Source organism: Nonomuraea sp. SYSU D8015, from assembly GCF_008065375.1.
In the GTDB taxonomy this organism is placed as follows: domain Bacteria; phylum Actinomycetota; class Actinomycetes; order Streptosporangiales; family Streptosporangiaceae; genus Nonomuraea.
The window spans coordinates 570,975-679,682 of record NZ_VJYI01000001.1 but is presented as its reverse complement, the minus strand read 5'-3'; the positions used below and the strand labels follow the sequence as shown (position 1 = coordinate 679,682).

Below are 108,708 nucleotides of genomic sequence, written 5' to 3'. Positions count from 1 at the left end.
AACCAAGAGTTCCCAGAAGTGGGGCTTCACCACATTCAAGGAAAGGCGGGAGAAGCGATACCGCGAGGAAGTCCGCCGCACCAGGCAGCAGGACTTCTACGACAGGCGCGATTACAGCGTTGGCAAGGACATCGAGAAGGAGCAGCACATCCAGCGAATCCGCTGGGATGCCGCACGGGCGCACGACGCGGCCAAGGCGCAGGCGCGCTCACGCGAGCGCTGGGCAGCATTCCGCGACTCCGAAGCACAGGCGGATATTTCGACGGTTACCGGTGGTCGCCGTGCGGAATTCCAGCACGCTCAGAAGCTCCGCCACACCGGGGATTTCCAGTCGCAGCGCGTGTCCCACGAGGACGCGATGAACCGCACCGCCCAGAGCCACGCAGCGACCATGGGCGACATCAACGCCGAGGCTGTCCGGAAGGTGGGCGAAGCCAAGGCGGAGACGGCTTTCAACGTCTCCTACTCCACCACCTACGGCAAGGGAAAGGGCGTCGCCGACGGCGCGCAGATGCAGGGCCAGGTCAGGGCCGACAACATCCGCATGCACGCAGCGGCAGATGCCGACGCGAGCCGCACCAGGGCCACGGGCATTGCCGACGCGGACAAGATCAAGGCACGGGGCAAGGCCGCCTCCGCGAAGATCGGACTCACCACCGCCGACCACGAGGCCGAGGCAACCCGCCTGCGTGCCCGAGGCACCGCCGACGCCGAGCGGATCAAGTCCCGCGCCCGCATCGGAGCCGCCCGCGACGACGTCACCGCCGCTGGCCACCAGGCCGAGGCCACCCTAATTCGTGCACAGGGCACCGCCGACGCCGCCCGCAAGGTCGGCCAGGGCCGCGCCGACGCTACCCGCAAGATCGCGCGTGGCAAGCTCGACGCTGCCTCCGCTGCCCCCGGCATCGCTGACCACGAGGCGGCAGCAGCGCGAATCCGGGCAGAGGGAGACGCTCGTGCCGCACAGATCCGCGCCCAGGGCAACGTCAACGCTCGTCAGATCCGGGCAACCGAGCCCACCATCACGCCGGGCAGGAGGCTGGGCGGTGCGCTGCCTGCTGAGCCCAAGCCAAAGGCCACCAAGGTAGCGGCCGAGCCCAAGCCGGTGACCGGCGGCTCTACCCGCAGCTACGGCCCCCTCAGCTCGCCCAAGTCTGCCGCCGTACAGCCCTCCCCCGTCAATCAGCAGCAGATCCCGGCACCGACCCGCGAGCCAGAGCCCGCCGCGCCCAAGGCTCCCAGGCCGAAGTCCAGCAGGACCAGAAAGCCCGCCGTCGGCGCGGGTCAGCAGGCCCTTGACGTCCGCCCGTCCACTACCCCCACCAAGAATCCGGCTCCAAGAGGAGGCACCCCCGTGTCCCAGCTCCACCAGCGCCCCGTTCAGACCCGTCAGATCGGGGGAACACAGCGGATCGACGCGTCCGGCCGCAGCGGCGTCAAGGCGTCCTGGTCCCATCAGGACACACCGGACGCCAAGGAATACGGGACCCACGTCGATGCCCTCGTTCCCGGCATCCCCAGGGAAACCCGCATGGCTGCCGCCAAGACACCGGGCTACCGCTCCCCCAGCGTTGAAGAGGTCGAGACCCGGAGCAAGCGCCTGGGCCGGAGCGCCGACTAACCACGATGACCCGCCTCTACTACGCGGGAGCTGAGATTCCATCGTGGCGTACCTTCCTGCACTCGCAGGGAGTGCGCCACGTCTCGCTCTCCTTCATCGGACTCTCCAGACGCGTCAAATTCGTCCGCCCGTGGCTCCTATCCACGAAATTCCGGGATGATACGGAAATCCTGCTCGACTCAGGCGGGTACAGCCTACGGGCCAATCCGGAGAAGTATCGCGAACACCAGCTAATGGACTTCGCGAAGAAGTACAAGGCATTCGTCGCCGCCAACGTAGAGCGCGCCTCGCTCATCGGCGGCTGGGACGTCCCTTGCTACCCGCTCACAGACCTCGAAGTCGCCGAGATGGCCGGAGACAAGTACCTGCCCATCTGGCACGCAGAGGACGGCCTGCCGCGCCTGCGGGAACTGGCCGACACGTACGGGCGCGTAGGCGTCCCCCAGACGAGCGTGGGCGGCCGGGACATCATGCCGGTACTCCGTACCCTGGCTCGCTCTGGAATCAAGCTACACGGCGTTGCCATGACGAAGCCGGACATCCTTGAGGCTCTTCCGTGGGACTCGGCCGCGAGTACCTCGTGGCTATCCCCCAGCCAGTACAACGACACGATCGTCTGGACCGGAAATGAGCTGAAGAGGTATCCCAAGAAATACGCGGAGCAGGCGCGCAAGCGTCACCGGCAGCTCTTTGTCAAGAACGGGTTCGATGCTGAGCTGATCGAGTCCGGCGACTCCAACGAGCTGTTGCGCCTTTCCCTGTGGAGCTGGCAGCGGTACATCGACCATCTGAATGAGAAAAGGCTAGTTACTGTGGACACTGAAAACCGTAGATGGAGTTTTGCGGAAGAAGGCGACGAAACAGTTGCCAACGACCCCTCCGAGAAGCGGAAAAGGCTAGCAACTCCCAGGCGTCGTGAAGCCGCGAAAATCGCCCCTGGATTCGGGGTCGAAGAGGTGGAAGAGCGCGTTGTCGGCGAAGACGGGAACTTCACCACACGCAAGCTCAATCTGATCAATGTCAGCGGAGAGAGCCAGCGGCTCTGCGATACGTGCTTCCTGAACCCCTCATGCCAGGAGTTCGAGCCCGGCGCAACGTGCGTCTACAAGCTGCCGGTGGAGGCTCGTACAGTCGAGCAGAAGCGCCGCATTCAGGATATGTATATCGAGATCCAGAGCCAGCGCGTAGCCGCCATGTATGCCGCTGAGCAGCAGGAAGGCGGCTACGCTGACCCCAACCTCACGCGCGAGGTGGAGGTCCTGCACAAGATGCTGAGCACTGTCATGTCCCAGGACGCCGAGGGCTTCAGCATGACCATCAAGGCCAGCGGACGCGCGGCGGCCGGGACTGGTCTCGTTGGCCAGCTCTTCGGAGACAAGGCCGCCGAGAAGGCGCAGGCGCTCCCCGAGGCCGTGCCCGCAGACGACGTGCTGAAGCAGATGGGCGTGATCCCTGGCGAAATTATCAGGGAAAGTTAGTAACTGGGATCATAGGGAAATGCGGTGGAACCGCGTTTGAGCAACAAAAAAGCCCCCGGCGTCAGCCGAGGGCTTTTGAGTTAAGGGATGTAGACCGTGTGCTCGTCGATGATCACATAGTCGATCAGCCGTAACCCCCTGCTCGCACACTCCTCCTGGGCACGTTGCCGAAGTTCGGGAGAGATCTTGATGTGGCTGTCCAGTTTGCCTCGCGACTTCACCCAGTCGAGCGAGTACGGACGCCTGTACTCGTCCCAGGTAGGTACGACGTCCCGGCCCTCGTCGGCTGGCCGGTCGCCCGTCGTGGTGGAATGTACGACCCTGCGAGTAGGCATGCGGTAGATCCTCGTTCGTCCGACTCTCGCAAGGATCTTACCCGCCGTCCATCACTTGCTCAGATGCCGCCTTCAGGGCTGTTAACGTAGCTCTCCATGCGTTCGAGATAGTGAGCCATCACATCCGCCTGGCCCGACTTGCTGTAGAGCAGCATGTGGTCTCTTGGCCGCTCCAAGGGGCCGTACCTGACCTGGTAGACGTTCTCGCCCGCCTCGTAGCAGAACGCCAGGGCGTAGAGGTGCTCGGCCGTCTCCCCTTCCGGAATTTTCGGGAGGAGGGTCAAGGCGTCTACCGTGACGTCCCACTCCGCTCCCAGATAATCCCGGATGTGCCGGGCGTCCCTGACGGCGTCGGTGCTCTCGTACCCGCGCGGATTCATTCGCTCTCCTTCACAACTACGATCGGCCTAGGGTCCGGGATCGCCTGACCGAGCGGCCCCCGCGTCATGACGGCCATGCCCCACGCGTACCAGTGCTGAACCACCATGCCGTCGGCGGTCTTCATGGTGATCTTCGCCCCCGTGTCGCCGCCCTCGTGGAGTGCGTTCTCCGCCTCGAAAGTAACCGGGATGAGGTCCAGATCGCCGATGCCCTTGTACCAGTACTGGGCGTTCCCCATGGGCTTGCCGTCCCGAACGTAGATGTCGCCGTCGGTCAGCTCGTCCAGGTACGCGGCCACCGTCATGGTCGTCACGCCGCCCAGCGACGCACGCACCAGCAGCCCGTGAGGCTCGAAGTCCCCATGCTCCACGTAGGCGTACACGATCTTCTGCTTGAGGTTCTCGCTCATGCGCTCTTCCTCATCCTCTCCTCGTCGGCATCGCAGCCAGGGCACGAGTCGCTCAGCCTGTATCCGTGATCGCACTGCGTGGCTCTGGTCACGTGGTAGGCCGGACCGAAGAACCATTTCGACCACGCCCGCAGGATCTCGCGCGTCAGGGGACCGTCCAGGACCGCGACCGGAGGCACCTCGCACTCGAATTCGGGGTTGTAGGAGAAGCTCAGAACCTCGCCGTTATATGCGTAGTTGTTCCCGTTCTCGTCCTCGAACCAGGCGTAATCGTTGTTCCACGGCTCAGACGGTGTCTTCAGAATCGCCTTCCAGCGAAGCTTCAGCGCCGGAGAGAGTACCGGGGAACCGACCTCGCGAACGTAGTAGACGGCCTTACCCCAGAACTCCCGCTCGTACTCCGTTGCGTCGCCCCGGAAAACTCGGCTCTGATTTGCGATGTAATTCCGCTTCCACCAGTCCCAGTCATAAATCTGTGTACCGTCATCGAACAGCTCGATGATTTTGCGCTCACGCATAGCGCAGAGCCTCCTCAGGCACGTTGATCGTCTCGAAGGCAGCCCGAGATATCCGCAGCCGCACTCCTTCCGGGATGCCGAGCATTTGGTCCGTGCGATACTTGTACGGCGTGCTGGGCAGGCCCCACTCCACCAGGCCGCGCTGTGTGAGGTCCCTGAACACCATGGACAGGAACAGCTCCGTCAGGCCCGTCAGCTCCACCAGCTCCGGCACCTCTATCCAGTTGTAGCCGTCACCGTCGAAGGTCGCCCGCACGGCGTGTGCCGTCATGGTGAGCAGCACGAGCCGCTCATTCGGGCGCATTCCCTTGCCCGCCCGGATCTGAGCGAAGGCCCAGTCCATAGCGTCACCGCGCTGGCCGTAGTTACCGTGTATCGCCACGTTCTTTCTCCCGTCTCTGTGTGTCCTGAGCAGACCCCAATGCCGCCCGCCCCGAATTCGGGCGACAAAGGCGAGTGCTCAGTAACCCGGCTTCCGCCTGTAGGTTGCGCCTTCGATGACGTCCTCACCGACTCCACCATCCGGCCAGAACACGTAGGTGACCTTGCCCGGCCCGACCCACTCCTTCTTCGTACTGCCGGTGATCACCGCCGTGTCGCCTTCCGCCAGCTCCACCGTCACCCTGACGTGCTGCCCCTTGAGGTCATCCGTCGTCACGCCCTTGTCGGCCGCCGCCTTCTCCAGGATTTCGGGGAATCCGTAGTACGTCACTTCGCCGCGTCCTCCGCCTTGATCTCGTTAGTCATCACCTTCACGTCAGCCACGCGGCCCGTGTAGATCGTGAGCGAACGACCAGCCGGACCAATGGTGCCGACGACTACGCCGTCCCATGGATCACCAGGCGGGTACTGCCCGCTGAGGATCCGCCGCGCTCGCGTCGCGAATTCGTTGCGGATGAATTCGGCGGGCTGGTTGGTGTCGCTGTTCGGCCTGATGTCGCTTCTCCGGACCTTGAGAACGACCTGGAGCGTCACCGTCTCCTCGATTCCGTAGTACCCAACGCCACTACCGGCGCACGAGGTGCAAGTGCCGTGCGGCCCGCCCATCGGCGTTGCCTCGCCCGTGCCCAGGCACGTCTCGCAGACGCCGTTTTCGCGGGCGTGCATGATGGCCTGGTCGTTGTCACCGAGGAAGCCGCCGCAGGTGCAGACGAACAGCTCTGTGCCCTTTCGCCAGGCTATGTTGCACGCCGGGCATCCCAAGATCTCGGGATCAGGGCCGGACCGAATGTCCTTGGTGTCGCACTTCGGGCAGTTGGTGACCGTCTCGGCTGCCCAGATTTGGTGCTCTCCATGTCCGCTCATTCAGTCCTCCAGCTCCCAGCCGGGGAAGAAGTAGACCTGGCTTCGGGCCGTGTAGCCGGTGGCCATAGCCTCCGCCAGCTCGTAAGCGCGGTCCTCGTCCTCCCCGTTGTAGAGGTACATTCCGAGGCCGACGAAGAACTTGGCGGCGTCTCCGTGCGACTTAAATTCGATCCCGAATCCGCTCCGCTCGGTAGGCGTCTCGTAGGTGTCGAGAATTTCGGCGGTCGTATCGACGCCCGCATTATCCAGAGCCGACGTGATGACACTTCGGTGAATCTTGTTCACTCTTCGCCCCTCATGTATTCGATCTGGTTTCTCAGCACATCGCATGCATCCGCGAGCCGCTCGCGCTCGCCGGGCAGCATCTCCCGCAGTATCCGGCGCACCTCTTCACGGTCGTTTTCCTGCGCTGCGAGAATCGCGTTGGCCTCAAGGTAGGGGGTGTAATTCGGTCCTGCGCTGCTGTAGCTCATTCGCCACTCTCCCGCTGCTGCCGCTGCGCCTCCTGGATCGCGCGGCCCAGCTCCTCGTGCAACTTCATCGCCACTTCCAGGCTGACGAGCTGGCCGTGAGCGTTGCCGATCATGTCGCGGACCATGAAGCGAATTGCGGGAGAACCGGAGTACGCATCCTTGTCGATCTCCGCCGACGCCAGCGGCACAGAGGTTTTCGGGGGCGGAGTCGGCTGGTAATCCTTGCCGCCCTTGTACTCCTCGCCGTTGATGAAGACCGACACCTTGTGGCCGACACCCTGACGTGAGCCGCCGCCCGCCTGCCGGACGGCTTGCTGAATCGCGGTGCCGCGCTCGTTCCGCTGGAAGCGGTAGGTGTCCTGCGCGTGAACGCCGGGGTATCCGGTGTCCTCATCGTCGTTCGTGGCCCAGTGCATCTCGGCTGCGTCATCGGTGCCGTGGATGTGGTAAGTGCTCCAGGCGATCGGCTCGCGCGGCTCGTCGTAGCCCTCGTCGGGGGTGCTCATATCTGCTCCTGATCTGCTGCATTTCGGGGAAGAAGAGAGGCGACGCCCCATCGTAGGACGCCGCCCCGACACGAATCCGGCTAAGCAGTGATGCTCGTGCGCTCGTTACCGAGACGCTGGTCTCCCAGGTCGGCCGCTCGCCCGAGCTTGCGCCCTTCCTCCACGGCGTCAGCACGAGTCTTGATCTCGCGCATCTGCTTGAGGTCCGGCCAGAGTTCCTCGTACGCCTTCTCAACGGCGGTCCTGCGGTCCAGCAAGACCAGGTCCTTGCCGGTGCCTGCCGCCTCCTCCTGGATGACCTGCATGCGCTCGTATACCTTCTGCGCTACGCCCTTGCCGTAGCCGACGATGACGGACCGGTACCAGATCTTGACCTTGTACGCCAGCTCGCCTGGATAGTCGCGGTAGAACCACTCCATCCCCTTCCGCTCGCGCTCCCGGTACGCCTTCGCCGACTGGCTGGCCGCTGCGTCCATCTGGAGCAGAAGAGCCGGGATCAGGACCTTGAGCCGCTCCATAACGTCATCCGGCCCGAGCACCTCGAAGCGGATCGGCGCACCGTAGGTGTTGCGCTTGCAGCCCCACACGGAGGCGGCGCAGCCCATGGCCCAGATGAATTCGTACAGAGCCTCAACGCGCTCGCGCCCGTGCTGGCCTTGGTTGGACACCTGGAAGGAGTACGTGACGATGTTGATTGCCTTGCGGCCCGCCTCCGTCTCCGGCTTCAGCGCTGCCGCGTCAAGGTCGTACTTGTGGAACATCTCAGAGAGGGCAGCGAAATATGTCTGCGCCTCCTCATGGTTGCCGAGCTTGGCTGCGGATTCGGCCTTGGCAAGGATGGCCTGTGCCCGCTTCTCGATGCTTTCCCGGTCCTTCATATGCTCCGCTACTCTTTCTGTGTGTGTTAGGTAATGGTGACGGTTAGCTGCACGTCTACCAGGCACCGCGAGTAGGCGTACATCAGCGCCGTAACGAATCGCGGGCGGTCCTTTTCAGGAATTATTGCAGCGCCTTCGCCCTCCGTCCAGACATCGTCTGAAAGGTAGACGTTCTGGGTTTTCTTGGTCTCGCCCCGCTCGAATTTCGGGGGAATGAGAAACTCGGCGGGAAGTTCGCCCCTCCGTGCTCTCGTTACGAGAGCCGCCGCAACAGCGGATAGGGTAAGGCCGCTCTTCTCCGCTTTCTCGTTCATTGCTTTGATGACTGTGACGGGCAGGTACATGCTCGTTGAATACGCCATGGTGTACTCCGATCGGGGTTGACTCCAGCTCTACTCGATTCTAGGAGTCAACCCCGGTCAGACCTTCAGCGATTGCGCCCGGTACAGCACGCAGCCTCTACGCGCTCGCGCATCAGAGCCGTGATGTGCTCCAGCCGCTCAAGCTGCCGCTTGGCGTCCCGCTCCGTCTCGTTGTACCAACCGCCGTTCATGCAGTGTGCGGCGATCTCGCCCAGCACTCCGGCCGCGCCAGAAGCAGCCTGCGCCAGCTCCGCCACCTGCCCCCAGCGCCCGCCCTCGCGGTCGTGCGGGTCGGCCACATCGCTATGAGGAAGGATCTCTTGGGCGAACATCGGCTGAGTGTCGTGCCACTCGTAGATGGAGTGATTCTGCGGCTGAGCCCGCAAGACCCACTGGCCGCGCGCACCGTCAGACTTGCGAATGACCTTGTTGGCCATGGCCTCAGACCTTCCTGAACAGCGCGAAGCCGCCCGCGTTCAGGTCAACCGATGTGTAGTCGGAAGCCAGCCATTCGCCGTACCCCTCGAAGTCGAAGAACGTATCCAGCGCCGGGAAGCGCAAGATCTCATCCGCCAGCGAGTCACGCCCGTACGCCTCGAAGTTCTCGAAAGCTCCGACGAACTCCTTGCCGAAATCCTCAACCGCCTCCTCCAGGTTTAGGCTGCGGATGCTGTAGGGCCGGACGTGCGCCACCCAGGCCAAGAACGCCTCCGAATAGTCCAGCTTGTGAGCCGTCCGGGCGAGCTGCCACAGGTCGTGCGCCGACGCCGCCTCTGCGACGGCAACGCCTTCCCAGTCGTCGTCGTCCGTCTCGATCGTGTAGCACGGCCCAATGGCCTTCCGGATCTCGTCTTGCAGCTCCGCCAGCTCGACGTCAAGCAGGTCGAACTCCAGCTCTTCGTGCCGGTGCTCACCCTCACCAACGAAGGTGACGAGAAGGGAGGGGTTGTCGAAGGGCATTACTTCCCTCTTTCTGTGTGATTGGGTAGGGGCTAGCGCTGGTTCTGGTTGAACGCGGTCAGGTCGTCACGAAGCTTGACCAGGTGGGCAATCTGCTCGTTCAGCCCAGTGATCACCTGCTCAGCGGCTTTCGGGTAGTGCCGCGCCTGCTTGAGCACCTGAAAGGCGATGTCGTCGAGCTGCTTGCCGAAGTTGTGTAGCTGCCATGCACCGGTCGCGACCTCGTTCCACGCGCCCAGCTCCGGCACGTTCATATGCCAGGCTTTGAGATCCGTCATTTCTTTCCCCTTTCTGTGTTAAGCGGCTAGGCCGCGCTGGATGAGCCTGTTCCGCCATTGCTTGGCGTACTTCGGGCAAGAGACGCACCGCTTGTGTGGACACCCGTCGAGACGGATCTTTTGTTTCCGGGCGTGCTCACTCCAGGCCATCGAATCGGCGGAGGTAAGAAGGTGCCCGACCTTTGCGAGCCCCTCAGTCTTCAGCCCGAATCCGTGCAGCTTCCGCAGCCCGGCATTGTGCAAGGACTCGATGATCTCTACGGCCAGGTCTGTGTGCTGAATACGACAGATCGAACCGACACCGACGATCTTCTGCGCGTGGGGATCCACTCCCGCATCCGCGTACATGTCGAGAATGCGGAGATACTCAGACGGTTTCGTGCCCTGCACCGCCATGGCCCATGGAAGATCGGGGGCAAGTTCGGTGAGGCGAACGAAGTTCTGTACGGTGCGCTGCTGGTGTTCGAGCACCGTAAGGCCGGTGTTGGCTAGCTGCTCTTCCTCGCACATCCAGTCTTGCGGGGCAATCCACTGAAGGTGCTGCGCACCCTTCCAGATGTGCCGCTTGAGCCTGCGAATCGCGGCGATGTAGGGCTCTTCGCAGCCATCAGGCCAACCGCCCTTGGAAAGCTGTGTGAAGCCGCCTGAGTCGATAGCGAAATCCGTGGTGATGATGATCGGCCGAAACTTTAACCGGGAAATGCGGTTGAAGCTGATGAACAACGGCCCTATGTCGCCGTGCTCTTCTGCCCAGCTCAGCTCAGGGGCACCGCAGAAAAATCGGGCGAGCACTCAGACCTCCCGGATAGCCGGGAAACCATCGCTGGCGTACTTCCGGATAGCGCGGAGATCCGCCTTGATCTGCTGGAGCTGCGCCTTGAGCTTGGTCCGCTCGTCGCCGTCGAAGGTCTGGCCGATGAGGATGCTCGTGCCCTTCTCCAGGCGTTCCAGCTTGAATGACGCCCGCATCATGAGGGCGCGACGGGCCACCCAGCCCAGGCCGCGCACGTCGGGAACTCGGCTCTGGGGACGCTGGTAAGGGAAGATCAGGACTTTGGGCATGACGGATCTACCGCCTTTCTCTGTGTGTTGGTGATCGCCCGAGCGGACGCCCCGACCGGCCGCGCGCCTGTCCCGGTTAGGTAGACGCGCGGTGATCAGAGGACCCGCTAGGGCTGCGTGAGGTATGCGCGAGCGGCCCACGCCGTGGGGTTCTGGCTTCGCCCGACAGCGGCTATGACGTCGTCCTCTGTCAGGTGCCAGCTCACCAGCCGTGACTCCTCGGCGACCTTCTCAACCACCGCCCAGCGGTGCCAGGCCAGGCCGCTTGGCCGCCATCGCAGGCTGCCGTCGGGCATCTCCACAGCCGTGGTCTTGTCAGGCACGCAGCCGCACAGCGCGCCGCCCTTCACCAGGAGTCGCATGATGGGCGCGGTTTCCTTGCGGACCGCACCGGCCCGCCACGTCACCGGGCAGCCAGGCACGTGCCACATGCCGGGGTTTCCGTAGACGTCGCCCTCTGTGTGCCACCACTCGTGTTCGCCGTAGATCTCGCGGAAGTGGGGCTGGTTGAGGTCGAGAGCGAAATCGGGCAGAGGCAGGTCCTCAGTGAGGTCAGGCAGCAGCGCGCGAATACCCTCTTCCAACTCCGCGCAGTGCAGCCGCAGCCCTACCGCCTCGCGCGTGTTCAGGTAGTAGCTGTGCCAATCGGCTCTCATGGCCTTGTGCATGGCCGCGATCTTGCTGCGCACGCGCCAGTCAGGTACGAGCTTCTCGTACTCCTGTGCTGCGATGACGGCGACGTTGGCCAGCCGCTCGCCGGTAGGAGAGTACCGGCCCAGCTCGTTACCGCCCGCCGTTCGAATGTGCTCGTTGTCTGCCGTGTGCCATCCGTGCTCCTCCTGCCACTCCTGGCGGGAGTACAACCACGTTTTCTTCGTCCCGTGCATGACCCGCATGAGGAAGGTGTACTCGTGCGCCTTGATCTTGACCGTGGTCTCTACGGCGTCGGTGCCTGTGTGGGTTGACGTCGCCACGCGCAACGTGGGCAGCTCCCCGCGCTCACCCCGAGCCTCTTCGATGGACACGAACACATTGCCTTCGGGGAGGAGGATCTCCCGCTGTTCGATCTCTGCCATTACTACCGCCTTTCTGTGTGTGGTGTTTAGGCCGATGCCTCGGAGCGGATGCGCCGCACCTCGCGCCGGATGGCTCGTACGTGCGCCCGGTCACCCGAGCGCCGCGCCGCGCGCTCCCGCCGACTCAGGTCCGTCACGACCGCCTGTGCCTCTCGCTGCCGGGCGTAGAACGCGGCCCGAGCAGCAATCTCAAGGGCGGTCACTTCGACCGCCCAACAATGCGCCAGAGCGCAAGGCACGCCGTTCCCGGATCCATCTCCAGTAGCTTGGCCTTGGTGTTGTCGTTGCCCTTCTCGTATGCCTGCACCCAGAGGTTCGCGCTCTGCATGTCGATCAGGGTGTTTCCGATGCGGCCCGCCACACCGGCCTGGATCCTGCGCATCTTGGCCAGTAGCTCCGGCTCGGACCCGTCGTAGTCCTCCGGCAGCTCGGCATCGTGGGAGGCGTCGAAGTTCTCCCATGCCGTACGGCAGTCGTCGCAAGTGGCGAGCTGCCGGTCATCCGTGATCTTGTTCTCATCCTCTGGTGCCGTCCCGCACCAGCCGACGCTGTCCCGGAATTCCAGGTGAACGTCTCGCATTGTTCTACCGCCTTTCTGTGTTATTCGGTTTCGATGCGTTCCCAGACCGACGCCCCCAGTTCGACCACGTTTTCCGGATCGCTGAAGGAGCGCAGCGCCGCCGCCGTTGCCCGATCAGGAGCGAAGCCAGTAGCGATGTTGGACAGGACCAAAGAGCCGAAACGGAGGAGAGTTTCGGCCTCGGGTGCCGTCGTTCCGAACCTCGCCAGCATCGCGCCGTGCTCGTTGGCCACGTTGCTGGTCGGATTCGGCATGCTGGTCTTGCGGTGCTTTCCCATCTCCCGCCTTTCTGTGTGATCGCCCTAGCGGACGCCCCAGCCGCCCATGCCCACCGCAGAATTCGGGGCAGGCATGGTGACCAGAGGACCCGTTAGGCCGTGTCGTCTTTCGCGGGAATGTAGAGCTTCAGTCCGTCAAGGTTGTACTCGGCGAAGGTGCCGCGTACCTTCCCGGCGAGGAGATCGGCACCTTCGGGGTAGTTCTCCCGGTACTCCGCCTCATCGGCGTCGGTGTAGCTCTCGAAGAGCAGGCCGCCCAGGCGCTCAATCTCCCGCTGCTGGACACGATCGAGAACAGACCTGGTCTCTACCATGTGCCGGAACCCCTCCTTGCGGTCCCATCCATAAGCGCTGTGCTGCACGAGAGTCCACATCGGCTTTACCTTGCGTGCCATTACTTCCGCCTTTCCCTTAGCTCTCGTACTTGTCGGCCAAAGTGAGAATCGCCACGTACATGGACAGCACAGCCACCGCGTCATTGAGCGTGGTGTCTGGCGACTGACCGGGTGCATAACCGATGTGGTCTGTCACGTACGCGAGCGCTTCCCGTGCGCTGTCTAGCGGGGGCACATCGGTACGGCTGAGCTTCGCGTACGTCTCTCCGAGGATCGTGCGGGCATTCTCATATCGGGAGAGGCTCCGCGACATAGACCAGATGATTTGGGCAACGTTCATTACATCCGCCTTTCTCTTAGAGACCGAATCGCTTAAGGGTGTTCTCGGCCCACTCGCGTACGCGCCTCCGCCTGGTGAAGTGCCACAGGCTTCCGTTGTCCGCCAGATAGTTCTCTATGCAGTTCATAGCCGCATGGGCTACCTGCTCGTCCATATCGTTGATGGTCTCGAACGTGGGGAGCCGGTCTGCATTGTTCGGGACGCGCTCCAGCAGCAGCCGGTAAATCTCCCGCTCGATGGGCACGCAGAGTCGCGACCGCTCATTCATTACGCCGCCACCTTTCCAGGCCAGATGCCGCTAGCGACATCGCGTAGATAGTCAGATCCGCCGATGTCGTCCGGGGTGCTGTATCGCCCCGTAGGAAGGCCGTAGTCCGCGATACAGGTGGTGTCGGCGATCAAATTGGCATGCGGGCACTCGCTACCGTGGCCATCGGGGCACACCTGATAGACCGCGATGTGATAGGCCGCCTCATCCCCGTTGTCTAGGAGCTTGATCTGCTCCAGGTCCATCGGGCAGTCGGGGTTAAGGCATGTGGCATAAAGCTCGTCGTGCGCGATCTCGACGATGTAGCGCGGCGTGCGCTTGAACAGACTGAGCAGCTTCATCATTACCGCCTTTCTGTGTGTGGCTGACACGTTCGCCGTGCCACTGACACCGCCCGGAAATCCGGGCGATGCCAGAAGCGCTCGCGACCGTTGTTACTTGATTGTCGCCATGAATTCGGCGAGCTTCAGCGCGACGTCGGCCCGCGCATGGATCTTGATTTCAACATTTCCGCTTCCCAACACGCGGAATTCGGGGCGACCAACGTCCTGGTAGTCGCCGCTGTATCCGGTACGCACGTAGATGCCGGAGGGGTGAACAACCGCCGCACACTCCACGCCGAGAGCGCCAGCTATCGCCTTAGCGTTGGCCACCTGTCGGCGCTCCGCCTCTACGAATTCGGCGATTTCCTTTTTCACGCGCTCCAACTCCGCCAGGTAGTTAGGCAGAAGCCGCCGCTTGATCTCGCGGGCGATCACCGCCGCCCCGCGCTTGAAGGACACGCCGATGTTGTACTGCCTCACGCCGTATACCTCGCCCGACCGTTCCGGGTAGCTGGTGCTGATGTTGACCCGGCCTGTGTCGTCAAGGTCGTCGAACGTCAGGCACAGCTTTTGGTCGCCGTCGTAGATGTAGAACTGATTCGGCCAGGGACCGCCCCGCACATCCCAGCCGCCCATTTCACGGGCCACGTCGCGAGCCATGGTCAGAAACTCTGTGGACATAACTTCCGCCTTTCTGTGTTAGTTGCTGCTTTCGATCTGGACAACCCAGCAGACGGCTTGAACCGTCAGGGGAAGGACATCAAGCCGCCGCGCGGCATCTCTGTACGCGTCCGCGATGGCCTGGTAGCGCGCCTTAGAGCTAAGGCCGCGATTCTCGCTGCCGTACCTCACGCCAACGGCTACGTCGTGCGCGTGCCGGTCCACACAGACCGCCTGAGGATCGGCCGGATTGGCGATGCACAGAAAGAACTGGCCCGTTTTGCTGGACATGGGGAGAACATCAGTAGGCCGCTCGCCCGCCATGATCCGAGCCGCTTTCGTCAGGGCATCACCGACGTGCCCCGACGGTTCGCCACGCAGGAACGCGCGAGCAGCCAGCTTCGTGTTATCGCTCCACCGCTTGTTACTCGACAGGGCAGCGATGACGCCTGCACCGGTCACTACGTCGCCACCCGAGATCATCGCGGCGAGCTGGTTAGCCTGGTGATACCAGGTCTTACCGCGCTCCCACTGGTCCTGTGTCGCGTGGCCGTACGTGTAGATGATGTTGGCCACGAAACGCTCGTGCGTCTCGTCAGAAACCGGGAGGGGAATAGGTGTCACGGCTCATCCTTTGGGCGTTGCGCCGCACGCCTCCCGGTTTGAGAGACGCACGGTTTTCTAGCAGTGGGGAATAGTCCGGAGTCACATCGGACTGAGGGACGCGCGGCGCGTGTCCGCGCATCCCCCTAGACCGCCTAGAAACCGAAGGTCGCTACCGTGATATCCGGCGCGGAAAGCAGCTCGTCTCGCTCGGCTTCCCATGCGTCCGGCGTCACTTCCAGCACTACCGTTCCCGAGAGGTATTCACCCCAGAGAACGGCAATCGACTGGAAACAATCGGCGTAATCGGGGAGACGGTAGACACAGACCTGATTGGACCAGGCCACAATGCCCACCATGGGCCTGTCAGCCTCGCGTACGTCTTCCATGTCAGGCCGCCACCGCCTCGCGAAAGACGCCTTCCACCCAAGTACGCATCTCGGCTGTGTTCATCCACATGTAGCTACGCGTGCCGTTCTGCCAGGTGGCGAAGCGGTTGCAGCCGATAGCTATAGCGAAGTGCGCGACGTACTCCCCATAGGAATCGGGGTAGCCGTGAGTGCTCTTCAGCTTGTCCATCTCTCGATGGATCTTGCGGAGTGCCTTAACCATCGCCTCCGCCTGGTAGAGCTGGACACTGAACGGCTGTGAATAGTGGATGTCGTAGCCGTACAAGCCTCCGTCCGCGTGCCCAATGGTGTATTGCGCTGACGTTCGGAGATCACGCAGCCAGTTGTAATTACGCTCCCAGCCCCACCGGCTACCAAGTCCGGGGGCTAGGAGATCACCCTTACCGGTCGGCTCGAACCCGTTGTTCTCTACGAACGGCTTGGCGTAGATGTGACCGAACCCCTGAAATCGCGTGTGGTCCAGAACGATCACCAGGTTCTTGTCAATGCGAGGTGCCATTTCTCCCGCCTTTCTGTGTGGTCTGGCTCATCAGGCATCGGGTAACGACTCCCGACACGACACGCGCCGTAGCGCGCGTTTCGCCTACTTGACTTCGATGCCGTAGAGCTTTGCCCGTCGCGCCATTTCCACGTATGCGGTGACGTGATCGGAGGTGTAGAAACCTTCAAACCACTCCCCGAACTTCGCGGAATGCTCGCTGACGTAGCACACGATGTAAGGCGTGGTGTCGTGCTCCCGTCGCAGAACAACCAGCGCCATTTCCACGCGGCCCGCGTTGTCGCTCGGAATGGTGACCTGATGCAGCAACTCCATTCGGCCGACCAGGAACCGCAGATAAACAGGCTGCTCGGGCGTGCTCTCGTGGATCTCAGACACACTCACTCCTATGAAGGTGCGTAGCGCGGGCAGCCGTCATCTATGTACGCCTGCCAAGCGCTGATGTTGTTTCTAAGGGCTTTGCGACGCGTCTGGAGATTCCGGCGTCGGGTTGCGGTGTTCGCGACTGCTAGGCGTGCTTGAAGGCCCGCTAGCTCTACCTCGCGTTCTTCGATGATGCAGCGCGCCGCATCCTCTCGGATTTCGGGCGAGTCATCAGAGAGCGCCTCTATGAATCCGAGCGGATATGCAGGCATGGCTAACGCTGGTCGGCGTCGTTACGCTTGCTAATCAGGTCGTGGTAATACCCGCTGTCGAAACTCTCAACGAACAGCTTGACCGCATCTGAGTGCCTGATCACGAGCAGACCAGAACGGAGGTTGATGTGCGAGAAACGCAATCCGACAGAGATGTTCTTTGCCTGCGGATAGCACCGCCGCATGTACTGCGCGACCGGGCATGTCCTACTGTCCATCTGCACACCCAGACAACCGGCCTGCCGGAGGAACTTAGCGACCGCATCGGACGTGCGGAGCTTGTTGAGCAGCACGGATCTACCGCCTTTCTGTGTGGGGAGTCCGACGTCACATCGAACTGAGGGAGGCACGGACACGCGGCCCGTGCGTCCCCCTAGCTCGCCTAGAAATCGGGGAAGGGGTGGGAGCATCTCCCGGTTAGAGAGACGCTCCCATGAGCGGCCTACACCGTCGCGAGAACCTTGTTCAGCGTGTCCAGCGTGTCGGTACGCAGGGTTTCAAAGTGGTTCTTGACCATCTTGGACATGTTGCGCTCGGCCCGCGTGGCACCCTTCACGATGCCCTTGTGGTGGTCGTAGGTGTTGACCGCCTGGAGAACGCCCCATGCGGTGTTCTTCCACGGGCTGACACGCTCATCCCAGTTCCAGAGCTGGGCGTACTCGGCGCGCTTGTTCTCCGCCATGGTGATGCCCTGCTTCTTCTTCGGGTCGGTCGGAACGGGCACCAGCTCATTCATGAACGCGGCCCACTGCTTGTCAGTGACCGTTGTCTCGCACAGCCGCTTAACCTCCTGCTGGAACGCGTCGGCCGTGTCGTAGACGATGTTCAGCGCGGCCCGCGCGTCCTGAATCTTGTTCAGACTCTTGGAACTGTGCCGAACCTTGAACGCCTGCCCCTTCTCTCGCATGGCAACCGCATGCGTGTTGTCACAGACAACCACCGTGACCACGTTCTTGTATGTGGTGGCGAGCGAGCCGTCAAAGCTCGTGGTGGCCAGCAGATTCGGGCGGAAGTCCACACCTTCCGGCGTCTTGATGTTCTCGGGAACTTCGACGGACACCCAAGCCTGGGCTCCGCCCTTGAGCAGACCGGCCGAGCCGATGGAGAGGTTGCCGTCAAGGATGCGCTCAACGTTCATGAGCAGCCATTGCGCGTACGGGTGCGGCTGGTAGCTGTCCATGAACACACCCAGCGCGTTGCCGTCCAAGCCAGCAAGGACGCCCTTGTCCGCCAGGTCTTCCAGCTCCACATGCGGGTTAGCCGCAAGCGCGCTGATGTGGGCGACGTCGATACCGACCGTCTCCATCTCGTCAGAGCGAAGGATGGACTTACGGTCCTTGAAGCGCACGATGCGGGCAGGCTGGACGCCGTCCGCCGTGATCTGTGCGGGGATGATGGTGAAAATGGGCATCTCCAGCGGCTCCCAGTGGAACAGCCGCCGCTTGACGTCCTCCAGCGGGATAGCGCCGTCGTAGTGGTTCGACTCCGCGCCCTGCTCCTCCGACCGGTAGTGCCACGCCTTCCCACGCTTCGCGGCGAAGCCGATGAGAGTCTGAGTGTTCAGCCAGGTCATGGACTCGCGAGACATAGGTGTCCCTCTTTCTGTGTGATGGTTGGGGTTCTGCCGTGCGCGGTCTGGCTCGTCAGACGCCGGGTAACCAATCCCGGCATGACGCGCGTCCCGGTTAGGTAGACGCACGTTTCGCCTAGCGAATGTGGGGATACTGCTGGAGCGACGGCAGGTCCCATGAGTCGGGATCCGGGTTACCAGCGCATGCACGGAGGTACCGGCCGTAGTGGTGCAACGCGCCCAGCTCATCGCCCGCCAGCGTGGCACGCCGCATGTCAGCGTTGGTGTAGCCGATCGCGTTCTCACATGAGCTGTGTGCCGTCGGCGTGCTCCGGAACATGCTCGGGTTGGTTGGGTTGTATACCCAGCTATCCTTTCCGCAGATTCGGCACGTGTAGGGAGTCTGGGTACGGTCGCGGTCGTACGCGCCATCCGGAAGGAACGAGACCATGATTTGCCGCCTTTCTGGGGTGTGGGCACAGAGATGCCCTGGTGAGGGCGTGTGAGCTGTGTGCTAGCGCCTCCCGGTTTGGTAGACGCTAGCACATAGGGAAACACGGAAGTAAGGTCAGCGCTTGCCAGTGATCTTGCTCATGAGCCCGTAGCGCTCGGCGAAGTGCAGGACATCGAACGCGTCGCGCATGTTCTCCACGAACGGCAGTGTGACCGTCTCGTCACCTCTGGTGAAGATGTAGGTAGCCTCTTCCGTCTGCTCCACATGCCAGCCGTCCGAAAACGCGGCTCCGATCACGAGCGCCATGTACCCGTCGGCCCGCACGTTCGCCATGTGTCCCTGTGCCATGGGTCTACCGCCTTTCTGTGTGTTGGTGCTGTGAGCTGGGTTTGGCTCATCAGGTGCGCAGTGACCAACTACGCACGACGCACGTTCCCGGTTAGGGAGACGAGCGTTTCGCCATCACTAGCCGACCACGTGCCATGCGTACGCCTGGATATGGCGCACCTCTTCGGCCCAATCCGCCCATGAGATGAGCCCGCGCCGCAAGTAGTGGTTGTTCTTCCGCGCCCGATTGATAAGCGCTTGCCGAGCGATGTTGTCTGCCATGCCTCTACCTACTTCCCCTCAGTGATGAAGTCGATTGCGTCACACATGCTCTGTGTTGTGTTCGCGAAACTTGAGCCGATCTTACGCGCCCGGTAAGTCTCGTGGTTCTCCTCTATCAAACCGATGTATTCGCCATCCCGCTTGACGTCGAATTGCTTCGCGAACGGGTTGTATTCGAGAGTGATCATTCTCTTACCTCTCTACGATTCGCCTTTGTGCATATTCCCGGTACGCGCGTCTGCCCGTACAGAGAACACACAAGAGATTGGTTCGCTAGGCCAATCTCTAGCGTGTGGCGCGGTGAATAAGGTTCGTGCGTTGCTGTCCGCGCCGGGGCACCGGTCCAAGACCTACTTACGGCTTGCGACGTGCGCTTACGCGCTCCCTTCGTGGTGGCTAACCACATGTGCCTACGCTCCCACAACTTGACCCAGCGGCTCCCGGTCAACCAGCCCAAATTTTCGGGGCGAGACAACGGTCCGCGTATCTCGGCGAGAGATCATCGCGCAAGTCTCACAGTGCGCTTGCCACACTGCGAGATAGGCACATCAGGGCATTGGTACAAGTCCAGTGCTCCCAAATCCACTATTGAATACTCAAGAATCTGACCGACTCCCGCGCATGACTAAATAAGACCTAGCTAGACCCTTGCCGTCCGTGCGTGTCACCGACCGCTCAAGCGCGCCGCGCAATGCGCAGGCTGAAACGCGAGCATCCTGGAAAAGTCGGGGCACGGAAGGGCAAGCCCTCTCCACGCTCATAGTCATATGCAATTGTCGGCCCTCATACCCGCTTCCGTGCCCGTATCCCTTGCGGGGATCGTGGCTCGTGGGGCGACCGGTCCGGCCGTTCCCGCTGGCCGAACAATCCATAGACTACTCGATCCGAGTAGAGAGTCAATAGGTTTCCGAGAACGAATTTACGGGCCTACAAGGCACCATAGAGGCGAGAAAATCGGGCTCGGGGAATGACTACCAAACAAGGCCCATAGAGCCTCCTAGATGTACTACAGAGACGCATAGAGGCATCTATGGATTTCCCGGCGTGCCCCCGTTCCGTGCGCGCCACGCGCGCCGTCGGAACTATGCGAATTGACTTATATAAGCGCATTCCGTGATTGCTGGAGCAAGCGGCTTGCAAGCGCTTTTGTGCTTATGTCCTTACATAGCTGTCAGTTAACCAACCAGAGTAGTGGGGATTCGTTCCCGTTTCCCGTTGGTCGGGCAGCACTGTCAGACTCCGAAGATCATTTCCTGACAGTGGCCGGTAGGGCTTCCCCGAGATTGGTCTAGATACACAGCGTGAGCTTGACACGTATGGTATAGAAATCACTGTGTGACATCGTGCCTGGTCACGTCCTATGTGTGAGTAGTGCCATTCTCACAAGTCTCTCTAGCGTTCTGCAACAGGTCTAGAACGCGCTGTGACAGCCGCTCGCGCTTGACAGGCACCCCCCACCCTTAAATGATCTTGCGGGTCCCTCCTAGCGGCCCGACCAGCCACGCGGCGGGAGTACAGAGAGTGAAGACAGTGGCCTGTACGTGCGGCACCTGCTAGCTAACGTAACGTCACAAGCGGCGAATCGGGGGAATTGCGGGGATTCGGTGACCGTCGAGCTGGTCGAGCTGGCAGGATGGAGCATCGGCTGGCTCCTTGCTGTGCGCCTAACACCGCGAGGAGCCAGTCCCTTAATTGCACGTGCAATAGATTTAATTCGCTTCGAGCTAATTAGCAATTAATTAGGGCTAATTCGGCGAAAGGTCGAACCCGTGTCCAGAGGGAACCCGCAGACGATGATCACGGTGCTGCGTGATCACGGAGACGGAACAGCCACGGTCTCGACGTGGCACAGAGAGCCAATCTCGGACGAGGAGTACCGGGGCCTGCTGGCGGAGGAGTTCGGCCTGTGCCTGGGTCAGCCGGACTCGGAGCAGATCGTCAAGCTGACGTACGACGCCACGGGCAGAGCCTCGTCCACCTTCTGGGTCGAATCAGAGTGAGGGCGTCAAGTTCTGGTGATTGCCTTGCCGGAGCATGGGCGCAGGCGTATCTTCGTTGCGTGCGCGGGCTCCATTGAGGCCCGAGAGAGCCTTACGGTGGTTATGGCCACATGAACACCTCCCGCGCACGTGGCGGGCCTCCCGGCCCTTCATCGAGGATTGCCGTCGCGCTTTCCCCGTAAGAACAGCAAGACGTCGCCGGGAGGTCCGCCTTCGCGTTTGCGACTACTCGGGGCAGGCACAGGGGCGGCTGGTGTGACCGCAGCGCCAGCACTCAACACCGCGCCGGTAGTCGATCCACGTGCCGGTCGCCTGCTCGGCCTCCAGCTCCATGCGCCGCCACTCGGCCGCTCCGTACTCTCGGCGCTTCGCTGCGATGATCTCTTGCAGGTTCATAACCGGAGCCTAACCGGCTCCTCGGACAGGACCTCAGTGTTATGCAACCGTGACATTGTGGCTCTACGCGGCTGCGGGCGAGGTTTACGTCCAGAATCCCGCGTAGTGCGGGCCGGAGAGGTCCTCGCGGGCTGGGGAAACGCTTAATTACGCGTGCGCGAGCCTTAAAAACGGCCTCTGAAACGCATCTTGACCTGCGCAGACGTCAGTTGCGGCGGGCGGCCGGGGGCTGCAAGAGTGGAGCCATCCCAAACACACACCTGGCGACAGGAGCCCTTGGCATGCCTATGCCCAAACTGACCCCGCTGGAGAAGATGCTCCAGGGCAAGCCGTACAACCGCGACCACGCGGCCGAGGTCGTAGCGGAGTTCGAGACCCTGTCCGGCTATGCCGAGATCCGCCGTACTCAGGTCCAGTCGCTCACGGAGACGGAGCTGCCGAGCCTCGTGGAGCACGCCGAGGCGCTGGAGGAGCTGGGCGGCATCTTCCCGCAGATCGCCGAGCACCTCACTGCCCTGGCCAACCTGACGGCCGACCTCGAAACGATCGAGGAGAAGCTGGGCGAGTACATCGAGACGACGGAGAACTTCGTCGGGTACGCCACGACCTGGATTGACAAGGAGGGCGACCGCGAGACCCTCGCCGAGGCCAAGGACGAGATGGAGGGCCTGGCGAGCACTCTGCACGACCTCCAGGCTGAGCTGAAGGAGCTGGGCCTGGACGTCACGGTGGAGGCGTAGTTTTCGGGCGCTCCGCGCCCGCTTGCGTTTACCAAACCGGGAGAGGAAGATGGGTCTCCTGAAATCCCCCACCCCTCAGGAGACCCATGCTCACGCATGCTGATTTGTACGCCGGGATGCCCGTCATCATCGAAGGCAAGCAGGCCGACATCATCCACTACCGGGATGAGGGACTCGTCGCCGAGTCGCTCTTGCCGATCTCGCCTAACGACTCCCGGCACGTCCAGTGGACGCTCAGCCGGGACATGGTCTCGGAGGCCATCTCCTACGATGCTGAGAGGGACTTCGCCATGTCCGGCAGTGTCCTGTGCGACGACTGCGGTCTTCGCCTGCGACCGAGGTCTCTCGAATCGCTTCCGGAGCACGCCTGCTCCTTCCTCCAGCTCGCCCGCCAGGAGGCGTCGTGATCGAGGTCAAGGAGGGAGACGAGGTCCGCGTCTTCCAGCGCTATGACAAGAGCCAGCCTCCTGGTGGACGGCCGGGCAGGGTGACGTCTGTGCGCCGGGCTCTGTTTGACGTCGAGTGGGGTTCCCACAACCAGCACGTGGCGACGTTCCGCCTGGACACCGGCAACAAGAACGAAAAGGAGTCCTGGACGCACGTCAAGACGGTCGCCCAGGCGGAGCGGGACGTGCGCTACGCCGACGCCATGACGCGCATCCGCGAGCGTCACATCGACATCCGCTTCGGGGCCAAGCTCAACCTGGAGCAGCTCGAAGAGCTGGCCGAGCTGCTCGACAAGTGGGCGGCCGAAAGGGAGGCGAAGTGACCCGCGACGCAATCGGCCAAGAGCTGGAGCTGGGAGACAAGGTCGTCTTCGTGGGCCAGCACTACGGCAAGCCGACGATCAATTTCGGTGAGGTTCTGGAGCTGGCGGAGGACAAGGTTTGCGTGTTCCGGACGCTCCGGCGAATGTACGCAGAGCACGGCGGCTGGCCCGACGAGGACAGGAGCAAGGTCTGGGTCGAGACATGGAAGGTCGCGCGGCTGGCCGACCAGACCGTCTTTACGTGGGAGGAGGATGCGGCGTGAGCAAGCCGACGCTGGAGAAGGACATCTTCCGGCACCTGCGCCCGCTCGTGGCCGGTAGCGCCGTGGCGCTGGCCTACATGGAGACGGTCCAGCAGGAACTCGCCGAGCGGTACGAGCGGCTCTGGTTCTGGGGTGGGCACAACTACACCTTCAACGACAAGGACATGCGCAAGTACCGCGAAGCCGAGATGGAGGCGCTGCACGACGTGGCCGCCGCGCTGTTGTGCATGCCGCCGACGGTGACGCCCGAGCCTGCGAAGCGGCCAGAGCTGGAGAAGGCGTGGGTGGTGACGCTCGACCGCAGGCGGAACGGACTGGAGCCGTTCGCCCCCACTCAGGTCGCTGTGTGCACGACAGAGGAGGAGATGCGCAAGGCCGTGGTCAAGGTCCTGTGCGGCCGGGAGGAGCGCGAGCAGCTCACGGTGCGGCGACTGTCCAACGCCGTGACCGTCTACGCGAACGAGAAGATCCTGGACGGAACGGTCTGGATAACGCAGAACGGGACAATGGCCTGGACCACGGACTGGATGGCCAGCGCCGAGGAGTTCCCGCTGAATGAAGTGGTGGATGACGAGTGAGCGACGAGCAGATGGCGCGGCTGCGCGCGGTCCAGGCGGCCTGGAACGTACTCAAGGAGAATCAGAAGAAGGTGTACCTGTTCGTCGGCAAGGCCCAGGGAGCAAACCAGGCCGAGCAGACGGCGGCGCTGCATGAGTACCAGCGCATCATGTCGGGGCTGGCCGACGAAGCCAAGATGCTGATGGACCAGATGATTGCGGAAGCTCTGAAGGACGACCCGCTCAAGAACGGGGGCTCGCTGTGAAGCCCTATCTGGTGATGGATGTGGACGGCGTCTTCAACCCGATTTCTGATGATGCGCCAGACGGCTACGAGCGCAGGATGTACTCCGGGCCGGAACGGTCTGGGTTCGCCTGGGTGAATCCGGCGCACGCCGATTGGCTGGCCGAGGTGCTGCCGCGCGTGGAGGCCGTCTGGGCGACGAGCTGGAGGACGGAGCCGTCCGCACTGGCATGGATGGCCAGGCAACTCGGGTTGCCGGAGGACCTCCCGCAGATCGAGGTCGGCCGGTACGGCGGCACAGGATTCGGCTATACGGCGAAGTTCGGGCCGGTGACCAAGTTCATTGGCGACCGGCCGACCATATGGATCGATGACGTCTTCGGCGGCAAGGACTACATCTGGGCCGAGGATCGGACCGCGTCCGGCATCCCGACGTTGCTGGAGGATCCGCGCCCGTACAAGGGCCTGGACGACATTGGGATGGGCCGGGTGCTGGCCTGGCTGGCGGAGCAGGAGTTCGACGGCGACACCTACGAGCCTGATAGGGAGAACGGGTGAAGTTCGAGGTCTACAAGGAGAAGTTCCGCGTCACCGAGTGGCGGAACGACCAGGTCTACTCGGTGGAGTCCATGGGCGCGGGATGGTTCCCCGAGGACGAGGTCAAGGCCAACGTGCCGAGCGAGTCCGGATTCCTCTACACGGACAAGATTCACCCCGAGGGAAAAGCGGCGATTAGGAAGATCGGCTAGAAGACAAGCCCCTGGAGAGATCCGGGGGCTTTCGTCATTCATGACTACATCTGCACGATTACCCAGAGCAGTGCGGAGACGACGTCCCTGGAGCTGGCCAGGCTCGGATCTGGCACGAAGGGCTCCCCGCGAACTGCGGCGGCGATGGCTTCGCGTGCAGCCTCGAAGTCGCCGGGCACTTCGGTCTCCTTGATGAGCTTGTCCAGGATCCCCTGCACGATGGCCTCGCCCTCGACTCCCTTCCAGTTCTCGGAGAAGGTCCTGACGAGGGTGGCGGTGCTGGCGATGGCGGCGCTCTCGCCGTGGCGCGCGAGTATGGCGTCAATCGCCTCGGTGGGCCAGTCGGTCCGAAAGTCGGACTCGACGCAGACCATGACGGCGGCGCAGACGTCGGACAGTTCGTCGTAGATCGATTTGGGCATGACCAGCACGCTAGGCGGCCGGAGGGGCGGCAAGCCAGCGGCAAGCGAGTAGTGCAAGAAACTGCAACGCCATCTTGGGGCCGTTTCTCTAACCGGTAGACAGGTGATCGACCGTGCACTAGAGTCCTCGACATGGGTAACCAAGCTAGCCAGGGTAGCCGACCTTCACAGACGTACACGGAGATCGCGGACAGCATGCGCCGCCTTATCCTCCGAGGCGTCCTGGAGCCGGGGCAGCAGCTCCACTCAATCAAGGAAATGGCGGAGAAGAACGGCGTCTCTGTCAGCACTATGAAGAATGCGCTCGCTCTCCTGCGGAACGCGAACCTCATCCACGGCCACCAGGGCAAGGGCCTCTACGTCAGCGAAGTCCGCCGGAACGCCTGGGACCCCGAGGACGCCGCCATCATCGTGGAGGCGCTCAAGGACTACAGTCCGGTGCTCGTGATGGACACGCCGAACGAGTCCATCACCTTCACCGTCGGCGACGATGAGCTTGAGATCTCCCGTCCTGACGCGCCGGAGGACTGGTACTACAACATCACCTACCACCTCCCGGAGGGGCCGTTCGGCGTCAACGTAGACCTGGCGATGTTCAATGAGGAGCAGGACGTCATCCGATACGTGCGCCGGATCCTGGAGAACGGCGGACTCGACGTCACGCCTGAAGAGCGGGCGCAGATCGTGAGGAACCACCACGAGGCCGACCGGGAAGTATTCGGCGGAATAGGGTACGAGTGATGGACGAGAAAGCGGCTGTGGAGGAGGCGGTGAAGAGCCGCCTCTCCCTCATCCGATATTTCGGCGACGATAAGGCCGGGCTGCGAATGATGCTGTCGGTAATGCTGCTGACCGACATGACTGGTAGACCACTCGGGCCGATTAGTCCTGCCCAGCTCCGTACCGCAAACGGATTGCGCCTGCTGAATCGTGACGAGCTGGTGAGTGGGCCGACCTTCGTGGCCCCCAAGGATGTGTGTCAGCTCATTGAGCAGACGTGGGAGAGTTACCCGTCGAAGACGGCCTACGCCACGGACATCCTTGCTCCCACGGGCTTCCTGTACTTTGAGGAACCGCTGCCTGACCCCATGCCGCCGACTGACCCGGACGAGCTGCCCATGCCGGTGGCCGCGATGTCGTGGATCGTGATCCCCGCAGACGACGAGCGGATTCCGTTCTACGATGACGCCCACCTACCGGGCGCGCACATGCTGATGCTCTTGATCTATACACGCATCAGCGACCTGAACGGCCCCCCGGACGCCAATCCCCGCGTCTTTCCGATTGCTTCGTGTGTGTGGACGATCGGCGACAAGGGTTCCATGGAGCTGTGGAAGGAGGGCCTGGACCCCGACTTCGCCAAGAAGCGCGAGTGGTCTCCGTATGTACAGATCTTCCTGGTCTGGTGGCGGATCATCGCCCAGGAGCTTCTTGAAGTTGTGGAGCCAAAAGAGCGGGACAAGAAGACGCGGACGCGGCTCCAGTCGGCCCGGCGCATCCACCCGAACCTGAATGGCAAGACTCAGGTGACGCGCTTCCGGATGCAGACCGGCAGCGGGGATCAGACCAAGGAGACGAGGTCGCCGTCCGGCCGGGAGTACACGGTCCGCTTCTACCGCAGGCCGTATTGGCGCTGGCAGTACTTCCCAAGCACGGGCGAGAACAAGCCCAAGCTCATCATCACCAAGAAGTTGATCGGCCCGGAGGGTGCGCCGATCGTCGGCGGAGAGCGCGTGTTCCTGCCGCCCAAACCACTTGGTCAGAAGCCCGAGAGGAAGCAGTGAGCCACTACTACATCAAGCCAGACCGGGACCAGGACTTCTACGTGGTCATGGAGACCGAGATCGAGAACTGGGTGTTCGCCGGGACGGCTGAGGAGCTGGCCGAGTACGAGGTGGAGTTCGCGGCCGAGCGTAGGCGCGAGTACAAGGAGCTTGGTCTACGCCCCACGGCCGACTACGAGCCCGAGCGTTACGCCGAGCTGGTGGCACGGTCGCTGGCCACGGCTGACGAGCACGGCTCATCCAGCATGCGCGGGCGGAGCCGGTGGGACCGTCCATGGGTGAACATCGAGAACGGGTACCGCCTGCGCCGTGAGGATCTTGTGAGGTACGCGGAGCTGACCCAGGAGGGTGCCTCCGAGGGATCGAAGGAAGAGGCAGCAGCCCTCCTGATATCGCCGGACGATGACTGATGACGCTTGTTCGTCGAGTCTTCCGCACACGCGAGATCCGGCCGGTGCCAGACCTCCTCCTGGAGACCAATCACATCTGGGCCGTGGCTGGGGAGCTGGGCGCGGTCACCTTCGAGACGGCGATGATGTTCGAGGCCGAGATCGACGGTCGGAAGGTCAAGCAGTGGGGCGACGCCTTCCTGCGGACGCATATGCCACGTGAGCAGATGCTTGAGGGTTGGGATCTGCTCGGGGGCCAGCCGGACAAGCGGTGCCCGATCCTGGAGGTGGACTGCTGGGTTGCCCACGCTGACGAGTCGGCTGTGGAGCTGAAGTACCGCTGGCAGGCGGCGGACTTCGACGACGAGATCATCTACGCCGAGTTGGAGCAGATCTACAGGAAACGGGTGTGAGAGTGAAGGCCCCAGAGTCCATAGCTCTGGGGCCTTTCGCTGTTGATCAGATGCGGCTGGCCGCTTCCACCAGACGTGGGGTAGGCAGGTCGCTCAGCTCGCGCCAGGCGTAGTCGCTTACCTCCTCCAACTGAAGCCGGATGTCGGAGTCCTTGGCCCAGAACGCGAATCTGAAGTCCGCGTGGAAGTGCTCCGGCTCGCCCTTAGCCGCATTGGCAGGGATCACGTGGACGTCGATGTCCAGTGGAATGACATCGTGCGTGGGAGGCGAGACGGCGTGCTGCCAGGGGATGCCGGTCTCCTCCTCCAGCTCGCGCAGCGCCGCGCCGTAGAGGCTGATGTCCGTGGGCTCGACGTGGCCGCCGGGCAGCAGCCAGCGATCCAGGCCGCGATGATGGATCATGAGTACCTTGCCCCTGTCGTTGATCGCGGCGGCGCTCGCGGTGACGTGGAGCGGGAAGGTCTTGCGCGAGGTGAGATCGCCTCCCGCAGCGAGGGCGGCCATCAGCTCCACGACGTCAGGGGCGCGCTCCGGATTGGCGGCGAGGTACGGGGTGAGTACCTCGCGGATTTGGTCGGTCATGCCACCCCATCGAAGTAGCGCAGCCACTCGGCCGCAATCCACTTGCGGATGTCTCCCGGAACTTCCCACATGCCGGGCTCGAATTCTCGGGATCCGAGCAGCGCCAGCGCCGCGAGAATCTCGGCCTGGACGAGGAGGATGAAGTTGCCGACGCTCGCCCCGTGGAGGAAGTTCACCGCGTTGCCGTCGGCGAGCATGTAGAAGTAGTGGCCGGTCGTGGAGTAGCGGGTCACGTGATCGGAAACCTGTGCTCGGGTGTAGAGGTCGTGCAGGGCCGACAGCTCCAGCTCGTCGTCAGAGCTGGTCACGGAGGCGATGTACGCGCCGTTGGGTATGCAGGCGAAGTCGTCCTCCTTCAGCGCGAGATTGCCTGTGGCGCAGACAACGATCCCGGCACCGGCCAGGCCGTCGGCGAGCGTTTGCGCGGTGCGGAACCCCTGGGACAACGCCTGCAAGCGCCGGATGGGGTTGGTGTCGTAGACCGTGACGCCGATGTGCTTGGCGTGGAGCATGGCGGCGATGCTGCGGCCGAGTTTGCCGTAGCCGATCACGCAGGCCGGTCGTCCGTGCAGGATGTCGTCGCGAGTACGTACCAGGGCCTCGGTGGAGAAGACGACGCTCTGGCCGACCAAGTAATCCTCCGGATCCTTGAGGGGCGAGCGCGCGACGCTGAAGATCGGACATGGAGGCTTGTCCAGCTCCGCGTACCGCTGGTGGCCGTTCTCGGTGTCCTCGACCACGCCGACGATCTCGCCCGAGAACTGGGCGGCCAGATGGTCGAGTGCGGGAGCGAAGTAGCCGCCGATGTCGAGCATGGCGACGCGCTGCCTCGGAACGCGGGATTCGAGGTAGGCAAGGACCTGACCGGGGTCTCCGAATCTGGCCCGGTTGAGGTCGTCTACCTGCATCGTTGCCTTGATCTCTCGCAAGGCGTCTTGATCGATGGATCGTGGCTTGGGCAGTACAGCCGCGACGTTGGAGAGACGCGCCACAGCGTGCAGGAAGGGTGGCCTCCCTTGCAGCAGGTGGGTAATTACCAGGGTCGAGGGTCTGTCGGCGACAGGGATCCTGTCGGCTACTCGGCGGAAAAAGGCTGTGATCCGCCCGCGCTCGAAGTCCTCTTGCACCTGGTACGCCTCCTCTCTACAAATAGGTAACTACCTATTCCGGAGTGTGGGCTTGCGTCACCTGTCCGTCAATAGATAGTGATGTAATCTCAGGGAGAGGCAAAGGAGGACCTAATGGCACGCTGGCACGCCATCGCCGCCGAGCTTCGCGAGGCCATCAGGAGTGGGGCGTATCCCCCTGGAACCAAGATCCCAAAAGAAGAGGAGCTGGAAAGACAGTTCGGCTGTAGCAGGACGACCGTACGCCGCGCCGTCGCCCAGCTCACTGCTGAAGGGCTCCTCCAGCCCGTCCGAAAGGGCGGCACTACCGTCCGAGAACACCCCCCTCGCCAGCGACTCACCCGCGCTCGACAGGTCTACCGAGATGAGCGCGGCTACTACTTCGACCCCACCGCACAACCCTGGGCTGCTGTCGAGACGCCGACGGTCTCATTGGGGCCTGTGCCATACGACATCGCCCGGATTCTGGGCGTCGAGCCCGGCGAAGAGGTCGTGATTCGATCCCGAGTCATGGGCCATCCGGATACCAAGACGCCAACGCAGCTCGCCACCAGTTACCTCCCCGCCAGCGTGGCAAGAGGGACGGTGCTGGCTGAGCCGGACACTGGGCCTGGCGGCATCTATGACCGCCTGGAGGAGATGGGGCGCGGCCCTCTCGCGTGGTCCGAATCTGTCGTGGCAGCAATCCCCACGGAGCCCGAGCAGGAGGCTCTCCACCTTCCGCCGGGCGTCGCGCTGCTCCGCATCGTCCGCGTGACTCGCGCCTCCGATGGCCAGGTGGTCGAAGTCAATGACACCAGAATGTCCGGCGAGCTGTGGGAGATCGGCTATCAACTGGAGCGACACCAGAGCGCCCATCCCAGCTCATGATCGACATAGGAAAGCCCCCGGCGCTATGCCAGGGGCTTCCTTCTGGGTGGGGCCTAAAAGTCGAAGGTCCCCGACTTGGCTCCCTCTATGAACTTGTTCCAAACGGCACCGCGCACGATGGTCTTGGGCTGCCCATCCGCCTCGCTGTCGAAGAAGGCGACCATGCCGTTGGACAGCGGCTTGGCATAGATGCAGTCGCCGCCCGTGCCTCCTGATGCGGTGACGTAACCGTTGAGGTCGTCAACCTCAGCCAGCAGTTCCTTGCTCAATTCCACTTGTCCACTCTCTCCTTGATGAGCTTCACCGACAGATGTTGGGGAAGTGCCGATCGCCGTATGGTGTCGAGTCGGTCTATCAGCCGAGCTATCTCGTCAGCGTCGGTGATGACCCGCCCCTGAAGGGCGTTTTCGAGAAGTCCCGCGATTGGCACTCCGTCTTCCAGCGCCAAGACGATGGGGCCTGTTGTCGCAGCCGTGCACCTGGCATCGTAGGGCAAGATCTGTACGGCTATCAGACGTTGCTCAACCATCTTGATCACATGGTCCAGTTGACGGCGAACCACGTCACCGTCCCCGATTGGACGATACAGGAGTCCTTCGTCTAGCACAGCCAGGTATCCAGGGGGCTTGGCGCGCTTGAAGATCGTCTGCCGCTCCAGGCGTGCCGTAAGCGCATCCTCTACCTGCTTGGGCGTGGTGTTCGGCTCTCCTGCGAACAGGGCACGCGCGTAATCCTCAGTCTGCACGAGGCCGGGGAAGGCCATCGCCGCGTAGGTCAGGATGGAGTGCGCTCGGCGTTCGATAGGAGGCCAGGGACGGAACCAGTCAGGGCCAGCGCCGCCGCTGATGGCGGGCCAGTGCTGGAGCAGCTCCCCATCAAGTCCAAGTACCTCCTCAAGCTTCACGATCATCTCACGGGTGGGTGCTTCGTCCCCGCGCTCGACATTTCCGATTCGCGACTTACTGTACCCCGCGTCCTTGCCTAGCCGCGTTTGACTTAAACCAGCCTCAAGGCGGTATTTGCGAAGATCTGCGCCGAAGCGCGCCGCTGGACTGGCATCCGGGTCAAGCTCCTTGGCGGCAGGCATCGCATCCCTCCAAAGCGTCGGTGCCAGAGAGGTGCCAGAAATACCTGGCAGGTGCCAGGAAAAGTCTGGGATAGCCCTGACATCGGTTCTGGAGACAACGTAGCTCGTGAGCGGCATGGTTGACAGTGACAGTCGGGGAATTCGCAGAGGAGATGTTCCGGAGTTGCAGGAGCCTGCGCTATCGATCCTGGCACATCGGAACCGATGAGAAGAGGACGTGGCGAGGTGACAGTGACAGCGCAGGAAATGCGGCTTATCGGCGAGGTCAAGCTTCCAGGAGAGGCCGAGATGGTGGCCACTGCCCGAATGTTTCCGGGTTTCTGGCTATTGGCCCTTCGCCGGGATCTCGACAGAGCCTCGGACCTGCATGAAGACCTGCGCCTGCTGACTTCCGAAGTCGTGACCAACGCCGTCCGGCACTCATCGTCCGGCCTTGGTGGACATGTCCACATACGGGGACTGCTCGCCGACGACCTCTACCGCGTGGAGGTGGTCGATGAGGGGCCGATCTGGAAGATTCCGGAACAGCGCGCGGCCCCCATGGCTGAGAACGGGCGTGGGCTACTCCTGATTCGGCACATAGCCAAGGCATGGGGCACGCGTGAGGAAGACAGCGGCGTGGCCGTCTGGTTCGAGCTGGCCATAGACCCTAATCCGCGCCGGACCGGACGTGCCTAGAACCTTGCGAAGAGCGGTTGCTGCTCGGAGGCCCGGAATCGTGGTCCCCGCTGTGAGTCCGGGTCTCCAGAAGGGGTGCAGCAGGCCCGAGGGTGTGGAGGCCGAGCCGCTCTTCGCTCCATCAAAACGCGCTGATAGGAGGTGGTGCCATATGCCGGGCCTTGCGGGAGACCTCCAGAACATGCGCTATCCATCGTTCATTCCCGCAAGGCCACCAGCGCGATCAGTTGCCTTACCAGAGGATTTCTCATGACCACGCACAACCTGCCTGAGACCCGCTATCAGGGTGCTCCAGCGGCTCCGGCCCGGCCATCCGGCCTGCCCGAGATTCGCCGTCGCCAGGCTGTTCCGGCGGCCGGGAGATCCGGCCTTGCGTTCCGTCGCGGCGGTCGAACGTCGGACGTGGAAATCTGCGAGATGAGTAACCCTACGCACATCATCCGCGTGACTCATAACGCCTTCGAGTCGTTCCGCAAGTCCGTCCAGGCCGGTACGTACGAGCCGTTGAGGTACGGCAACATTGTCGTGTTCCAGATAGGTGAGCCGCTGGAGCCGGACAAGCCCCTCAAGCCGATGATCACGTCATCGGTGAATTGGGAGGTTTTCCAATACATCGCACCTCTCGACATCGTCACCTTTCTGCCGCCCGTGGAGTTCGGGCTGGCCTATGGCGATTGGGTGATGGTTGAGCAGGGATCTTTGATCACCGTCAAGTCATGAAAGCTCCTGGAGGCAACGGGTGTCCGTCGGATACGGCTTCCGGCGTCTGTGTTGCTGGTCCAGGCGTGCCTCCAGGTACACGTTCCCCGGCTGGTCACCGTTGGACGGGCGCACGACCAGCCGGGGGACCCTGTCCCTGCCCGATGTAGCCGCCCTCGGGCAGGGGCACCTCATTAGAAGGCTCGGCCTTCCAGGATGTGCTCAAAGAGGCTCAGGGCTTGCGTCTGTCTCATCCAAGGTCCGCAGTAAGCATCGGGTGCTTGGCCGTCGCGGTGGACGCGGCGGATGTAGTGCGTTCCGTAGATCTGGACCACCTCATACCAGATGCGCTGGCAGGCGCACGAGTGGCAGACCTCGAACTGCTTCCCAAGAGGTACGTCCTCACGCCAATCCAGTACGGTGTGACCCTCCTGGGGCGGCTTGGGGTGCGGGGACTGCCCAGGACATCCCCAGTACGGCTCATCCACGGGGCTGCGCAGGGGACTCATGTCGCACGCCCCGGCACCCAGGACCACTCTGCCTTCCAACCGCGCTTCGCGTGCTTGACAGTGCAGACTCGCCTATAGGCGGCGGACGTGCTCACGCGCCAAATCTTGATGCGGTTGCGCACGGCATCAGCCATGAGTTCTGTCGGCGTCTTGGCTCGGACGGTTCTTCGGCACCCCATGTCGATCATCCATCTGCGCACCGGGGGGTTGCCCCGGTAGCGAGCAACCAGCTCGTCTCCATCGACTTCAACGGTGTAGCTCTGAATCTCGGGCAGAGGTACGGAAGCAGCGCTCATGTTGCTCAGCATAGTCACCGGCCTACACCGTACTAGTGCAACCTATGCCAGCTCATGGGCTGGCATAGGCGCTCTCGCGCGCCGGAGCGCTGGCGGAGGCTCCTATCGTCGGGCTCGTGATCGAATTTCGGCCGGATCAGACGCGCTATGAGCAGGTGGCTGTCATCCTGGAGGAGCGCATCAAGAAGGGCACCTACCAGCCGGGGCAGCCGATCCCCAGCGTCACCCAGATGCAGCAGGAATTCGGGATCGCCAAGAACACCGTCTACAAGACGATCGCCTTGTTGCAGCGGCGGGATCTCATCTACACCGTGCCGAATTTGGGATCTTTCGTGATGACTGAGGAGGAGCTGGCCAAGAGGCGGGCCGAGAAGGACGCCGCCAAGTAGGCATTACAAACGCCAGCCGGATCATGTATAGGGTCGAGCTATTCGTCCCCTTTTGAACGGATTCGGCATGATTAAGGCGTATGTACGGGATCACGACTTTGGTCGCGAGACGCGGTTCTACATCGTCCAGCAGGACGACAACGGCCCGACCAAGATTCTCCGAATGGTCGAACCGCCGGACGTGTACCGCTGGGAAGACATCGATGAGGCGGCGGAGTCGTACCCGTCGTTCGCTCTTCCGGTCCAGGCCGCGCACTCTCTTCTGGACGCCCTGTACGAGGTCTACGGCGGCACGAGCGACGCCCGCCAGCTCCGCAAGGACTACGAGGCCGAGCGCGGCCGGGTGGACCGGCTGATCGGCATGCTGGCCGACCGCAAGCCCATCCTGATCGACGGCAAGGCGATCTCGGCATGAAGGAAAATCGGCGCTGACTGATCGTCGCCAGTGACGGTAGACTGGCCCGCATGGGAACGATCAGGGTCAAGAACCAGGCGGCTCGATACGAGCGCGCCGAGGTCATGTGCCCTGAGCCCAAGTGCGGGGCCGTCAAGGACCAGCCGTGCAAGCAGCGTACGCGCTACCGCGTGGTGATCCGGGAGAAGATCCACCCCTCGCGCCGCCAGAAGCAGGCCGAGCTGGACGCGCAGCGCGCGGGCGAGAGCGGCTGACGATCGCGAAATCTTTTCATCCCAGTTTGGTAGACGTCTACCGAACCGGGATGGATGGGTCTAGGATCTTGCCTGTCGAACAACCCCCAAGGTTCAGCGGGCACCAGAAGCCCCCGCTCCGCGCTGCCCAAGGGCAGGCGGCCCGCCATGGAGGCACGAGGCGGAAAGAGTACCTCCCACCGGCTCACCCACCGGTTGTAGTGAGAGGCCGAGCAGGCCAGAGGGGATTGAAGCTACAGGCGACCAGTCATTGGTCCCCAACGCGTCACGCGACGAAGGCCACCGTTCCGGCACGGACCCAGCGTGTGGCGTACTCCGTGAGGTGGGGATCGGAACACGGCAGGCTCAGGCTGGGGCGCGCAGAGCGCCACTTCTCGGACGACGACCGACCCTACGGGGATTCGGGCCGGAAGCTAGACCTCGTAGCACATCCCGCCCTGGGGACGGAGTAACGCCCGTCCTGGCTAGCCATACCTGACCGACGCGACCGACCGACGGCGTACGGAGACGGAAAGCCCCCTCTGCTCGTGAGACGGTCCACCTCCCACCTGGTGGATCATTGTGTCTCCCGAGCAGGGGCGGGGCCTCCCCTCCCTCCGGCTCCCTCCCTCGGCACCGGAGCCGATCCAGACACCGTAAGCGTTTACGGACAAATGCGAAAGAACTTAGCGAAGTGGGACATCGTTCACCCACCCGTGCATGTGTGCCAGGTAGCCGAGCTGCATGCGCGTCGTGACACCGGCCATGGACATCAGATCGGATATGTCGCGCTGGACGGTCCGCACGCTGACGCCCAGGGTGGTGGCGATGGTCTGATCAGACGCGCCGCGCAGGAGTGCCCCGAGGATGACCCGATCCCGTTGGGACAGCCGATATCTGCTGCTGGAGCGGATGACGACTTCATCTTCGCCCACATAGAGGGGTATCGCGCGTTCCCAGTAGTACTCGAACATGCATACCACTGCTTCGAGGAGGTTACTCCCGCGCAGGAGAAGCACAGCGCCGACGTCAGGGTGTCCCGGCTGGTGAAGCGGGATCATGCCGATAGATCGGTCAGCGACCAGGAGCTTCATGGGAAGTGAGTCCACCGCACGCACTTCGTCTCCGGTCGTGAGGGCATGCCGCAGGCCGTATTGCCCGCTGTCTTCGGCGAGCACCGCCGCTTCGGCAATGATGCGGGTCCGGACGCCACGGTTGGCCGCCCGGCGCTGGCTGGGGTTGTCCCGTTGGGACGTGACGATGTACGGGCTGGTGGAGAAGTTGACCACCTCTACCTGCGCCGTGTCGTAGACGGCCTCGAAGTATGTGCCCACCTGCTCAGCGGTGGACAGCAGCTCGAAGGGTTGCGTGGCCTGGTGCTGGAAGGAGTGGAGCTGGAAGAGCCGCTCCAGGTCAGCCAGCATTTCCTGGCTTTGCACGATGACGGAGGTTTCCTCCAGAAGCTTGCGCCCGAACACGAGCGATGGCTGTACGGGAGTCGGGGGATCGCCGTAAACGGCGCGTTGGTCGCGTAGGGACTCGATGATCCTGTGGACGTCTTCACCGAACTGTGTCTCCAGCTCCTCCCGGTCGTAGCCGTGAGCGATGAGGTACGTAAGGACTTGCCGCTCCGCTGGAGACAAGCCGAGAACCTGCTGCATTCTGCACCCGTTTCGTTACTCCTTGTCATGTCACGCGGGTAAGCAGCATAACTCCAGATCTCCTTGATGGGTAGATCAGGTCAAAAATGGTTGTGCAGTGGACGAAGGGTCTAAGAACGATCCAAAGAACGTCTCAAGTACGTAACGGCGCGATGTGGCGGAGTTAGGACAATGTCCACCTCCGACACCCAAACCCCTAGACGTCACAACCAGCCCACCGGTTACATATTCCATGCACCACCCGCAGGTGGTCTTTCACCCTGTTTGCCACACGGTAAACACGAAACCCCAGGATAACTCACATGTTCAAGCGTGCCGCTGGCACCGCTGCCGCAGCGATCCTGTTCCTCCTCACTCCGGCCGCCGCTCTGGCCGAGGACGAGCCGCTTACCCAGGAGCAGACCCTAGTTGCGGACACCGACACTTCCGCGTCGCCGTCTCGCGAGCCCGTCTCCGCACAGCAGATGGGCGCAATCGGCTGGTGACGCCGTTGCCATAAAGGCGCGGCAGCCAAGGGGATGCTGCCGTGCGCCACGCGGACCGCCGTGGGGAGCGGGCCGCTAATCCCACATAGCAATCAGAGGGTGGAGATAAGTGATCAACGACCTATCGCGCGTCGTGGAGTCGCTGGAAGATGCGACTCGATCCCTGCGCCAGGCAGCCATGCTCCTGGACGCGATGGAGAGCAGCCAGGCACGAGCGCGTGAATGGTTTTCCGTGATTACCGGCATGCAAGCCTGCAAGGGCGAGATCTTCCAGGTACTCGACCGCCTCCGTGAGAGCTTGGCCCACTGGGCAGCGAGCAATCCGGCGGTCGTCCTGGCACCGGGAACGGATTCGGGGGACGTTTCGACGGCAGAGGTACTCGAAGTGGTTAAGAACACCATCGACGAGGCGAGATTCGCACCGACGATGCATCTGTCCATCGTGCGCGTCGCTCTCGGCAGCCTACGCGATCTCCCCGCGCCGGAAGTAGCAGTCCACCCTGACCTGACGCCGGTTCCTCCGCAAGCCGCGCCCGCCGACGACGCATTTTCGCAGTGCTGGGCAGCTCAATGGATGGACCGTCCCGCTGGCGAAAATCCGACCGCTGCTTGAAACGCATAAAGCCCCCGCTCCTTTGTAGAGTCGGGGGCTTTGGCGTGCTACTTAGTGAGCGGCCTCGTACTTCTCCACGATGGTGGATGCGATCCGGCCGCGCTCGCTGACGGGGATGCCCTGGGCCTTGGCCCACTCCCGGATATCCCTGGACTTCTCCCTGCTCAGGGCAGAGCTGGAGCGACGGCGGCGCACATGAGCACCGGAGACGCGGCGGGCGTTCTCCACGAAAGGCGCGAGCGCATCGCGCAGCTTCTTCGCGTTGGTGTCGGACAGGTCCATCTCATAGGACGCGCCGTCAATAGCGAAGCCGACGCTCTCCGAAGCCTCACCTCCGTCGAGGTCGTCGATCAGGGTCTCTACAATCCTCTTTGCCACTGGTACTCCGCTGAACTCTGTGTGTGTTTCGGACTTTCTAAGTCCAAACCTAGTCACTAGCATTCGATAATGCAAATGGAATGGCACACTGAGTAGCAGAAAATCGGGGAATCTCTCACGCATTTGGCTGTGCGGTACCCTGCCGGGCATGCGAGCGTTACGACTGGCCGCCCTCCTGGTCCCTCTCTGGACCGTTCTAGGCTGCGGCATCTTCTCCTCATCGCCGTCCCCGCAGGCAGCTCCTTCAGATCCCGCCAGCGCGACCGCTGCCACCTCGACCGCCGCCCGCGACCTGGCCCGCAAGCTCGAAGCAGCCGGTATCGGATGCGAGGCCGCCGAGCCGGAAGGAGCTGGGGTGCTCGATGCGGCCCATTGCGAGCTTCTCGGCAATCCGCTGTACGTCACTGCCTACGCCGACGAGGCGGCGGCCCGAGCGGCGGCCGAGCGACTGTATGAGGAGTTGCGCCAGGAGACGAAGTGGCCCTACGTCCTGACCAAGGACACGTGGGTGCTCGATGCGTCGGCCGACCGGACGACCGGCGTGGGGATCCTGCGCATGTTCCCTGACGCCAAAGAGATCGGGGCCTGACATGGCAGAAGCCCCGGCCCGTGCAAGACCGAGGCTTCATATGCCAAACACACAGAAAGATGCAGCGGGCACCTTCCGGAGCCACTATCGCACGCCGAACCCGCGATCTACAAACTGACGCATCCGGCGCTCCCAGCTAGAGTAGGACCAACGAAAATCGGGCCGGAGGCGCAGGATGAGTGAGGTAGAGGAGACGGCCGAAGATCCCATAGCGGCCAAGGGACGCGAGGCTGCCAAGATCTACAAGGAGAAGAAGTCTCTCGACGCCGTCGCCGAGGCGATGGGCGTCCACGAGTCCACCGTCCGCTACTACCTCGTCAACACCGGATTCAAGGACCTACGCCCGCAAGGCGCTCCGAGAAACGAAGACGTCCGGGACGAGGTCATCCTAGAACTGCGCGACGATCACAACCTGTCCTTCGCGGATATCGCGAGGGAAGTGGGAATGTCCAAGGCTGGGGTGTATGCCCGCTACCGGGAGATCACGACAGGCGAGCGGCCGATGGATCGTACCCGTCCCCCGAAGAAACCGCGCAAGCCCTCACAGCAGGACGCCTGATCAGGCGAGCTTCGCCAGCGCGTCCCGTGCGCGAGCGCCCTTGCGCCGGTCGTAGCCGAGCATGACGCGGTAGCTCGCGTGCCCGGTGATGTCCATGATCGTCGCCGGGTCCACATTGGCGTCCAGGAGATCACCCACCAACGTCCGCCGGAAATCGTGCGGCGTAGCGTCGATCTTCTTGACGATGTCGGCGATGGCCTGCCCGCACAGGTAGCGCTCGCGCGAGGTGGACTCCCTCACGAACTTCCCGCCAAGGGGAATGAACAGTGGTCCTGACGCATCGCCACGTACCGCCAGCCATGCCTCCAGCAGGCGCACGGCTCGCCCATCGAGCGGGATCCTGCGCTCACGGTTGCCCTTGCCGATGACCCTGATCTCGCCTGCTTCGCGGTCGTAGTCCTCAACGCGAGCCCAGCCCAGCTCCGCGCGCCGCATGCCGGTGTATCGGAACAGGGCAAGGATTGCGGCGTTCCTAGTGGCCAGGTGCGTGCCATCGCTCTCCAGCTCCCCCACAGCAGTGCTGACGACGTCGGCCGGAATGTGCTTACCACGCGGCACGCGCGTGCCCTTGACCGCCGGGACGTTGATCGCGGCCTGGTAGTCCTCCGCGCTCATGAGCCGCAGCAGCCAGGCTTCCTTGAGTACCCGGCGCAGCGCTGCCAAGTGCTTGTTGATGTATGAGGCCGACCAGCCCTTCTTGCACATCCTCTCCCGGACTTCCGAGGTGTGCTCATACCGCATCAGGTGCCAGGACACCTCGTCGGCCGACGTCTTCGCATTTTTCATGAGGGAGGCGATGTGATCCAGGCACTCACGCTGCGTGCGGCGGCTGCCGGGGGCCAGCGTGCGCATGTAGCTCTCGACCGGATCGGCCGGTCCCGCCGCTCCGACGCGGGCGGGCAGGTTGTGCATCAGATCTTCTCCTTCGGTGCTTCGGGGGCCTTGCGGGCGTTGACTGTGGTGATCTCGAAAGTTCCGGGCTGGAGGTGCTCTTCCAGGACGCGGACGAAGGTGTCGTATGCAGCGTCGGCGGCCTGCTTGATGTCCTGGAAGTCGCCCCTGAACAGGGTGGCGATGAGGCCCAGGGGGCGATTCATGTAGACGATGCCCAAATCCGGGGAGCTGATGGCCGTGCCGTCGGCAGGCATCGCTGAGTAATGGGCGGCGGCTTCGAGGTCTACGAGGTAGCGGGTCAAGGGGTGCTCCGGATGGTTCTGACTTGTGAGAAACCAATGTTGCACAACTGGGGAACTCTATGCAACGTTGGCGGCCACACAAGGACACAAGGGTGTAGGAGTAGAGACGTGACGAAGAAGAAGGCCAAGCAGAGACGCGGCATGAGCGGCAACCCCGCCAAGCGGGCTGAGGCGGCGAAACTAGCAGAGGAAGGCACGCTCATCTGCGCCGTCTGCCGAGCGCCTCTCGACTGGACGGACGTCGCCGGAGCCACCGTCTTCAGTCATGCCGTCGGCACCAAGGACATCGACGATCACGAACCGAAGCCGACTATTGGCAAGCCCAGCCGTGCCGCCACGGTCTGCGACTTCTGCGGGACCACGGGGATCTCCTGGAACTTCGTCACCGAAGGCGTGGTCTTCGTCCCTTACGAGGGGCAGGACGAAGACAGCCCCCAGGTTGAAGGCAAGGCGTATGACGAGCGATGGGGAGCCTGCGACCGATGCGCGCCGCTCGTCAAGAAAGGGAACCTCGCTGCGATCTTGGACCGCTTCACGTTCATCGTGGGCAACAGGCGCGACCTGAGCGAGGCGCACCGTGTCATCATGCGACGTCAGGCCAAGCAGCTTATTGAAGCGTTCTTCAGAGCCAAGCCGACAGGACCGTTCCCCCTTGACCAGTCCGAATCGGACTCGAACGAATGATCGAATAGCACCATAAACCCCTGGCCAGGCCCCGTACAGATCTACCAGTGCGGGGCCTTTGTCTTATAGAAAGTTTACTAATCTCATATTTGACACCTGATTGGTGGCTCAGCAGTTTGACAGTCGGTATCCAAATACTGCACGATGTGCCCATACAGTCAGACACCGTTAGCTACGGAGAGTGACGTGGACCGCCGCCGCTTCTGCCGGTTCCTGGACGAGAAGGAAGGCCGTATCTGTGGCCGACTCCTACCTAAGACCCGTGACCCTCTACGTTTAACGTCGGCTCGTCTCAGCCTGGTCGCCACGATGGACTTCTGTAACGAGCATGAGCAGGCGTTTCTCAAGATCATAGAGCCGCACATCGGAGAGATGATCACCGGAAGCTCAGCCCGCGACCTCGCCGCGAAGGTCGAATTGACCATCCACACCGCCACCACGACCGAGGACAAGTGGGACGACGCCACCATCCGCCAGAGCCTTCGCGTCCTGGGCAAGCTAGGCAAACTGCCGTCCGGCTTCAAGGTCAGCACGCGCGGCAAAGTGGGCGATGAGGCGGTAGCTCTCTTCCTTGAGAATCGGGGTGTATTGGAAGAACTTTCCCCAGAGGAGTTGGCTAGGCTGGTGGAGTCATCCCCTTCAGCCGAGGAAAAGTAGTTTGCAAACCCCCGAAATTCTGAAGCTTATCGCCGAGTTCTTCGACACCTACTCCATCCAGCGGGTCACCCCTCAGACCCGCAACGACCTGCTCGCCCGCTGCCGGAACCTCATCGCCGAGGAAGTCGAAGAGGTCCGTCAGGCCGCCGACGAATACAGGCCGGACGTCCTCTCTACACATGCCGCCCTCCTGGGCGAGCTGGCCGACGTCCGCTACGTCACCGCCTACGCACGCCACGCGCTGGAGCTGGAGCCCGCGCAGCTCGTACTCAGCTACGACGCAGATATGGCCGAGGCTAACGATCTCGTCCTGGACATCTTCGCCTACCTCGAAGGTACGGCGGCCGGAGGCGAAGACGAAGCGCGTATGCGCCGGAAGCTGGCAGCCGCGCTCGATCTGCTCGACCGCGCGGTCAACCGTGCCGCCTTCGTCCACAGCTTCCCGCTGGACGCGGCCATCCGCACCGTCCACGCGGCCAACCTCGCTAAGGTGTGGCCCGACGGCAAGATCCACAAGCGCGAGGACGGTAAGATCCTCAAGCCGCCGACGTGGACGCCGCCAGACCTGCTGTCACTTCTCGCCGCATAGACTTCAGACCAACGCGAAGGCCCCCAACTCCCGATCTGGAGCTGGGGGCCTTCGCTATGCCGTCAGGCGCTCACGCGCGTCTTGAGAAGCTGCCGCCACTTGTCCGGATCCTTCTCCCACAACTGGAGCGCCTCCTTCTTGGCGTTGGTCCAGCCGCGCCTGCCGATCCGGCCGTAGGTCCTCTCCAGGAAGCCGCCAGACAGCTCCGCCAGATCGTCTTCCGGGTTGGCTGACTTCCGCTCGGTGATCTCCTGGAGGCAGATGAGAACCGTCTTCCGAGGAAGTTCCTCCTCCTTCCCGAACGCGGGAAGCGGGACGAGGACAGGAGGCTTGGGAAGTACCGGCTTCTCAGGAGGCGGGGCAGGAAGTTCCTCCGGCTTCTCCTCCGGCTTCTTGTCCTCCGGCGGCTTGGGAACCGGCTGCTTCTCATCCTCTGGCCCGGAATTCGGCGGGACGGGAAGCGGCTTCTTCTTCCTGGGCGGCGTGAGGTAGGTACCGACCTTCAGAGAAGCGAGAAGCATCGCGTTGGGAACCATGGCGATGTACCACACGAGCCACTCGGCCGGAGAGTCGTACCCGTTGTGGATCCTGGACCAGATGATGTTGAGGCTCGCGGAGACGAAGGTCGCCAGGATGGACCAGCGGAAGATCAACGTCTTGCGTCGGTGGTCACGAACGACGTTGTAGATGATCAGGCACACGGCTTCCAGGGCGATCACCGAGCCGGGAAGAAGGTATGGCTGCAAGCCGCCCCAGCCGGTCCAGCCCATGACCTTCACCGCGAGCTGGCTCTGGTCTCCGAGGGAGAGTCCGGCGGCGCAGATGGTGGAGACCATGATGCCGATCCGGATCAAGTAATAGGTGCGGCTGGTGGTCTCGTCCTCGGTATCGTCAACGTGGGACACGGGAGCTAAGCCCTCCTGGTGTCGGAGAAGCCCCGGACCTGCCCATCAGGCCGGGGCTTCACTGTTTGGTAGACGGGTCCCACCCTACCCCGACCTGGGACAATTTTCATGGGCCGGGACCATGCGGGACCATGAGTATCCGTGGGTCCGGGACCATGCCGGACCATGACCGGGCCATGAGAAGGCGATACAAGGGGTGATCCCAGCGGCCATCAACGACTAAGATCAAAAACCCTCAAAATCGGGGCTGAGCTGGGGATTCTGCGGGTCGTCCGAGGTCAGCGCAATGTGGGTCAAAACGGACACTCAACATGCAGACGTTCTTCGGGCTGATGCAGATGGCGATCATGCCGATGATGTTCCTGTCCGGGGCGATGTTCCCGCTGGCCAACCTGCCGTCGTGGCTGCACGTGCTCACGGTGGTCAATCCGATGACGTACGCGGTGGATCCGATGCGGCAGGCGGTGTTCTCCCATCTGGACGTGCCGCCGCAGGTCGACGCCATGCTGAACCCCGGGGTTCAGTGGTTCGGCTTCCAGGTGCCGGTGCTGCTGGAGCTGGGGGTCGTGGCGGCGCTGGGCGCCGTGCTGCTGGGCGTGGGGATCGCGGAGTTCCGGCGGGCGGAGTGAGGACGTACGGACTTACGCCGTCGAGCAGATCGACCGGATAGGGTTTCTCCTCGATGGACAAGCTCTGGGCCCACCTGATCAAGGTTCAGCCTGACCCCGACCCCTGGGTCGTGGCGGTCTCGGCTCTCGCCGCGCTCGTGATCGTCGGCTTCCGCATGCCCTGGCAGCTGTCCAGAGGCCTGATCACGATCGCCCATGAGGGCGGCCACGCGCTGATGGCGCTGGTCACCCGGCGCAAGCTCGAAGGCATCCGCCTGCACTCCGACACCTCGGGCGTGACGCTGACCAGGGGCCGGCCCACCGGGCCCGGCATGGTGCTGACCGCCATGGCCGGCTACCTGGCGCCGCCGCTGCTCGGGCTGGCCGCCGCGTGGCTCACCGAGCAGGGGCGCATCACGCTGCTGATCTGGACCGTGCTGCTGTTCCTGGTCTGCATGCTGCTGCTGATCCGCAACCTGTACGGCGCGCTGATCCTGCTGGCGACGGGCGGTGCCGTCTTCGCGCTGATCATGTACGCGCCCGCCGAGGTCCAGCAGGTCGTCGCCCTGGTGGCGGTCTGGTTCCTGCTGTTCGGCGGGATCCGGCCGATCATCGAGTTACAGCAGAAGCGGCGCCGGCGGCAGGCCAGAGACTCCGACGCCGACCAGCTGGCGCGGCTGACGTTCCTGCCCGGCGGCTTCTACGTGTTCTTCTTCTTCCTGGTGTCCGTCACGTCCGCGGTGTTCGGCGGGTACCTCATGAACCCGCTCTAGTCACGCTTTTTCGCACTAAACTCGCCTGCAAGCTCCGCAACACGGGCAGGGGGGAGTGTTGTGCTGCCAGTCGAGGACGCACCCGGCTACCGGGTACTCGATCAGGCGGGCCAGGGCGGGTTCGCCGTCGTGTACCGCGCCTACCAGGAGCGCCTCGACCGGGTCGTGGCGCTGAAGGTGCTGTCCGTCGACCGGGTCGACCAGCGCACCATGCGCAGGTTCCAGCGCGAGCTGCAGCTCACGGGCCGCCTCACCGGCCACCCGAACGTGGTCACCGTCTTCGACACCGGCGTGACGCGCTCCGGCAAGCCGTACATCGCGATGGACTTCTTCGAGAACGGCTCCCTGCGCGACAAGATCCGCAAGGAGGGGCCGCTGCCGGTGCCCGACGTGCTCAGGGCCGGGGTGAAGCTGGCGGGGGCGCTGGCCGCCGTACACGAGGCCGGGGTCCTGCACGGCGACATCAAGCCGCAGAACATCCTCATCTCCCGGTACGGCGAGCTCGCGATCGCCGACTTCGGCGTGGCCAGGGTCGTCGACTCGTCGGAGATCTCGGCCACCTCGCAGGCGTTCACCCCGCTGCACGCCGCGCCCGAGGTGCTCACCGGCGCCCCGCACAGCGCCTCCACCGACATCTACTCGCTCGGCTCGACCCTCTACCACCTGCTGGCCGGGCAGCCCGCCTTCCACAACCCGACGGATCCGTCGATCGCGCCGCTGATGTACCGGGTGCTCAGTGTCGAGCCGCCGCCCATCAACCGCTCCGACGTGCCGCCGGTGGTCTTCGAGACGGTCCTGCGGGCCATGGCCAAGCAGCCGGAGCAGCGGTACGGGTCCGCGCGGGAGTTCGCCCGGCATCTGCAGGCGGTGCAGGCGGAGCTGGGCCTGCCGGTGACAGACCTGGTGGGTCAGGATCCCGGTCCCGGGCCGACGACGTCCACGGTCCCCCGGCCCCGCCCCGACGCCCCGGACTCGTCGCTCCCGCCCGCCGACGCCCCGTTCCCGCCCGCAGGCGGCCCTTTGCCGTCCACCGGCCACCACCTGCCCCCTACGAGCGGCCCTTTCCCATCGACCGGCAGCCCTCTCCCCGCCACGGGCAGCGCTATCCCCGCCACCGGCCACCACCTGCCCGCCACGGGCGGCTCCCTCCCTTCCACCGGTCACCACTTCCCCGCCACGGACGGCGCGGATGATCATCCGGCCCGCACGGGCGGGTACCTTCCCTCCGGCGGCGACCACCTGTCGCCCGGGGACGGCCGGCCGTCGTCCACTGGCCGGCATCCGTCCGCGGCCCCTCAGATCTCCCCCTTCGCACCGGAAGCGCAGCCGGGCGCCGCCACGGGCGTGGGCCAGGGGGCCGGCAGCGGGTCTTCGAGGGACCCGAACGCGCCCTCCATGCCCGGGGCGCACAGGACAGGGCTGACGTCCGGCGGCACACCCTCCCCGCAGCTCGGAGTCCCGGTGGCCATTCCTGGCGGGCAGCACGGCGGGTATCCCGCGGGCTCGCACGGTGGCCACCAGGCGGGGGCGCCCGCGTCGCTGTGGCAGACTCCGCCCGTTCCTTCGGTGCAATCGGCCGCGACGGTCCCGCCCGTCGACGGCGCGGCGTCGACCGGCAAGGGACGGCTGGCGCGGGGGCTCCTGATCGGGGGTGCCGTGGCCGTGGTGGCCACCGGTGGCACGGCGGCGGCCGTGTACCTGTCGCTCCAGCAGACCGAGGCGCCCCAGAGCAGCGACCCGGCCCGCCAGACCAGCCAGACGCAGCAACCGCAGGAAACCGCCGCGATCGACCGGCAGGACATAGCAGCCCTCGCCCCCAGGAACGTCAAGGTGATCGCCGACCAGGGCGCCCTGGTGGAGCTGCGCTGGGCGCTCCCCGCCGCCGCCCGCCGCTATCCGGTGGTCCTGCAGCGCTCCCCGGTGGACAAAGGCGAGCAGCCCATCACCGCCCTGGGTCAGGGCACCACCTCGACCCGCGTCGCCGGCCTGGACCCGGACACCGGCTACTGCTTCGTGGTGGGCGTGCCACTGCGCATCTCGGAGCGCTCCACGGTCGCCTGGTCCAAGCCGACCTGCATCAGGGGCGCCGTGGCCCGCCAATAGCCGTCGCCCGCCGACGAGCCGTCATCCGCCGACAAAGTCATGGCCCGTTGGCACGCGCCGCCGGCTCAGCCCAGCAGCTTGCGTGCCGCCTGCTCGATCTCCTCCTCCGTCAGCAGCACGTGATCGGCCGCCGCACCCAGCGGGACGAAGCTGTCGGCCGAGGTCACCCGGGCCACGGTGCCGGTGTATCCGGCGTCGGCCAGCTCGGCGATGATTCCCTCGGACACGCTCCCGGTGTGCCGGGTCTCGTCGGCGATCAGCACCTTGCCGGTCAGCTCGGCCGCCCGCAGCAGGTCGTCCACCGGCAGCGGCGCCAGCCAGCGCAGGTCGAGGACGCGGCAGCCGTACCCCTCCTGGGTCAGCCGCACCGCGGCCCGCAGGCTCATCCGCAGCCCGTTGCCGAACGTCACGATCATCAGGTCGCGCCCGTCGCCGTAGGAGCGCGCCCGGCCGATCGGCACGTGGGTCTCCGCCCAGCGCGCGGGCGGCGCGTACGGCGCCAGCCAGCCCCCGTCTCCCTCGTCGAACAGGTCGCGCGTGTGGTAGAGCGCGATCGGCTCCAGGAACACGCACACCGACCCGCATGTCCGGGCCGCCGCCAGGCACGTGCGCAGCATCGCGGCGGCGTCGTCGGGCCGCGCCGGCGAGGCGATGACCAGCCCGGGGATGTCGCGCAGCGCCGCCACCGCGTTGTCGTTGTGGAAGTGGCCGCCGAATCCCTTCTGGTAGGCGTAGCCGGCCACCCGCACCACCATCGGGTTGAGGTATTGGCCGCGCGAGAAGAACGACAGTGTGGCGCCCTCGCCGCGGATCTGGTCGAGCGCGTTGTGGAGGTAGGCCAGGTATTGGATCTCCGGCACCGGCAGCAGCCCCGACACCCCGGAGCCGAGCGCCAGCCCCAGGATGGCCTGCTCGTCCAGCAGCGTGTCGAACACCCGGCTGGCGCCGAACCGCTTCTGCAGCCCCCTGGTCACCCCGTACACGCCGCCCTTCTTGGCGACGTCCTCGCCGAACACCATCATCTCGGGATAGACGGTGAGCGCGTCGGCCAGCGTGCGGTTGATCGCCAGTGAGAGCGTCATCGGCTTGTCGTTCTCCGGCAGCGACCCGGCGAACGCCTTCTCCCTGGCCGTTCCGGACGCCGCCATCGGGCTGATCCGGGCGATCAGGTCGGGCCGGCGCGGCGCGATCGGCTCCATGATCTCCTTGGCGGAGCCGAGCCGCGGGCTGCGGGTGGTCTCCAGCGCGAGGCGCAACACGTGCTCGCGCGTGGACTCGTACCATTTGAGCAGCTCTTCCGGCGTCTCCAGCCCCGCCTCGACCAGCATGGCCGCCGTGCGCAGCAGCGGGTCGCGCTCGAGGTCGGCGCGGATCTCGCGCTGGGTGCGGTAGGCCACCTCGGCGTCGGAGCCCGCGTGGCCCATCAGCCGCACGGTGGACAGGTGCAGGAACGCCGGGGAGCGGCGGCTGCGTACGTGCTCGACGGCGCGTACGGCGACGTCGTAGACGTCGGCGAGGTCGCACCCGTCGGCGGCGAAGTATTCGATGCCCGGGCGCCGCGCGGCCGCCTCCACCCAGCCCTTGGGCGTGCGGACGCTGATGCCGAGGCCGTTGTCCTCGCACACGAACAACAGCGGCAGGGGCTGACCCTGGTAGGTCGCGTAGGAGGCGGTGTTGAAGCCGGACAGCGCGCTCGCGTGGTTGATCGAGGCGTCGCCGAAGCTGCACACCGCGATCGCGTCCTCCGCCCACTGCGAACGCGTCCCGAGCGCCCCGGCCCGCTCGATGGCGAAGGCCACCCCCACCGCCCGGGGCAGGTGGCTGGCGATCGTGGAGGTCTGCGGGATGACGGCCAGCTCCGGATGGCCGAACACCTTGTGCCTGCCGCCCGCGATGGGCTCGTCGGCCGCCGCCGTCAGGCCCATCAGCACGTCTCTGATGCCCTGCTCGGGCAACCGCCCCGCCTGCTCCGACCGGGTGAGGTAAAACGCACCTGAACGATAGTGGAGCAGCGCGGGATCGCCGGGCCGCAGCGCGGCGGCGACGGCCGCGTTGCCCTCGTGGCCGGCCGAGCCGATCGTGTAGTAGCCCTCGTTCTGCTCGCGCAGCCAGCGGGCCGCGATGTCGAGCAGCCTGCTGTCGAGCTGGCGCCGGAAGAGGGTCCTGCACTGGTCGCCGGTCAGCGTCGTGCCCTCGCGGACCGGCCGGCCGGGATCTCGCGCGGGGCCCGCCTTCAGCGCAGCAACCGCTTCGGTGAAATGAGTCTCAACAGTGTCGCGCGCCACACCACCGATTATGTCTTTGATCGGGCTCGCCGTCTGCTGGACACCGGTTACATATTGTGGACCGCTCTCATTGACGCTGATCTATTACGGTTTGTCAGAATCCGCAACTTCCCCGGCCACATGCACGTCTACTGAATAGACACACGTGGCACCCTCAATGCCGCGTTGAACCGTTGGGTATCCAGAAAGGAACCCGCATGTTACAACGCATCCGTGTCGCCGCCCTCGCCGTCATGGTCGGCGCGGGGGCCCTGGTAGCCCTCGCTCCGTCCGCCGCGACGGCGGCACCTCCAGCACCTGAGATCGCTCGGGTCACCATCAGTCCCAGCCCGATCGATGTCACCAACGGCCCGGCCACCGCCACGTTCAGCTTCTTCACCAAGAACGCGGACACGGCCGAATTCCAGCTCAAGGCCCCGGGCGACGTGAGTGTTCACACCCCGATCACGATCACCAAGGGCGGGACCTTCGGCAGCTGGACGAAATGGACCGGGACAAAAGAGTTCAAGTCCACAGATGTCGGTAAATGGAGCTGGCTAGCCATCGCCCACGGCAGCGGCGGCGACAAGTCGGCGAACGGCACGTTCGACGTCGTCAAGAAGCTCGACACCGCCGTCGTCCGCTTCGACGCCCGGCCGAACGTGATCGACAAGGGCGATCCGGTCCGGGTCTCGGGACGGCTCCTCGCCGACGGCAAGGGGTACGCTGGGCAGACCGTCTCGATCGCCTTCCGCGAGCGCGGCTCCGGCGCCTACCGCGAGGTCGCCAAGGTGACGACCGGCGGCAGCGGCTGGTTCGCCGCCACCGTGCGCCCCCACGTGACCGGATGGTGGCGGGCGGAGTTCGCGGCCACGGCCGCCGCCAAGGGCTCCGTCAGCGACGGCGAGCTGGTCATCGTCAAGCGCGGGAAGCTCGACAGCCGGATCGTCGGCTTCGGCGCCCGCCCCGACCCCGTGGACAAGGGCGACAAGCTCACCTTCACCGGCGCCCTGGTGATCGACGGCCGCGGCGGCGTGGCCGGCGAGCGCGTGGGGATCTTCTTCAAGGCAGCCGGCTCGGGCCGGTGGGAGTACGTCACCAGCGCCGAGACCGGCCGCCACGGCCGCTTCTGGGCCTCCGCCGAGGCGGTCGCCTCCGGCTGGTGGCGCGCCGAGTACGCGGGCGACCGCGGCGTCAACGGCTCGGTCAGCGACGCCGACTGGGTCAAGGTGAACGAGCCCGCCCCGCCGCCCCCGCCGGAGAAGGCGGACACGCGGCTGATCAAGTTCAACGCCTACCCCGAGCCGATCAAGCGCGGCAGGTTCCTGAAGTTCACGGGCAAGCTGCAGGCCGACGACGAGGGGACCTGGGAGGGCTATTCCGGCAAGGTGGCGCTGTTCTTCAAGCCGGTGGGGTCGAAGAAGTGGCAGTACGTCAAGTCGTTCTGGTCCGGCGACAGCGGACGGCTGTACACCAAGGTCAAGGCCTGGAACTCCGGGCATTGGCGGTTCGTGTTCAAGGGCGACGAGGACACCTACGGCTCCAGCAGCCGCAAGGACTATGTCCGCGTGAAGCGCTGAACGCCATGAAGTGAAAACCGCAAGGCCCGGGAGTCGTTCTCCCGGGCCTTCGGCATTCCCGCCCCGCCTCGCCGGGACCGTCCGGCGGTCATGCCGATCGGCCCGGCCGCGGGCCACGTGCCCGGGCCATGAGGCGGCCATGCTCTGATAGAGGGGTGAATGACCGGCACGTGGCGCTGATCAGCGCTCCCCGCGCCCCTCTCCCGAGGGCTGTCGAGGGCGCTCTCGAAGGGGCTCGCGCGCAGGGGCACCCCGCGGCCATGGGGAGCCGCGACCGCCCCGATGCGCGCTTCGGCGACCGCACCGGAACGGCGCACTGGACGACCAGCGACACCTTCGCGAACACTCGGCGGGAGGTCGTCACCGAAATCGACGCATTCTTCGGATTTGACGACAATTGCATTGTGCGCCACCACGACGAGTTCGATCTCCGGCACTGGTCGACGACGGCGCGCGGCCGGACATAGTCGTTCTGGAGGGTGCATGGCCAGGGTCAGGGGCTTCAGGCGCGGCCGCGACGTACGCGAGGAGGCGCCCGAACACTCGATGGACCCGCGTGCCACGGAGGAGCCCCCGTACCGGCCGACGGTCATCGACAACGCGATCTACCGGGACGGCGAACGCGTCGACAACCCCGGCTCGCTGGCCGACGCCTTCCAGCGTCTCAAGCAGATGCCGGACAGCATGGCGTGGATCGGGCTCTACCGGCCCAAGGAGTGGGAGTTGGTCAAGCTCGGCGAGGAGTTCGAGCTCCACGAGCTGGCACTGGAGGACGCCATCGTCGGCTCCCAGCGGCCCAAGGCCGACCGGTACGGCGACACGTTGTTCGTGGTGCTGCGCGCCGCCCGCTACCTGGACGATGTGGAGGAGGTCGCGTTCGGCGAGGTGCACGTCTTCGTCGGCGCCAACTTCGTGATCACCGTACGGCACGCCGAGGCGCCGGACCTGCAGGCCGTGCGCAAGCGGATGGAGTCCGACCCCGAGCTGCTGCGCCAGGGCCCGCAGGCCGTGCTGTACGCGATACTCGACGCCGTGGTCGACGGCTACGCGCCGGTGGTGGCCGGGTTGCAGAAGGACATCGAGGAGATCGAGGTCCAGGTCTTCGGCGGCGACCCGTCGGTGTCGCGGCGGGTGTACGAGCTGTCCGGCGAGGTCATCGAGTTCCAGCGGGCCACGGCGCCGCTCGTGGGGATGATCAACGCGTTCATCGCGGGGGCTCCCAAGTACGGGCTGAACGACGAGCTGCAGAGCTACCTGCGGGACGTGGCCGACCACGCGATCACGGTGACCGAGCGGATCTCGTCGTTCCGCCAGATGCTGCAGGACATCCTCGTCGTCAACTCGACGCTGGTGACGCAGGCGCAGAACGCGGAGATGGCGAGGATGACGGAGGCGAGCATCAGGCAGGGCGAGGAGGTCAAGAAGATCTCCGCCTGGGCGGCCATCCTCTTCGCGCCCACTCTGGTGGGGACCATTTACGGGATGAACTTCGACTTCATGCCGGAAACGCACTGGGCGCTGGGCTATCCGTTCGCCATCGTCCTGATGGCCGCCGTCTGCTCGCTCCTCTACATGGTGTTCAAACGCCGGGACTGGCTCTAGCGTCCGGCGTTCGCCGGGCCCTACGATCCAGCCCCATGATCATTCGCGTATTAGCGGGGACGGCCGCCGATCTCGTCCTCCTCTCCGGCACGGCCCACGCCGAACCGGTCAAGGGCGCCCCTGAGCTGACCCACAACGAGCTCTACAAGGCCCCCAAGCTCGCCAAGGTGGCCTGCAAGCTGAACAAGGGCACGAGCAGCGCCTCGACCAGGAAATACGTCACCAAGCTCGTCGGCTGCCTGAACATGGCGTGGAAACCGGCCATCAAGGATTTCCAGCCTGTGGAGATGAAGTTCAAGGACGCGTCCGACAAGGAGCACTGCTCCACCGGCATGGAGTTCTCCGGCTCTTTCTCGGAGATCTGCGGCACGGTCATTCGCGTGCGGGTGGCCGATGACTGGATCAAGGCCAAGGACGATCTCAAGGTGTTCACGTCCATCGTCAGGACATGGGGCGAGGTCGTCACCGGGCAGACCGGCATCGTGCAAGCCTGGTGGGGGCTTGAGAACGGCGCGTCGGAATCGGTCATGGAGGAGCACAACCGCCGGTACGACCTGCAGATCGACTGCTTCACGGGCGTGTCGGCGAAGAGCCTGGGGCGGGTGGTCAAGGACTGGAAGCCGGTGATCAAGGTGCCCGACTTCTGGCGGAACAGGTTCCAGGGCAAGCCGGCCAACCGCCTGTACTGGATGGAGAAGGGATACAAATCGGGCAAGCCGGGCGCGTGCAACACGTGGACGGCGCCCTCTTCCAAGGTCGCCTGACGACTCCGGATGTAACAGTTCAGGACTCGTCATCGCCGGGTGGCGCAATGCGCCGGGGCCCGGTCTGTTCACCGCGCCCCGGCAGACGCGGCCCGGCAAGCCGCGTTACGCGCCTGCCCGCTGCTCTGGGGCGCGCAGATTCCTGAACCGGACCCACCGTTTCCTGATCTAAGGAACACGTGAAAGCAAACCGCTGCATCGGGTGATATCCAATGACCACTGCTACACCGGAAGGCAGCACATGACGGGGGAGACCATCGCGACCACGGTGCCCTGGGCCGCCCGCGCGCCGGGGGCCCTGGACGCCGAGGGGTTCGCCGAGGTGTTCGGCGCCTACTTCGGCGAGATCCACACCTACGTCGCCCAGCGGCTCGGCCCCGACAACGCCGAGGACATCGTCGCCGAGACGTTCCTCACCGCGTTCCGCAAGCGTGCCTCCTACGACCCGTCCCGCGCGGCGGTGCGCACCTGGCTCTACGGGATCGCCACCAACCTCATCGGCAAGCACCGGCGCCTGGAGGCCCGCACCCTGCGCGCGCTCGGCCGCTGCGGCCCCGACGCGGACGCCCCGGGCCACGAGGACACGGTGGCGGGCCGGGTCAGTGCCCAGAGCCTGCGCCCGGAGCTGGCCGCCGCCCTGGCCGGGCTTGACCGGCGCGACCGGGACGTCCTGCTGCTGGTCGCGCTCGCCGGGCTCAGCCACGACGAGATCGCCACCGCGCTCGGCATCCCGTACGGCACCGTCGGCTCGCGGCTGAACCGCGCGAGGAAGAAGCTGCGCGCCCTGCTCGGCGAGGCGGTGCTGGTCCGTGGATGACCTGGAGCTCGTCCGCGACCTGTACGGCCGGCCGCGACCCGGTCCGCACGCCCAGGACCGGGTGTGGCGGCGCGTGGTGGCCCGGCGGCGGCGCCGGCGGCTGTCATGGCTGATGATCCCTGCCGTGGCGGCCACGCTGGCGCTCGTCTTCGCCATGACTCAGCCTCCCGCGCCCGGGAAGTCGATCCTCCTGGCGGCCGCCAGTTCGGCCGCCTCCGGGCCGGCCGGGACGTACTGGCACGTCAAGAAGCTGCACGACGGCGGCAGGGAGACCGAGCTCTGGGTGACCAGGCAGGGCCAGGCGTGGACCGCCGAGCAGGGCCGGGTGAGCCGTGTCACGGGCCGGTCGCCGTTCAGCATGGCCGGGCGGGACCTGACGTTCCAGCAGATCCAGAGCCTGCCCGCCGAGGCCGGCGCGCTGCGTGAGCGGGTGGCCGCGATGCTGCCCGCCGGCTCGGAGGGGCTGCTCGCCGACGCGCTCAGCGGCCTGCTGTGGACCAAGCCGTCGGCCCCGGCGGTCCGCGCCGCCGCCTATCGCGCGATCGCCGAACTCCCCGAGGTCCGCTACCTCGGCGCCCGTACGGACGCGCGGGGCCGTGCCGGCGAGGCGTTCTCCTACGACCTGCCCTCCGGCGTCCAGCGGACCCTGATCATCGACCCGGACACCTCGCAGGTGCTGTCCAGCACGGACGCCGGTGGCCGCTCCGAGATCGTCCTCGACGCCGGCTGGACCGACCGGGGTCCGGCCCTCCCGTAGCCCTTCCGCAGCGCGGCGCGTGGGTCTCGCGCGCCCTGAAACAGGAGCCGCGACGTGTTCTGGCGTGCCCGCACGACCTCAGGCAGGGCCATCTGCCTGAGCGACCAGTTTCCCGGGATCAAGGTGGAGGAGGTGATGCGCGGCCGGGTGACGTTCGTCGGCCTGCCGCCGGTCGACCTGGGCACGGACGTCGACTGGACCGCGAACCCCCACGGCAACCGCTCGTGGGCGCTCAACCTGCACGCGCTGCGCTGGGCGGGCCGCCTCGTCGCCGAGTACGAGCGGACCGGCGAGCCCGCGTACCTCGACAGCGCCTCCGCCCTGATCGCCCACTGGATCCGCGAGAACCCGCGCGACCGCCCCGGCGTCAGCCCGTGGGCGTGGGCCGAGCACGCGGTCGCGCTGCGCGCCCCCGCGCTGGTGTGCCTCAGCGAGCACGTACGCACCCCCGCCCTGTGGGACAGCCTGGCCGAGCACGGCGAGATCCTCGCCGACCCCTCGCTCTATCGCCAGGGCCACAACCACGGCCTGGACCAGGACATCGCGCTGCTGGTCGTCGGCTGCCGGCTCGGCCGGGCACGCTGGCGCGACCTGGCGATCCGCAGGATGACCGCCTCCGCCGAGCTGGCCATCGACGCCCAGGGCGTGCTGCACGAGCAGGCCCCCCGCTACGGCCTGTACGTGCACCGCCGGCTCGGCGTGGCACTCCGGGCGATCCGCGAGAGCGGCGCCGAGCCGCCGCAGCGGCTGGTGGCCAGGCGGGCGGCGCTGGAGGCGTACATCGCGCACGCCACCCAGCCCGACGGCCGCCTCGTCTCCATCGGCGACAGCCCGGCCGACGCCCGCGCGGACGGGTTCCGCCATGAAGGGCCCGTGGTGCGGGTGTTCGAGGGAGGCTACGTCTTCGGGCGGACCGCCTGGGACGATCCGCGTTCCGCCTACTACTCGATCAGGTTCGGCCCGGGGCGGCGGCTGCACGGGCACGAGGACCACCTGGGCGTCACCTACATGGCTCAGGGCCGCCGCATCCTCGTGGAGGCGGGGTTCCATTCGTACGAGCGGACCGGGTTCGTGGAGTGGACCCGCTCGCCGCAGGCCCACAACGTGCCCGTCGTGACGGGGGTTTTCAAACCCGGCAAGGCCACCCGCCTGATCGGCTCCTCGATCGGCCCGTCGCGGCAGTCCTTCGAGCTGGCCGACGACGCCTACGGGGTGACGCGGACCCGGCGCGTCCTGGTCGGCCACGGCCCCGACCTGATGGCCGTGCACGACTCCGTCGCGCGCGGGACGTTGCGGAGCCTGTGGCACTTCGACCCGGCGCTGGAGGTGGTCTCCCGGGGCGACGGCAGGGTGGTGCTCGGCGACGGGGACTGGCGGGTGACGCTGCTGCACTTTCCCGGGGCCGGGCAGGCGGTGCGCCCCGGGCTGGTCTGTCCCGGGTACCTGCGTACCGCGGAGGCGGTGACCGTGCTGTCTCCCGAGGCGGCCGGCGTGCTGACGGTGATCGTGCCCGGCGCCGACGCGCCCCGGGTGTCCGTGTCGGGAGACGTCATGACCGTCCACACGCCGGGCGGCCCCGTTCAGCTCCCATACAGCCAGTCGACGTAGGTGTGGCTCGACAGGTCCCTGGTGCGGAACAGCTCGTTGCGCAGCACCCTCGCCACCCCGTCGACGTGCCAGATGTCGCCCCACAGCCGGGCCGTGGTCTGGACGCGGGCCGTGCGCGGGACGCGGATCTCCTGGTACGCGGCCAGCGCCCGGTCCCAGTCGCCGCCCGCCGACTGCTCGGCCAGGACGTGGGCGTCCTCGATCGCCTGGCAGGCGCCCTGGGCCAGGTACTGCAGCATCGGGTGGGCCGCGTCCCCGAGCAGCGCCATCCGGCCCTGTACCCACGTGCCGACGGGCGGCCGGTCGAGCATGGGCCAGTGGCGGTCCCGCCACAGGTAGGGCAGGCCCTTGCCGATGTCGGCGCAGCAGCCGCCGAAGACCGCTTCCAGCTCGCCGGGACCGCGGAAGACGGCCACCTGGTTGAGCAGCTCGCCGCCACGCAGCGCGTACTGGACGAAGTGGCACTCCGGGCCGAGGTAGGCGACCACGTCCGCGGTGTCGAAGTCCCCAGGAAGCGAACACGTCCCCCTATAGGCGACATATCCGGAATCTTCGGGTTGATCGGGCACGAGCTGCGCCCGCAGCGCCGACTGCAGCCCGTCCGCCGCCACCACCACGTCGCCCTCGTGCACCGACCCGTCCGCGCAGTGGGCCCGCGCCCGCCCGCCCTCGGTCGTCACCCGTTCGACGTACTGTCCGTTCACCAGCTCCACGCCGGCTCCGGCACACGCGTCCAGCAGGATCGCGTGCAGATCGCTGCGGTGCACCACGACGTACGGCGCCCCGTACCGCTCCCGGAACCCCTCCCCCAGGTCCAGGTGCGTCAGCTCCTCACCGGTCAGGGCGTCGCGGAAGACCAGCCGCCGCGGCAGCACCCCCGCCGCGACCACCCGGTCGAGCAGGCCCCATGCGGCGAGCACGCGGGTGGCGTTCGGGCCGAGCTGCAGACCCGCGCCGACCTCGCCGAACTCCGCCGAACGCTCCAGCACCCGCACCGACCGCCCGGTCCCGGCCTGTGCGAAGGCCGCCGCCAGCCCGCCGATGCCGCCACCGACGACCAGCACTTCACTCATCGAAAAGAGCTCCCTCGCCCCTCACAACCAGCGGCCGATGGCGGGGGCGCCGGGCGCAGGGGCAGAGCCGCGCCCCGTGAGCCAGGCGGCCAGCTCGGCGGCGGTGCCCCGCACCTCCGGTACGGCATCGGCCTCGGGCGCCCGCACGGGACCGGACCCCGCGGACGGCGGCGCCTCGGCCGGGGCCGGGACGCGCCAGACCGCCTGCCCGCCGGCCTCGCTGTCGGTCGCTCTGTCGGTCGCTCTGTCGGTCGCCGTGAGCACCATCGCGGGCCCCTGGCCGCGCATCCGCCACAGCCCGACCACGTCGCCCACCAGCGCGTCCACCAGCTCACCGGGAAGATCCTCGAACCTTCCGCCCAGGTCGACGCCGTGCACCCACACCTCGCGCGTCCGCATCCAGACGATCTCGGTGGCGGGCACCACCCGTCCCTGGGCGGTACGCACCCGTGCCTCCCACTGGGCCTCGCTCAGCCGCCACAGGTCCGCCCGCAACTCCACGGCGGTCTCCTTCACCAGGCCCGCGAGCTCGGCGCCGGACAGCCGCCCGGCCAGCTCCTCGATCTCGGCGTCCCGCGCCTGGGGCGAGGCGTACATGGGCCGCTCCTCACCGGTGCGCGCCCAGTGCGCCAGCCGCCCCAGCGCCCGCGCGTTGGCGGCCACGTGCGCCGCCACGTGCCGTCCCGTCCACCCGGGCAGCGCGCTCCCCCGATCGAGGTCGACCGCCTCCACCCAGGACTCGAAGTACGCGGTGCCCGCATCCATCCAGCCGAGGTCAACCACGACGGCGCGCCGTGTTCACCAGCTCCCCGACCCCGGAGACGCGCGTGACGACCTTGCTGCCGTCCGTCAGGTACCGGGGCGGTTTGCGCGCGTGTCCGACGCCCCCCGGCGTGCCGGTGGCGATGACGTCCCCCGGCCGCAACGTGAGGATCTCGGACAGGTACGCGATCAGCTCGGCGGGCGGGAACACCAGGTCGCCGACGTCCGCCTGCTGCACCAGCTCCCCGTCCACCTCGCACGCCAGGGTCGTCTGCTCCACGTCCACCTCGTCGGGCGTCACGAGGAAGGGCCCGAACGGCGTGGTGGCCTCGAAGGTCTTCCCCTGGAGCCACTGCAGCGTGCGGTACTGGTAGTCCCTGGCCGTCACGTCGTTGAGCACCGAGTAGCCCGCGATGCACGCCGCCGCCCGCTCGGCGGGGACGTTCCGTGCGGTCTCACCGATGATCACGGCCAGCTCCGCCTCCCAGTCCACGGCCTCGGACACGGCGGGCAGCACGATGTCGTCGTACGGGCCGACCAGCGCCTCGGCGAACTTCGCGAACACCGTCGGATGCTCCGGCAGCTCACGCCCCATCTCCAGGATGTGGGTGCGGTAGTTGAGCCCCACGCAGATGATCTTCCCCGGCCGGGGCACCACGGGCGCGAGATCGGCGGTGGACAGCGGATGCCTGGGCCCGTCGGCGGCGGCCGCGATCCGCCGCCACTGGGGATCGGCCAGCAGCGCCCCCACGTCGGGCGCGCCGATCTCCACAGCATGGTCGCCGTCGATGCGGGCGGCCGTCGTGCGGCGCGGCAGCCGCAGCGTCGCGAGTTTCACGCGCATCCCTCTCCGTTGGTCGCGATGCTCATACGAGCTCCTCCCGGTATTGGCGCAGCCCCTCGAAAACGGGTGTGTCGGCGAATCGGAACAGGTCGAAACGGGTCTCCGCGCGGAACGACCACGCGCACCACGACGGCACCACAACGAGGTCGCCCCGCCCCAGCCGCCGCTCCACGCCGTCGAGCGTGACCGATCCCTCCCCGTCGAACACCTGGTACACCGACGAGCCCACCTCCCGCCGCGCGGCGGTCGAGGTGCCGGCCCGCAGCCGGTGGAACTCGGCCCTGATCGTCGGCATCACGTCGCCGCCGGTGGTCGGGTTGGTGTAGCGGACGGCGGCGTGACCGGGCTCCAGGACTCCCGGATGCCCCTCGTCCTCCAGCGCGAGCTGCTCCTCCAGCGCGCGGTCCGTGTGCTCCCAGCGGTAGGCGGCGATCGGCGAGCTGGGCGTGGCGGCCAAGGCGGACACGGGCCGCAGCCCGGGGTGCGCCCACAGCCGCTCCGACCGCGACACGCTCGGCGTCGTGCTGTCGGTCACCTGGTCGGGGCCGAACTCGAAGAACGAGGTGTCGGTGTAGTGCACGAGCGGGATGTCCAGCCCGTCGATCCAGGCCATGGGCGCGTCGGTGGTGTTGTGGTGGCCGTGGAAGTGCCAGCCGGGCGTCAGCAGGAAGTCGCCGCGCCGCATGGCCACCGGGTCGCCGTTCACGACGGTCCACACGCCCTCGCCCTCGACGACGAAGCGGAAGGCGTTCTGGGTGTGGCGGTGCTCGGGGGCGACCTCGCGCGGGCCCAGGTACTGGATGGCCGCCCAGAGGGTCGGCGTCGCGTACGGCACCCCGTCCAGGCCGGGGTTGGCCAGCGCGATCGCCCGGCGCTCGCCGCCCCTCCCGACGGGCACCAGCTCGCCGGCCCGCTCCGCCAGCGGGTAAAGGGTCTTCCACTCCCACACGTGGGGCCTGGCCTTGGGCTTGGGATGCATCGGCATCAGGTCGCCGACCTGGGTCCACAGCGGAATCAGGTTCTCGGCCGCGAAATCGGCGTACAGCCTCTCCTCCGGGTTCATGGACCCCACGCTAAGGGAGCCGTTCTTTATACGGCACTACTATTCTGCTATGAAGAACAAGCCCGCGTACGCCCTCGGCTCCGTCGACAACGTCCTGCTGCTCCTGCACATGCTGCGCGACCAGGGCCGCCTCAAGGTCTCCGACGTCGCCAGGGAGCTGGGCATCGCCCGCTCGACCGCGCACCGCCTTCTGGCGATGCTCGTGTACCGCGACTTCGCCGTACAGGACGAGCACCACACGTACCTGCCGGGCCCGTTCTTCGCCTCCATGCCGGCCGGGGCGGGCGGCTCGGCCCTGCGCGAGCTCCGCGCCAGGATCAGGCCGGTCATGGAGGCGCTGTGCGCGCGGGCCGGTGAGACCGTGAACCTCGTGATCAGGGTCGGCACGGAGGTGCGCTTCGTGGACAGCGTGGAGTCCTCGCAGGTGCTCCACGTGGGCGACCGGAGGGGCACGATCCTGCCCGCGCGGCTGGCCTCCGGCGGCAAGGTCCTGCTCGCTGCCCTGCCTTCTCACCAGCTGTGGGAGCTCTACCCCGATCTCACGGCCCCGGAGCGCGCCGCGCTCGCGCGCGAGCTCGACGAGGTCAGGGCCCGTGGCTACGCGCTGAACATCGAGGGGACCGAGCGGGGAGTCTCGGCCATCGGCGCCGCCCTGCGCGACGATCGCGGCACGGCGGTCGCGGCGCTGTCGATCTCGGCCCCGTCCGCCCGTTTCGGACCGGACCGGGTGGCGTCGTTCGCCAGGGAGCTCCGCCTGGCGATCGCCGAAGGCGAACAAGCCCTGGCAAGTCTCGACCTATAACCCCAATGGGGTTATAGTGGGGGCATGCCGAAGATCAATGTGTATCTGCCGGACGAGCTCGCGGAGGCCGTCAAGCAGGCCGGAATCCCCGTGTCCGCGGTCTGCCAGCGAGCGCTGGAGCAGGCCGTGCGCCGGGTCACCGCCATCAGGCAAACCGTTCTGACCGACCTCAACCTGGACGTCCCGACCGGGGCGCTGACCCATCTGACGGCCAGGACGCGCACCGTGCTCAAGCTCGCCGCCGAGCAGGCGGGGCCAGACGGCCGCGTCGGCACCGAGCACCTGCTAGACGGCATGCTTGCCGAGGGCGGCAACCTGGCGCTGCACGTGCTACGTGCCATGGAGATCGACCTTGACCAGCTGAAACGCGACCTCGCCCGCCACCAGCCGCCACCAGCCGAGCGGTCCGGCGCTCGGGCAGAGCAGCCCGGCACGGAGGCCGAGCAGTCCGGTGCCGGGGCCGAGCAGCCCGGCACGGAGGCCGGGACTCCCGCGGCCGGAAGCTTCAGCGCGCCGGCCGCCAACGCGCTGGAGTTCGCCGTCAACGAGGCGATCTCGCTCGGCCACAACTACGTCGGCTGCGAGCACCTCCTGCTCGGCCTGGTCGCCGAGCCCGACGGCACGGCCGGCCAGGTCCTGCGCGCCCTGGGCGCCGACTCCCGCCTCACCCGCCGCGCCGTGGTGGCCGCCCTGGCCGGCTACGTCCACCTCCGCGCCCAGACCCAGCAGGCCGCCCCCGCCCCTGCCCAGGGTCAGGACCAGGCGGCGATGCTGTCGGCTGCGCTCAGGAACGAGCTCCAGCCACTCGTCCAGCGCCTGGAACGGCTCGAAGAGCACGTGGGCCTGAACTCCTGAGGGGCCTGCGGTGAACCCCGTCACCCGCCGGCGCGCGCTCACCGCTCTCCGCGTCGCCCTCGCGGCCGCGATCGTCGTCGGCCTGGTGATAGGAGCACTGTGGTGAGCCCCATCGCCACCGCACATCCACTACGGCGCGCCGCCGCCCCACCGGCGGCGCGCCACTCGACACCTCGCTCGGCGGCGCTCCGTCCGTGATCACCCGCGGGACCGTCAGGGCTCCCGCGGAGCCAGGAAGCGGCGCACGTCGGCGGTCTCGTCGGCGAGCGGCCCTTCCGGCAGCTCCTCGAACGGGCGCACGCTCACCTGCGCGCCCTTCCTCCCCCACACGCCCTTGACCAGGCCGTCCACCAGCACGACCGGCCGCAGCACACCGCCTCCCGGGAACACCTCCCTGGCATGCTCGGCCGCGAGGATCGGGTCCCTGCTCCGCCAGCCCATCAGGTACTCGTCGAACGCGGGCGCGAGCCGCACCACCGGCCCCTCCTCGGCGGGCGGCGGCGGGGCGGCGCTCAGGCGCCAGGCGGCGCGGGCCTCGCCGAGCGGCAGCCCGGACCAGGCGGCCAGGTCCTCGGGGGTGGCGGGGTGGTGGGCGCGGCGGTAGCGGGTGGCCAGCTCCTTCAGTGCGCGATCGCGGTCGGGCTCGGGGACGACGGGGGCGCCCAGCCAGTCGGCGGCGTGCACGTACGTGGGCTTGCCGGCGCGGGGCGGGCCGAGCACGGCCAGGCCGTGGTACGCGGCCAGCGCCACCAGGTGCACGACGCCCTGGCCGCGGGCCCTTCCGGCCAGGCGTTGCTCCAGGTCGGCCTTGGTGAGCGGGCCCTGGCCCTCGAGCGCCCCGGCGATGAGCGGGAGGAGGTCGTCGCCGGTGACGCCCTCTTCGGCGAGGCGGCGCAGGATGTTCGTGTCGCGCCTGGTCAGGGCGTGGATCCAGGGGAGGTCGTCGGCGTGGGTGAAGTGGAGCGTGCCGCGCGGGCCCCAAATTCTGACGATCTCGCGGGCGTGCCAGGCCGTGTCGATGTCGGCCCGGGTGAGGGTGGCCGAGCGGGCGCGGAAGGCGAGGAGGGCGGACGGGATGTCCTGGGCCTGCATCGCGGCCAGCCGGCGGACGATCTCGCCCGCCGACAGGCCCGGCGGGCGGTGCAGGAGCTGCGCCTCGACGCTTCTCACGCGCGGCGTCATCGCGGGAGAGGCCTGGGCAGGCGGGCGGTCGCGGGGCGTCATCGCAGCAGGAGGCGTCTGCGCAGGCGGGCGGTGAAGGGGGTGGCGGCGCGTACGGCCCTGCGGACGGCGTCGCTGCGCTGCCAGGCGGCGGTGGCGGCCTCGTCGGTGACGGCTTCGGGGGCGTACCGAACGAAGTTGGATATATCAGCTAACGGCCGGAGATGAGCCGAAATGTTGCCTGATTGTCGGGCGACGACGTCCTCTGCCGTCAGGGCGTGATCGCCCTTGAGCCCCAGGTCATCGCAGGCCTGCCGCCACGCCCCGAGCACCCGCTGCTCGGGCCCCGGGCCCCGGCGACGGCTCCGCCTGCGCCACCACGGCAGGGTCACGACCACTCCGGCGTACGCCACCAGCAGCCCGCCGCCCACCGCCACCGCGATGACCCACGGCGACAGCCCGCTCCCCTGGTCCCCGCCGTCTCCCGTGCCCTGCGGCCGGGTGTTCTCCGGCCGGTCGCTCCCCCCGCCCCGCGTGAACTCGCCCTCCAGCTTCTCGCTCTCCTCGATGGCCGCCGACACGACGTCGTGGTCGTCCTTGGCGCCGCTGCGCCCGGGCGTCGGATAGAACGGCCGCCAGCCCAGCCCCTCGAACTTGATCTCCGCCCACGCCATCACGTGTCCCGACTTGACGTGATAGACGCCGCCGGACGTCTGCCCCGGCCGGAACCCCACGACCACCCGCGACGGCAGCCCGAGCGTCCTGGCCATGAGCGCGAACGTGGTCGCGAACTGCTCCGACGTCCCCCGGTGCGTGGTCTGCAGGAAGAACTCCAGCCCCTTGAGCGAGTGCCCCGGGGGCGCGGTGACGTCGTAGCGGGCGTTGGTGCGCAGGTAGCTCTGCAGCCGGTACGCCTGCCGCATCGGCTCGTCGGCGCCCTTGACGGCCTCCTGGGCGAGCTTGCGGAACAGCGCCTTCTGCGGGCCGTCGGGGAACGAGGTCAGGCTCGGGTCGTTCACCGGCGCGGCCGCCAGCAGGTCCTCCTTGGAGGGCCTGGGCACCCGGGAGGTCACCTCGTAGCTGAACCCCTTGGCCGGCTTGCTCCCGGCCAGGAGCGCCCCGCTCTCGGGGTCCACCACCAGCCCGCGCACGCCGCTGACCCGCTCCGGCCGCTCGGCCGCCGGCAGCCAGGTGCCGGGCAGGCCGTCGAAGGTCACCTTCTGCCGTACGACGTCCGCCTCGCCCGTCCACTCGCCCTCCGGCACCCGGCCGCCGGTCGGCTGGAAGCGGGCGCCGGAGGTCCAGCGAACGCCGTCGTACCGGTCGAGCACGGCCAGCCGCCAGTTGAGCGGCTTGTCCGAGGTGACGGTGAACAGCGGCCTGTCCGGGATTTGCAGCCAGGCCGAGACGCGGTCCAGCGGGCTGACGCTGTCCACGCGGACGGGCGGGGGCAGGTCGGCGTGGTCGCGCGGGTTGTACGGCTGCGCGGCGATGGGCAGCAGCGGGCCCACGACCATGGCCAGGACGGCCAGCGCGGCGGCCGCCGGGAGACCGGCGAGCAGCCAGACCGGGGGGCGGTCGTCGCGGAGCGTGGCCAGGGCGGCGATCAGCACGAACAGCGTGCCGGCCACCGGAAGGCCGGAGCCCTCGCCGTCGACGCCGAGCAGGAGCGCCACACCGTAGACGAGGAGGGCGGGGAGTGCGGCGGCGACCCTGGTCCTGGTGCGGGTGAGGATCTCGGCGCCCGTCGTGGCCGCTGCCCAGACGAGTGTGTGGACGAGGATGAGCAGGTGGGGGTCCGGCTGGGCGGGGAGAAGGGTGGTGAGCAGGGCGTGCCAGGAGTTCGCCACGTCGGCGAACAGGGCGGGCTCCAGGCCACGGTAGAGGGGGACGGTGCCGGCGAACCAGAGGATCACGTCGAGGGCGAGGGCCAGCCAGAGGGGGCGCCTGGCGGTGAGCGCGGCGACGACCGCCGGGCCCACGGCGGCGGGGACGATGGCGAGAAGCAGTTCCATGCTCGGGAAGACCCGGTGAAACCCCCAGCCCGCGACCCCGGCGACGGCCGCCACGAGCCCGAGCCCGACCAGCCTCCGCCACAGCGCCGCCGCCGCCACGCCCGTCCCCGGCACTTCCCTGCCCGCCTGCCGTCCAGCCGCTCGCCGTCCGCCCTTCCGCCCGGCCGCGTGCCCGGTCCCGCCTGCGGCGGATCCGGCCGGCGACGCGCTGGCCAGGCCGTATCCGCCTGCCGCATGACCGCCTGGCCCGGTGCCGGGCAGGCCGGCATCCGAGGGGTTGCCGTGGTGGTGGGTCATCGGGACCCCCAGGCGAGCGGCAGCGCGTCGAGCGAGGTGATCGGCAGGACCGTGACCCCGGGGACCGAGACCGGTTCCGTGCCGACGTACACGCAGATGACCCGGTCGAAGCGGCGGCGGACGCCCGCGGCCCGCCCCGCCTCCGCCGGGTCCCCCGTGACCAGCACCAGGGACCCTCCGCCCCGCGCCAGGCGCATGGCCTCGCCGACGCCCGCCGTGCCGCCCCGGACGACGGCGAGCCGGTCGAGCACGGCCTCGGCGTCGGACTTGGTGTCCGGCAGAGGCCCGTCACCCGTGATGACGCGGATCGGGAAGCCGGCGCGGGCGGCGGCGACGGCGACCGAGGCGGCGGCGTCCACCGCCAGCTCGTCGAGCGTGTCCCGCGTGTCGAGCACCACCGTCGTGGTCGGCAGGCTGGCGTCGATGAGCTGGCGGACCATCAACGTCCCGGTGCGGGCGCTCGACCGCCAGTGGACGTGCCGAAGGTCGTCGCCGACGACGTACTCGCGCAGGGTATGGAACGTGACCGTGCCGCTGGGGGCGTTGTCACTGGTCGGTCCCTCGAGATGGTGGGCCTTGCCGGACGGGGGCACGGGCAGCGCGACGGTGCGGGGCCGGACGAGGAGCGTGGCGGGGCGGCCGTACTCCCTGACCCGGCGCGTCAGCCCGAACGGGTCGGCCCGCACCAGCGTCAGCGGCCCGACCGGCATCTCCCCGCGCACGTCCGTGGGCAGCGGGTACGACACCGTGCGCCCCCCGTTCCTGGGCAGCCTCGGCAGGTCGACGGTGTGCCTGGCCTCGCCGATCCGGTCCTGGGCCCGCAGCCCCGACAGCCCGCGGCGACCGAGGTTGGTGACGCTCAGCACCGCCACGGCCGCGTCCCCGCGCGGCACCTTGAGCGGCGTGACCTCGCGATGCACCTCCAGCCGCGGTTTCGGCGCGGTCCACACGATCGCGCCGGCCAGCGCCAGCAGCCCGCCGGTGGCCAGCACGACCGGCTCGGGGTAGCCGAGCGCGAACCCCGCCGCGTACAGCACGAGGGATCCGGCCAGCGTGCCCCATCCCAGGGGAGTCAGCATCAGGCCGCCTGCGGCACCGGCATCCCGGCGAGGAGTTCGCCGAGCACGGCCGCGGCGGTGATGTCGCGCAGCTCGGACTCGGGCGAGAGGATCAGGCGGTGCGCGATCACGGGCACGGCCAGCGCCTTCACGTCCTCCGGCACCACATAGTGGCGCCCGGCGGCGGCCGCCTTCACCCGGGCGGCGCGCAGCAGCGCCAGGCTTCCCCGGGGGCTGGCGCCGAGCCGCAGATGCGGGCTGGTACGGGTGGCCGCGCACAACGCCACGATGTAGTCGTAGACCGGGTCGGCCACGTGGATGCGCGAGGCGAAGTCGATCATCCCGGCCACGTCGGAGCCGCGCGCCACCACGGGCAGCCGTTCGACCTGCGGCCCCGTCGGCATGCCCTTCAGCACCTCGACCTCGGAGACGTGATCGGGATAGCCGACGGAGATCTTCATGAGGAAGCGGTCGAGCTGGGCCTCCGGCAGCGGGTACGTGCCGTCCATGTCCACCGGGTTCTGCGTGGCCACCACCAGGAACGGCCTCGGCACCGGATGCGGCTCGGCGTCCACCGTGACCCGCCGCTCCTCCATGACCTCCAGCAGCGCGGCCTGCGTCTTCGGCGAGGCGCGGTTGATCTCGTCGGCGAGCACGATGTTCGCGAACACGGGGCCGTGGTGGAACTCGAACTTCTGGTGCGCCTGGTTGAAGATCGAAACGCCGGTGATGTCGCTGGGCAGCAGGTCGGGCGTGAACTGGATGCGCCGCCACTCCGCGTCCACGCTGGCCGCGATGGAGCGGGCGAGCGTGGTCTTGCCGGTGCCGGGGACGTCCTCGATGAGCAGGTGCCCCTCGGCGAACAGGCAGATCAGGGCCAGCTCGATGGCCTCGTGCTTGCCGCGGATGATCCGCTCGATGTTGCCGGCCAGCAGCTGGAAGCGCTGGGCGAACTGCTGCGCCAGCGCCGCCTGCTGCTGCGGCGCCTGCTGGACGGGTTGTTGCTGCTGCTGGTACGGCTGCGCGGTCTGCTCGAACGGGTCCTGGTAGTGGTACTGGGTCAACTGAGTCCCCCTCTCAGTCGGTGCACTCGAAGAGCGGTCCCTCGGGGAAGCCGCCGTCCGGGGTGGCCACGAGAGTGTCGTTCAGGTAGCCGTTGCCGTACTGGCTCTCGACCCGGTTCCAGATGTCGCTGGACGCGCCGTTGGAGGGGTCGGTGTAGTTCTCGCCCTTCACCTGGCAGATCACGGTCAGCGTGATGTACTGCCCCTTCGGGATGCTTCCGGCTTCTCCGGACTTGGAGGGTCCGGGCCGGATGAGGGTGTTGGTGTCGTCGTTGCTCTTGTTCTGGTACTGCTGCCGCGGATAGGCCAGGTCCACCTCGGTGGTGGCCACCTCCGGGCTCTCCCCCGCCGCGTTCTTCGCCTTGAGCTTGAACGCGTGCTTCGTGTTGTTCTTGAGCCCGTCCACGGTGAAGGACGTGCCCTTGATCGAGTTGTTCGTCGCGGCGCCGGTCAGCTCGTACGTCGTGCCGTCGCCCGCGTTCTCCGGGGCGTTCCACGTCAGCTCCGCGCCCCGGTTCTTGGCCTTGGCCGCGAAGCCGGTCGGCGCGCCCGGCGCCACGCACGGCTTGGCCCCGGCGCTCGGCTGGGACTCGACCTCGCCGCCCGACCAGTGGGCGACCACGACGAACGTGTACTCGTTCGCGCAGTCCCCGCCCGTGAACTCGAACCGGTACGGCCCGTCCGCGTCCACCGACTGCGGCTCGGCCCGGCCCGTGCCGGACGTCTTGAGCGTGTACCGCTCGACCTTGCCGCCGGTTGACGGGCTGAAGGTCACGGTGACCTTGCCGGGGCCCGAGCGGGCGGTCACGGCCCCGGGCGCCGACGGCGGGCTGGGGGTCGGCGACGGAGACGGGGTCGGGGACGTGCTCGGGGTCGGGCTCTCCGTGGGGGTGGGCGACTTGGTGGGCTCGCGCGTCGGCGTGGGCTCCTCGGTCTCGCGCGTACGTGTGGGACGGGGAGCCGTGGTGGTCTTGACCGGGTCGGGCTGCGGCGGGGCGTCGGTGTTCGTGGGCACGTCGCGGGGCGTCTGGCGGGGCTTGGGCGTGTTCGTCGGCCCCGGCACGTCCGAGTCGTCCTTGTCCACGTCGTGCTTGCGGCCCTCCGGGTCGATGACGACGGCGCGGTCGCCGTTCTCGTCGTTGGCCCAGAGCAGGCCGTCCTTGACGAACACGTCCACCGGGCCTGGCCCCTCGGCCACCTGGAGCGTCGTGGGGCGGCCGCCGGCCGCGCTGTCCCAGACGATCAGTGCGCCGGTGCTCTGGTCGGGCACGTACACCTTGGTCCCGAGCACCTGCGGCACGCCGAGCTTGGCCGGGTCGTCGGCGGTGAACTTGGTGCTGAGCACCGAGTTGGACGAGGTGTCGATCACCACGAGCAGGCCCGAGTCGCCGGCCGTCAGGATCGGCACCAGCGAGCCCTCGGTCGCGGCCGGGGTGAGCGCGCCGCCCTTGGCGGCCTGGGCCACGCCCTTGGGCAGCGTGATCTCGCCGACGCCGCCGTCCGCGCCGACGATCGTGGCGGTGGCGCCCCTGGTGTTGACCACGACGGGCAGGCCGCCCGCGATCGTGACGGACAGCTCCTCGCCGGGCTCGCCGACCTTGAGCGGGCTCGTCGCCTGGCCCTCGGTCACCGGGACGACCTCGCCCTTCGCGGTGACCGGCACCCACAGCCGGCCGCCGCCGTCGATGCGGGCCGCGCCCAGCGGTCCGGGCAGAGTGATCGGCGCGCCGACGGAGTTGAGTGTGGCCGGGTCGATCTCCTGGACCGTGCCCTTGGCCGGGTCCACCGCGTACGCGGAGTCGTCGGACACGGCCAGCTGCAGGCCGGCGGCGCCGAAGTCGCGGGTCTGGGCGACGGTGAGCTGGCTCGGCTCGACGCGGCTGACGAACCCCGTGTTCTCGTCGACGAGCAGCACGTGCCCGCCGTCCTGCACCACGCGCAGCCGGCGGCCCGCCTTGTCGTCGAGGTAGCCGTCGACCTCGCCGGACAGGCCGTTGACGTGCACGATCTTGCCTCTGGCCTTGGTCCAGAGCCATGCGCCGACGTCGGCCAGCTTGGGGTTGGCGCTCGAGACCCCCACGCCGAACCACGCCGCCGCGGCGACCAGGATCGTGGCCGCCACCCCGGCGATCACCGCCGTGGCCCGGTCGCCCCGGAGCCCGGGGATACGCATTCGTCACTCACCCCGTACATACGATTACTTAACGTTTGCCCCCGTATTACCGGGCATCACCCTAGCGTCCAACCGTCCCATATGCGTGCGTACCGGCTGGTAGCCGTTATGGGTTCGTGGTGGAGTCGTCGTGAGTTCGTCGTGGGTTCGGAGAGTGTCGGTGCGAAGCCCTACCGTAGAGCGCGTGTCCGATCAGCCCTTGACGCTCGACGCCGTCCTCACCGACGAGGCGGTGCTGTCCACCTATCGCCGGATGTTCGCCGCTCTGGCCCGCGACAGCGGCGCCGTGGTCGACGACCCGGCCCTGGTCGACATCGCCGAGACGCTGTTCGCGGCCTTCGCGGAGGCGGGCGAGGAGTGGCTGACGCACGAGCAGATGCGCTTCGCCTGCCGGGCCTATCCGAGCGACCAGTTCGACAACCGGCTGCGGGTGCTCAAGGGGCTGGGCGCGATCCGCGAGGTGTTCCCCAAGCCCAACCAGCTGCGTTACCGGGCCTCGTTCACGAGTGTGGTCGGGCTGATGTTCATCCGGCGGATGATGGACGACGGCGGCCAGTCGGAAATGCACCGGCTGCTGGCGCTGGAAGACCTCAACGTCGCCGATCCGCGCACCACCATGGAGGAGGCCTGGCAGAGCGCGGTCAACCTGGCGCGGGCGTTCCGGCTGTGGGCGCTGGAGCTGATCACGCTCACCACGGGCACGATCGAGGAGCTGCGTGAGCAGGCCCCCAAGCTGTGGGGCACCGAGGAGATCGCCCGGCGCGCGCAGGGGTTGCACGGCACGATCCTGACCCGCTGGCCCGAGCTCGACCGGGTCTGCACCGACCTGCGAGCGGCGATCTACGCCTACAGCGACGCCTCGCGCCGCGCCGCCGGGCGGCTGGCCGACTCGGCCGGCACCACCCGCAACCTGACGCTGCTGCCGACGGAGACGTGGCGGACCTTCGCGCAGACCGCCTCCAAGGAGCGGCTGGCCGCCGTGCTCGACGGGTTCGTGTTCGACGCGCCCGCGCCGTGGCACGACCCGGCGGCCATCGCCCGTGCCGTGGACGAAGCTCCCCGCCCGGCTCCCGCCCAGCCCACTCCCCCGCGCTCCAACCTGCCCGACCCCGGGCCTTCCGACTCGCTCGACTCCTCGCCCGGCGCGGCGATCGAACGGCTGAGATCGGTGGCCGAGTCGTTGCTGGGCGAGAAGTCGCGGGTGGCGCTCGCCGACGTCCTCGGTCCCGACTGGCCCTCCGCCCGCCGCGTCCTCGCCGACCTGACGACCGTGGATCTCCGTCCCGAGCTGCCATACCGGCTGACGTGGTCCGATGAGCTCACGATCGACCCGGGGCGCGAGCCCGCATGGCTGTCACACGGTTACCTGGAGCGCGTCCCATGAGCACGACCGGCAACGCGGGAGCCACGTCGCAGGCGGCCGACGGACGCCTCCCCCATGCGCGGGCGCGGGCGGGCGGGCCGCTGTGGCTGGGGGCCGGGGTAGCCGCGCCTCCCGGGATGGTGCGCCTGACGTGGCCCGACTCCACCGGTCAGGCGCTGCCGGTGTGGCCTGACGGCGTGACGCCCTCGCTGCTGGACGAATACCAGGTGGCGCCCGTTCCCGTGGAGCGGTCGGGCGAGTCCAGGCGCGTCCTGGCCGCCGTGCTCAAGTGCTGCTGGACGGACCTGTCCGTGGACCCGTGGCCCGGGGACCCGGCGCCCGTGGAGTTGGTGCTCGACACCTACCGGGCGCTGATCGGACGCACCGACGACCTGATGCGCAACTGGGCGATCGGCGCGCTGCGCCGGCTGCACGAATCGGCGTGGATCGTCATGGACGATGGCGTGGTCGTGCTCGGCCCGCGCTGCGCCCTGTGGCCGGTGGAGTCGCATGCGCAGCTCCAGGAGCTGGTACGCCGCCTGCCCGGGCCGGAGCGACCGGAGCTCACCGTGGTCGGCGACGCCGACATCGTGGCCGCCGCCCGTCCCGCCGAGCTCCCCCCGGCCCTCGGCGTCGGAGGGCGGGCCGAGGGCGGCGTTGCGGAGTTCGAGCACCTGCTGGGGGCCTATGACGAGCGGCGGCGGGCCGAGCTGGTGGCGGCGTTCATGGCGGTGGAGTACGCCGCCGAGCCGGTCCAGGAGCTCCGCTTCGCCGCGTTGCGCGACCCGGCGCTGCGCCACACGCTGGGCGAGATGCTGGCCCTGCGCGGCCGCACGCTGATCCAGCACCGCGACCGCTGGACCTCCGGCTACGACGACGCCTGTGCCGCCGCCCTCACCGCCACCGGCCCGGCCGGCCCATCGGCGGCGACCAACCCGAGCGAAACGAGCACGCCCACCGGCACGAACCCGTCGGAGGACAGACCCGCCACGGACGCCGGGACGGACGTGGACGCCGGGACGGGCATGGACGGCGGGACGGGCATGGACGCCGGGGCGGCTCCCCTGGGACAAGCCCCGGCCCCGGCCCACGGCATGCGGGCCGCGAGCATGCGGCTCGGGGTGAGCGAGCGGGCAGTGCTGACCCTGGTGCTGGTGCACTCGGTGGCGATCCCGAGGGCCGAAGGGCTGCTCCCGGAGGACTCGTGGCTGTCACCGCACCCCACTCCCGCCGATGAGCTGCGCCGCCACACCCAGTTGCCGATCGGCGAGCTGGAGGCGGCGTTGCGGATCCTGCGGCACGCCGGGCTGCTGAGCCAGGTGAAGGCCGGCGAGGAGGCGGGCGGATACGTGCCCGGGCCGCAGTTCCACCGGCTCACCCCGGCGGCGCGGCGGCGGCTGCAGGAGGAGCTGATCCTGGCGGCCGGGCCGAACACGCCGCTCGCAGCCGCCGTACGAGCTCGAAGGTCGGCCAAGTCAAACGCTTCCCTGTCTGACGGCCGGGGCTCGCCCGCCGTGGACGGTTCGCCGTTGTAGGCGGGTGAGCCCTCTTTGACCAGCCCGAGCCATCACCCGAACAGGAGGTGCATCCAGATGGCTACGTTTCACGCAGGACATAAGGCGGGAGTGCACACCAGCCGGGTCGCGGTGCGCACCACCGGCACGTTCGACATCGCCACCGGGCGGGGTGTCGTCCAGGCGTGCACCACCGGCATGTCCGGCAGCTGCGACGCGGCGCATGGCCTGTTCCTGTCCTGCTTCGCAGGGGTCCGTTTCCTCTGGCCTGAAGGCCGGAGTGTCCACGGAGATTGCTGATGAACGAGACGAATGTAAGGGTTACGGGGGTCGTAGGTGTCGCAGGTGGAGAACGTCGTCGGGGACCGGGTGCTGATCGCCGTGCAGGCGGTCAACATCTCACGGTTGTCGACCCATCCGGTGCCCACCGTCCCCGGGACGCTCATCGTCGTGGCGGGGGCCGGGCCGAAGGACTCCAACGGCGCCGGTAAGTCGTCGTTCATCGCCTCCATCACTGCGTTGCTCGGAGACGAGCAGTGGCGCTTCGCCTCGGGCGCGAAGGCGGTGTCGGAGCTGCTGTTCAACGCGGAGCTGGCCAGTGGGGCGGGCGCCCGGCAGTGGGCGAGCGCCGACCACGGCTACATCGTGGGCGTCTTCGGCCCGCCCGGCATGGACGGCTTCCCCACCCCGTCCACGAACGTCATTCCGGCCCAGACCGTCGGCGAAGGCGACGCGGACGGCTCCGCCATCGACGCGGACGCCTCCGGTGGCCTCGGGAGCGGCATCTCCACCTCCGGAGCGGACGGCTCCGGCAGCCTCGGGAGCGGCACCTCCGCCTCCGGTAACGGCGCCTCCTCCGGGAGCGACCTGACACGTCACGCCTCCGTGCCCGCGCCGTCCGGATCGGCGAGCCGGGCGGGGCAGGCGGCCGGAGCCCCGGGGAAGGGCGGAGGTCCCTCGGTGGCCGCAGCCGCCGACGGCGGGGCGGTGGGATCCACGGCTTCCGGCGAGCTCATCCTGGAGGGCGGGGCGGGCGGCGATGGGGCGAGCGGGGAGTTGTTCGAGGTGCCGGACACCTCGGGCGGGGCGCTCACCGTGTGGCTCAGGGTCAACCAGGAGGCGCCGCACCTGGAGATCCGCTGGCGGGAGGGCGTTCACCTGGCGGCCTCCCCGTCGGAGGCCGAGCGGGTGGCGCGGGCCGACGAGATCTGGGCGTCGCTGCCGAGGTCCGCCGGCCGGCGCGACGTGGTGGCCCGCGACCTGACCAAGGTCCTGTACGGCGACCGCGTCAGGTGCGTGTCGTTCCTGTCGACCTCCGTACGCAGCAAGGTCGCCACCAACCTGCTCTCCCAGCCGCTCAACGAGATCTCCCCCGAGCGGGTCTTCGAGGCCATCGCCGCGCTCACCGGCCTCGACGCCGAGCTGGAGCAGGAGCGGGAGGCCCGCCGCGACGAGCACGCCAAGCGGGTGCGGGCGGCGCAGGCGGCCGACCGGCTGGCGGAGTTCGAGGCGGAGTCGAAGGCGTTGCTGACCACGTTCGACCGGCGCGACGAGGCGCGGGTCCGGTTGGCGGAGGCGTTGCGGTGCTGGCGCGGCAGGCAGGCGCGCAAGCTGGCCGACGCCGCGGCCAGGGACGAGGCGCTGGCCGCCGACCTCGAACGCCACCGCGCGGCCGACGAGGCGGCGGCCGAGGCGATCGCCCTGGTGAAGGCGGAGATCGCCACGCTGCGGGAGGACACGCTCGACCGGCAGGTGTCGCAGGCCCGCAAGGAGCTGGCGGCGCTGCAGGCCAGGGCCGCCAAGCTCGACGCCGACCGCGCGGTCGCGGAGAACTCCGCCGACGAGCTGCGCGGCCAGATCCCGGCGCTGGAGGAGACCCGCAGGTTCGCCGACGGGCGCGACGTGCCGGCGGCCGAGCGGGAGCTGCGCGAAGCCCGGCTGCGGCTCAACGAGGCGCTCAAGGCGCTCGGCGTGGCCGACCGGGAGGTTTCGTCGGCCCAGGCGGCGCTGGACGACGCGGAGGGCGGCCCCGCGGCGGCCCAGCTCAACGCGCTGGCGGCGGCGGGCATCGGCGCGACGGGACTGCTGGACGCGCTGGACGTGGCGGAGCAGGCACGCGATGCCGCCCACACCGGCCCGCCGCCCGGCAACGCCAAGACCCACCACGCCGAAGCCCGCGACGCAGAGGCCCGGGACGCCCAAGCCCGCGACGCCGAAAGGCGGGCGGCCGCGCTCAAGGCCCGTTACGGGAAACGTCAGGAGGGGCTCGGGGCCGGGCTGCGGCTCGCGCTGGGAGACCTTCGGGGATGGCCGAACGAGCATGCGGTGATCGTGGACGCCGCGCAGCTCGATGCCGCCGCGGCCGCCCTCGCCGGCCTGCCCGGGTCCGTGCTGGTCAGCGCGGCCGGGGTGAGCGTCGTAGGGGCGTTCGACGGGGTGGCGACCGGGCGGGAGGCCCGGATCAAGGCGGCCGAGCAGCGGCTGCACCGGGCCAAGGACGCGCAGGAGGCGGCGGCGCAGGCCGTACGCGACGAGGAAGAGGCCGTCGCGGAGGCCCAGCGGCGGCTTGAGGGCGCCACAGCCGGGGTGCGCCTGGCCGAGGTCGAGGCGCGTCTGGGCGAGCGGCGGGCCAGGCTGGGCGAGTTGAATGCGGCCATCGAGGAGCTGTCCCCCAAGGTCGCCGAGGCGGAGCGGCTGGCCGGATCGCTGGACTTCCGTGCTCGCACGCGGGACATGGAGATCGAGCGGCTGGAGGGCCGGCGACAGCGGCACGAGGCGGAGCGGACGCAGGCCCGCGACCAGCAGGCGAAGGTCACCGCGGAGCGCGAGGCGCTCCGGCTGGAGGCGCTGGCCGCCGACTGGGGCGGCACGGGCGAGACGGCCCGCGCCTGGGTGGACGCGCTGCCGGAGGAGGAGCGGCCGCGCACGGCCGACGAGTGGTGGCGGATCGCCGAGCGGCACTTCGACCAGGCATTGCGTGACACGTTCCCGGACGAGGACGCGGAGATCCCGGAGGAGCTGCGATTCCTGCTGAGCGAGCGGGGCGGGAGCACGGCGCGCGAGCAGGCGACGTTCGCGGCGGTGTGCGGGGCGCTGGCGTCCTACCTGCGGGGGCAGGAGGAGTACGAACGCCACCAGCGGCGGCAGATCGAGGCACAGCTCGTCACCCGGCAGCGCGACCTGGCGGCGGCGGCCCGGGGCGCGGAGGAGGCGGCGCAGTCGACGGCCGTGCACCGGGCGGCGCTGACGGCGGCGATCAAAGCGCGGCTGACGCGGGTGGCGGAGGAGTTCGAGAAGCTCGACACCTCCTACGGAGGCTACGGCGCGACGCTGGAGTTCCCCGTGCCGCCCGCGCCCGCCGACCCGGAGCAGCGCTGGCAGTGGCGGGTGACGCCGAAGTGGCGGCGCGGCGAGGGGCAGGGGTTCGTGCCGTACAACCGGCGGGCCAACACCGCGCTCATGGACGAGAAGGCCGTCAAACTGGTGTGCGCGGCGGCCATCGCCTCGGCCGGGGGCGGGCATCTGTGCCTGGTGCTCGACGAGCTGGGACGCAACCTGGGCAAGGAGCACCGCAGGGAGGCGGTGTCGCTGTTCAGGAGGATCGGCGAGACGTACGGGATCACGGTGATCGGGGCGCTGCAGGACGACATGGAGCCGTACGCGATCGACGCCTGCGGGCAATACATCAAGCTGCGGCGGTCGTCGGACGCGATGCCGTACAACGAGCCACCGGTGATCGTCGGGCACGACCAGCACGCGGAGCGGGTGCGGGCCCTGGCGGCGTACGTCGACAGGAGCCCGTGAGCGCGGCCTTAATTCCAGCACAACTCCCTTCGAAGTGACGCCCCGCATGGTGGTCCCGTCCAGCCCTCCAGAGGGGGCTCACGAGAAAGGGAACGGTCATGACCGCCAAGGCCACCGATCATCCTGTCGGCCAGCTGATGTTGCCCGGGCAGGCGGCCGCGCCGCCCGGGCCGGTGGACTTGATCGCGATGTACGTCATCCACCACGCGTTCCGCCGCGACCTGGCCGCCTTCAGGGCCGCGGTGCCCGCCACGCCGGTCGAGGACAGGGCGACGTGGAAGGCGCTGGCCGAGCGCTGGGAGCGGTTCTACGACATCCTGCACAAGCACCACACCGGCGAGGACGCCGGCCTGTGGCCGCTGCTGCGGGCGCGGGCGGACGCCGCGGGCGACGCGGAGGCCCGCGCCACGCTGGACGCCATGGAGGCCGAGCACGGCGAGGTCGACCCGTTGCTGGCGTCGTGCGCGGTCGGCTTCGACCGGCTGGCGTCCCTGCCGGACGCGGACGCGCGTGACGCGCTGGAGGTACGGATCGTGGCGCTGAACGAGCGGCTCGGGCAGCACCTGGCGCACGAGGAGCGCGACGCGATGGCGCTCGTGCAGCGTTATCTCACGCACGCCGACTGGGAGAGCCTGGAGGAGGAGCACTTCAAGTCCGCGTACGGCCCGCGGGAGATGCCGTTCGTGGCGTCCTGGGCGCTGTACCGGCTGCCCGAGGAGCATTTCACCCGGGTCCGCGACTCCATGGCCGGTCGGCCCTTGGAAGTGATCTGGCGGCTGTTCTGGCGCCGGCCGTTCGAGCGGCGCGAGCGTGCGGCGTTCCGCCACGTGTGAACGCCGCCGTACGCCTGCGCCGCGCGACCGTCAGAAGCCGCCCTGGTCCCGTTGATCGCGCAGCCAGCGTTCAGCCAGCGGGATCTCCCACTCCGAGCACAGCCGCAGGGCGTCGTCGGCGTGCCTCGCGGCGATCTCGCGCTCGCCCGCGGCGCAGGCGGCCAGGGCGAGGAACGCGTCCACCGGCCCGATCGCCGCCCCGAACCCCGCGCTGCAGGCCCGTCCCGCGTACGGGGAGAGCCACTGGTACGCCGCGGCGGCCAGACCCGGCAGGGCCAGCGCGAAAGCGATCTCAGCGGCCAGGCAGTGCTGGTGGAGCGAGGCCCAGTTGTCACCCGGCGGAATCGCCCCCGAGCAGGCGGCGCGGGCCTCGTCCAGCCGACCGGCGCGGACGAGCAGCCACACGACAGGCAGCTCCACCGGGAATGGACCGGACAACATGGAGCTCAGGACCGGCACGCCCTCCGCGGCGCGGCCCTGCCACACCATGGCGTGCATCGGCCCGGCGACGTTGGACACTTCGCGGTTCGGCACCCACATGCCCGCGGTGAGCTCGATCTGGTGATCCATGAGGCGCCCGCATTCGGCGAAGCGGCCCTGCATCGCCAGCCACGGAATTTCCAGCTCCCCCAGCACGACCAGCACGTACGTGACCCGCAGCCGCTCGGCGAGCTCTCTGGCGCGGCGGGCCTCCTCGCGCATCTCGGCGATACGACCCGTCTCGCCGGCGGCGATCGCCCGCAACGTCCGCGCCACCGCCTCCCACATGGGCGCTTTCAGCTGTTGCGCGGCCTCGAGGGCCTCGCCGGCGAGGCGGTGGCGTTCTTCCGCGGTCGCCGCTCGCCAGGAGGCCAGGAACGCCGTCTGGCACGCCCAGACCAGCAGCGCCGGGTCGCCGAGCCGCCGCGCCATGGCCAGTCCCTGCTCGACGAGCGCGTCCCGGTAGGCGGAGGAACCGGCTTTGTAATACAGCTCGCCCGCCAGGACCAGGACGGCCCGGCAGCGCAGCTCGCTGTCCTGCGCCGGCAGTTCCCGCAACACCTTCCGCAAGGTGGCGACGACGTTCTCGTCCACCTGCCCGTACGGGCGGATCTGCCACATGGCGCCCTCCGCCGTTCCGACGGCTGCCTCGGCGATCCGTACGATGTCGTTCATCCGCTCCGCCTCCGCCACCGCGGCGCTGAGCGCGACGTGCAGTCCCTGCTGGTCGGCCGCCCAGCGGCAGGCGTCGGCGCGGGCCATGAGCAGGTCGTAGCGGTCGAGCGGGGTGGCGGAGGCGTCGGCGCGCTGGGCGTCGAGCGCGGCCTTGAGCAGCGCGGCGGCCTCCTCGTGGGCGTACAGGCGCCGCGCCTGCTCCGCCGCGGCGGCGGCCGCGCGCCAGGCGCGGGCGGCGTGCGCCGGACCGGCGGCCAGCCAGTGCCGCGCCGTCTCCGAAAGCCGCTCCCCACCGTCCGGCCAGTGCCGCGCCGTCTCCGAAAGCCGCTCGCCGCCATCGAGGGCTCTGGCGACCGCGGCGTGTCTGCGGGCTCGCCGCGCCGCCGGCAGTCCCGCGTACATCACGTCCCGGACCAGCGCGTGCGCGAACCGGAACCGGTCCACCGTCTCCTCCTCGGCGATGACGCCGGCGGCGAGCGCGGGGTCGAGACCGTCCAGGACCCGTTCCTCGTCCAGCCCGTGCGCCGCCGCGAGCAGTGCCAGGTCGAACTGCCGCCCGATGACGGAGGCGGTTCTGAGCAGATCCCCGGTCGCGGCGGGAAGGCGCGCGATGCGGCGCGCGACGACGTCGGCGACCGCCGCCGGCAGGCCCTCCGCGATCTCGCCCGACCCCCGCCCGGCGAGCAGCCGCACCAGCTCGACCAGGAAGAACGGGTTGCCGTCCGTCCGGTCCCGCAGCAGCTCGGCCTCGCGGGGACTCGGCGTCCGGTCCGTCGCCGCCTCGACCAGCGCACGCGTCTCCGGGACCGAGAGGCCGGCGAGGTCCACCCGTACGGCATGCCGCCTGCTGAGGCTCTCCGCCACCAGCCCGAGCGCGCCGTCGTGTTCCGGGTGGGCGCGGCGCGTCGCCAGGACGAGCACCCGGCCCGTGTGGAGCGCCTCGGCGAGGTGGCGCAGCAGCCGCAGCGAGGAAGCGGAGGCCCAGTGCAGGTCCTCCAGCAGCACGAGGAGCGGATGCACGGAGGAGGCGGCGGCGAGCACCCGCGCCACCGCGTCGCACAGCCGGAACCACGCGGCGTGCGCGTCGTCCGGGGAGTGAGCAGGGGCGTCGGACGGCGGGCCGTGGCTCTTCCGCAGCGAGGCCAGGTCGGCCAGCTCGGTCAGGTCACCGCGTACGGCCTCGGGCAGTGCGGCGGCGGGAAGGCTGTCCAGGAGTGCGCGCAGCACACCGATCCAGGGCCACATGGGCGGCGCGCCCTCGTCCTCGGAACACCGCCCGAGGAGCACCGCGAATCCCTGCGTGCTCGCGCGGGCCGCCAGCTCCTGCGTCAGCCTGGTCTTGCCGATGCCCGGCTCACCGGCGACCACGGCGAACCGGGGTGTCGCCCCGAGGGTCTCGGCCAGGAGGGACTCCAGAGTGGCCAGCTCGGCGGCCCGTCCGACGAGCGGCCACTGCCGCGGATCCCCGCTGGCGACCGGAATCGGCTGCGGGACCGGGTCAAGGGCGGGTGCCGCCGCTTCCCGAGCAGCGGCCGTCTCGGGAGCACCCTGCGTCTCGGGAGCGGCCGGCGGAGCGGTCCCGCCGAGAGCAGGTGTCGCCGGCTCCGGACCGGCCGGTGGAACGGTCCCGTCCAGTGCTGGCGTCGGCGGCTCGGGAGCAGGCGGTGGAAGGGGCCGGTCCGGCTCCGGCGCCGCCGTCGGTTCGGGGGCCGGGCGCCAGATCAGCGACGGGTCCTGCCGGAGCACGGCGCTCTCCAGCGTTCGCAGCGCCGCGCCCGGGTCCAGGCCGAGCTCGTCGGCGAGGATGTGGCGCACGCGCCGCAACGCATCCAGCGCGTCCGCCTGCCGGCCGGAGCCCGCCAGAGCCAGGACGCGCAGACTCCACAGCCGCTCGCGCAGCGGGTGCTCGGCGGTGAGGGCCTCCAGCTCGGCGGCGACCATGGCGTGCTCGCCCAGCGTCAGCCGTGCCGCCGCGCGGCTCTCCAGCGCCACGAGGCGAAGCTCCTCGAGGCGCGCCCGCTCGGCCACCGCCGCCGGCGACTCTCCCAGGTCGACGTACGGGATCCCGCGCCAGGAGGCGAGGGCCTCGTCGAGCCGGCCGGCCAGCCGCACGAGTTCTGATCGCGTGAGCTCGGGCGGGGCGACGGCCGCGGACCAGCCTCCGAGGCGCCGACCGGCCGAGCCGACCGCCGCGTCGAACCGCGCCGCGTCGAGAGCCTCGTCCGCGATCCGCAACGCGTAGCCGGGCGCGACCGTCACCAGGACCTTCGAGGGGGTCCTGGCCGGACGGCCAGGCTCGAGGGCCCGCCGTACGGCGGTGAGGTATACGTGCAGGGTCTGCGGCGCGGTGGGCGGCGGATCGTCGCCCCAGAGCAGGTCGACGAGCGAGTCCACGGCGACCGGGCGCCCGCGGTGGAGGGCGAGCGCCGCCAGCACGGTCCGCTGCATGCGTCCTCCCAGATCGACCGGCTCTCCGCCGTGCGCGATCTCGGCCTGCCCGAGAACCCCTACCTGCACGGACGAAGACTACATGCGCCGTCGCGGATGACTTGCCCACTACATGTCCGAATTAATTCAGCCCTAAGCCGCGCCAAGGACATACCAGGCACGCTTCTCCCATCTCTACCGAAGGAGGAGAAAATGCGCCCGTCCACCGCGCCCTCTTCGCCCGTCCATCACGCGGACTGGCCCCAGGAACTCCTGCCCGTGTTCGAGCGCTCGATCACCACCGAGTACGCCTCACTCACGCGCAGCGGCGCCCCCATCACCTGGCCGCTCACCCCCTACTACGACGCGGGCCGGCGCACGCTCGACGTGTCCACGGGACTGACCTATCCCGTCAAGGCGGAGCGCGCGCGGCGCGATCCCAGGGTCTCGCTGCTGTTCTCCGACCCCACGGGCTCCGGCATCCCGGACGCGCCGGTGGTCCTCGTGCAGGGGCTGGCGACCGTGCGCGACGCCGATCTCCAGGCGAACACCGACCTGTACGTCCGCCGGAGTCTGGCCAAGTTCCCGCAGGTGTTCGCGAAGCAGCCGTGGTTCCTCCTGCGCCGCCAGGTCTGGTACTGGGCCCGGATCTGGATCGAGGTCACGCCCCTGCGGATGTTGTGGTGGCCGGGCGGGCGACTCGACGCCGAGCCGCGGCGCTGGGAGGCGACGGCCGTGACGGCGCCGTCGTCCGACCCGGCTCCCACCGGTCCCGGCCACGGCTCGTGGGCCACGAACCCCTCGGAATGGCGCCCGCACGCCGACCGCGCCGCCCGCCTCGGCAATCCGGTGCTCACCACGGTCGACACCGGCGGGTGGCCTCTGCCGCTGCGCTGTACCGGCGTCCGCCGGGTGGACGACGGTTTCATCGTCGAGACGGGCCCCTTGGGCGCCGCGGCGCGCGGCCGCGGCTGCCTCACCTTCCACGCGCATCCGGAGGTTTTCACCAATCAGGAGAATGTCGTGCTCGTCGGCGAGGCCACGCCGGTGGCCGGTGGCGTTCACGTGCGGGTCGAACGCGCGCTGGCCGACTTCAGCCTGCCCAGCGGCCGACTGCAGCAGATGCGCATGATGATCGGCAGCGGACGGGCACTCGCACCCCGGCTGGCCGGCGAGGCGGCGCGGCGTGGTCAGCCGGTTCCCGTGCCCCGCCGATGAGGACACTGCCGTCATCCGCTCCTCACGCCCTGCCGGCAGGACGCCTGCCGGGCGGCCGACGGGCCCGGCTGTCAGTCGCCGCGTACTGGCGGGCCCGACCAGTCAGGTGCCGCGCACTGGCGGGCCGACCAGTCAGGTGCCGCGTACCGGCGGGCCGGTGTAGGACGCGCGCAGGCGCAGCAGCGTGCCGCGCTCGTACTCCTCCATGGCGTGCGCCAGCCAGCCCGCCGTCCTGGCGACAGCGAAGATCGCCTCCCCCGCGCCGCGCACCATGCCGCCCACGGCGGCGAGGATGGCGAGGGCGAAGTCGATGTTGCGTTCCGGGAGGCGGCGCCGGCGCATCTCCCCCAGCACGGCCTTTCCCGCGGCGATCCGCTCGTGCCCCGGCGCGGCCTCCTCGAGGAGGTCGAGCAGCAGGCCGCCGCGACCGTCGCCGTTCTTGTAGATGCTGTGGCCGAAGCCGGGAATGCGCTCACCCCGCCGCACGCGTTCCGCGATCGCCCGTGGAGCCTGCCCCGGCTCGGTGACCTCGGCGAGCAGGCGTTCCGCGCCGTACGACGCGCCGCCGTGCAGCGGGCCGCCCAGCACGCCCAGGCCCGTCAGGACCACGGCGTACGGGTCGGCCTTGGCGGAGGCGGCGACCCTGGCCGCCAGGGTGGAGGCGGCCAGCTCGTGGTCGGCGAGCAGCACCAGCGCGGCCCTCAGCGCGGCCAGCAGCCCCGGCGGGGCGGGGTGCGGGCACAGACGGGACCACAGGCGCTCGGTGATCGACTCGCCCCGCGGCTCTCCGAGCTTCGGCAGGGCGTCCACCAGGCCCGCTATCATGCGGCGGCCGGTGGCGGCGACGGAGTCGGGATCGAGCTGGTAGCGCAGGGAGTCGGACGCGCCGAGCACCGTGGTGATCACCTGGAGGCGGTCGAGGGGCATGAGGTCGTCCGGCAGCCCCCGCTGCGCGTCGACGGCGACCCGCAGCGCCTCCGCCTCACACCGCCACGGCCCCGGATTCCGCAGCGCGCCCGGATCGCCATTCCGCGGCGCGCCCAGGTCACCATTCCGCGGCGCGCCCGGGTCGGCATTCCGCGGCGCGCCCGGGTCGGCGGTCCACAGCCACTCGGCGACCGCTTCGAAGTCGCTCGTCCTGGCCAGCTCCAGCGCGTCGACCCCCCGGTAGTAGGGCCGGTCGGCGCCGAGTGCGGTGACGCCGGACTCGATCACCAGCTCCGGCGGCTGGTTCCGCGGCCGTCCACGCCGGGCCAGCCGCTCGATCTCCTCCGCCGGGAACAGGCTGCGCCGCCCGTCGTCGCTGTGCCGCCGGGCCAGCACCCCTCTGCTCACGTACGCGTACAGCGTGGCCGGCTTGACCCCGAGACGCTCGGCCGCCGTGGCCGCGTCGATCCACTCCACCCCGGCAACCCTCCCCATATTGACGAAAATCAATATTGATCCATGTTGAGCAAGCATGTCAACGTGAGGGCATGCCCAAAATCCATTTCCTCGACGTGACCAACCGGGACGGCGTGCAGACCGCGCGCACCGGCCTGTCGAAGTTCGGCAAGACCATGGTCAACTTCTACTTGGCGCGGCTCGGGGTGGCGCAGTCCGAGATCGGTTTCCCGTTCCTCTTCCACGAGGTCCCGTACGTGAAGGCACAGCTCGCGCTGGCCGAGGCGGGCGCGTTCGGGGAGCTGCGGCTGTCCGGCTGGTGCCGGGGCGTGCCGCGGGACGTGGAGAAGGCGGCGCCGCTCGGGCTGAAGCACTACAACCTGTCCATCTCGACATCCGACTACATGATCCAGAACAAGTTCCGGGGCCGGCTGGACAGGGACGCGATCATCAGGGAGATGACGGCCGCGGTCCGCGTGGCCAAGGACGCGGGCGCGCTGACCGTGGGCGTGAACGCCGAGGACGGCTCGCGTACGGACGACGGGTTCCTGCTGGAGTTCGCGCTGGCGGCCAAGCAGGCGGGGGCCGACCGGGTGCGCTACTGCGACACGATCGGCGGCGACACGCCCGACCGGATCCGCGAGCGCTTCTCGAAGCTGGCCTCGGCCACCGGGATGCCGATCGAGACGCACTGCCACAACGACCTGGGCATGGCCGTGGCCAACTCGGTGTCGGGCGCGCTCGGCGACCTCGACGCCGGGCAGGACGCGTGGATCAACACGTGCGTGAACGGCATCGGCGAGCGCTCCGGCAACGCCGACCTGCTCTCCACGATCCTGGCCTTCCGGCACGGCTTCGGGCTGAACGCGGAGATCGGCGACGCGCTGGACCTGTCATGGGCGCGCAGGTTCGGGCTGTGGGCGAGTTACGCGTTCGGACAGCCGCTGCCGTACAGCCAGGTGGGGGTGGGGCGGAACGCGTTCGCGCACGAGTCCGGCATCCACGCCGACGGCGCGCTGAAGGATCACGGCAACTACGAGCTGTACGACGAGGCGACGCTGGGGCCGTTCCCCGAGGACTGGCACGCCCGCGACGGCCGGGTGGTGCTGACCGGCGAGTACGGCGGCAAGGCCGGGTTCCGGCACGTCATGAACGGGCTCGGGATCGAGGAGGTCGCGGACGAGGACCTGGCGTTCCGGCTGGTGCAGCTCTGCAACGCGATGACGGGCCGGCCCCTCACGGACGACGAGCTCCGCCTCATCGCGGCCCATCCGCGCGAGCTGTCGCTGCTCTTCCCGGGCTACGAGCCCGCCTGACGTCCGGCTCAGCCGTCGCCGTGCTCGATGAGGGTCACTGCTCCAGGTCGTCGGAGGAGGCCCGGCCCTGCGCCGGCCGGTGCGTGACATGAGAACGGCCGCGCCTGCCATGGGCATCGGCGCGGCCGTGGGCGCCACGGTTGGACATTCACCGCGGTGGCATCACCTTAACGCCACGAAGCCGCCGCGGTGGGTGAGTTTCCCGATTACAGGCCCTCGTCGCCGGTTTCCGGCAGCGCCAGCAGGCACAGCAGGCTCAGTAGCGCCATCGCCGACACGTACCCGCCAACCGCCATCACGCCGAGCCCGCCGGCCTGCATGCTGGTGGCCACGAGCGGCGGGACCGCGCCGCCGAGCACACCGCCCAGGCTGTAGGCGACCGAGGCGCCGCTGTAGCGGTATTCGGTCCTGAACAGCTCGGGCAGGTACGCCCCCATCGGCCCGAAGATCAGCCCCATCAGCCCGAGCGCGCCCGCCAGCGCCAGCCCGACCAGGACCACCGACGCCGTCTCCATCAGCGGGAACATCACCAGCCCCCACCCGATGGCCGCCGCCGTGCCGGTGATCAGGGTGCGGCGGCGCCCCAGGCGGTCGGAGACCATGGCGGAGACGACGGTGCCCGCGGCCATGAACACGACCCCGATCATGGTCAGCGCGAGCATGGTGGTCCGCGGAATCTTCAGGGTGTTGGTCCCGTACGCCAGGCAATAGGTGGTGGCGGTGTAGAACAGCGTGTACGCGACCGTCATCGCGCCGGCCCCGAGGAGCACCCGCCGCCACTGGTCCCGCATGAGCCCGGCGAACGGCACCTTGGCGATGCGCCGCTGGTCCATGGCCGCCTGGAAGACCGGCGTCTCGGAGATCTTCAGCCGCACGTACAGTCCGACCACCACGAGCAGCAGACTGGCCAGGAAGGGCAGCCGCCAGCCCCAGCCGTCGAACTGCTCGTCGCTGAGCGCCTCCCCCAGGATGAGGAAGAGCCCGTTGGCCGCGATGAACCCGACAGACGGCCCGAGCTGCGGGAACATCGCGTAGAGCCCGCGCTTGCCGGGCGGCGCGTGCTCGGTGGCCAGCAGCGCCGCGCCGCCCCACTCGCCGCCGAGCCCGATGCCCTGCGTGAACCGCAGCAGCACCAGAAGCACGGGCGCGACGACGCCGATGGCGGCGTACCCGGGGAGCAGCCCGATGGCCACCGTCGACAGCCCCATGACCAGCAGCGACACGACGAGCATGGACTTGCGGCCGATCCGGTCGCCCCAGTGCCCGAACACGGCCGACCCGAGGGGCCGCGACACGAACGCCACGGCGAACGTGGAGAACGCGGCGAGGCTGCCCGCCACCGGGTCCATGTCGGGGAAGAACGCGGTGTTGAGCACCAGCGCGGCGGCGGTGCCGTAGATGTAGAAGTCGTAGAACTCGATCGCGGTGCCGATGAGGCTGGCGGCGGCGATCCTGCTCCGGCTCGGCGCCGCGGCCTGGGGGGATGTCGTCATGCTCCGTGTCTCACCATGCGGACTAGCGTCTTGTGAAGCGGTACGCCGACGGTATCACCTGCGCAATGTCACATCTCGCCCGCCGTCCCGCTAGGTTGCAGATCGGGTGACTCGCGGAAAGGAACGGGGTTTGGCTGTCGATCTGGTCATCTTCGACTGCGACGGGGTGCTCGTGGACAGCGAGCCCATCTCCGTACGCGTGGGCGTGGCGGCGCTGCGGCGCCTGGGCTGGTCCATCGACGAGGCGGAGTACGCCGAACGGTTCGTGGGCTGCTCGACCGAGTACTGGGACGAGCACGTCGGCGAGACGCCGCCGGGCTGGCGCGAGCAGCTCATCGCCGAGTACACCGCCGCCGTCAAGGCCGAGCTGCGCACCGTCGAGGGGATCGAGGCGGCGCTCGACGGGCTCACGCTCCCGTTCTGCGTGGCCTCGAACGGCCGGCACGCCTTCATCCGGCACAGCCTCGAGCTCACGGGGCTGGCGGACCGGTTCGCGGGGCGGGTGTTCAGTGCCGAGGACGTGGCCAGGGGCAAGCCGGCGCCCGACCTGTTCCTGCACGCGGCGGCCACGATGGGCGCGGCGCCGGAGCGCTGCGTGGTCGTGGAGGACAGCCCGTTCGGGGTGATGGCGGCCGTGAGCGCGGGCATGCGCTGTCTCGCGTACGCCGGCGGCCTCACCCCGGCCGCCCGCCTGACCGGTCTGGGCGCTACCGCCCTCCTCCACGACCTGTCGACGCTCCCCGACCTGATCCGTTCCCTCGACTGATCCGCCCCTCGCCTGCGACGGCGGCGACGTACCGTGAGGACATGGCGCAACGTCCGTATGTGGTGGCGCACGTGGGCGTGTCCGTCGACGGGGCGACCACCGGGTTCGAGCCCGATGTCGCGAGGTTCTACCAACTGGCCGAGACCTGGAAGGAAGACCTCACGCTGGCGGGCGCCGACACTGTCCTCGCCCAGGAGCAGGCCCTGGCGCAGGCCGAGGGGCCGGGCCCGGACGAGGGCGGGCCGCTGCTGGCCGTCGTCGACGGCCGCGGCCGCGTCAGCCGGTGGGAGGCGCTGCGCGAGGCCGGCCACTGGTCCGACGTCGTGGCCCTGCACTGCGCGGCCACTCCCCCGCGCCCGCCGGATCGGCGGGTACGCGAGATCGTCACGGGCGCCGACCACGTCGACCTCGCCGCCGCCCTCCAGAGGCTGGGCCAGGAGGACGGGGTCAGGGTGGTGCGCGTCGACAGCGGCGGCACGCTCATCGGCGCGCTGATGACGGCCGGGCTCCTGGACGAGCTCAGCCTCCTCGTCCACCCATGCGTGGCCGGCGAGCGGGCCACCCGCTTCTGGCACGGCGCCGCACCCGCCTTCGCGCCCCTCACCCTCGTCGGCGCCCAGAGCCTTCCCGACGGACTGGCATGGCTGCGTTATTACAGAAAAACGTGAGCGTTATAAGTAATTGACTTCTCCGTGTTATGGTGTTTGCCACCCGATAATCGGCGTGGCTAATATCGCCGCGCGAACAGCGAGAAACCGAGCCAAACGGCATTGATGGCCGCGGCCGCCCGCGCGGCGCACCTCGTGGTCGACGAACCCCCGCACATTCTCGACGACCATCTGGCCGCGCCTCTCCTGGGCGTCCGGGCCGGCGAGCTGATCGGATACCACCGCCTCCACGGCGGGCACCTCATCCTGTCCGGCACCCGCGCACAGGTCACCGCCCGCAGTCGCTACACCGAGGACCGGCTGCGCGCCTCGGGGCTGGAGCAGTACGTCAGCCTGGGAGCGGGCCTGGACACCTTCGCCTACCGCGCCTCCTGGCCACGCGTCTTCGAGGTCGACCACCCGGCCACCCAGCAATGGAAACGCCGCCTGCTGCTCGACGCCGGAATAACACCACCCGATTTCCTGACGTTCGTCGGCGTGGATTTCGAAAAAGAAAATCTGACCGTCCGGCTCGCTGAAGAAGGATTCGACACCTCACGCCCGGCCTTCGTCAGCTGGCTCGGCGTGAGCATGTATCTCACTGCCGACGCCGTGTCCGCGACGCTTTCCGCGTTCGGCGCATTCGCGCCCGGATCGGAGCTCGTCATGGAATATGCCCTTCCCGCCGGGGCGCGGGACGCGCAGGCCGAGACCATGGCCGGATACGCGCTGCCGGCGGCCGCCGAACACGGCGAGCCCTGGCTGACCTTCCACACCCCCGAGGAGATCACCGCGCTGCTGGAGAAGCACGGTCTGCGGGCCGTCGAGCACGTGCGCGTTGCCGACGTCCCGGCCGTCGCGGCCAGGTCCGCGCCCGTCCCGGTGAGCGTGGACCTGTGCCGCCTGGTGGTCGCTACGCCTGCTTAGCGCGCCCGTCCTCGCCGAGATAGTCGCGCCACGACCGCTTCGGGTTCCAGCCCAGCATGCGGTGGGCCTTCGCGCAGGAGATGCCCGAGGCGTCCGGGCGGGCTAGCGGCCGCAGCTCGATCCGGTCGCCGAAATGGCGCCGCAGGACCTCGGCGAAGTCGCGCCCGCCGACGTTGTCCGGGGAGGCGATGTAGAACACCTCGTGGCCGGGCAGGCCGGACTCGGTGGCCAGGACGATGGCGTCCGCCAGGTCGTACACGTCGATGTAGCTCCACAGACCCGCCCCGGCCAGGGACGGATCGCGCACCACGGGGCCGAGGTTGCGCTCGTAGTTGCCCTCGTGCTGGACCCAGCTCGGCCGCAGCGAGATGCACCTGATGTCCGAGCGGCGCACCGCGGCGTCCATGAGCTGCTCGCCGAAGTGCTTGGCCAGCGCGTACGGGTCCTGCGGCCGGATCGGGTGGTCCTCGTCCACGGGTGCGTAGTCGGGCAGGAACGACCGCTCGGGGAAGAAGAACCCGGGCACGGTCTCGCTGGAGATGTTCACGAACCGGGACACGCCGAACCGCACTGCCGCCTCGATCATGTTGAACGTCGACATCACGTTGTTCTGGAACACCACCTGCGGCGGGTTGTGGGTCGGGTCCGGGATGGCGGCGGCGTGCACCACCGCCTCGGCCCCTCGCACCACGGCGAACGCCTGACCGGCGTCGGTCAGGTCGGCCTGCTGATAGCGGGGGGCGCCCGGCTCGTCCCGCTCCCAGACCGGGCGTGTGACGTCGACGGCGGTCACCTCATGACCGGCCTCCATCAACGCCTTGACGGCCGCCCGCCCGACCTTGCCGTGGGCTCCGGTGACGACGACGCGCATGACCTTCTCCTTGCTGTCTCATCCGACGCCTATGGCGGTGAGCGTAGACCCTGTGCGCGTCTTGGTTACCTTGAGCTGGGCGGTGATGCGCGACCGCAGCTCGGCGACGTGGCTGACGATGCCCACGGCGCGGCCCCCGTCACGCAGCCCGTCCAGGATGTCGAGCACGCCGTCCAAGGTGTCCTCGTCCAGGGTGCCGAAGCCCTCGTCCACGAACAACGTACCGATCTCCGCGCCGCCCGCCTCGGCCGTCACCACGTCCGCCAGGCCCAGCGCCAGGGCCAGGGAGGTGATGAAGCTCTCACCGCCCGACAGCGTCGCCGGGTCGCGGTCGACGCCGGTCCAGCCGTCGGCCACGCGCAGCCCCAGCCCGCCGCCCGACCTGCCCCGCGAGCCGGCCGTCTTGCGCAGGTCGTGGCGCAGCAGGTAGCGGCCGGCCGACATGTGGTCGAGGCGCTCGTTGGCGGCGTCCACCACCTGGCGCAGCCGCTCGCCCAGCACGTACGACGTCAGGCTCATGTTCCACTGGTTGTCGCCGGACGTGCCGCCGGCCAGGGCGGCCATCCGCTCGGCTAGCCGGTGCCGGGCGGCCGCCGGGCGCCACCGCTCGACGCAGGCCGACAGCTCGGCGTGCAGCTCCTCCAGCCGCCGCGCCCGCGCCGCCGCCCGGTCGCGGAGGCTCGCCAGCCTGGTGTGCGCCTGCTCGGCCGCCTCCCGCTCGGCCCCGATCGCGGCCATGTCCGGGGCGGGCTCCGCCGCGGCCGCGGCCAGCTCGGGGTCGGCCAGCGTGCTGGTGACGGCGGCGTGCTCGTCGTCCAGCCGCCGCAGCGCCTCCGTCTTGCCCTCCCGCTCCGCCGGGCTCCGGTACGCGGCCTCCGCGTCCTCCACGTCGGCGAACCCCGCCTCTTCCGCCGCCTCCGCGGCCTGCCGTCTGGCCCTGTCGAGCTCGTCGGCGGCCGCCACCGCCGCCCGGGTGGCCTCCAGCGCCTCGCGCAGCAGCTCTGCCTCGTCGCCGAGCCTGGACAGCCGGGCGGTCAGCGTCGCGTCGCCGCCGCGCGCCGCGTCGAGCCGCGCGGTGAGCCTCGCGGCGTCTCCGCTCAACTCCTCGTGCCGGGTACGGCAGGCCGCCAGCCGCGCCGTCACCCTCCGGCCCTGCTCCTCCAGCTCCTGCCGCTCCCGGTGGAAGGCCGCGACCTCCTGCGCCAGCCGCGGCTCCCGGGCGGCCGACTCCCGCAGCCTGCGCAGCTCCCGCTCAGCGGCGCCCAGCACAGCCGCACCGTCGACCTGGTCGCCCGCCCGACCGGCCGCCCCGTCAACGCCGCCACCCGCACGACCGACGACCCCGTCAACGCCACCACCCGCACGGGGAGCCGCCTCGCTGACGGCCTGCGCATCCTCCAGGCCGGCATCCGTAGTCCTCCCGACCGCCTCCCCGAGCGCGCCATCGGGAACCGGACCCGTTCCCATGGGCACGACCCGAGAGGCGAGGGTGGCCTCAGGGTCGGCGCCCGTCCCCATGGGCGCGGCCTGAGCGGCCTGAGCGGCGGGAGCGGCCTGCGGACCGGCGTCCCGGCTCGCCACGGCCGTCTCGGGACGAGCGGCGGGCTCGGCGGGCTGGATCGCCTGGGTGAGGCGGCTGTGGAGGCGGGTGCGCTCGGTTTCCAGGCGGGCGCGGTGGGCGCGGTGGGCGGCCAGAGCCTCGGCGATCTCCCTGGCCAGGTCCCTGATCCGTTCGCGTTCGGCTTCGACCCGGTCGAGGGCGGCGGCCAGGGCGGGCTCGCGGCCGGCCACCGCCTCAAGGCGGGCCAGCTCCTCCTCTTCCTGCCGGACCTGCGCCTCGGCGCTGTCGGCGTCCAGTCCGCCGGTGGCCTCCACCGCGGCCGCATGCCGGGACTCGAGCGAGGCGAGGGCCCGTTCGGCCGCCTCCCGTTCGGCCAGGGCGGCTTCGTGCGCGCTCTCGGCCTCCTGCTCGTCCTCCGCGGAGGGCGCGCTGGGCGCCGGGGAGGCCGGATGGGGGTGGTGCTCGGAGCCGCAGACCGCGCACGGGCGGCCGTCGGTCAGGTCGCGGGCCAGCTCGGCCGCCATCCCGTCCATGCGGGCCTGGCGCAGGTCGAGCCAGCGTTCCCGGAGCGTCTGGGCCTGGTCGACGAGCACCTGGTGCGCGGCGGCGGCCGCTTCCAGCTCTGCGGCCAGGGCCTCGCGGCGGTGGGTGGCCTCCAGGGCGGCCCTGGCGGCGTCGAGGTCCGCCGACGCCGCGGGGATGGCCGCCGCCTGCGCGCGTACGTCCGCCAGGGCCGCGCTCGCGTCGGCGAGCCGCTCGGGGATCTCGGCGTCGGCCGCCGACACCTCGGCCTCCCGCTGGGTCAGCGTGTCCAGCTCCACCGTCAGCCTGGCCAGCTCCCTGTCGATCTCGATCAGGTCTGCGGCCGCGTCGCGTACCGCCTCGACGGCCGGGATCCTGGCGGCGTCCGTCCGCGCCTGGGCGAGCCTTTCGTCGGCCTGCTGGATGAGGCCGGGGAGGAGGGCGAGCCGGGCGCTGACGTCCTCCTCTACGGTGACCAGTGCCGCGAGCTCCTCCTCCACGCGCAGCAGGTCGCGCCGGACCACGGACAGTCTGGCCTCTTCGGTGATCAGCTCCGACAGCCGCGCGATCTCCGCCTGCCGCTGCCGCTCCAACGCCGCCAGCTCGGCCACCGTGGGCCGCGCGAGAGCCGCCTGTCCCGTCCTACCGCCGTCCATCCGAGCGTCGTCCGATCCCCAACCTGCGACACCGGCCACCGCACGAGCGGCCTGGCTTCTCGTGTGAAGGCCACCGCCTCGCGCCCCGGCGGCCTCACCTCCCGCCTGAGCGTCATCGCCTCCCCGCCCGGCGGCATCACCTCTCGTATGGGCGGCATCGCCGCTCGCCTTTGCGGCGGCGTCCGCCACTGGGCCGACGGCGCCCTGCGCAGGGACGGCCGCACCTTGTGACCCGCCGACGTCCCCTCGCGCACGGGCGACCGCGTCCTCCGCCCCGCCGACGCGGGTTGGGTCTCCTCCCGTTTCGGAGGGTGTGGTGGTGAGGAGGGGGCGGGCGCGGGCGAGGGCGTCGGCGGCCAGGGTGCGGGCCTTGGCGGCGGCCTCCTCGCGTTGCCTGGCGGCCGTGATGAGGGGGATCACCCGGTCGGCTCGGGCGGCGTCGTCCAGGATCGCCTGGAGGTCGGCCCGCTCGTCGGCCCGTTCGTCGAGGGTGCGGCGGGCGGTGAGCGCCTCGGCGTAGCGGCGTTGCCGGTCGGCGAGGGCGGCGGCCTGCTCGAAGCGCAGGCGTGCCGCCCGCGACGCCCGGCCGGCCGCCTCGTGCTCCTCCACCGTCCGCGTCACGACGGCCCGCGCGGCGTCGCGGAGAGCCCCGGCCCAGCCCAGGGGATCGACGTCAGGAGTGGGTGGCGCGTCGTCGCCGGGCCGGTCGCCCGCGCGCCCGACCGCCACCTCGGACGCGACAGGCACAGGCGAGTGCCCCTCCACCCGCGTGAGAGCCGCGCGGAGGTCGTCGCCCGCCGCCTCCTCCACCCGCTGGATGGCGAAGTCCACCTGCTGCCGGAGCTCCTGCGCCTCCCGCCACGCGAGCTTGCGCTGCTCGGCCAGCCACGACTCCGCCGCCGCGTACACCTTGACCGTGAAGAGCCGCTCCAGCAGCTTGGCCCGCTCCTCACCGTCGGCACGCAGGAACTTGGCGAAGTCGCCCTGGGGCAGCATCGCCACCTGCCAGAACTGGTCGGCGTTCATGCCGAGGAGCCCGCCCACGAGATCCCCGGCCTCGTCCAGCCGGGTGGTCAGGCCGTGCCAGGACGACCCCTGCCGCTCCGAGACGACGACCTTGGACTTCTCCTCGGTGACGCCGGTGCCGCGCAGCTTGGGACGCTGCCAGGAGGGAGAGCGCTGGATGCGGAATAAGCGGCCGCGGATCGACACCTCCAGCGTCACCGACGGGCCGGCCGAGGGCGGAGCGTGGTCGCAGCGCAGGCTGCGGGCGCTGTTGCGCTGCCCGGGGACCTGGCCGTAGAGGGCGAAGCACAGCGCGTCGAGGATCGTGGTCTTGCCCGCCCCGGTCGGCCCGTGGACGAGGAAGAGGCCCGCCTCGGCCAGGGCGTCGAAGTCGACCGTCTCGGTGCCGGGGAAGGACCCGAACGCCGTCAGCGTGAGCCTGTGCGGCCGCATCTACGCCATCGTCTCCTTCGCCCTCGACGCCTCGATGGCCTGTCTTAGCAGGTCTTCCTCCTCAGGTGCGGCAGGCTCGCCGCGTACTTCGCGAACGAAGTCGAGCGCCACCTCGGCCTCGGGCCGCCCACTGAGCCGGGCGGGCTGAGCGGCGGGGACGGCGCCGACCGGGTCGAAGGAGAGGGCGAGGGTGTGGGGGAAGCGGGCGCGCAGCCGGTCCATGGCGGATTTGGGGCGGACGGCGTCGGTGAGGGTGACCTGGAGCCAGTGGTCCTCGAAGGAGGCGTAGCTCGGATGTGTCAGCAGGTCTTCCAGCTCGCCGCGCAACCGCCCGACGGGCCGCGGCACGGGAGCCGGGACGAACTCGACCGAAGACCCCAGCGTGACCAGCCACGAGCCCTTGACGTGGCCGGCCTCGGAGAAGGAGTAGGCGAGCGGCGATCCGGAGTAACGCACGGTCTCGGACATCCGCTGCCGCCCGTGCAGGTGCCCGAGCGCGACGTAGTCGACCCCGTCGAACGCCCTCAGCGGCACGTGCGCCACCCCGCCCACGCTGATGTCGCGCTCGCTGTCGCTGGCCTGCCCCCCGGTCACGAAGCAGTGGGCCAGCACCACCGAGGCGCGGTGGCGGGCGGCGTCGGCCCGGACGCGGTCCATCGCGTACGTGATGGCGGCCGTGTGACTCGCGCCCTTGGGCAGCTCCCACTGGGCGCGCACCAGCTCCGGCTCCAGGTAGGGGATGCCGTAGAAGGCCACGTCGTCCACCAGCACCGGCTCCCAGGACAGATCGGGCGAGGCACGCACGTGCACTCCGGCCGACTCGAACAGCGCGGACCCGAACCGCAGCCGCAGCGCCGAGTCGTGGTTGCCGCTGATCAGCACCACCCGCGCCCCCGCCGAGCTCAGCCGGGCGAGCGCCTCGTCGAGCAGGGCGACCGCGTCGACCGGCGGCAACGCGCGGTCGTAGACGTCGCCGGCGATCGCCACCACGTCGACCCGCTCGGCCCGCACGGTCTCCACCAGGTGATCGACGAACGCCGCCTGACCCGAGAGCAGGCTCTCGCGGTGGAAGGTGCGCCCCAGATGCCAGTCGGAGGTGTGCAGGATCCGCATGTCGCAGGAAGCTAACATTTCCCACCGACAAATGCGGTCCCTGCCGTCACAAGAGCCGGGAGTAGGCTGGAAGATCAGCGGGGAATTCTACGCACATGGGGAGGCCGATGCGCACTGGCCGTGGCACCTTGAGCGTCGCCGCCGGCCTGGTGCTGGTGGCTCTTGCGACGGTCGGCTATGTGCTGCCGCCCGCGTTCGACCCGCCACCGCTCAAGGTCGATCCATCCTTCCAGACGATCCCGGCCCAGCCCGCGAGCGAGCTGAAGCCGGTGGTGGCGGTCGACCCCATCCACAGGCGGGAGATCTCCGTCGCGGCGGAGGGCCAGCGGCTGTACGGCACGCTCCGGGTGCCGACGAAGCCCGGCCGGCATCCGGCGATGGTGTTCGTCTCGGGGTCGGGCAACGGCTCGCGCACCGAGTTCACGCCGCAGGCCGAGTTCCTGGCCAAGGCGGGCGTGGTGACGATCGCGTTCGACAAGCGCACGGTCGGCTACAACTTCCGCGAGCGCGACTTCTCCCTGCTCGCCGACGACGCGCTGCGCATGGTCGAATACCTGCGCACCCTGCCGGAGGTCGACCCGGCGCGCGTCGGCATCTGGGGCGTCAGCGAGGGCGGCTGGGTGGTGCCGATCGCGGCGGCCAAGAGCACGGCGGTGGGGTTCGTGGTGCTGGTGTCGTCGCCGAACGTCTCCCCGCTCCGGCAGGTGGCCTGGGCGCTGAACGAGCAGCTGCTGCGGCTGCACGCCCCGATCGGCGCGCGCGACCTGCTGACGCGGGCGATGGGCGGGGTCGGCTTCGACTTCCTGCGCTACGACGCGATGCCCGCTTTAAGCCAGATGAAGCAGCCGGTCCTGGCGTTCTACGGCACGACGGACCCCTCGATCCCCTTCGTGGAGTCCACCAAGGCGCTCATCACGGCGATGGACAAGGCGGGCAACGACGCCTACACGATCCGCTTCATGGCCGACGGCGACCACGCCATGCGCGTCCACGGCGGCCCGTTCACCAAGGGCTACCTGGAGACCCTCGCCAACTGGATCACCGGCCTGCCGGCCACCGCGAAGCCGTCGGTGCACATGGCGGGCGCCACCCCCGTGCAGCGGTTCGAGGCCGCCGACGTCCCCGAGGCCCCCTGGTACGCGGGCGGCACGATGCTGGGCCTGACGATCTGCCTGGCCGCCGTCGGCTACGTGGCCGGCCCGGTGGCCGCCATCGTCGTACGCCTGCGCGGCCGCGGCCACATCGCGGTCGAGGCCAACGCCCGGCTGTGGAAGCCGATCAGGCGCCGGCTGGTCAGGATCGCGTGGACCAGCCTGGGCCTGCTGGCGTCGGTGGTGGCGTTCATCACGCTGCTGGTGCTGTTCTCGATCAACCAGGCGGGCGCCTGGCCCGCCGTGCTGGCCGGATGGCTGGTCGTGCGGGCGCTCGCCGTGCTCATGCTGATCCAGGAGGTCACGGCGGTGGCGGCGTTCGTGTCGGCGCTGCGTGAGGGCATGCAACCGAGCCGCTGGCAGCACGTCGCGGTCGCGGGCGTGCTGGGCGGCACCGGCCTGCTGATGGTGGCGGCCGCGTACTACGGGTTGTTCTCGTTCCCCTGGTAGACATGCGTGCGGACTTCGTCCGCTACGTGTCTCGATCCGCCAGACGCGGACCAAGATACGCGTTCATCCAGCGGTCGAGCTCGGCGAACACCTGCTTGCGCACCGGCTCCGCCGACAGCACCAGGTCGTGCAGGCCGTCCCGGATGCGGACGCACGTGACGTGCGGCCCGACCGCGGTGGCCCAGCGGGCGATCTGCCGCGGGTCCAGCACGATGTCGGCCGAGCGGGCTTCGGGGACGAAGTCGCGTACCCGCAGGCCATTCGAGGAGGCCAGCACCAGGACCGGCACGTCCACCGCGAGGCCCCGATGCAGGCGGCGCTGCGCCCGGCGGATCGCGGCCAGCCACATGGCGTGCACCGAGAAGCCGCCCAGCGGCTTGAGCTCCAGGTCGTAGTCCCACTCGCCGCCGTGCTCGCGGTGCAGGCTCTGGCCGTACGCGGTGCTGATGCCGAGCGGCAGCGCCCGGCGCGTGTACGACAGCGGCGTCTTGAGCAGGTCGGCGGCCAGGCGCAGCGGCGCGGGCACGTTCAGGTCGAAGAACGGGCTGTTGAGCACGAGGCCGTGCACCAGGCCGCGGCCGCGGACGCGGTCGGCCCACAGCGGGGCGATCAGGCCGCCGGTCGAATGCGCGTTGATCGTCAGCTCGTCGTGGTCGCGTCTGATGATGCGGACGGCCTCGTCGATCTCGGGGAAGTAGTCGGTGACGCTCCTGATCAGGCCCCTGGTCTGGTGCGGCAGAAGCGAGCGGCCGTACTTGCGCAGGTCGAGTGCGTAGAAGTCGATGCCGCGCTGGACGTAGTGGTCGGCCAGGTGGTCCTGGAAGAAGTAGTCGGTGAACCCGTGCAGGTAGAGCACCGCCCTTCGGGACCCGGTCGTCCGCGAGACCAGTGTCGCCACGACCTTGCCCTCGAAGTCGTCCGGCAGCTCCAGAACGGTGATCTCGTACATGCTAGACACGATAGGGATTGTCGGGCCACGACGGGATACCTGACGGCAAGTCCTTGCTCACCTTCATCGGGAAGTCGGCCGGCCGCTTCTCCAGGAACGCCGTGACCCCCTCCACCGTGTCCGGCGCGCCGCCCAGCTCGGCCATGAGCCGGGAGTCGGCCGCGTGCGCCTCCCACGGCGAGGCCGCCGACAGTCCTGACCACATCAGGCGGCGGACGGCGGCCACGGAGACGGCCGAGGTGTTGTCGGCGATCTCCCTGGCCAGCGCGTACGCCGCGGGCAGCAGCTCCCCGTCCGGGTACACGCGCGAGACCAGCCGCCCTTCCAGCGCCTCCGCGGCGGGGAAGACCCGGCCGGTCGCCGCCCACTCCATGGCCTGGGCGATGCCGACGATCCTGGGCAGGAACCAGCTCGAGGCGGCCTCGGTGACGATGCCGCGCCGGGCGAAGACGAACCCGAACCGCGCGGTCTCCGCGGCGAGCCTGACGTCCATCGGCAGCGTCATCGTGACCCCGACGCCCACCGCGGCGCCGTTGATCGCGCCGATGACCGGCTTCAGCGACCTGGCGATCCTGAGCGCCACCGTGCCACCGCCGTCCCGCGGGACCCCGTCCACGAGCTCGGCCTGCTCCCGGTGGGCGAACGTGCCGCCGCCCCCGCCGAGATCGGCCCCGGCGCAGAAGGCCCGGCCGGCGCCGGTGACCACCACGGCCCGCACGTCGTCGTCGGCGTCTGCCAAATCGAACGCGTCGATCAACTCTCTGCGCATGGCAAAGGTGAAGGCGTTGAGCCGCTCCGGACGGTTCAATGTGATGGTGGCGACGCGGTCGTCCACGTCGTAGTCGATCTCAGAGAAGGCCATGCCCGAATATTATTCGGTTACTGATGTTCACCATCCGATAAAGACATATTTCGTATTCAGTGCATAGGCTGCCGCCTCGATTGAGGCCTAGGGTGACACTTGCGGGGAAACGGGGATGGCGTGCAGCAGGCGAAGGAGCCAGTGAGTGCGAGCGGCGTCCTCGGCTGGCTGGTGCTGTCGGCACTGGCGCCGGGGGCGGCTCACCTGCGCGCCGGATGGCGCAAGACCGGCCTGACCCTGATCGCCTGCTACGCCGTGGGGCTCCTGACGCTGCTCGCGCTGGGGCTCGCGAACGACTTCGACGACCTGGCGGGCTCCTTCACCCAGGCCTCCCAGCTGAACGCGGTCATCGTCGTCGTCGCCGTGCTCGGGGTGGCGTGGTTCGCGCTGATCGTGCACTCGTTCGTGGTCCTGCGTCCGGGACGGCTGCCGCAGACCGGGCAGATCGTCACGGGCACACTCGCGGGGCTGCTCGCCGTCCTCGTGATGGTGCCGTTCGGGGTGCTGGGGCAGGTCGCGTGGACCTCGAACCAGGCTATCGGCGGCATCTTCCAGGAGGACCCGGCCGACGGCGAGTCCCCCGCCGCCCAGCCGAAGCCCGAGGACCCGTGGGCCGGGCGCGACCGGGTGAACATCCTGCTGCTCGGCGGCGACGCCGACGACCATCGGGTCGGCGTGCGCACCGACAGCATGAACCTGGCCAGCGTCGACGTGAAGACCGGCAACACCGTGCTGTTCAGCCTGCCGCGCAACCTGGAGAACGTCCGCTTCCGTCCCGGCACCCCCATGGCCCAGCGCTTCCCCGACGGCTTCCGGCTGCCGCCCGACCCCGCCGGCGGGCGCAGCGACCTGCTCAACAGCGTCTGGGAGTACGCCGACGCGCACCCCGAGATCTTCGGCGGCAAGCGCAACCAGGGCCCCAAGGTCCTCATGGACACGATCGGCTACACGCTCGGCGTCAAGGTCGACTGGTACGCCCTGGTCAACATGTGGGGCTTCGCCCGCCTCATCGACGCGATCGGCGGCATCACGCTCACCGTCGAGACGGACGTGGTGTTCGGCAAGTACAACGAGGGCCTGGTCAAGGCCGGCACGCGCAAGCTGAAGGGCGCAGACGCCATGTGGTACGCGCGCTCGCGCACCAACAGCGACGACTACACCCGGATGCGCCGCCAGCGGTGCGTGCTGGGGGCGCTGCTCGACCAGGCGGACCCGGCGACGGTGCTGACCAGGTTCAACCGGATCGCGCTGGCGACCAAGGAGCTGATCAGGACCGACATCCCGCGGCAGTGGCTCACGCACCTGGTGCCGCTCGCGCTGAAGGTCAAGGACGCGAAGGTGACGAGCGTCCAGTTCGTGCCACCCTTGATCAACACCGGCTACCCGGACTGGGCCAAGATCCGCACCATCGCCGCCAAGGCCATCCGCGACTCGACCACCGCGAAACCGCCGGTCGCCGCGACCTCCTCGGCCTCCCCCACGACCTCCTCGACCCCCTCGGTGAGGAAGACCCCGAAGAAGACCGCCAAGCAACAGGACCAGAACCCGGCCAAGGGCCTCACGGAAGGCTGCGGCGGCGCCCTCTGAGCTTCCCAGAGCCGACTGCATGGTCCTCCGCGACAGGCAACCCCACGCGCCTTCGGCGCTATCCGGCCCACTTGTTGCCTGGCGAGGCGGTGGGCTGTCGTATGCCCCACCCTGCTGGTCGAGGTACCAGATCATCGTTACCTGTCGGGGTAAGACCCCATTCAGCACCGCTCGTCGACTTCGGCATCACCAAGGCCAGCACCATCGCCTACTGCTGGGAATGCAGAAAGAGGGCAACTCGGGCTACAGGTACATGCGCCTGCCGTATTGCAAGAGTGGGCCAGCGCGTCAGAGGCCCCGCACCGTGGCCTGTGGATGGCCGGCACTTCCTGGAGATGAACCAAAGAGGCAAGTAGGGCTGGTGGGCCGACGCGACCGGCGTGCCCGTCGCGGCCGAGTTCGGAATCACCGAGTGACCGTTCGCCAACTGCGCTGGGGACCCGAATCGTACGAGGCGATGAAAGGGCTGCCCTCCCACCTTCAAGCACGCGTACGCGACCGCCTGGTCGCCCTGGCGACTGGCCCCATCCCGCCCGAGGACGCCATCCCCGACTTGGACGTTCCCGGCGGCTACCAGATCGTGACCAGCGAATACACGCTTATCTGCGGCATGCACGACGACGAGGTGTGGATCTGGCTTCTCAGGCCCAACACCTAGCCGGCCGCTCGCCTCAGCCGGTAAGAGGCGCCGGGTCGCTCGCCGGTAGCATCGCGCCGTTCATCTGATCGACTCCTGGCGCTCACCATTCACGCGGGTGCCGCATGGCTGATGCGGGGAGTCACGAGGCGCCCGCGTCGGCCACGCTGACGTGAAAGGACTACCGTACCGGGACTGCGAGCTCGCGCCCCCGGTAGAAGCCCTCTCGCTCCTCGACGACATAAGGCGCCATGGCCTCACGGCGACGGGCCTCGGCCTCGGAGTGCCGCCAGGAGTCGCAAGCCTCCTTCGTATCCCAGAACGACACCCCGGTGATCTCTTGCCCGTCCTCGGACCAGTACGCGTAGGCCTGGCGCAGTTCCTCCGGGTACGGATGATCTGGACGCCATACCCTTTCGAGCTCCTCCAGCGTGCCCGGCTTGATGCGGCGCGTCGTCACCCAGACGAATTGCTCCCTCATCGCGGCCTCCCCGGGAGCTGTCCCTTCGGCTCGACGGATGCTCCCTCCTTCCACGATAGGTTCGCGGCGCCGGCTCACGATTCCCGGGGCTCATCCCTTGACATCCGGGGTTCCGGGTGACGGTGTGATGCATGTGGTGGCGGCGGCCGTGGTCGATCGGGGACGCCTGCTCGTCGTGAGCAACAAGGCCGCGCCGGAGGTGTTCTACCTGCCCGGAGGAAAGCCCGAGGCGGACGAGAGCCCGGCAGAGGCACTGGTTCGGGAGTTGGAAGAGGAACTCGGCGTCGCGCCGCGCGACATGAGCCTGCTCGGCCAGGTCGAGGACATGGCCGCGCTCGAAGGTCTGCCGATGCGCATGACGGTTTTCACGGCCGGGCTGGAGGGACGTCCGAGGCCTGCCGCCGAGCCCGCCGCGCTGGGGTGGACCGACGGGCGCGACGACTACGCGCCTCGGCTCGCCCCAGCGGTTCGCAGCCGGGTGCTCCCCTTGCTCGTCCGGGCAGGAGCCCTTCGGTAGGGAAACCCCTGCGCCCCCGAGGAGGCCAGGGGCGCCGGGGGGGACACCGGGGGTGGGGACACCGGGTGGTGGGGGCGCCGGGTCCCGGCCCCGCGCCCGAGCCCGCACCCCGGTCGCCCCTCCGCCCAGTGATCTACAGGGAGCCGTTCTGCCAGGGCCCGGTGATGGCGAAGGTGATGCCGGGCGACTGGATGTTGGCGAACAGCCAGCCGCCGTCCCGCGAGTCGAACACCGACCCGCACCACTCCGAGCCGGTGTAGGTGCCCGGCGCCACGCTCTTGCCCTTCACCCCGCCGGCCGGGATGACGACCGCGTTCTCCGCGAACGGGAAGATCTCCCCGTCGGTGGTGAGCCCGTGCAGGTATTCCACGCCGGACCCGTCCTCGCACAGCACGATGCCACCGCGCGGGCTGACGCAGATGTTGTCGGGGTTGTTCAGCACGGACGCGTTCGGCGAGGCGAACAGCACCCGCATGGTGTTGCCCGCGAGGTCGTACTCGAACACCTGTCCCTGCCCGGTGGGGCCGCCGCTGGTGCTGACGATGTAGACCTTGCCGTCGTGGTACCAGGCGCCTTCGAGACGGGCGAACGAGGCGCCGCCCTTGGCGATGCCCTGCTGCACGACGCTCGTCTCCCCCGCGCCCGGGTCGGGGTTGTCGATGGCGACCCAGCCGATCTCGGGGTAGGCGACGCCGGTGCCGTCCTTGTAGGTGGTGTAGGGGGAGGAGCCGATCGTCATCATCTCCAGCACGCCGCCCTGCCCCAGGTCGCCCTCGACCTTCGGGCGGAAGCGGTAGAAGCCGCTCGGCGTGGCGTCCTCGGTCTCGTACACGTAGCCGGTCTCCGGGTCCACCGCCACGGCCTCGTGCGAGAAGCGGCCCATCTCCTTGTACGGCTTCGCGTCGGCGATCCCGTCGTGCGGCACCTCGAAGATGTACCCGTGCCGGTAGGAGCCCCTGATCTCCGTGGTCTCCTCGCACGACAGCCAGGTCCCCCACGGGGTCGGACCGCCGGCGCAGTTGCGGACGGTGCCGCCGAGGCTGGCCCAGCTCTCCAGGAACTTGCCCTGGCGCGTGTCGAAGATCAGCGATGTGGTCCCGCCGCCGGCGGACGGGTTGTAGGCCGGGGTGACGAACGCGCCGTTGTTACCGCCGACCTCGTGGTTGCGCACCAGCACGGTCCAGTGGCCCTTGCCCGCGCCGCCGCTCCCGCCGGCCTCGGTCCGGTCCTTGAGCTTGTCGCTGGGCTTGAACGCGGCCATGCCGTCGTGCGAACCGGGGGTGCGCCCATCGTCGTCCATCGGATCGCCGGTCCAGCCGTACGTCAGGTACTCGAACCCGCGGGGCAGCTTGAGCAGCTCCAGACCCGTGGTGTGGTCCTTGACCGGGTACAGCGGCCCGTAGTCGGGGCTGAAAGCCCGCTTCACCATCGTCGAGGCGTCCGCGGTGCGCGCGGACAGCGCGGCCAGCGGCCCGCCGGCGGCCATCCCGAGGGTGGCGGCGGCCAGGCCGGTGCGAAGGAATCCCCGCCGGTCGAGGTCGGTCATGTCAAGCTCCCTGCTCATACCGAGGGGCGCCGCTGATTTGGACGCCCCGCGCGAGCCACCTTCGGCCCTGACGATGTCGGTACGGCGAAGCAAAAGTGTCCGCCGCCTTACCAGCCCACGAAACGCAGTCATTCCGCCACGGAGCGCGCCTTTCCCGATTAGTCGGACAAACTCTCGACCTCCACGTGAGCCCGCCACACGCCTCCGGCCCTGCCGAAACGCACCTCACGCACGGCGACCGCCCCGGTCACCGCCTCCACCGGTACGGTCGCGAGCCGGACCTCGACCTGCCCCTCGGTCGCCTTGGTCCGCTCGTCGACGGACACGTCCACCACCACCCGGTGGCGCGCCGTCACCTGCCGGACCACCTCGTCCAGCACCGCGGCGAGCAGCTCCGCGTCGCTCTCCTCCGCCGAGACGAGCACGACACTGTCGTCCGGGACGGCGTCGCCCACCTGGGCGAAGGTCTCCACCAGCGCCCGCACCGCCTCGGCCAGGCACTCCTCGCGGGTGTCCGCCCACGCCTCCACGGCGACGCCCGCGGGGTGCGGCTTCGCGCTGTGCCCACTGCCCACGTCCAAACCCTAAGGCCTGGTGACGATCCGCCCCACCGGCACGCCGCCGCCGAGCACGTCCACCTGCTCGAACGCGGCGGCCTCGGCCGTGATGGCGCAGCCCATCCGCCGCAGCACGCCCAGTGCGATGGCCGACGTGGCGCGCGGGCTGCCGTCGATGACCTTCACCGCCACCGCGTGCCCCGAATCCAGCGCCACCACCAGCACACCCTCCGCTCCGCCCTTCACCACGGCGCCCGGCAGGGCCCTCATCAGGTCGGTGTTCTGGTGGCCGGTGCCGCCGACGTACTCGGGGTGCGCGCGCATGGCGTCTGCCACCTGCCGCGGCCCGCTCCCCGGCGCCGCCAGCACCAGCGCCTGCACCGCCCGCGCCAGCCCGGTCAGCGACAACCCGTACAGCGGCGCCCCGCACCCGTCAACCGCCACGTGCGCGGACTTCTCCCCCGCCAGGTCCTCGGTCACCGAGCGCACGTGGAGCTGCAGGGGATGGCCGGGCGACAGGTAGCCGGGCACGTCCCAGCCGTTGGCGACGGACGCGGCGAGCATGGCGGCGTGCTTGCCGGAGCAGTTCATGCGCTCGCGGGAGACACCGGCGCCCTGCCTGATCAGCCGCTCCATGGTGGCCCGGTCCTCGGGCCACGACGCGGGACAGCCCAGCGCGCCCACGTCGAGCCCGTAATCCGCCAGTAACTCCCGCACCAGGCGTACGTGGAAGTCCTCGCCCGTGTGGCTGCCCGCCGCGATCGCCAGCCGCGGCCCCGCCAGCGCCCGAGCTCCGGCACCCGCCGTGAGGCAGGCCAGCGCCTGGAACGGCTTCGCGGACGAGCGCGGCAGCACCGGCGCGTCCACCTTCCCCAGCGCCACCTCTGCCCGCCCCGACGGGTCGAGGCCGACGGCGCTGCCGTAGTGGACGCTCTCCACGAAGCCGGACCGGATCACCTCGGCCAGGACGGCGAGTTCAGGCATGGGCATTCCTCCTTTGCCGGGCCTCCAACATGCGGGCCAGCTTCGACAGCGACGCGTTGACCACCAGGTAGATCAGCGCCACGACCAGGTACGTCTGAATGAGCAGGCCGTTGTAGGCGGCCAGGACCTTGCCGCTGTAGAGCAGCTCGCCGTAGCTGACGACGAAGCCGAGCGAGGTGTCCTTGAGGAGCCCGACCGACTGGCTGACGATCGACGGCAGCACCCGGCGGGCCGCCTGCGGCAGCACGATCAGCCGCATGGTCTGCAACCGCGTGAGGCCGACCGCCAGGCCCGCCTCCGTCTGACCGCGCTCGACCGAGTTGATCCCGGCGCGGAAGATCTCCGCGTACGCGGCGGCGTTCGACACCGTCAACGGCACGACGAGCTTCCAGAACAGCGGCAGGTCGAGCCCGTAGCGCGGCAGCGCGAACAGCACCACGTACACCAGCAGCAGCGCCGGGATCGTCCGGACCACCTCGACGTAGGCGGCGGCCGGGCCGCGCACCCACGGCCGCGGCGACACCCGCCCCAACGCCAGGACCAGCCCGAACGCCATCGACAACGCGGCCGCCACGACCGCCGCCAGGAACGTCGACCACAGCCCGTCCAGCAGGTAACGCCACATGGGCCAGGTCGCGTACGGCTGCCAGCGCGCGGCGTCCAACTGGCCGTTCGCCGCGAACTGCCGCACGGCCAGCACGACCAGGGCGACGGCGGCCAGCGTGCCCAGCACGGTCGCCACGCGGATGCGCCGGCGCGCCCGGGGACCCGGCTCGTCGAACAGGACGGTGCTCATCGCAGGATCACCAGCCGCCGTTCGAGCCGGCCGGTGACGAACCCGGCCACAGCGGCGATCAGCCCGTACGCCACCCCCGCGCCCACGAAGATCGGGATCGGCTGGGCCTCGACCAGGTTCACCCGCTGCGCGCTCGCGGTCAGGTCGACGACCCCGACGGCGGCCGCCAGCGCGGTGTTCATCGTGGTGGCGATGAAGATGTTCCCGATCGGCTGCACGACCGTGCGCAGCGCCTGCGGCAGGACGACGTGCCGCAGCGACTGGGCGAACGTCAGCCCGATCGCCCGCGCCGCCTCGCCCTGACCCTTCCCCACCGAGTTCACGCCCGAACGCAGCGCCTCGCCGATGTAGGCGGCCTCGTACGCGGCGATCACCACGATGGCCGTCACCAGCGGCTCGGCCTTGATCCCGATCTCCGGCAGGCCGAAGAACGCCAGCACGAGCAGCACCAGCAGCGGCAGGTTCTGCAACGTCTCGACGTAGGCCGTGCCGAGGGCGCGCAGCACCCGCACCGGGCTGACGCGCAGGGCGCAGACCAGCACGCCCAGCACCGCCGCGCCCGCGAAGGACGCGGCGGTGAGCTGGAACGTCACGATCAGCCCCTGCCACAGCTCGGGCAGGTGCTCCAACAGGACTCCCATCAGGACCCCGGCACGGAGCCGATCTGCGGCGGCTGCGGCGCCTCGCCCGCCACGACGGTCCCGATGGAGTTCTTCCAGACCTCCTGCCAGGCCCCGGCGTCCTGCATCTTCTTCAGCCAGTCGTTGACGAACTTCTTGAACTGCTCGTCACCGTGCTTGAGCCCGATGCCGTACGGGTCGGTGGTGAACGGCTTCGTCACGATCTCGATCGACGGGTCCTTCTTGGCATCGGCGATCAGGATCGTCTCGTCCTGCACGTACGCCACGCCCCGGTCCTGCTTGAGCGCCTGGATGCACTCGGGGTCGCTGCCGAACGTGATGATCTCGGCCTGCGGCGCCAGCTTCTTGATCGCCGGGATGGCCGGGGTGTTCGCGCCCGCCAGGACTTTCTTGCCGTTCAGGTCCTCCGGCTTGGCGATGCCCGTCGTACCCTTCTTCACCGCGATCGTCAGACCGGAGGTGTAGTACGGGCCCGCGAAGGAGACCTGCTTCGCCCGCTCCTCCGTGATCGTGTACGTCTGGAAGACCACGTCCACGGTGCCGTTGGCCAGCAGCGCCTCCCGGGTCTCCGACGCCGAGTTGACGATCTTGACCTTGGGCTCGCCCAGGATGTACTTCGCCAGCGCCTTGCCCATGTCCGCGTCGAAGCCCTCCATCTCACCGGTGGCGGGGTTCTGCTGCGACAGCAGGGGCGCGTCCAGCGAGCCGCCCACGAGGAGCTCGCCACGCTGCTTGATCTTCTCCATGGTGGAGCCGGGCAGGATCTCGGCCGCCGTCGCGACCGGCGCCTTGGCGAGCACGTCGCTCTTCTGGGGGGACACACCCGGGACGGCGGGGCTGCTGGACTCACCACATGACGTCAGGGCTAACAGGGAGACGGAGAACGCGGCGACGGCGACAAGCCTCTTCATGAACGGTCACTTCCTTCGATTTCGAAGATAACTCGGACCGTATTGGGTAATTTCGGAGCAAGTCAATACGTTGTTGGCGCAAGTTGGACATGGTAGGTATCTCACATGAACGAGCGGCTGCCCGTGCAGGGGGCACACGGGGACCTGCTGCGACTCGTCGCCACCGGCAAAGCCGAGTCGCGCGCCGACCTGGCCCGCTTATCCGGCCTGGCCGCGTCCAGCGTCTCCCTCCGCGTCGAGGAGCTCATCGACGCCGGACTCCTGGCCGAGGAGGGCTCGGGCACCTCGCGCGGCGGCCGCCGCCCCCGCCGCCTGCGTCTCTCCCCCACGGCCGGCGTGCTGGCCGTCGCCGACCTGGGCGCCCACCACGTACGCCTCGGCCTGCTCGACCTGAGCGGCACCCCGCTCGTGGTGGAGGAGCGGCCGTGCGAGATCGCCGACGGCCCGCAGACCACCCTCGGCCGCATCGCCGACGCCTTCGACGAACTGCTGGCGGAACACGTGCCGCCCGCCGTCCCCCTGCGCGGAGTGGGCACCGGCATCCCCGGCCCCGTCGACCCCGCCACCCTGCGCGTCGTCACCCCCTCACGCATGCCCGGCTGGAACGACTTCCCCGTCGCCGACCACCTCGCCACCCGCTACGACCTGCCCATCCTCGTCGAGAACGACGCGAACCTGATGGCCGCCGGCGAGGCCCGATGGTGGCCCGACCACGAGAACCTCATGGTCGTCAAGGCCGGCACCGGCATAGGGTGCGGCGTCATCGTCAACGGCCGCCTCCACCGCGGCCGCGGCGCCGCCGGCGACATCAGCCACGTCCGCGTCCGCTCCGATTCCTCCGTCATCTGCGCCTGCGGCCACCCCGACTGCCTGGAGGCGTACGCCAGCGGCGCCGCCCTCACGGCGGCCCTGGCGGAGTCCGGCATCGAGGTGAGCCGCCCCGCCGACATCGTCGGCCTGGTCAACGACGCCGTCCCCGAGGCGACCAGCCTGGTACGCAACGCGGGCCGCCGCATCGGCGAGGTCCTCACGGTCCTGGTCAACTTCTTCAACCCGGACGTGGTGGCGGTCGGCGGCAGCCTCTCGGCCGCCGAGCCCCTGCTCACGTCGATCCGCGCCGCCGTCTGGGAGCGGTGCCTGCCTCTGGCCACCCGCGATCTGGAGATCGCCCCGGCCCGGGCAGGCCGGGATGCCGCCCTGCTCGGCGCCGGCTCGCTTCTCCTGGAGGCCGCCCTGACCCAGTCCTGAGCGCCTTTACAAAGTAGATCACGATTGGTGGGCGCCCGTTCCAGAAGCGTAAAGAACCAGCCTCCTCCCCGTGGCGTCGCCGCCGTTCCAGGGCCGATCGTGTTCCCCTGGCGGAGTCGTCACCGTCCGTCCTTCGGGGAGGTCCACATGCGCCGCCACGCTCGCCTGCTCGCCACCGCCGCCCTCGGCTCCATGGTCGTCGCGGGTCTCGGAGGCGGCCCGGTCGACGCCCTGCACGGGCTCCGCGACGCCGCCATCGGCGCGGGCAGCCGCCTCCACCTCCTGCCCGGCATCCTCACCGGCGCCATCACGAGCGACCTCAACCTGCACAAGGGCGGCCTGCCGCTGCCTCTGCCCATTTGATCCCAGAGGGATCGGAGCGCAGCCTCCCGACGTCGCCGACGCTCTGACCAGGCTCGGGCTGATCCTGTCCGAGCTCGACCACACGACCGAGGCGCACCGACGAGGACGACGACGACCGGCTCCTCCACAACGGCGTGCTCTTCACCGGCGTGACGGTCGAGAACGACGCCGACGGCGCCCTGCTCAGCGAGGCGGCCTACGTGGACGGCATCCAGCACGGACCCCGAACGCGGCGGGCTCGCCCTCGACAGGCACGTCCGAAACGGCCGGAGGGTGAGCGAGCAGCGGTGGACGAGAGCGGCGACCCGCTGGGACTGATCAGGCGGGCCGGTGGAAGGTGGCGCGCCAGCGATGCCGTTCCCCGTCGCGAAGGTCCTCGATCGTGCCCTTCTCCAGCCCGTCCGCCGTGAACGCCGCGATCTCCGACGGAGTCAGCGGCCAAGGCGGCGCGAACACCGGCCCGCCCTCCTCCCGGCCCGAGGCGATCACCAGCAACGTGCCCCCGGGACGGACGAACCCCGCCACCCGGGCGATGGCCGCGGCGTGCAACTCCTCCGGCAGGGCCTGCACCGTCATGATCTCGACGACCAGGTCGAAGGCGTGCCGCCACTCGGCGGGCGGGTTGAGCAGGTCGGCGACCTGGTAGTGCACCGCGCTGTCCGGAAACCGCTCCTTCGCCAGCCGCACGGCGGACTCGCTCACGTCGAACGCCACCGTCTCGTAGCCGAGCCCCGCGACGTACTCGGCATCGTCCCCCAGCCCGGCCCCCACGACCAGCGCTCGCCCCGTCCCGGCGACGCCCCACTCGGTGAGCAGGAAGTGCG

The 108,708-nt window shown here is 68.5% G+C and carries 127 protein-coding genes and 2 other RNA genes (2 of these 129 running past the window's edge); 56 read left to right on the top strand and 73 right to left on the bottom strand.

What is annotated here, in order from left to right:
- Both ID574_RS05145 and ID574_RS05140 read left to right on the top strand, forming a co-directional pair.
- Nucleotides 1–1,621: the 3' portion of an SPFH domain-containing protein gene (locus tag ID574_RS05145; protein ID WP_188187559.1), read on the top strand. Its footprint begins 65 nt before the window's first position; the window shows 1,621 of its 1,686 coding nt (coding positions 66–1,686); the start codon falls outside the window, past its left edge; the stop codon is at nt 1,619–1,621.
- Nucleotides 1,622–1,626: 5 nt separating this feature from the next.
- On the top strand, nt 1,627–3,099 hold the full coding sequence (locus ID574_RS05140; RefSeq protein WP_188187558.1) for a hypothetical protein: 1,473 nt from the start codon (nt 1,627–1,629) through the stop codon (nt 3,097–3,099).
- An 80-nt stretch (nt 3,100–3,179) separates the two neighbouring features.
- Here ID574_RS05140 and ID574_RS05135 read toward each other — a convergent pair whose 3' ends face one another.
- The 35 genes from ID574_RS05135 to ID574_RS04965 all read right to left on the bottom strand — a co-directional run bounded on the left by ID574_RS05135 (nt 3,180) and on the right by ID574_RS04965 (nt 19,394).
- Nucleotides 3,180–3,434: a hypothetical protein gene (locus ID574_RS05135; RefSeq protein WP_188187557.1), complete on the bottom strand. Its 255-nt coding sequence runs from the start codon at nt 3,432–3,434 to the stop codon at nt 3,180–3,182.
- A 59-nt stretch (nt 3,435–3,493) separates the two neighbouring features.
- The gene (locus ID574_RS05130) at nt 3,494–3,814 is read right to left on the bottom strand and encodes a hypothetical protein (protein ID WP_188187556.1); all 321 of its coding nucleotides are present in this window, start codon (nt 3,812–3,814) and stop codon (nt 3,494–3,496) included.
- Nucleotides 3,811–4,224 (bottom strand): hypothetical protein, encoded by a 414-nt coding sequence (locus tag ID574_RS05125; RefSeq protein WP_188187555.1) that lies wholly within the window; start codon nt 4,222–4,224, stop codon nt 3,811–3,813. Before ID574_RS05125 ends, ID574_RS05130 begins: the two co-directional genes overlap by 4 nt.
- On the bottom strand, nt 4,221–4,742 hold the full coding sequence (locus ID574_RS05120) for a hypothetical protein (RefSeq protein WP_188187554.1): 522 nt from the start codon (nt 4,740–4,742) through the stop codon (nt 4,221–4,223). Before ID574_RS05120 ends, ID574_RS05125 begins: the two co-directional genes overlap by 4 nt.
- Nucleotides 4,735–5,124, bottom strand: a complete 390-nt coding sequence (locus tag ID574_RS05115) for a hypothetical protein (RefSeq protein ID WP_188187553.1) — start codon at nt 5,122–5,124, stop codon at nt 4,735–4,737. The genes ID574_RS05120 and ID574_RS05115 overlap by 8 nt, the downstream gene beginning before the upstream one ends.
- Nucleotides 5,125–5,202: 78 nt before the next feature.
- Complete coding sequence (locus ID574_RS05110) at nt 5,203–5,454, bottom strand: hypothetical protein (RefSeq protein ID WP_188187552.1); 252 nt, start codon at nt 5,452–5,454, stop codon at nt 5,203–5,205.
- Nucleotides 5,451–6,047, bottom strand: coding sequence for a GATA-type transcription factor (locus ID574_RS05105; protein WP_188187551.1), 597 nt, complete (start codon nt 6,045–6,047; stop codon nt 5,451–5,453). The genes ID574_RS05110 and ID574_RS05105 overlap by 4 nt, the downstream gene beginning before the upstream one ends.
- Nucleotides 6,048–6,332 carry a hypothetical protein gene (locus ID574_RS05100; protein ID WP_188187550.1) on the bottom strand — a complete coding sequence of 95 codons (285 nt, stop codon included), beginning with the start codon at nt 6,330–6,332 and terminating at the stop codon, nt 6,048–6,050.
- Complete coding sequence (locus tag ID574_RS05095; RefSeq protein ID WP_188187549.1) at nt 6,329–6,520, bottom strand: hypothetical protein; 192 nt, start codon at nt 6,518–6,520, stop codon at nt 6,329–6,331. Before ID574_RS05095 ends, ID574_RS05100 begins: the two co-directional genes overlap by 4 nt.
- On the bottom strand, nt 6,517–7,026 hold the full coding sequence (locus ID574_RS05090) for a hypothetical protein (protein WP_188187548.1): 510 nt from the start codon (nt 7,024–7,026) through the stop codon (nt 6,517–6,519). Before ID574_RS05090 ends, ID574_RS05095 begins: the two co-directional genes overlap by 4 nt.
- An 80-nt stretch (nt 7,027–7,106) precedes the next feature.
- Nucleotides 7,107–7,904 carry a hypothetical protein gene (locus ID574_RS05085; protein ID WP_188187547.1) on the bottom strand — a complete coding sequence of 266 codons (798 nt, stop codon included), beginning with the start codon at nt 7,902–7,904 and terminating at the stop codon, nt 7,107–7,109.
- Between the two features lie 26 nt (nt 7,905–7,930).
- On the bottom strand, nt 7,931–8,248 hold the full coding sequence (locus tag ID574_RS05080) for a hypothetical protein (RefSeq protein WP_188187546.1): 318 nt from the start codon (nt 8,246–8,248) through the stop codon (nt 7,931–7,933).
- A gap of 83 nt (nt 8,249–8,331) precedes the next feature.
- The gene (locus ID574_RS05075; protein ID WP_188187545.1) at nt 8,332–8,703 is read right to left on the bottom strand and encodes a hypothetical protein; all 372 of its coding nucleotides are present in this window, start codon (nt 8,701–8,703) and stop codon (nt 8,332–8,334) included.
- A gap of 4 nt (nt 8,704–8,707) precedes the next feature.
- Nucleotides 8,708–9,226 carry an antirestriction protein ArdA gene (locus ID574_RS05070; protein WP_188187544.1) on the bottom strand — a complete coding sequence of 173 codons (519 nt, stop codon included), beginning with the start codon at nt 9,224–9,226 and terminating at the stop codon, nt 8,708–8,710.
- A gap of 32 nt (nt 9,227–9,258) precedes the next feature.
- Nucleotides 9,259–9,504 carry a hypothetical protein gene (locus ID574_RS05065; protein ID WP_188187543.1) on the bottom strand — a complete coding sequence of 82 codons (246 nt, stop codon included), beginning with the start codon at nt 9,502–9,504 and terminating at the stop codon, nt 9,259–9,261.
- An 18-nt stretch (nt 9,505–9,522) separates the two neighbouring features.
- Nucleotides 9,523–10,296 (bottom strand): deazapurine DNA modification protein DpdA family protein, encoded by a 774-nt coding sequence (locus ID574_RS05060; protein ID WP_188187542.1) that lies wholly within the window; start codon nt 10,294–10,296, stop codon nt 9,523–9,525.
- On the bottom strand, nt 10,297–10,566 hold the full coding sequence (locus ID574_RS05055) for a hypothetical protein (protein ID WP_188187541.1): 270 nt from the start codon (nt 10,564–10,566) through the stop codon (nt 10,297–10,299).
- 107 nt (nt 10,567–10,673) lie between these two features.
- Nucleotides 10,674–11,642, bottom strand: a complete 969-nt coding sequence (locus ID574_RS05050; RefSeq protein ID WP_188187540.1) for a hypothetical protein — start codon at nt 11,640–11,642, stop codon at nt 10,674–10,676.
- A 199-nt stretch (nt 11,643–11,841) separates the two neighbouring features.
- Nucleotides 11,842–12,222, bottom strand: a complete 381-nt coding sequence (locus ID574_RS05045) for a hypothetical protein (RefSeq protein ID WP_188187539.1) — start codon at nt 12,220–12,222, stop codon at nt 11,842–11,844.
- Between the two features lie 20 nt (nt 12,223–12,242).
- On the bottom strand, nt 12,243–12,500 hold the full coding sequence (locus ID574_RS05040; protein ID WP_188187538.1) for a hypothetical protein: 258 nt from the start codon (nt 12,498–12,500) through the stop codon (nt 12,243–12,245).
- A gap of 92 nt (nt 12,501–12,592) precedes the next feature.
- The gene (locus tag ID574_RS05035) at nt 12,593–12,895 is read right to left on the bottom strand and encodes a hypothetical protein (RefSeq protein WP_188187537.1); all 303 of its coding nucleotides are present in this window, start codon (nt 12,893–12,895) and stop codon (nt 12,593–12,595) included.
- 16 nt (nt 12,896–12,911) lie between these two features.
- Nucleotides 12,912–13,175 carry a hypothetical protein gene (locus tag ID574_RS05030; RefSeq protein ID WP_188187536.1) on the bottom strand — a complete coding sequence of 88 codons (264 nt, stop codon included), beginning with the start codon at nt 13,173–13,175 and terminating at the stop codon, nt 12,912–12,914.
- Nucleotides 13,176–13,191: 16 nt separating this feature from the next.
- A complete protein-coding gene (locus ID574_RS05025; protein WP_188187535.1) occupies nt 13,192–13,443 on the bottom strand; it encodes a hypothetical protein in 252 nt (83 codons plus the stop codon).
- On the bottom strand, nt 13,443–13,787 hold the full coding sequence (locus tag ID574_RS05020; protein ID WP_188187534.1) for a hypothetical protein: 345 nt from the start codon (nt 13,785–13,787) through the stop codon (nt 13,443–13,445). Before ID574_RS05020 ends, ID574_RS05025 begins: the two co-directional genes overlap by 1 nt.
- A gap of 90 nt (nt 13,788–13,877) precedes the next feature.
- Nucleotides 13,878–14,447 carry a hypothetical protein gene (locus ID574_RS05015; RefSeq protein ID WP_188187533.1) on the bottom strand — a complete coding sequence of 190 codons (570 nt, stop codon included), beginning with the start codon at nt 14,445–14,447 and terminating at the stop codon, nt 13,878–13,880.
- 18 nt (nt 14,448–14,465) lie between these two features.
- Nucleotides 14,466–15,050 carry a DUF7178 family protein gene (locus ID574_RS59450; protein ID WP_223166375.1) on the bottom strand — a complete coding sequence of 195 codons (585 nt, stop codon included), beginning with the start codon at nt 15,048–15,050 and terminating at the stop codon, nt 14,466–14,468.
- Nucleotides 15,051–15,184: 134 nt separating this feature from the next.
- A complete protein-coding gene (locus ID574_RS05005) occupies nt 15,185–15,418 on the bottom strand; it encodes a hypothetical protein (protein ID WP_188187532.1) in 234 nt (77 codons plus the stop codon).
- 1 nt (nt 15,419) lies between these two features.
- Nucleotides 15,420–15,938 (bottom strand): hypothetical protein, encoded by a 519-nt coding sequence (locus ID574_RS05000; protein ID WP_188187531.1) that lies wholly within the window; start codon nt 15,936–15,938, stop codon nt 15,420–15,422.
- Between the two features lie 16 nt (nt 15,939–15,954).
- An RNA gene (locus ID574_RS04995) (hammerhead ribozyme type II) lies at nt 15,955–16,024 on the bottom strand.
- Nucleotides 16,023–16,316: a hypothetical protein gene (locus ID574_RS04990; protein ID WP_188187530.1), complete on the bottom strand. Its 294-nt coding sequence runs from the start codon at nt 16,314–16,316 to the stop codon at nt 16,023–16,025. Before ID574_RS04990 ends, ID574_RS04995 begins: the two co-directional genes overlap by 2 nt.
- A gap of 259 nt (nt 16,317–16,575) precedes the next feature.
- Nucleotides 16,576–16,866: a hypothetical protein gene (locus ID574_RS04985; RefSeq protein WP_188187529.1), complete on the bottom strand. Its 291-nt coding sequence runs from the start codon at nt 16,864–16,866 to the stop codon at nt 16,576–16,578.
- Between the two features lie 149 nt (nt 16,867–17,015).
- A complete protein-coding gene (locus tag ID574_RS04980; protein ID WP_188187528.1) occupies nt 17,016–18,146 on the bottom strand; it encodes a DUF932 domain-containing protein in 1,131 nt (376 codons plus the stop codon).
- Between the two features lie 56 nt (nt 18,147–18,202).
- Nucleotides 18,203–18,281: hammerhead ribozyme type II (locus ID574_RS04975), an RNA gene on the bottom strand.
- A 430-nt stretch (nt 18,282–18,711) separates the two neighbouring features.
- Complete coding sequence (locus ID574_RS04970) at nt 18,712–18,945, bottom strand: hypothetical protein (RefSeq protein ID WP_188187527.1); 234 nt, start codon at nt 18,943–18,945, stop codon at nt 18,712–18,714.
- 269 nt (nt 18,946–19,214) lie between these two features.
- Nucleotides 19,215–19,394: a hypothetical protein gene (locus ID574_RS04965; RefSeq protein ID WP_188187526.1), complete on the bottom strand. Its 180-nt coding sequence runs from the start codon at nt 19,392–19,394 to the stop codon at nt 19,215–19,217.
- Between the two features lie 1,581 nt (nt 19,395–20,975).
- Here ID574_RS04965 and ID574_RS04960 point away from each other — a divergent pair.
- Nucleotides 20,976–21,206, top strand: coding sequence for a hypothetical protein (locus tag ID574_RS04960; protein WP_188187525.1), 231 nt, complete (start codon nt 20,976–20,978; stop codon nt 21,204–21,206).
- A 225-nt stretch (nt 21,207–21,431) separates the two neighbouring features.
- On the opposite strand, the gene ID574_RS04955 is transcribed toward ID574_RS04960, so the two are convergent.
- Nucleotides 21,432–21,602 carry a hypothetical protein gene (locus ID574_RS04955; protein ID WP_188187524.1) on the bottom strand — a complete coding sequence of 57 codons (171 nt, stop codon included), beginning with the start codon at nt 21,600–21,602 and terminating at the stop codon, nt 21,432–21,434.
- Between the two features lie 281 nt (nt 21,603–21,883).
- On the opposite strand from ID574_RS04955, the gene ID574_RS04950 reads away from it, so the two are divergent.
- The 8 genes from ID574_RS04950 to ID574_RS04915 all read left to right on the top strand — a co-directional run bounded on the left by ID574_RS04950 (nt 21,884) and on the right by ID574_RS04915 (nt 24,924).
- Nucleotides 21,884–22,342 carry a hypothetical protein gene (locus ID574_RS04950; RefSeq protein ID WP_188187523.1) on the top strand — a complete coding sequence of 153 codons (459 nt, stop codon included), beginning with the start codon at nt 21,884–21,886 and terminating at the stop codon, nt 22,340–22,342.
- A gap of 86 nt (nt 22,343–22,428) precedes the next feature.
- Nucleotides 22,429–22,749: a hypothetical protein gene (locus ID574_RS04945; protein ID WP_188187522.1), complete on the top strand. Its 321-nt coding sequence runs from the start codon at nt 22,429–22,431 to the stop codon at nt 22,747–22,749.
- On the top strand, nt 22,746–23,111 hold the full coding sequence (locus ID574_RS04940; RefSeq protein ID WP_188187521.1) for a beta barrel domain-containing protein: 366 nt from the start codon (nt 22,746–22,748) through the stop codon (nt 23,109–23,111). Before ID574_RS04945 ends, ID574_RS04940 begins: the two co-directional genes overlap by 4 nt.
- Nucleotides 23,108–23,374 (top strand): hypothetical protein, encoded by a 267-nt coding sequence (locus tag ID574_RS04935; RefSeq protein ID WP_188187520.1) that lies wholly within the window; start codon nt 23,108–23,110, stop codon nt 23,372–23,374. Before ID574_RS04940 ends, ID574_RS04935 begins: the two co-directional genes overlap by 4 nt.
- Nucleotides 23,371–23,952: a hypothetical protein gene (locus ID574_RS04930; RefSeq protein WP_188187519.1), complete on the top strand. Its 582-nt coding sequence runs from the start codon at nt 23,371–23,373 to the stop codon at nt 23,950–23,952. The genes ID574_RS04935 and ID574_RS04930 overlap by 4 nt, the downstream gene beginning before the upstream one ends.
- A complete protein-coding gene (locus ID574_RS04925; RefSeq protein WP_188187518.1) occupies nt 23,949–24,197 on the top strand; it encodes a hypothetical protein in 249 nt (82 codons plus the stop codon). Before ID574_RS04930 ends, ID574_RS04925 begins: the two co-directional genes overlap by 4 nt.
- Nucleotides 24,194–24,733: an HAD domain-containing protein gene (locus tag ID574_RS04920; protein WP_188187517.1), complete on the top strand. Its 540-nt coding sequence runs from the start codon at nt 24,194–24,196 to the stop codon at nt 24,731–24,733. The genes ID574_RS04925 and ID574_RS04920 overlap by 4 nt, the downstream gene beginning before the upstream one ends.
- Complete coding sequence (locus tag ID574_RS04915; protein ID WP_188187516.1) at nt 24,730–24,924, top strand: hypothetical protein; 195 nt, start codon at nt 24,730–24,732, stop codon at nt 24,922–24,924. The genes ID574_RS04920 and ID574_RS04915 overlap by 4 nt, the downstream gene beginning before the upstream one ends.
- Before the next feature lie 44 nt (nt 24,925–24,968).
- On the opposite strand, the gene ID574_RS04910 is transcribed toward ID574_RS04915, so the two are convergent.
- Entirely contained in the window at nt 24,969–25,346 is a 378-nt protein-coding gene (locus ID574_RS04910) for a hypothetical protein (RefSeq protein WP_188187515.1), read from the bottom strand.
- Between the two features lie 132 nt (nt 25,347–25,478).
- Here ID574_RS04910 and ID574_RS04905 point away from each other — a divergent pair, with 132 nt between their 5' ends.
- The 4 genes from ID574_RS04905 to ID574_RS04890 are packed head-to-tail and all read left to right on the top strand — an operon-like array spanning nt 25,479 to nt 27,932.
- Nucleotides 25,479–26,087: a winged helix-turn-helix domain-containing protein gene (locus tag ID574_RS04905; protein WP_188187514.1), complete on the top strand. Its 609-nt coding sequence runs from the start codon at nt 25,479–25,481 to the stop codon at nt 26,085–26,087.
- Complete coding sequence (locus tag ID574_RS04900; protein WP_188187513.1) at nt 26,087–27,130, top strand: hypothetical protein; 1,044 nt, start codon at nt 26,087–26,089, stop codon at nt 27,128–27,130. Before ID574_RS04905 ends, ID574_RS04900 begins: the two co-directional genes overlap by 1 nt.
- Nucleotides 27,127–27,540: a hypothetical protein gene (locus ID574_RS04895; RefSeq protein ID WP_188187512.1), complete on the top strand. Its 414-nt coding sequence runs from the start codon at nt 27,127–27,129 to the stop codon at nt 27,538–27,540. Before ID574_RS04900 ends, ID574_RS04895 begins: the two co-directional genes overlap by 4 nt.
- Nucleotides 27,540–27,932: a hypothetical protein gene (locus ID574_RS04890; RefSeq protein WP_188187511.1), complete on the top strand. Its 393-nt coding sequence runs from the start codon at nt 27,540–27,542 to the stop codon at nt 27,930–27,932. Before ID574_RS04895 ends, ID574_RS04890 begins: the two co-directional genes overlap by 1 nt.
- A gap of 46 nt (nt 27,933–27,978) precedes the next feature.
- Here the strand turns inward: ID574_RS04890 and ID574_RS04885 are convergent, their stop codons facing one another.
- Together ID574_RS04885 and ID574_RS04880 are read right to left on the bottom strand one after the other, a co-directional pair.
- Nucleotides 27,979–28,515 (bottom strand): NUDIX hydrolase, encoded by a 537-nt coding sequence (locus tag ID574_RS04885; RefSeq protein WP_188187510.1) that lies wholly within the window; start codon nt 28,513–28,515, stop codon nt 27,979–27,981.
- Entirely contained in the window at nt 28,512–29,642 is a 1,131-nt protein-coding gene (locus ID574_RS04880) for an adenosylhomocysteinase (protein ID WP_188187509.1), read from the bottom strand. The genes ID574_RS04885 and ID574_RS04880 overlap by 4 nt, the downstream gene beginning before the upstream one ends.
- Before the next feature lie 114 nt (nt 29,643–29,756).
- Between ID574_RS04880 and ID574_RS04875 the strand changes: the two genes are divergently transcribed.
- Nucleotides 29,757–30,512, top strand: a complete 756-nt coding sequence (locus tag ID574_RS04875) for a GntR family transcriptional regulator (RefSeq protein WP_188187508.1) — start codon at nt 29,757–29,759, stop codon at nt 30,510–30,512.
- Between the two features lie 53 nt (nt 30,513–30,565).
- On the opposite strand, the gene ID574_RS04870 is transcribed toward ID574_RS04875, so the two are convergent.
- Together ID574_RS04870 and ID574_RS04865 are read right to left on the bottom strand one after the other, a co-directional pair.
- Nucleotides 30,566–30,787, bottom strand: a complete 222-nt coding sequence (locus tag ID574_RS04870; protein WP_223166374.1) for a DUF397 domain-containing protein — start codon at nt 30,785–30,787, stop codon at nt 30,566–30,568.
- A complete protein-coding gene (locus ID574_RS04865) occupies nt 30,778–31,599 on the bottom strand; it encodes a helix-turn-helix domain-containing protein (protein ID WP_188187507.1) in 822 nt (273 codons plus the stop codon). The genes ID574_RS04870 and ID574_RS04865 overlap by 10 nt, the downstream gene beginning before the upstream one ends.
- Before the next feature lie 225 nt (nt 31,600–31,824).
- Between ID574_RS04865 and ID574_RS04860 the strand changes: the two genes are divergently transcribed.
- Both ID574_RS04860 and ID574_RS04855 read left to right on the top strand, forming a co-directional pair.
- The gene (locus tag ID574_RS04860; RefSeq protein ID WP_188187506.1) at nt 31,825–32,277 is read left to right on the top strand and encodes an ATP-binding protein; all 453 of its coding nucleotides are present in this window, start codon (nt 31,825–31,827) and stop codon (nt 32,275–32,277) included.
- Between the two features lie 249 nt (nt 32,278–32,526).
- Entirely contained in the window at nt 32,527–32,997 is a 471-nt protein-coding gene (locus ID574_RS04855; RefSeq protein ID WP_188187505.1) for a hypothetical protein, read from the top strand.
- A gap of 484 nt (nt 32,998–33,481) precedes the next feature.
- Here the strand turns inward: ID574_RS04855 and ID574_RS04850 are convergent, their stop codons facing one another.
- Nucleotides 33,482–33,781 carry a hypothetical protein gene (locus ID574_RS04850; RefSeq protein WP_188187504.1) on the bottom strand — a complete coding sequence of 100 codons (300 nt, stop codon included), beginning with the start codon at nt 33,779–33,781 and terminating at the stop codon, nt 33,482–33,484.
- Between the two features lie 116 nt (nt 33,782–33,897).
- Between ID574_RS04850 and ID574_RS04845 the strand changes: the two genes are divergently transcribed.
- From ID574_RS04845 to ID574_RS04835, 3 genes are all read left to right on the top strand, one after another.
- On the top strand, nt 33,898–34,170 hold the full coding sequence (locus tag ID574_RS04845; protein ID WP_188187503.1) for a GntR family transcriptional regulator: 273 nt from the start codon (nt 33,898–33,900) through the stop codon (nt 34,168–34,170).
- Between the two features lie 67 nt (nt 34,171–34,237).
- Complete coding sequence (locus ID574_RS04840) at nt 34,238–34,585, top strand: hypothetical protein (RefSeq protein ID WP_188187502.1); 348 nt, start codon at nt 34,238–34,240, stop codon at nt 34,583–34,585.
- A 50-nt stretch (nt 34,586–34,635) separates the two neighbouring features.
- Nucleotides 34,636–34,839, top strand: coding sequence for a zinc finger domain-containing protein (locus ID574_RS04835; RefSeq protein ID WP_188187501.1), 204 nt, complete (start codon nt 34,636–34,638; stop codon nt 34,837–34,839).
- A gap of 665 nt (nt 34,840–35,504) precedes the next feature.
- On the opposite strand, the gene ID574_RS04830 is transcribed toward ID574_RS04835, so the two are convergent.
- On the bottom strand, nt 35,505–36,479 hold the full coding sequence (locus ID574_RS04830; RefSeq protein WP_188187500.1) for a helix-turn-helix transcriptional regulator: 975 nt from the start codon (nt 36,477–36,479) through the stop codon (nt 35,505–35,507).
- A 302-nt stretch (nt 36,480–36,781) separates the two neighbouring features.
- Here ID574_RS04830 and ID574_RS04825 point away from each other — a divergent pair, with 302 nt between their 5' ends.
- Together ID574_RS04825 and ID574_RS04820 are read left to right on the top strand one after the other, a co-directional pair.
- Entirely contained in the window at nt 36,782–36,964 is a 183-nt protein-coding gene (locus tag ID574_RS04825; RefSeq protein WP_188187499.1) for a hypothetical protein, read from the top strand.
- Nucleotides 36,965–37,073: 109 nt separating this feature from the next.
- On the top strand, nt 37,074–37,577 hold the full coding sequence (locus tag ID574_RS04820; RefSeq protein ID WP_188187498.1) for a hypothetical protein: 504 nt from the start codon (nt 37,074–37,076) through the stop codon (nt 37,575–37,577).
- 51 nt (nt 37,578–37,628) lie between these two features.
- Here ID574_RS04820 and ID574_RS04815 read toward each other — a convergent pair whose 3' ends face one another.
- Nucleotides 37,629–37,955: a histone-like nucleoid-structuring protein Lsr2 gene (locus ID574_RS04815; protein ID WP_188188298.1), complete on the bottom strand. Its 327-nt coding sequence runs from the start codon at nt 37,953–37,955 to the stop codon at nt 37,629–37,631.
- A gap of 148 nt (nt 37,956–38,103) precedes the next feature.
- On the opposite strand from ID574_RS04815, the gene ID574_RS04810 reads away from it, so the two are divergent.
- Nucleotides 38,104–38,544, top strand: coding sequence for a hypothetical protein (locus tag ID574_RS04810; protein WP_188187497.1), 441 nt, complete (start codon nt 38,104–38,106; stop codon nt 38,542–38,544).
- Between the two features lie 175 nt (nt 38,545–38,719).
- Nucleotides 38,720–39,103: an AsnC family protein gene (locus ID574_RS04805; RefSeq protein ID WP_188187496.1), complete on the top strand. Its 384-nt coding sequence runs from the start codon at nt 38,720–38,722 to the stop codon at nt 39,101–39,103.
- On the opposite strand, the gene ID574_RS04800 is transcribed toward ID574_RS04805, so the two are convergent.
- Both ID574_RS04800 and ID574_RS04795 read right to left on the bottom strand, forming a co-directional pair.
- A complete protein-coding gene (locus ID574_RS04800; protein WP_188187495.1) occupies nt 39,104–39,955 on the bottom strand; it encodes a tyrosine-type recombinase/integrase in 852 nt (283 codons plus the stop codon).
- Nucleotides 39,956–40,014: 59 nt separating this feature from the next.
- Nucleotides 40,015–40,299, bottom strand: coding sequence for a hypothetical protein (locus ID574_RS04795; protein WP_188187494.1), 285 nt, complete (start codon nt 40,297–40,299; stop codon nt 40,015–40,017).
- 108 nt (nt 40,300–40,407) lie between these two features.
- Here ID574_RS04795 and ID574_RS04790 point away from each other — a divergent pair, with 108 nt between their 5' ends.
- From ID574_RS04790 to ID574_RS04780, 3 genes are all read left to right on the top strand, one after another.
- Complete coding sequence (locus ID574_RS04790; RefSeq protein ID WP_188187493.1) at nt 40,408–40,983, top strand: hypothetical protein; 576 nt, start codon at nt 40,408–40,410, stop codon at nt 40,981–40,983.
- Nucleotides 40,984–41,169: 186 nt separating this feature from the next.
- Complete coding sequence (locus ID574_RS04785; RefSeq protein ID WP_188187492.1) at nt 41,170–41,640, top strand: hypothetical protein; 471 nt, start codon at nt 41,170–41,172, stop codon at nt 41,638–41,640.
- A gap of 1 nt (nt 41,641) precedes the next feature.
- Nucleotides 41,642–42,229 (top strand): pyrophosphohydrolase domain-containing protein, encoded by a 588-nt coding sequence (locus tag ID574_RS04780; protein ID WP_188187491.1) that lies wholly within the window; start codon nt 41,642–41,644, stop codon nt 42,227–42,229.
- A 62-nt stretch (nt 42,230–42,291) separates the two neighbouring features.
- Here ID574_RS04780 and ID574_RS04775 read toward each other — a convergent pair whose 3' ends face one another.
- Nucleotides 42,292–43,134, bottom strand: coding sequence for a hypothetical protein (locus tag ID574_RS04775; protein ID WP_188187490.1), 843 nt, complete (start codon nt 43,132–43,134; stop codon nt 42,292–42,294).
- Nucleotides 43,135–43,445: 311 nt separating this feature from the next.
- On the opposite strand from ID574_RS04775, the gene ID574_RS04770 reads away from it, so the two are divergent.
- Genes ID574_RS04770 through ID574_RS04760 form a run of 3 tightly spaced genes read left to right on the top strand, consistent with a single transcriptional unit; the run spans nt 43,446 to nt 46,618 of the window.
- On the top strand, nt 43,446–43,763 hold the full coding sequence (locus ID574_RS04770) for an ABC transporter permease (RefSeq protein ID WP_188187489.1): 318 nt from the start codon (nt 43,446–43,448) through the stop codon (nt 43,761–43,763).
- 53 nt (nt 43,764–43,816) lie between these two features.
- Entirely contained in the window at nt 43,817–44,515 is a 699-nt protein-coding gene (locus ID574_RS04765; protein WP_188187488.1) for a M50 family metallopeptidase, read from the top strand.
- 60 nt (nt 44,516–44,575) lie between these two features.
- Nucleotides 44,576–46,618 (top strand): serine/threonine-protein kinase, encoded by a 2,043-nt coding sequence (locus ID574_RS04760; RefSeq protein WP_188187487.1) that lies wholly within the window; start codon nt 44,576–44,578, stop codon nt 46,616–46,618.
- 65 nt (nt 46,619–46,683) lie between these two features.
- Here ID574_RS04760 and ID574_RS04755 read toward each other — a convergent pair whose 3' ends face one another.
- Complete coding sequence (locus ID574_RS04755; protein WP_188187486.1) at nt 46,684–48,903, bottom strand: dehydrogenase E1 component subunit alpha/beta; 2,220 nt, start codon at nt 48,901–48,903, stop codon at nt 46,684–46,686.
- Nucleotides 48,904–49,100: 197 nt separating this feature from the next.
- Here ID574_RS04755 and ID574_RS04750 point away from each other — a divergent pair, with 197 nt between their 5' ends.
- The 7 genes from ID574_RS04750 (at nt 49,101) to ID574_RS04720 (ending at nt 56,010) form a co-directional block, all read left to right on the top strand.
- The gene (locus tag ID574_RS04750; protein ID WP_188187485.1) at nt 49,101–50,462 is read left to right on the top strand and encodes a hypothetical protein; all 1,362 of its coding nucleotides are present in this window, start codon (nt 49,101–49,103) and stop codon (nt 50,460–50,462) included.
- Between the two features lie 260 nt (nt 50,463–50,722).
- Nucleotides 50,723–50,929, top strand: coding sequence for a hypothetical protein (locus ID574_RS04745; RefSeq protein WP_188187484.1), 207 nt, complete (start codon nt 50,723–50,725; stop codon nt 50,927–50,929).
- Nucleotides 50,930–50,945: 16 nt separating this feature from the next.
- Complete coding sequence (locus ID574_RS04740) at nt 50,946–52,064, top strand: magnesium and cobalt transport protein CorA (RefSeq protein WP_188187483.1); 1,119 nt, start codon at nt 50,946–50,948, stop codon at nt 52,062–52,064.
- A gap of 35 nt (nt 52,065–52,099) precedes the next feature.
- Nucleotides 52,100–52,828 carry a hypothetical protein gene (locus tag ID574_RS04735; protein WP_188187482.1) on the top strand — a complete coding sequence of 243 codons (729 nt, stop codon included), beginning with the start codon at nt 52,100–52,102 and terminating at the stop codon, nt 52,826–52,828.
- Between the two features lie 241 nt (nt 52,829–53,069).
- Complete coding sequence (locus ID574_RS04730) at nt 53,070–53,645, top strand: RNA polymerase sigma factor (protein ID WP_188187481.1); 576 nt, start codon at nt 53,070–53,072, stop codon at nt 53,643–53,645.
- Nucleotides 53,638–54,402 (top strand): hypothetical protein, encoded by a 765-nt coding sequence (locus tag ID574_RS04725; protein WP_188187480.1) that lies wholly within the window; start codon nt 53,638–53,640, stop codon nt 54,400–54,402. The genes ID574_RS04730 and ID574_RS04725 overlap by 8 nt, the downstream gene beginning before the upstream one ends.
- A gap of 54 nt (nt 54,403–54,456) precedes the next feature.
- Entirely contained in the window at nt 54,457–56,010 is a 1,554-nt protein-coding gene (locus ID574_RS04720) for a heparinase II/III domain-containing protein (protein WP_223166373.1), read from the top strand.
- On the opposite strand, the gene ID574_RS04715 is transcribed toward ID574_RS04720, so the two are convergent.
- Genes ID574_RS04715 through ID574_RS04700 form a run of 4 tightly spaced genes read right to left on the bottom strand, consistent with a single transcriptional unit; the run spans nt 55,983 to nt 59,752 of the window.
- Nucleotides 55,983–57,083, bottom strand: coding sequence for an FAD-dependent monooxygenase (locus ID574_RS04715; protein WP_188187479.1), 1,101 nt, complete (start codon nt 57,081–57,083; stop codon nt 55,983–55,985). The two genes, ID574_RS04720 and ID574_RS04715, sit on opposite strands and share 28 nt — an antisense overlap.
- Nucleotides 57,084–57,104: 21 nt before the next feature.
- Nucleotides 57,105–57,848: a maleylpyruvate isomerase family mycothiol-dependent enzyme gene (locus ID574_RS04710; protein WP_188187478.1), complete on the bottom strand. Its 744-nt coding sequence runs from the start codon at nt 57,846–57,848 to the stop codon at nt 57,105–57,107.
- A gap of 10 nt (nt 57,849–57,858) precedes the next feature.
- On the bottom strand, nt 57,859–58,689 hold the full coding sequence (locus ID574_RS04705; RefSeq protein WP_223166372.1) for a fumarylacetoacetate hydrolase family protein: 831 nt from the start codon (nt 58,687–58,689) through the stop codon (nt 57,859–57,861).
- A gap of 22 nt (nt 58,690–58,711) precedes the next feature.
- Complete coding sequence (locus ID574_RS04700; RefSeq protein WP_188187477.1) at nt 58,712–59,752, bottom strand: cupin domain-containing protein; 1,041 nt, start codon at nt 59,750–59,752, stop codon at nt 58,712–58,714.
- 49 nt (nt 59,753–59,801) lie between these two features.
- Here ID574_RS04700 and ID574_RS04695 point away from each other — a divergent pair, with 49 nt between their 5' ends.
- Together ID574_RS04695 and ID574_RS04690 are read left to right on the top strand one after the other, a co-directional pair.
- Nucleotides 59,802–60,554, top strand: coding sequence for an IclR family transcriptional regulator (locus tag ID574_RS04695; protein WP_188187476.1), 753 nt, complete (start codon nt 59,802–59,804; stop codon nt 60,552–60,554).
- A gap of 24 nt (nt 60,555–60,578) precedes the next feature.
- Complete coding sequence (locus ID574_RS04690; RefSeq protein ID WP_188187475.1) at nt 60,579–61,409, top strand: Clp protease N-terminal domain-containing protein; 831 nt, start codon at nt 60,579–60,581, stop codon at nt 61,407–61,409.
- 213 nt (nt 61,410–61,622) lie between these two features.
- Here the strand turns inward: ID574_RS04690 and ID574_RS04685 are convergent, their stop codons facing one another.
- Genes ID574_RS04685 through ID574_RS04665 form a run of 5 tightly spaced genes read right to left on the bottom strand, consistent with a single transcriptional unit; the run spans nt 61,623 to nt 69,177 of the window.
- The gene (locus ID574_RS04685; RefSeq protein ID WP_188187474.1) at nt 61,623–62,579 is read right to left on the bottom strand and encodes a winged helix DNA-binding domain-containing protein; all 957 of its coding nucleotides are present in this window, start codon (nt 62,577–62,579) and stop codon (nt 61,623–61,625) included.
- A 50-nt stretch (nt 62,580–62,629) separates the two neighbouring features.
- Nucleotides 62,630–64,882: a transglutaminase TgpA family protein gene (locus ID574_RS04680; RefSeq protein WP_188187473.1), complete on the bottom strand. Its 2,253-nt coding sequence runs from the start codon at nt 64,880–64,882 to the stop codon at nt 62,630–62,632.
- Nucleotides 64,879–65,961, bottom strand: a complete 1,083-nt coding sequence (locus ID574_RS04675; RefSeq protein ID WP_188187472.1) for a DUF58 domain-containing protein — start codon at nt 65,959–65,961, stop codon at nt 64,879–64,881. Before ID574_RS04675 ends, ID574_RS04680 begins: the two co-directional genes overlap by 4 nt.
- Nucleotides 65,961–67,004, bottom strand: coding sequence for an AAA family ATPase (locus tag ID574_RS04670; RefSeq protein ID WP_223166371.1), 1,044 nt, complete (start codon nt 67,002–67,004; stop codon nt 65,961–65,963). Before ID574_RS04670 ends, ID574_RS04675 begins: the two co-directional genes overlap by 1 nt.
- A 13-nt stretch (nt 67,005–67,017) precedes the next feature.
- Nucleotides 67,018–69,177: a fibronectin type III domain-containing protein gene (locus ID574_RS04665; protein WP_188187471.1), complete on the bottom strand. Its 2,160-nt coding sequence runs from the start codon at nt 69,175–69,177 to the stop codon at nt 67,018–67,020.
- A 184-nt stretch (nt 69,178–69,361) separates the two neighbouring features.
- Here ID574_RS04665 and ID574_RS04660 point away from each other — a divergent pair, with 184 nt between their 5' ends.
- The 5 genes from ID574_RS04660 (at nt 69,362) to ID574_RS04635 (ending at nt 76,691) form a co-directional block, all read left to right on the top strand.
- The gene (locus ID574_RS04660) at nt 69,362–70,561 is read left to right on the top strand and encodes a hypothetical protein (RefSeq protein ID WP_188187470.1); all 1,200 of its coding nucleotides are present in this window, start codon (nt 69,362–69,364) and stop codon (nt 70,559–70,561) included.
- Nucleotides 70,558–72,075, top strand: a complete 1,518-nt coding sequence (locus tag ID574_RS59445) for a hypothetical protein (RefSeq protein ID WP_223166370.1) — start codon at nt 70,558–70,560, stop codon at nt 72,073–72,075. The genes ID574_RS04660 and ID574_RS59445 overlap by 4 nt, the downstream gene beginning before the upstream one ends.
- Before the next feature lie 57 nt (nt 72,076–72,132).
- Nucleotides 72,133–72,354: a hypothetical protein gene (locus tag ID574_RS04645; RefSeq protein WP_188187469.1), complete on the top strand. Its 222-nt coding sequence runs from the start codon at nt 72,133–72,135 to the stop codon at nt 72,352–72,354.
- Nucleotides 72,355–72,390: 36 nt separating this feature from the next.
- Nucleotides 72,391–75,858, top strand: a complete 3,468-nt coding sequence (locus ID574_RS04640; protein WP_442939214.1) for a chromosome partitioning protein ParA — start codon at nt 72,391–72,393, stop codon at nt 75,856–75,858.
- A 98-nt stretch (nt 75,859–75,956) separates the two neighbouring features.
- A complete protein-coding gene (locus ID574_RS04635; RefSeq protein WP_188187468.1) occupies nt 75,957–76,691 on the top strand; it encodes a hemerythrin domain-containing protein in 735 nt (244 codons plus the stop codon).
- Nucleotides 76,692–76,721: 30 nt separating this feature from the next.
- Here ID574_RS04635 and ID574_RS04630 read toward each other — a convergent pair whose 3' ends face one another.
- Nucleotides 76,722–80,363 (bottom strand): ATP-binding protein, encoded by a 3,642-nt coding sequence (locus ID574_RS04630; protein ID WP_188187467.1) that lies wholly within the window; start codon nt 80,361–80,363, stop codon nt 76,722–76,724.
- A gap of 123 nt (nt 80,364–80,486) precedes the next feature.
- Between ID574_RS04630 and ID574_RS04625 the strand changes: the two genes are divergently transcribed.
- The gene (locus ID574_RS04625; RefSeq protein ID WP_188187466.1) at nt 80,487–81,491 is read left to right on the top strand and encodes a pyridoxamine 5'-phosphate oxidase family protein; all 1,005 of its coding nucleotides are present in this window, start codon (nt 80,487–80,489) and stop codon (nt 81,489–81,491) included.
- Between the two features lie 132 nt (nt 81,492–81,623).
- Here the strand turns inward: ID574_RS04625 and ID574_RS04620 are convergent, their stop codons facing one another.
- The gene (locus ID574_RS04620; RefSeq protein WP_223166368.1) at nt 81,624–82,913 is read right to left on the bottom strand and encodes a citrate synthase; all 1,290 of its coding nucleotides are present in this window, start codon (nt 82,911–82,913) and stop codon (nt 81,624–81,626) included.
- 53 nt (nt 82,914–82,966) lie between these two features.
- On the opposite strand from ID574_RS04620, the gene ID574_RS04615 reads away from it, so the two are divergent.
- Complete coding sequence (locus ID574_RS04615) at nt 82,967–84,190, top strand: LeuA family protein (protein ID WP_188187465.1); 1,224 nt, start codon at nt 82,967–82,969, stop codon at nt 84,188–84,190.
- A 206-nt stretch (nt 84,191–84,396) separates the two neighbouring features.
- On the opposite strand, the gene ID574_RS04610 is transcribed toward ID574_RS04615, so the two are convergent.
- Entirely contained in the window at nt 84,397–85,683 is a 1,287-nt protein-coding gene (locus ID574_RS04610) for an MFS transporter (protein ID WP_188187464.1), read from the bottom strand.
- 130 nt (nt 85,684–85,813) lie between these two features.
- On the opposite strand from ID574_RS04610, the gene ID574_RS04605 reads away from it, so the two are divergent.
- From ID574_RS04605 to ID574_RS04595, 3 genes are all read left to right on the top strand, one after another.
- A complete protein-coding gene (locus ID574_RS04605) occupies nt 85,814–86,449 on the top strand; it encodes an HAD family hydrolase (protein WP_188187463.1) in 636 nt (211 codons plus the stop codon).
- 41 nt (nt 86,450–86,490) lie between these two features.
- Nucleotides 86,491–87,117 (top strand): dihydrofolate reductase family protein, encoded by a 627-nt coding sequence (locus tag ID574_RS04600; protein WP_188187462.1) that lies wholly within the window; start codon nt 86,491–86,493, stop codon nt 87,115–87,117.
- Nucleotides 87,118–87,222: 105 nt separating this feature from the next.
- Nucleotides 87,223–88,023 carry a class I SAM-dependent methyltransferase gene (locus tag ID574_RS04595; RefSeq protein ID WP_188187461.1) on the top strand — a complete coding sequence of 267 codons (801 nt, stop codon included), beginning with the start codon at nt 87,223–87,225 and terminating at the stop codon, nt 88,021–88,023.
- Here the strand turns inward: ID574_RS04595 and ID574_RS04590 are convergent.
- From ID574_RS04590 to ID574_RS04580, 3 genes are read right to left on the bottom strand one after another with little or no spacing between them, the layout of a single operon-like run.
- Nucleotides 88,010–88,894, bottom strand: coding sequence for an NAD-dependent epimerase/dehydratase family protein (locus ID574_RS04590; RefSeq protein WP_188187460.1), 885 nt, complete (start codon nt 88,892–88,894; stop codon nt 88,010–88,012). The genes ID574_RS04595 and ID574_RS04590 overlap by 14 nt on opposite strands.
- 18 nt (nt 88,895–88,912) lie before the next feature.
- Nucleotides 88,913–93,091 (bottom strand): AAA family ATPase, encoded by a 4,179-nt coding sequence (locus tag ID574_RS04585; protein ID WP_188187459.1) that lies wholly within the window; start codon nt 93,089–93,091, stop codon nt 88,913–88,915.
- Nucleotides 93,092–94,204, bottom strand: coding sequence for an exonuclease SbcCD subunit D (locus ID574_RS04580; RefSeq protein ID WP_188187458.1), 1,113 nt, complete (start codon nt 94,202–94,204; stop codon nt 93,092–93,094).
- Nucleotides 94,205–94,311: 107 nt separating this feature from the next.
- Between ID574_RS04580 and ID574_RS04575 the strand changes: the two genes are divergently transcribed.
- Complete coding sequence (locus ID574_RS04575) at nt 94,312–95,805, top strand: prolyl oligopeptidase family serine peptidase (RefSeq protein ID WP_188187457.1); 1,494 nt, start codon at nt 94,312–94,314, stop codon at nt 95,803–95,805.
- A 22-nt stretch (nt 95,806–95,827) separates the two neighbouring features.
- Here the strand turns inward: ID574_RS04575 and ID574_RS04570 are convergent, their stop codons facing one another.
- Together ID574_RS04570 and ID574_RS04565 are read right to left on the bottom strand one after the other, a co-directional pair.
- Nucleotides 95,828–96,754, bottom strand: coding sequence for an alpha/beta hydrolase (locus ID574_RS04570; protein WP_223166367.1), 927 nt, complete (start codon nt 96,752–96,754; stop codon nt 95,828–95,830).
- Nucleotide 96,755: 1 nt separating this feature from the next.
- Complete coding sequence (locus tag ID574_RS04565; protein ID WP_188187456.1) at nt 96,756–97,616, bottom strand: enoyl-CoA hydratase-related protein; 861 nt, start codon at nt 97,614–97,616, stop codon at nt 96,756–96,758.
- A 141-nt stretch (nt 97,617–97,757) separates the two neighbouring features.
- Here ID574_RS04565 and ID574_RS04560 point away from each other — a divergent pair, with 141 nt between their 5' ends.
- Both ID574_RS04560 and ID574_RS04555 read left to right on the top strand, forming a co-directional pair.
- Nucleotides 97,758–99,203 carry an LCP family protein gene (locus ID574_RS04560; protein WP_188187455.1) on the top strand — a complete coding sequence of 482 codons (1,446 nt, stop codon included), beginning with the start codon at nt 97,758–97,760 and terminating at the stop codon, nt 99,201–99,203.
- A gap of 412 nt (nt 99,204–99,615) precedes the next feature.
- The gene (locus ID574_RS04555; protein WP_188187454.1) at nt 99,616–99,861 is read left to right on the top strand and encodes a type II toxin-antitoxin system RelE family toxin; all 246 of its coding nucleotides are present in this window, start codon (nt 99,616–99,618) and stop codon (nt 99,859–99,861) included.
- Nucleotides 99,862–100,021: 160 nt separating this feature from the next.
- Here the strand turns inward: ID574_RS04555 and ID574_RS04550 are convergent, their stop codons facing one another.
- Nucleotides 100,022–100,321 carry a hypothetical protein gene (locus tag ID574_RS04550; RefSeq protein ID WP_188187453.1) on the bottom strand — a complete coding sequence of 100 codons (300 nt, stop codon included), beginning with the start codon at nt 100,319–100,321 and terminating at the stop codon, nt 100,022–100,024.
- A 127-nt stretch (nt 100,322–100,448) separates the two neighbouring features.
- On the opposite strand from ID574_RS04550, the gene ID574_RS04545 reads away from it, so the two are divergent.
- The gene (locus ID574_RS04545; protein ID WP_188188292.1) at nt 100,449–100,838 is read left to right on the top strand and encodes an NUDIX hydrolase; all 390 of its coding nucleotides are present in this window, start codon (nt 100,449–100,451) and stop codon (nt 100,836–100,838) included.
- A gap of 133 nt (nt 100,839–100,971) precedes the next feature.
- On the opposite strand, the gene ID574_RS04540 is transcribed toward ID574_RS04545, so the two are convergent.
- The 6 genes from ID574_RS04540 to ID574_RS04515 form a co-directional block, all read right to left on the bottom strand.
- The gene (locus tag ID574_RS04540; protein WP_188187452.1) at nt 100,972–102,384 is read right to left on the bottom strand and encodes a PhoX family protein; all 1,413 of its coding nucleotides are present in this window, start codon (nt 102,382–102,384) and stop codon (nt 100,972–100,974) included.
- Nucleotides 102,385–102,542: 158 nt separating this feature from the next.
- Nucleotides 102,543–102,959 carry an archease gene (locus ID574_RS04535; protein ID WP_223166366.1) on the bottom strand — a complete coding sequence of 139 codons (417 nt, stop codon included), beginning with the start codon at nt 102,957–102,959 and terminating at the stop codon, nt 102,543–102,545.
- Between the two features lie 9 nt (nt 102,960–102,968).
- Nucleotides 102,969–103,931: an asparaginase gene (locus ID574_RS04530; protein WP_188187450.1), complete on the bottom strand. Its 963-nt coding sequence runs from the start codon at nt 103,929–103,931 to the stop codon at nt 102,969–102,971.
- Complete coding sequence (locus ID574_RS04525) at nt 103,918–104,721, bottom strand: amino acid ABC transporter permease (RefSeq protein WP_188187449.1); 804 nt, start codon at nt 104,719–104,721, stop codon at nt 103,918–103,920. Before ID574_RS04525 ends, ID574_RS04530 begins: the two co-directional genes overlap by 14 nt.
- A complete protein-coding gene (locus ID574_RS04520) occupies nt 104,718–105,362 on the bottom strand; it encodes an amino acid ABC transporter permease (RefSeq protein WP_188187448.1) in 645 nt (214 codons plus the stop codon). Before ID574_RS04520 ends, ID574_RS04525 begins: the two co-directional genes overlap by 4 nt.
- Nucleotides 105,362–106,273, bottom strand: coding sequence for a glutamate ABC transporter substrate-binding protein (locus ID574_RS04515; RefSeq protein WP_188187447.1), 912 nt, complete (start codon nt 106,271–106,273; stop codon nt 105,362–105,364). Before ID574_RS04515 ends, ID574_RS04520 begins: the two co-directional genes overlap by 1 nt.
- Nucleotides 106,274–106,378: 105 nt before the next feature.
- On the opposite strand from ID574_RS04515, the gene ID574_RS04510 reads away from it, so the two are divergent.
- Nucleotides 106,379–107,521: an ROK family transcriptional regulator gene (locus ID574_RS04510; protein WP_223166365.1), complete on the top strand. Its 1,143-nt coding sequence runs from the start codon at nt 106,379–106,381 to the stop codon at nt 107,519–107,521.
- Between the two features lie 147 nt (nt 107,522–107,668).
- A complete protein-coding gene (locus ID574_RS04505; protein WP_188187446.1) occupies nt 107,669–107,884 on the top strand; it encodes a hypothetical protein in 216 nt (71 codons plus the stop codon).
- Between the two features lie 318 nt (nt 107,885–108,202).
- Here ID574_RS04505 and ID574_RS04500 read toward each other — a convergent pair whose 3' ends face one another.
- A protein-coding gene (locus ID574_RS04500) for a class I SAM-dependent methyltransferase (RefSeq protein WP_188187445.1) crosses the window boundary here: on the bottom strand, nt 108,203–108,708 show its 3' portion. Its footprint extends 142 nt past the window's final position; the window shows 506 of its 648 coding nt (coding positions 143–648); its start codon lies off the right edge, out of view; its stop codon occupies nt 108,203–108,205.

Bases quoted from the DNA above. Each gene is read 5' to 3' on its own strand.
- ID574_RS05140 (WP_188187558.1), top strand. From the start codon at position 1,627: ATGACCCGCCTCTACTACGCGGGAGCTGAGATTCCATCGTGGCGTACC.
- ID574_RS05135 (WP_188187557.1), bottom strand. From the start codon at position 3,434: ATGCCTACTCGCAGGGTCGTACATTCCACCACGACGGGCGACCGGCCA.
- ID574_RS05130 (WP_188187556.1), bottom strand. From the start codon at position 3,814: ATGAATCCGCGCGGGTACGAGAGCACCGACGCCGTCAGGGACGCCCGG.
- ID574_RS05125 (WP_188187555.1), bottom strand. From the start codon at position 4,224: ATGAGCGAGAACCTCAAGCAGAAGATCGTGTACGCCTACGTGGAGCAT.
- ID574_RS05120 (WP_188187554.1), bottom strand. From the start codon at position 4,742: ATGCGTGAGCGCAAAATCATCGAGCTGTTCGATGACGGTACACAGATT.
- ID574_RS05105 (WP_188187551.1), bottom strand. From the start codon at position 6,047: ATGAGCGGACATGGAGAGCACCAAATCTGGGCAGCCGAGACGGTCACC.
- ID574_RS05095 (WP_188187549.1), bottom strand. From the start codon at position 6,520: ATGAGCTACAGCAGCGCAGGACCGAATTACACCCCCTACCTTGAGGCC.
- ID574_RS05090 (WP_188187548.1), bottom strand. From the start codon at position 7,026: ATGAGCACCCCCGACGAGGGCTACGACGAGCCGCGCGAGCCGATCGCC.
- ID574_RS05085 (WP_188187547.1), bottom strand. From the start codon at position 7,904: ATGAAGGACCGGGAAAGCATCGAGAAGCGGGCACAGGCCATCCTTGCC.
- ID574_RS05080 (WP_188187546.1), bottom strand. From the start codon at position 8,248: ATGTACCTGCCCGTCACAGTCATCAAAGCAATGAACGAGAAAGCGGAG.
- ID574_RS05075 (WP_188187545.1), bottom strand. From the start codon at position 8,703: ATGGCCAACAAGGTCATTCGCAAGTCTGACGGTGCGCGCGGCCAGTGG.
- ID574_RS05070 (WP_188187544.1), bottom strand. From the start codon at position 9,226: ATGCCCTTCGACAACCCCTCCCTTCTCGTCACCTTCGTTGGTGAGGGT.
- ID574_RS05065 (WP_188187543.1), bottom strand. From the start codon at position 9,504: ATGACGGATCTCAAAGCCTGGCATATGAACGTGCCGGAGCTGGGCGCG.
- ID574_RS05055 (WP_188187541.1), bottom strand. From the start codon at position 10,566: ATGCCCAAAGTCCTGATCTTCCCTTACCAGCGTCCCCAGAGCCGAGTT.
- ID574_RS05050 (WP_188187540.1), bottom strand. From the start codon at position 11,642: ATGGCAGAGATCGAACAGCGGGAGATCCTCCTCCCCGAAGGCAATGTG.
- ID574_RS05045 (WP_188187539.1), bottom strand. From the start codon at position 12,222: ATGCGAGACGTTCACCTGGAATTCCGGGACAGCGTCGGCTGGTGCGGG.
- ID574_RS05040 (WP_188187538.1), bottom strand. From the start codon at position 12,500: ATGGGAAAGCACCGCAAGACCAGCATGCCGAATCCGACCAGCAACGTG.
- ID574_RS05035 (WP_188187537.1), bottom strand. From the start codon at position 12,895: ATGGCACGCAAGGTAAAGCCGATGTGGACTCTCGTGCAGCACAGCGCT.
- ID574_RS05030 (WP_188187536.1), bottom strand. From the start codon at position 13,175: ATGAACGTTGCCCAAATCATCTGGTCTATGTCGCGGAGCCTCTCCCGA.
- ID574_RS05025 (WP_188187535.1), bottom strand. From the start codon at position 13,443: ATGAATGAGCGGTCGCGACTCTGCGTGCCCATCGAGCGGGAGATTTAC.
- ID574_RS05020 (WP_188187534.1), bottom strand. From the start codon at position 13,787: ATGATGAAGCTGCTCAGTCTGTTCAAGCGCACGCCGCGCTACATCGTC.
- ID574_RS05015 (WP_188187533.1), bottom strand. From the start codon at position 14,447: ATGTCCACAGAGTTTCTGACCATGGCTCGCGACGTGGCCCGTGAAATG.
- ID574_RS05005 (WP_188187532.1), bottom strand. From the start codon at position 15,418: ATGGAAGACGTACGCGAGGCTGACAGGCCCATGGTGGGCATTGTGGCC.
- ID574_RS05000 (WP_188187531.1), bottom strand. From the start codon at position 15,938: ATGGCACCTCGCATTGACAAGAACCTGGTGATCGTTCTGGACCACACG.
- ID574_RS04980 (WP_188187528.1), bottom strand. From the start codon at position 18,146: ATGACCTGGCTGAACACTCAGACTCTCATCGGCTTCGCCGCGAAGCGT.
- ID574_RS04970 (WP_188187527.1), bottom strand. From the start codon at position 18,945: ATGGCACAGGGACACATGGCGAACGTGCGGGCCGACGGGTACATGGCG.
- ID574_RS04965 (WP_188187526.1), bottom strand. From the start codon at position 19,394: ATGATCACTCTCGAATACAACCCGTTCGCGAAGCAATTCGACGTCAAG.
- ID574_RS04955 (WP_188187524.1), bottom strand. From the start codon at position 21,602: ATGAACCTGCAAGAGATCATCGCAGCGAAGCGCCGAGAGTACGGAGCG.
- ID574_RS04950 (WP_188187523.1), top strand. From the start codon at position 21,884: ATGCCTATGCCCAAACTGACCCCGCTGGAGAAGATGCTCCAGGGCAAG.
- ID574_RS04945 (WP_188187522.1), top strand. From the start codon at position 22,429: ATGCTCACGCATGCTGATTTGTACGCCGGGATGCCCGTCATCATCGAA.
- ID574_RS04910 (WP_188187515.1), bottom strand. From the start codon at position 25,346: ATGCCCAAATCGATCTACGACGAACTGTCCGACGTCTGCGCCGCCGTC.
- ID574_RS04905 (WP_188187514.1), top strand. From the start codon at position 25,479: ATGGGTAACCAAGCTAGCCAGGGTAGCCGACCTTCACAGACGTACACG.
- ID574_RS04900 (WP_188187513.1), top strand. From the start codon at position 26,087: ATGGACGAGAAAGCGGCTGTGGAGGAGGCGGTGAAGAGCCGCCTCTCC.
- ID574_RS04890 (WP_188187511.1), top strand. From the start codon at position 27,540: ATGACGCTTGTTCGTCGAGTCTTCCGCACACGCGAGATCCGGCCGGTG.
- ID574_RS04885 (WP_188187510.1), bottom strand. From the start codon at position 28,515: ATGACCGACCAAATCCGCGAGGTACTCACCCCGTACCTCGCCGCCAAT.
- ID574_RS04875 (WP_188187508.1), top strand. From the start codon at position 29,757: ATGGCACGCTGGCACGCCATCGCCGCCGAGCTTCGCGAGGCCATCAGG.
- ID574_RS04865 (WP_188187507.1), bottom strand. From the start codon at position 31,599: ATGCCTGCCGCCAAGGAGCTTGACCCGGATGCCAGTCCAGCGGCGCGC.
- ID574_RS04855 (WP_188187505.1), top strand. From the start codon at position 32,527: ATGACCACGCACAACCTGCCTGAGACCCGCTATCAGGGTGCTCCAGCG.
- ID574_RS04850 (WP_188187504.1), bottom strand. From the start codon at position 33,781: ATGAGCGCTGCTTCCGTACCTCTGCCCGAGATTCAGAGCTACACCGTT.
- ID574_RS04840 (WP_188187502.1), top strand. From the start codon at position 34,238: ATGATTAAGGCGTATGTACGGGATCACGACTTTGGTCGCGAGACGCGG.
- ID574_RS04835 (WP_188187501.1), top strand. From the start codon at position 34,636: ATGGGAACGATCAGGGTCAAGAACCAGGCGGCTCGATACGAGCGCGCC.
- ID574_RS04830 (WP_188187500.1), bottom strand. From the start codon at position 36,479: ATGCAGCAGGTTCTCGGCTTGTCTCCAGCGGAGCGGCAAGTCCTTACG.
- ID574_RS04825 (WP_188187499.1), top strand. From the start codon at position 36,782: ATGTTCAAGCGTGCCGCTGGCACCGCTGCCGCAGCGATCCTGTTCCTC.
- ID574_RS04810 (WP_188187497.1), top strand. From the start codon at position 38,104: ATGCGAGCGTTACGACTGGCCGCCCTCCTGGTCCCTCTCTGGACCGTT.
- ID574_RS04805 (WP_188187496.1), top strand. From the start codon at position 38,720: ATGAGTGAGGTAGAGGAGACGGCCGAAGATCCCATAGCGGCCAAGGGA.
- ID574_RS04800 (WP_188187495.1), bottom strand. From the start codon at position 39,955: ATGCGCACGCTGGCCCCCGGCAGCCGCCGCACGCAGCGTGAGTGCCTG.
- ID574_RS04770 (WP_188187489.1), top strand. From the start codon at position 43,446: ATGCAGACGTTCTTCGGGCTGATGCAGATGGCGATCATGCCGATGATG.
- ID574_RS04765 (WP_188187488.1), top strand. From the start codon at position 43,817: ATGGACAAGCTCTGGGCCCACCTGATCAAGGTTCAGCCTGACCCCGAC.
- ID574_RS04750 (WP_188187485.1), top strand. From the start codon at position 49,101: ATGTTACAACGCATCCGTGTCGCCGCCCTCGCCGTCATGGTCGGCGCG.
- ID574_RS04745 (WP_188187484.1), top strand. From the start codon at position 50,723: ATGGGGAGCCGCGACCGCCCCGATGCGCGCTTCGGCGACCGCACCGGA.
- ID574_RS04740 (WP_188187483.1), top strand. From the start codon at position 50,946: ATGGCCAGGGTCAGGGGCTTCAGGCGCGGCCGCGACGTACGCGAGGAG.
- ID574_RS04735 (WP_188187482.1), top strand. From the start codon at position 52,100: ATGATCATTCGCGTATTAGCGGGGACGGCCGCCGATCTCGTCCTCCTC.
- ID574_RS04730 (WP_188187481.1), top strand. From the start codon at position 53,070: ATGACGGGGGAGACCATCGCGACCACGGTGCCCTGGGCCGCCCGCGCG.
- ID574_RS04715 (WP_188187479.1), bottom strand. From the start codon at position 57,083: ATGAGTGAAGTGCTGGTCGTCGGTGGCGGCATCGGCGGGCTGGCGGCG.
- ID574_RS04710 (WP_188187478.1), bottom strand. From the start codon at position 57,848: ATGGATGCGGGCACCGCGTACTTCGAGTCCTGGGTGGAGGCGGTCGAC.
- ID574_RS04705 (WP_223166372.1), bottom strand. From the start codon at position 58,689: ATGCGCGTGAAACTCGCGACGCTGCGGCTGCCGCGCCGCACGACGGCC.
- ID574_RS04700 (WP_188187477.1), bottom strand. From the start codon at position 59,752: ATGAACCCGGAGGAGAGGCTGTACGCCGATTTCGCGGCCGAGAACCTG.
- ID574_RS04695 (WP_188187476.1), top strand. From the start codon at position 59,802: ATGAAGAACAAGCCCGCGTACGCCCTCGGCTCCGTCGACAACGTCCTG.
- ID574_RS04690 (WP_188187475.1), top strand. From the start codon at position 60,579: ATGCCGAAGATCAATGTGTATCTGCCGGACGAGCTCGCGGAGGCCGTC.
- ID574_RS04680 (WP_188187473.1), bottom strand. From the start codon at position 64,882: ATGACCCACCACCACGGCAACCCCTCGGATGCCGGCCTGCCCGGCACC.
- ID574_RS04675 (WP_188187472.1), bottom strand. From the start codon at position 65,961: ATGCTGACTCCCCTGGGATGGGGCACGCTGGCCGGATCCCTCGTGCTG.
- ID574_RS04665 (WP_188187471.1), bottom strand. From the start codon at position 69,177: ATGCGTATCCCCGGGCTCCGGGGCGACCGGGCCACGGCGGTGATCGCC.
- ID574_RS59445 (WP_223166370.1), top strand. From the start codon at position 70,558: ATGAGCACGACCGGCAACGCGGGAGCCACGTCGCAGGCGGCCGACGGA.
- ID574_RS04645 (WP_188187469.1), top strand. From the start codon at position 72,133: ATGGCTACGTTTCACGCAGGACATAAGGCGGGAGTGCACACCAGCCGG.
- ID574_RS04635 (WP_188187468.1), top strand. From the start codon at position 75,957: ATGACCGCCAAGGCCACCGATCATCCTGTCGGCCAGCTGATGTTGCCC.
- ID574_RS04625 (WP_188187466.1), top strand. From the start codon at position 80,487: ATGCGCCCGTCCACCGCGCCCTCTTCGCCCGTCCATCACGCGGACTGG.
- ID574_RS04620 (WP_223166368.1), bottom strand. From the start codon at position 82,913: ATGGGGAGGGTTGCCGGGGTGGAGTGGATCGACGCGGCCACGGCGGCC.
- ID574_RS04615 (WP_188187465.1), top strand. From the start codon at position 82,967: ATGCCCAAAATCCATTTCCTCGACGTGACCAACCGGGACGGCGTGCAG.
- ID574_RS04610 (WP_188187464.1), bottom strand. From the start codon at position 85,683: ATGACGACATCCCCCCAGGCCGCGGCGCCGAGCCGGAGCAGGATCGCC.
- ID574_RS04600 (WP_188187462.1), top strand. From the start codon at position 86,491: ATGGCGCAACGTCCGTATGTGGTGGCGCACGTGGGCGTGTCCGTCGAC.
- ID574_RS04595 (WP_188187461.1), top strand. From the start codon at position 87,223: ATGGCCGCGGCCGCCCGCGCGGCGCACCTCGTGGTCGACGAACCCCCG.
- ID574_RS04590 (WP_188187460.1), bottom strand. From the start codon at position 88,894: ATGCGCGTCGTCGTCACCGGAGCCCACGGCAAGGTCGGGCGGGCGGCC.
- ID574_RS04585 (WP_188187459.1), bottom strand. From the start codon at position 93,091: ATGCGGCCGCACAGGCTCACGCTGACGGCGTTCGGGTCCTTCCCCGGC.
- ID574_RS04580 (WP_188187458.1), bottom strand. From the start codon at position 94,204: ATGCGGATCCTGCACACCTCCGACTGGCATCTGGGGCGCACCTTCCAC.
- ID574_RS04575 (WP_188187457.1), top strand. From the start codon at position 94,312: ATGCGCACTGGCCGTGGCACCTTGAGCGTCGCCGCCGGCCTGGTGCTG.
- ID574_RS04570 (WP_223166367.1), bottom strand. From the start codon at position 96,754: ATGTACGAGATCACCGTTCTGGAGCTGCCGGACGACTTCGAGGGCAAG.
- ID574_RS04565 (WP_188187456.1), bottom strand. From the start codon at position 97,616: ATGGCCTTCTCTGAGATCGACTACGACGTGGACGACCGCGTCGCCACC.
- ID574_RS04550 (WP_188187453.1), bottom strand. From the start codon at position 100,321: ATGAGGGAGCAATTCGTCTGGGTGACGACGCGCCGCATCAAGCCGGGC.
- ID574_RS04545 (WP_188188292.1), top strand. From the start codon at position 100,449: ATGCATGTGGTGGCGGCGGCCGTGGTCGATCGGGGACGCCTGCTCGTC.
- ID574_RS04540 (WP_188187452.1), bottom strand. From the start codon at position 102,384: ATGACCGACCTCGACCGGCGGGGATTCCTTCGCACCGGCCTGGCCGCC.
- ID574_RS04530 (WP_188187450.1), bottom strand. From the start codon at position 103,931: ATGCCCATGCCTGAACTCGCCGTCCTGGCCGAGGTGATCCGGTCCGGC.
- ID574_RS04525 (WP_188187449.1), bottom strand. From the start codon at position 104,721: ATGAGCACCGTCCTGTTCGACGAGCCGGGTCCCCGGGCGCGCCGGCGC.
- ID574_RS04520 (WP_188187448.1), bottom strand. From the start codon at position 105,362: ATGGGAGTCCTGTTGGAGCACCTGCCCGAGCTGTGGCAGGGGCTGATC.
- ID574_RS04515 (WP_188187447.1), bottom strand. From the start codon at position 106,273: ATGAAGAGGCTTGTCGCCGTCGCCGCGTTCTCCGTCTCCCTGTTAGCC.
- ID574_RS04510 (WP_223166365.1), top strand. From the start codon at position 106,379: ATGAACGAGCGGCTGCCCGTGCAGGGGGCACACGGGGACCTGCTGCGA.
- ID574_RS04505 (WP_188187446.1), top strand. From the start codon at position 107,669: ATGCGCCGCCACGCTCGCCTGCTCGCCACCGCCGCCCTCGGCTCCATG.